The following is a 115,343-nucleotide window of genomic DNA, read 5'->3' on the forward strand; positions in this document are numbered from 1 at the left end:
CGCGGCGCGCGACCGGCTGGGGGTGCGGCCGGGGCTGTTATATATCGACGGTGCATGGCTCGATGGCGGCGAGGGGCGATACGACCAGATCCACCCCGCGATCAACGAGGTGGTGACGAGCTTCATCGAGGCGGGGCGCAGCGGGGTGGACGCGGCGGTGGCGGCGGCGCGGCGCGCGTTCGACGCGGGGCCGTGGCCGCACATGGCCGCCCGCGAGCGCAAGCGCATCCTCCAGCCGATCGTCGAGGCGATCTACGCCGCCGAGGACGAGATCGCCGAACTTCAGACGCTCGACAACGGCATGCCGATCACCTTCAGCAAGGGCGGGCGCGTCTCGGGGCGGGTCGCGGCCGACATGTTCGATCACTACGCTGGGTGGATCGACAAGATCACCGGCGAGACCTTCCCGCAATATACCGGCACGACCAACCTCCATTACCTGACCTTCCGCGAACCGATCGGCGTGGTCGCGGCGATCACGCCATGGAACGGGCCGGTGTTGACCTTCGCGATGAAGGTCGCGCCGGCATTGGCTTGTGGCAATACGATCGTCCTGAAGCCGTCGGAACTGGCGGGACTGGCGATCGCCAAGCTCGCCGATATCCTCGCGCGATCCGATCTGCCGCCGGGGGTGTTCAACCTCGTCACCGGCGGGCCGGCGACTGGCGAGGCGCTCTCCACCCATCCCGGCGTCGACAAGGTGAGCTTCACCGGCAGCCCGCTGGTCGGCGAGAAGATCATGTCGACGGCCGGGAGCAACATGAAGCGGCTGACGCTGGAGCTGGGCGGCAAAAGCGCGGCGCTGGTGTTCCCGGATACGCGCGACGTGCGGGTGGCGGCGCGCAACCTGATGGGGCTATGCTCTACCTTCCTGTCGGGGCAGGTGTGCTCGACGCCGACGCGGGCGCTGGTGCACCGCTCGATCCTCGACGAGTTCGTCCACCATGCCGCCGAGCAGGTACGCGAGGTGCGCCTCGGCGACCCGTTCGACCCGGCGACCACTTCCGCCCCGATCATCTCGAAACGGCAGCTGGAGCGCGTGCTCGGTTATATCGATATCGGGCGCTGGGAGGGCGCGCGGCTGGTGTTCGGCGGCGACCGGCCGGGCGGCGATCTCGCCGACGGCAATTGGGTCAACCCGGCGCTGTTCGTCGATGTCGACAATAACATGCGTATCGCGCGGGAGGAGATATTCGGTCCCGTCCTGTGCGTCATCCCGTTCGAGGAGGAGGCGGACGCGATCCGCATCGCCAACGATAGCGATTATGGCCTGTCCGGCGGCATCTACACCACAGATCTCACGCGCGCGTTCCGTGTGGCCAAGGCGATGCGCACCGGGTCGGTCGGCGTCAACGGCTATTCGGTGATGCCCAACTCGCCCGCGGGCGGGATCAAGCGCTCCGGCCTCGGCCGTGAGGGCGGCTGGGCGACGATCGAGGAGTTCACCGAGGTCAAGACGGTCATGCTCAACCTCGATGCGTAACGGCACGGGCGTCAGGAGCCGGAGTCGAGGAACACGCCCTTCGCCATGCCGTCAGCGATCTCGGCGGCGTCGAAGCCCCAGTCGGCCAGCGCCCCGCGCGTCTGCTCGCCCACGCGCGGCGGTCGCCCGCTGATCGCGCCGGGCGTGCGCGACAGACGCGGGGCGGGGCGGGGGTGTTGCAGCCCGTCGAATTCCACGAGCATGCCGCGCGCGCGATTGTGCGGATGCGTGGCGGCTTCCTCCAGCGTCAGCACCGGCGAGAAGCAGGCATCGGGGCAGTCCGCGAAGATCGCGACCCATTCCTCGCGCGTTCGCCGCGCGAAGGTGTCGGCGAGGATGTCGCGCAGCGCCGGCCAGCCGGCGCGGTCGCCGCGATCGGGCAAGGCGGCGGCGTCCAGCCCGAGCCGGGCGATCAGCGCCGCGTAGAACCGCCCTTCCAGCGCGCCGATCGCGACGTGCTTGCCGTCTTTCGTTCGGTAAGTCGTGTAGAAGGGCGCGCCGCCGTCGAGCAGGTTCGCGCCGCGTTCGGGGAGGAGTTGATCGGCCTGGCGCATCGCATGGAACATGGTGAGCAGGCTCGTCGTCCCGTCGATGATCGCGCCGTCCACGACCTGTCCCTCGCCCGATCGCCGCGCTTCATGCACCGCGCACATGATGCCGAACGCGAGATAAGCCGCGCCGCCGGCATAATCGCCCAGCAGGTTGAGCGGCACGACCGGATCGCCGCCCGGCGGCCCGATCAGGTCGAGCGCGCCGGTAAGCGCGACATAGTTGATGTCGTGCCCGGCATCCCGTGCCAGCGGGCCATCCTGCCCCCAGCCGGTCGCGCGGGCATAGACCAGCCCTCGTTGCCGCGCGAGGCAAACCTCCGGGCCCAGACCGAGCCGCTCCGCCACGCCGGGACGGAAGCCTTCGATCAGGACGTCCGCCTGCTCCACCAGCCGGAGCAACGCGGCCAGCCCCTCCGAGCGCTTGAGGTCGATCGCGACCGAGCGTTTGTTGCGATCGCGCAGGTTGAAGCGCGTCGGCAGCTCGACGGGAAGATCGGCGCTGGCGATGCGGTCGACGCGGATCACGTCCGCGCCCATGTCGCCGAGCAGCATCCCGCACGACGGCGTCGGGCCGAGACCCGCGATTTCGATTATCCTGAGATCGCCCAGCGGACCCATGCCGTGTCCTTTCCGCGTTTCGCGCTGCTGGCGACGAGGATGGCGGATCGCGGCACGGATCGCAATATTTATCGGCCCACCGTTAGAAAAATTGAAGTACTCGCCTCAGCGCGCCAACTCGCGTCGTCGGGACAAGCCGCTGGTGCGTGCCTCGTTGGTCAATATTCCTTCGAGCATGGAGGATTCGATCATGTCGCACACGCCATCGATCGTCATGCGCGAGGGGCGGAACCATTCAATCACGCCGTTCATCGAATCGAGCAGGAAGGATATGAAGGTGACGCGGTCGATCGCGGCCGAAAATTCGCCGTCCTTCACGCCGCGATCGAACACGTCGAACCAGAGCTGGGCATAGGCGAGCCGATTGCTTCGCGTGCGTCGCTTCATCACCGGCGGCAGGTATTCGTAGATGCGCAGATAGGTGTTGGCGTCGTCGCGCACATCGAGGAAGCAGGTGACATGCGCGCGGATCATCGTGCGCAATCGCTCCGTCGGACCCGCCTGCTCGCCCAGCGCGGCGACATGCTGCAGCACCGTCTTGGTCAGCCGTTCGATACCGGCAAGCAATACCTCGTCGAGCAGCACCTCCTTGGATGGGAAGTGATAATAGACGCTTCCCGCTTTCAGCCCGCTCAGCGCCGCGATGTCGCGTAGCGAGCAATCGGCATAGCCCTTCTCGGCAAAGCGCCTCGCCGCCGCCGCCAGGATGGTGGCGCGGGTGATATCGCCCTTTTTCTGGGCCTTTTTCTTTTCCTTCGGCTCGACGTCAGACAACGCGCCCTCCTTTCGATCCGTTCGGCGGCGGGGGATGGATAGTCGCTTGCCGGTTATCGGTCCAGCCATGCCCCCGCGCCGTTCGCCGGACAGAATATCGCATGCGGGCATTGACGGGTGAAGCAAAAAATGCCTAACAACCGTTCGAAAATTTGATGACTCGAATCGAGCGGAGAGGAGTCCTCGCCATGGATTATTCGCTAAGCGGCGATCAGCAGGCGATCATCGAGGCGGCCGAGAAGATCTGCGAGAAGTTCGGCCTCGATTATTGGCTGGAGCGCGATCTGAAGGGCGGCTTCCCGGAGGAATATTTCCAGGAGGTGGCGCGCGGCGGCTGGCTCGGCATCGCCATGCCGGAGGAATATGGCGGCGCCGGGCTGGGGATCACGGAAGCGGCGCTGTTCCTGCGCACCGTGGCGGCGGGCGGCGGCGCGCTGGCGGCGGCATCGGCGATCCACATGAACATCTTCGGCCTGCATCCCGTCGTGCTCTTCGGCACCGAGGAGCAGAAGCGCCGCATCCTGCCGCCCTTCACGCGCGGCGAGACCAAGGCATGCTTCGCCGTCACCGAGCCGGACACCGGCCTCAACACCACCAAGCTGAAGGTTAAGGCGGAGCTGAAGGGCGACAAATATTACATCACCGGCAAGAAGGTGTTCATCTCCACCGCGCAAGTGGCTGGGCACATGCTGATCCTCGCGCGCACCACGCCGATCGAGCAGGTGAAGAAGCGCACCGAGGGCCTCAGCCTGTTCTACACCAGGCTCGATCGCGACTACGTCCAGATCCGCGAGATCGAGAAGATGGGCCGCAAGGCTGTCGACACCAACGAGCTGTTCATCGACGGCCTGCCCGTGCCGGTGGAGGACCGGATCGGCGAGGAGGGCAAGGGCCTCGAGTATATCTTCCACGGCATGAATGCCGAGCGCTGTCTGGTCGGCGCAGAGGCGGTCGGCATCGGGCAGGCGGCGATCCGGCTCGCGACGCAATATGCCAAGGACCGCATCGTGTTCGATCGCCCGATCGGCATGAACCAGGGTATCCAGCACCCGCTCGCGCAGAGCTGGGCCGAACTGGAGGCGGCGAACCATATGATCATGGCCGCCGCGAGCATGCTCGACAGGGGGCTGCCGTGCGGCACCGAGGCGAATGCCGCCAAGCTGCTCGCCTCGCAGGCCGGCATGAAGGCATGCCAGACCGCGATCCTGACGCATGGCGGCTTCGGTTACGCCAAGGAATATCATGTCGAGCGCTTCCTGCGCGAAATGTGGGTGCCGTTCATCGCGCCGGTCAGCCCGCAGCTCATCCTCAGCAACATCGCCGAGCGCAAGCTCGGCCTGCCCAAATCCTATTGACGGAGACTGACCATGGCATTGAAGCCAACCCGTTCCTTCATGTTCGTCCCCGGCAACAAGGAGAGCATGATCGAGAAGTCGGCCAAGGCCGGCGCCGACGCGTTGATCCTCGATCTGGAGGATAGCGTGCCCCATGCCGAAAAGGCCGCCGCGCGCGATCTGGTGGCGAGCAAGATCGACTGGCTGGTCGAGCAGGGCCAGCGCCTCTACGTGCGCATCAACCGCAGCCCGCATCTCTACGATCTCGACGACCTGCTCGCGGTAGTGAGGCCGGGCGTTGAGGGCATCTATATCTCCAAGCCGAACGGCTATGAGGATGTCGTCACCGCATCCTCGATGATCTCCGAGGCGGAATGGCGCAATGGCGTGGCGCTCGGTTCGCTCGGCCTGATCCCGCTGCTGGAGACGGCGAAGGCGTTGCAGGACGCTTATGAGATCGCATGCGTGCCGCGCGTCACCGCGATCGTCGGCGCGACCGCCAAGAACGCCGATGTGGCGCGGGCGCTCAACACGGTGTGGTCGCCGGAAGGGCGGGAAACGCTCTACCTCAAGTCGCGCATCGTCATGGCGGCGCGCGCGGCGGGCAAGCGCCCGATCGGCGGCGTGTGGCAGCAGGTCCGCGACCTCGACGGGCTGCGCGCCTCGTCACTCAACGACCGCGCGCTCGGCATGGACGGCGAACTGGCGCTGCACCCGTCGAACGTGCCGGTCATCAACGAGGTCTACAGCCCGTCGCAGGAGGACGTGGCTTATTATCGCGGCATGATCGCCGCGCTGGAGGAGGCGCAGGCGAATGGCCGCGCCTCGGTGATCTATGACGGCGAGCATATCGACATCGCCCACGTCAAGACCGCGCACGACATCATCGCGCTCGCCGAAGCATTCGATTGAGAGGAAATTCCAATGGCCGTGAATTATCAGGAACTGGCGACCGGCAAATATTATGAGGAGCTGGAGCCGGGCATGGTGTTCAGGCATTCGATCACCCGCACGGTGACGGAAGCCGACAACCTCATGTTCAGCGCGCTCACTTACAATTGCGCGTGGCTGCACATGGACGACGAGTATTGCAAGACGACCATCTACGGCAAGCGCCTCGTCAACAGCCTGTTCACGCTGGCGCTGGCGTGCGGCGTGACGGCGGGAGACACGACGCTGGGCACGACGCTGGGCAACCTCGGCTTTTCGGACATCAAATTCCCCAAGCCGGTGTTCATCGGCGACACGCTGTACGTCGAGACGGAGATCCTCGGCCGCCGCGAGTCCAGGTCCCGCCCCGACACCGGCATCGTCGAGTTCGAGACGCGCGCGCGCAACCAGCGCGACGAGTTGGTGTGCAGCCTGCGCCGCACCGGGCTGATGATGAAGAAAAGCGCGCTCCAGGCGGCGTGAGGGGGCAGGGGCGGCGATCGTCATGAGCCACGATTCCGATCGCGTCGCCGCCGTCGCGCGGGCGTGGAGCGCGGCCGCGACGCCGTGGGATGCTGACGCTCTCGCCGCGCTATACTCCACCGACGCGCTGCTGTTCGGCGGCCGCGCGGGCCATTCGGTCGGCGTGGCGGAGATAGGCGAATATTTCCGCAGCTATGATGGCGTGATCCAGTCCGGCTCGCTCGACCTGTTCAATCAGCGGATCGCGCGGATCGGCGAGACGGCGCTGCTCGCGCAGGGCTTCTGCACCTTCGCGTTCGTGCTGGCTGGCGGGCGCGATACGCGCTCGGTCCTGCGCGCCACCTGGCTGCTTGACTGGGGCGACGGGCGGACGCTGATCCGCGCCCACCATTTCTCGCCCGTGCCCGAAGCGCCGCCGCTGGGCGATTAGCTCAGCGGCGCGCCTCAGGCCGATTGCAACCGCGATGCGTCGTCGCCCGCTCGTTAGAATTCATTGGAGATGGATGTGAGTGCAATCCTGGAAAGTGTGCGCATCCTCGATTTCGGCCGGTATATCGCCGGGCCGTTCTGTGCAGGGCTGCTGGCGGATATCGGCGCGGAGGTGATCCGCATCGAGCGCCCTGGCGGTGGAGACGACCGCTACCTGATGCCGGCGACGCGCGACGGGGAAGGGGCGATGTTCCTCCAGTCGAACCGGGGCAAGAAATCGCTGACGCTGGATATCGGCGCGCCTGCCGCGAGGCCGGTGCTGGAGCGGCTGATCGCGAGCGCCGATATCGTGATCGCCAATTTCTCGACCGGAGCGCTCAGGCATTTCGGGATGGATTACGATGCGCTCAAGGCGATCCGGCCCGATATCATCCTGACGACGGTCGGCGCGTTCGACGCGCGGAGCGACATGGCCGAGGCGGTCGGCTTCGACGGCGTGGGGCAGGCGATCAGCGGGGCGATCTACCTCACCGGCGAGCCGGACCGGCCGTATCGCTCGGCGACCTCCTATGTCGATTATTCGACCGCCATCTCGGCCGCGTTCGGCACGCTCGCCGCGCTGATCCGCCGGATGCGCACCGGTGAAGGCGGCCTGGTGGAAGCGACGCTCGCCGGCACCGCGCTCAATATCATGAACCCGGTGCTGATGGAGCAGGAGGCGGGCGCCAACGTTCGCGCGCCGATCGCCAACCGCAGCCCGATCGCCGGCCCGTCCGACATGTTCCGCGCGCGCGACGGCTGGTTCGTCATGCAGGTGATCGGGCAGGGCATGTTCAGGCGCTGGACGAAGATGATCGGCCGGGCGGACCTGCTCGACGATCCGCGCTTCGCCAACGATATCCAGCGCGGCCGCAACGGCGCGGAACTGAGCACGATCATGGCGGAATGGGCGGCTGACCGCGGCCGCGACGAGTGCCTCGCGACGATCGCCTCGTTCAACATCGGCGCCAGCCCCGTGCTTACCCCGGCCGATGTGATCGGCGGGGCGATGGGGCTGCATGACACCTATTTCCGTAAGGTGGACTATCCCGGCACGGACGGGGTGTCGCTAGCCCGTCCGCTGGCGAGCATCGGTCCCGACGCGGCGGAGATGCCAAGGCGTCCGCCGCTGCTGGGAGAGCATAGCGACGAATTGCTGGCCGGATTGGGGCTGGATCGAGCGGAAATTGCCGCGTTGCGTGGCGCGGGGGTGGTCTGATTTGGGGCATTTTCGCCTGTCGACGGGTGTCGTTGCGTCGCGCACGCGCTGACTGCGACGAAAGGATCGCTCAAGGTTATTCCTGAAAGCGCCATAGGAAAACGCTATGCCATCGATGCGCGCGTTGGAATCCAGTCGGCTGGCCGTTAGCCTGAATGACGATCAGGCTGGTGGCTTCGCCGGGGGCCGTGGCCAGGCCCATGAATCGGCAAATAGAGAGGATGGAACCACCATGTCCGCCAACGCCGCCGCATCGAAGCCGGGCGCCATTGTCCGCCCCGCGCTGGAAGAAGCGATTCTCGATTTCATCGAGGGCTTTTCGATCGCCAACCTGACGGACGACGTGCGCTTCGCCGCGCGCCGGCTGATGCAGGACCAGATCGCCAACCAGGTCGCCTGTTCGCAGCTTCCCTGGTCGGTGAACACGCTCGAGTTCGCCCGCTCGCAGGCGCGGCCCGGCGTCTCGACGGTAACCGTCTATGGCGACCGGATGAGCGCGATCGATGCCGCGTTCGTCAATGCGACGTTCGGCCACGCCTTCGAATATGACGACGCGCATCGCGAGAGCGCCAGCCATCCCGGCGCGTGCGTCGTTCCCGCCGCGCTGGCAATGGGCGAGGAAACGGGCGCCAGCGCGGACGAGACGCTGGCGGCGATGGTCGTCGGCTATGAGGTCTATACGCGCATCGGCTCGCTCGCCGCGCCGGAGTTGCTGTCGCGTGGCTATCATCCGCATTGCATGCTGGCGAATTTCGGCGCGGCGGCGATCGCGGCGCGGCTGATGAGGCTGGGCCGCGAGCAGACCGGGCACGCGCTCGCCATCGCGATGAGCCACGCTTCCGGCACCACCGAATATACGTCGGGCGGCGGCTCGATCAAACGCGTCCACTCAGGGATCGGCGCCAGCGGCGGCATCCGCGCGGCGCAGATGGCGGCGCATGGCATCACCGGGCCGGTCGCCTGTCTCACCGGCGGCAAGGGCTTCTATCGCACCTTCCTCGACATGGCGGTGGGCGACGAAGCGGCGGCGCGGTTCGGCCGCGATCGGCCGCTGGAGATCGGCAAGGCATGGTTCAAGCCATATCTCTGCTGCGGCTGTATCCATGCCTATATCGATGCCGTTGCGCCCTATGCCGGGCGCGCGACTGAGATCGAGGGCATCGACGTGCGCATCCAGCGATCGGCCAACGTGCCGGTCGGCACGAAGAACGCCAACGCCTATGCCCCGACGATGATCGAACATGTGCAATACAGCCTGCCGGTGCAGCTTGCCTTCACCCTGCTCGGCCGGGGCAACGGCTATCAGGTGCATCGCGACGCGCAGCACGATCTGCTCGACCTTTCCGATCAGGGCGAGATCCTGCGCACCGCGCGCAAGGTGCGGATGACCGAGGACCCGGAGCTGGATCTGCGCTATCCGGGCAAATTCGTCGCCGATGTGACGCTGCGCTTCGCCGACGGTTCGTCGCGGCCGGTGTTCGTCGAGGACTCGACCGGCACGATCGAAAATCCGATGAGTCAGGAACAGCTTGACGCCAAGTTCCGCGAGCTTGCGGTCGAGGTGCTGGGCATCGAAAAGGCCGAGGCGCTGCTCGACGGCATCCGCTGCTTCGGCGGGAGCGGCAAGGTCGCGGACTTCACCGCGCTGCTGGTCCGCTAAGGCGATAGGGGGCAAGGATCATGCAACGACCGCTCGAGGGAATCCGCGTTCTCGATCTCACCGTGGCGCTCGCCGGGCCTTACGGATCGCTGCTGCTGGGCGGCATGGGGGCGGAAGTGATCCGGGTGGAATCCCCCTCCGGTGGCGATATCGCGCGCACCAACCCGCCCTATGTCGGCGACCACGGCTTTCACTTCGGCGCGCCGGAGGAAGGCGACGTTTCGCTCACGATCCTCAACCGCGCGCGCAACAAGAAAAGCGTGACGATCGACCTGAAATCGGCGGAGGGCCGCGCGCTGCTGCTCGACCTCGCGAAACATGCCGATGTGGTGATCGAGAATATGAGCGAGGGGGCGACCGGTCGCCTCGGCGTCGCTTATGACGATATCGCGGCGGTCAATCCGGCGATCGTCTATGCCTCGATCAAGGCGTTCGGGGAGCCGAGCATCTATCCGGGCACCAAGGGCATGGATATCATCGTCCAGGCGCTGTCGGGCATCATGGACGTGACGGGCTTCGCGGACGGGCCGCCGACCCGCTTCGGCCTGCCGATCGCGGACCTGCTCGCGCCGCTCTATGCCTGCAACGGCATCCTCGCGGCGCTGATCCAGCGCGGGCGGACCGGCAAGGGACAGCATGTCGAGGTGTCGATGCTCGATTGCCTCGCCTCGCTGATGGCGGAGGAGCATTTCGATATCTTCAGCGGCGCCGGCTATCCGACGCGCTCGGGCAATTTCACCGACCGGCTGGTGCCCTTCGGCGTCTATGAGACCAGCGACGGGCATGTCGCGATCGTCGCGTTCAGCCCCGCCTGGATGCGCGGGCTGTTCGAGACGATGGGTCGCCCCGACATCCTCGACGATTCGCGCTTCGCCACGCGCGGACCGCGCATGAAGCACGCGAGCGAACTGAACGCGATGATCCAGCAATGGACGCGCGGCCACCGCACCGAGGAGGTCGTGTCGCTGCTGATCGCGCGGCAGGTGCCGTGCGGCCCGGTGCGCACCGCGCTGGAGGTGCTGGGCGATCCCCGTCTGCGCGAGCGCGGCGCGGTGGTCGAGCTGGAGCATCCGCGCCACGGCAAGGTCGGCGCGACGGGCATGGGCCTGCCGATCCGCTTCTCCGCCGCGCAGGTGGGGTTCGATCGCCCCGCGGAGGAACTGGGCGCGTCGAACGAGGCGGTATTCGGCGGGATGCTTGGCCTGGGCGCGGGGGAGATCGCCGCGCTGAAGGCGCGTGGCGCGATCTGATCCCGCGGTCAGGCCGGCGCCAGCGCTGTCGGCGTCACGTTTTCTCCCTCTCGTGTCCGGCGGCCCCGCGCCCGGCCTCGTCGATCACGGTGGCGTCGAGCTGGAAGCGCTCGATCATCTCGCGCACGATGACGGCGATGGATTGCTGCACCGCCTGGCTGGCGCGGGTGATCGGGCGCGTCCGCTTGCGCAGGAGGTAAGCGGTGCGCGTCATGGTCGGTTCGACGATCTCGATCGCGCGGACGGTGCCGGCCGCCACCTCGTCGATCACCGCCGCGTGCGGCACAATCGTATAGGCGCTCGCGCGCGTCGCCATGGTGACGATCTGCGGCAGCGAATCGATCTCGACCACCACGTTCAGCGCGATGCCGGCGGCGCGGGCGAACCGCTCGACCACCTTGCGCGCGCCGTGCGACGCGGCAGGCAGCGCCAGCGGCAGCGCGCGCAAATCGATGCCCCGGATCGTCGGCGCATCGGGATCGTCCAGATTGACATGCTCGGGCAGATTGTCCGGCGCGCTGATCAGGAACAGCTTTTCGGCCAGCAGCGGCCGGAACAGCAACTCGCGGTTGTCGCGCACCTCATAGACGCAGCCGAGGTCGATCCGGTCGTTCTCCACCCATTCGGTGATGTCGCCGGACAATCCCTCCGAGATGCGCAGCCGCACGTCGGGATATTCGCTGCGGATCGTTTCCGCGAGCGGCACGCTGAGCAGCAGGCCGAGCGACGGCGGCAACCCGATCGAGACGAGGCCGCGCGCCTCGGAGCCGGCGTGGCGGATATCGCTGATCGCCTGCGCGGCGGCATCGACGATCCCGCGCCCGCGCTCGGCGAGCAATTGCCCCGCCTCGGTCAACGTCACCCCGCGCCCGCTGCGCACGACAAGCTGCACGCCCAGCTTGCTTTCCAGCCGCGTCAGGTTCTCCGACAGCGACGGCTGCGCCATGTGCAGCGCCGCCGCCGCCGAGGAGATCGATCCTTCCTCGGCCAGCGTCAGGAAGTAATGAAGCTGGCGGATATCCAATGCCGGTAGCTCTCTTGCCATCTGAAGCGATCGCTCACGCGCGGACTGGATGGAGGACATAACCGCGAAATCCTTCCCCAAGCATATAGGGAAGCCCTATGCCCTATCTAGGTCGATGGTCAACGCCCGGCCGCATGGCTTGCCCCGGCGCGGGGCAGGGCGGATGAATGGCGCGGCATGAGAGGATCAGCGGCGCGCCGGTCGCGCCCGCCTGTGGGGCTTTGAGAAACATGGCTGGCGACGAACGGGACATATGGCGGCCGGACGACCGCGAGATCGAGCAGGCGGAGGTCACCGCGCTGGCCCGTGCCTTCGGGGTCGAGGATTATGACGCGCTGCACCGGGTCTCGCTGGAGCGGCCCGGCGATTACTGGATGCGAGTGATCGATGCGCTCGGCATCGTCTGGTCGCGGCGGCCCGACGGCTATGTCCGCTTCGATCGCGGACCGGAATTCCCGGACTGGTTCCCCGGCGGCGAGCTGAACTGGGTTGATACCGTGCTGGCATGGTGCGCCGACCCGCGCACCTCGGGCAATCGCGCGGTCGTCGCGGAACGCGAGGACGGCGCGGTCCGCTCGCTGACTTTCGCCGAGCTGGGCGCGGCGGTGCGGCGTTTCGCCGCCGGGCTGCGCGCGCTGGGCGTGAAGCGTGGCGACCGCGTCGGCCTGCTGACCGAGAACGGCGTGGAGGCGACCGTCTCGCTGCTCGCTTTATCCTGTGTCGGTGCGATCGTCGTGCCGTTGTTCAGCGGCTTCGGCACCGACGCGATCGTCTCGCGGCTGGAGCCGAGCGGGGTGTCGACGTTGATCGCCACCACCGGCTTCGACCGGCGCGGCAAGCGCGTCGATCTGGTCGGGCCGGTGCGGGAGGCCGCCAGCCAGCTTCCATCTATCGGCCGAATCATCTGGAAGAGCGTCGAGGGCGAGCCAGTACCGGCCGGCGGGACAGGCTGGCATGAGGTTGCCTTGACTGTGGACGACGGCATGCCGGCGGAGCGCATGTCGCCGTCCGACCCGTTCATGGTGATCTACACCTCCGGCACCACCGGCAAGCCGAAGGGCGCGGTGCATACCCACGGCGGCTTCCCGCTGAAGATCGCGCATGACTCGTTGGTCCATTTCAACGTCGGGCCGGGCAAGGTCTATTGCTGGCCGGCGGACATGGGATGGATCGCGGGCACCTTGGTCCTGGCGAGCGCGCTGCTGCGCGGGGCGACGTTGGTCTGCTATGATGGCGCGCCCGATTATCCCGACTGGTCGCGGATGAGCCGCGTGGTGGAGCGGCACGGCGTGACGCATTACGGATCGGCGCCGACCTTGATCCGGGGCCTTGCCGCGAACGAGGCGCTCGCCCTGTCCGGCGACCGATCGACGGTGGAGCTGCTCATCACGGCGGGCGAGGGGATCGACCCGGAGCATTTCCTGTGGTTCCAGCGGCGCTTCGGGACCGACGCGCCGGTCATCAACTATACCGGCGGGACGGAGGTGTCGGGCGCACTGCTTTCGAGCGTGGTCGTCAAGCCGATCCGTCCGGCGGGGTTCAACACCGGCTCGCCGGGCGTCGACGTCGTGGTGCTCGACGCGGAGGGCAGGCCGGTGATCGGCGAGGTCGGGGAGCTTTCCGTGCGCCGCGCCTTCGTCGGCATGACGCAATCCTTCTGGCAGGACGACGAGCGCTATCTCGACAGCTACTGGCGCACGGTGCCCGCCACATGGGTCCACGGCGATCTGGCGATGGAGATGGAGGACGGCTCGTTCTTCATGCTCGGCCGCTCGGACGATACGCTCAAGGTGGCCGGCAAGCGGCTCGGCCCGGCGGAGGTCGAGGAAGTGGTGCTGGAGCTGGAGGCGGTGAGCGAGGCCGCCGCGATCGGCGTGCCGGATGCCACCAAGGGCGAGAAGCTGATCGTGTTCGTGATCGCCATGCCGGGCTGGTCGGGCGATGAGGAACAACTCGGCGACACGGTGGCCGCGCATGTCGCGGACCGGCTGGGCAAGCCGTTTAAGCCATCGCGCGTCCACCTCGTCCGGCAATTGCCCAAGACGCGCAGTTCCAAGGTGATGCGCCGCGTCATCAAGCGCATCTGGACCGGCCAGCCGCTCGGCGACCTCTCCGCGCTCGACAATCCGGGCGCGATCGATGAACTGCAATCGGTGAAGGCCGAAGGGAGATGAGCGACGTGAGCGACCGTTATGCGCACTACAAGGCGTTCGATTTCGACTGGCCCGCGCCGGGGGTGCTGCGGCTTACGTTCAACCGGCCGGACCGGCTGAACACGCTCGACAAGCAGGGGCATGTCGAGATCACCGAGATCTGGCGCGAGCTGAACGCCGATCCCGAGGTGCGCGCGGTGATCCTGTGCGGCGCCGGGCGCGCCTTTTCCGCCGGCGGGGATTTCTCGCTGGTCCAGGAACTGACCGAGAGTTACGCCGCCAAGGTGCGCGTGTGGCAGGAAGCGCGCGACCTGGTGTTCAACATCCTCGATTGCACCAAACCGATCGTCTCCGCGATCCAGGGCGCGGCGGTGGGTGCCGGGCTGGTAGCGGGATTGCTCGCGGACATCTCGATCGCGGGCAAGAGCGCGCGGCTGGCGGACGGCCACACCCGGCTCGGCGTCGCGGCGGGGGATCATGCGGTGATCCTGTGGCCGCTGCTGTGCAGCATGGCGAAGGCCAAATATCATCTTTTGCTGTGCGATCCCGTTGGCGGCGAGGAGGCGGAGCGGATCGGCCTCGTCTCGCTGTGCGTCGAGGATGCCGATTTGCAGGACAAGGCGGTGGAGATCGCGACCTGCCTTGCCAACGGCGCGCCGACAGCGATCCGCTTCACCAAGCACGCGCTCAACAACTGGATGCGCACCGCCGGCCCGGCGTTCGACGCGTCGCTGGCGCTGGAGATGCTGGGCTTCGGCGGACCGGAGGCGCGCGAGGGGCTCGCCTCGTTCCGCGAGAAGCGCGCGCCGGATTTCACGCGGGAGTGACGGTCCCCCCGCATGGGGATTGAGGCGCGAGCGACGCCGTCCGATCCTCCCGGCCGAATGAGCGAGGAGAGGGTCATGCGGGATGCGCCGGTCTGGGGCGATCTCTATATTGGCGGCCAATGGGTCGCGCCCGGCGACGGGGAGGTGATCGACACGATCGACCCCTCGACCGGCCGGCTGTGGGCGAAGGTCGCGGTGGGCGGCGCGGCCGATATCGATCGCGCGGTGGCGGCGGCGCGCGAGGCGTTCGAGGGACCGTGGCGGCGGATGCCGGCATGGGAGCGCGCGGGGCTGATCCGGCGCTTCGCCGAACTCTATCGCGAGCAGGCGCCGCGCCTTGCCGAGCTGGAGACGCGCGACTGCGGCCGCGCGATCCGCGAGACGCGGGCAGACGTGGGCGCGCACGCGCAATGGTATCACTGGTTCGCCTCCCTCGCCGACAAGGCGGAGGGGCGGACGATGCCGCTCGACGCGGACATCCATGCCTTCACCACCAGGGTGCCGGTCGGCGTGGTCGGCGCGGTGACGCCGTGGAACGTGCCGCTGCTCACCGCTTGCTGGAAGCTGGGGACGGCGCTGGCGGCGGGCTGCACGGTGGTGCTCAAGCCATCGGAATTCACCGCCGTCACGTCGCTGGAGCTGGCGCGGATCGTGGAGGCGGCGGGGCTGCCGCCGGGCGTGGTCAACGTCGTGCCGGGCAGGGGAGCGGACGCCGGCGCGCGGCTGGTGGCGCATCCCGGTGTCGACAAGATCAGCTTCACCGGATCGGGCGCGACCGCGCGGCGGATGCTGCGCGACGGCGCGGACACGCTGAAGCGCTTCACCTTCGAGCTTGGCGGCAAGGCGGCGCATATCCTGTTCGACGATTGCGATCTGGAGGCGGCGATCAACGCCGCGACCTCCTCCGCCTGGGCGCATTGCGGGCAGGCCTGCGCGCTCGGTTCGCGCGTGCTGGCGCAGCGCGCGATATACGATCGGGTGGTCGATGCGTTTCGCGAGCGGCAGCGCCGGGTGCGGGTCGGGATGCCGCTGGAGGAGGCGACGCACATGGGGCCGCAGGCGCATGAGGCGCAACTCGCCAAGACGCTCTCCTATGTCGAGATCGGGCGGCGGGACGGCGCGGAGCTGGTCGCCGGCGGGCGGCGGCTGGAGGGGGCGCTGGCCGGCGGCTATTTCGTCGAGCCGACGGTGTTCGCGGGCGTCGGCAACCATATGCGCATCGCCCGCGAGGAGATTTTCGGCCCCGTCGCCGCGATCATCCCGTTCGACGACGAGGAGGAGGCGATCGCCATCGCCAACGACAGCGAGTTCGGGCTGACCGCCGGCCTGTGGACGCGCGACGTGGGGCGGGCGCTACGCGTCTCGCAGCGGATCGAGTCGGGCGTCGTATGGGTCAACACCTATCGCTATATCCGCTGGTCGACGCCCTATGGCGGGTTCCGCGCGAGCGGCTGGGGGCGCGAGAACGGCAGCGACGCGCTCGATGCCTACCAGGAGACGCGCACCACCATCATCAGCGCCGCGGGGCAGTTCGCCGACGCCTATCGCTGACCCGGCGATCTTGTCCCCATGCACGGGGAATGCCGCCGCCTCGCCGCCGGTTTATCCTCCCATTCCCGCGAAGGAGAGGATTGGGCGATGACGCAGACCATTATCGAGCGCCTGGCGGATTTCACCGAGGGCACGGCGATCGGCGCGCTGCCGTCTGAAGTGATCGAGGAATGCAAGCTCATCATCCTCGATTCGATCGGCTGCGCGCTGGCGGCGGTCGATCAGCCCAAGGGGCGCGCGGGGATCGAATACGGCCGGTTGACCGGCGGCGGCGCGGGCACCGCGACGATCATCGGGGCGAGCGACAAGGTATCGGTGTTCGGCGCCGCCTTCGCCAACGGCGAGCTGATCAACACGCTCGACATGGATGCGGTGCTGCCGCCGGGGCATGTCTGCCCCTATGTCCTGCCCGGCGCGCTGGCGATGGCCGAGCAGGAGCGGGCGAGCGGCGCGGCGCTGATCGAAGCGACCGCGCTGGCGCATGAGATGTCCTACCGGCTCGGCAAGGCGATGGATTACCTGCGCGATACGCGGGATGGAAAGGTCCATCCGCCGGAAATCTACGGCTACAGCAGCACGGTGTTCGGCGCGACCGCCGCGATCCTCAAGGTGAAGGGCGCGAAGGCGGGGACGATCGCCCATGCGCTCGGCATCGCCGGCTGCATTGCGCCGACGCAATCGCAGGCGGCATGGTTCCAGCACGCGCCCAGCTCGACGATCAAATATCTCCAGGCCGGCGTGCTGACGCAGGCGGCGTTCAACGCGGCCTATATGGCGGAGCTGGGGCATCGCGGCGATGTGATGGTGCTGGACGACCGGCAATATGGCTTCCCGCGCTTCATCGGCACGAAAAGGTGGGAGCCGGCGGCGATCACCGATGCGTTGGGCGATGCGTGGCGCTTCACGGCGGAACAGGCGTACAAGCCGTATCCGCACTGCCGCATCCTCCACGCGCTGGTCGATGCGATGACCGGGATCCTCGACGCGCATGATATCAAGCCGGCGGAGATCGAGCGGATCAACGCCTATGTCGAGGGGTTCGTCGAGCAGCCGGTGTGGCTCAACCGCACGATCGAGCATGTCCATGACGCGCAGTTCAGCATCGCCCACGGCCTCGCGGTGGCGGCGCATCGGGTGAAGCCGGGGAAGGCGTGGATGGACGAGGAACTGGTGTTCGGCCCATCGGTGATGGGGCTGATGGGCCGGGTGACGCATCAGGTCCACCCCGATTACGTCAAGCTGCTGGAGGGCAATGCCGCCAGCCGCCCGGCGATCATCGAGATCACCGCGCGTGGACAGACCTTCCGTGGGGAGCGGCGTTATCCGCGCGGCAGCAAGGCGCCGGAGGAAGGCGTGGCGCTGACGGTGGACGAACTGGTCGCCAAGTTCCGCCACAATGCGGAAGGGGTCATCACCCCCATGCAGGCGGATCGGTGCATCGATGCGGCTCTGTCCCTGGAGACGCTGACCGATGTCGGGGTGCTGATGGACAACGCCCGTCCCGTGCGCGCGGCGGCGACGCTCGCGGCATGATTCTAACGATAAGTAGATAATAATTTAACATCAGGCGCGCTGACGCTAATAGTTATATTAGATAGTTAGATGTAATTATTATCTAAAATTAGAAGATCGATCATCTTCCGTGTGTATATTCTACAAAATCTAACAGTTGACAGGTAGATTTATCGCGGATTATGAATTGTTCGACACCGAGAGCAGTCAGCCCGTGTCGGAAAACCCCCTCGATGTCGCGCGATCCCGGCCGGACGATGCCGGGACGGCGGCGGGAATGACATGGAACGGGAGGAGAGGAAGATGTCTATGCGCAGGAAGTGCCAGTTTTCGGGCGTCGCGCTCGTCGCGCTCATGTGGTCCGGCATAGCCGTGGCTCAGGACGCGCCAACCGCCGCGGAGGCTTCGGGCGCCGCCACCTCCGCCGGGAGCGGCATCGGTGAAATCGTCGTCACCGCCAACAAGCGCGAGCAGAATCTCAACGATGTCGGCGTCACCGCCGCCGTGATGGGGGGCGATGCGTTGAAGCAGCAGAACCTGTCGTCGCTCAGCGACGTCGCCTCGCGCGTGCCGAGCCTGTCCTATGCCGCCGCGCCGAACGGCACGCCGGTCTATACGCTGCGCGGGGTCGGCTTCTACGAAACGTCGATCGGCGCCTATCCGTCGGTCAGCATCTATGTCGACGAAATCCCGCTGTCGTTCCCCGTCCTGACGACGCATTCGACGTTCGATCTCGAGCGGCTTGAGGTGTTGAAGGGGCCGCAGGGCACGTTGTTCGGCCAGAACGCCACCGGCGGCGCGATCAACTATATCGCCGCCAAGCCGACCGACACGTTCCGGGCCGGCGCGACCGTCACCTACGGGCGCTTCAACCAGGTCGATGCGGAAGGCTATGTCAGCGGCCCGATCACCGATACGCTGAAAGCGCGCGTCGCCGGCCGGGCGGAGTTCGGCGACGGCTGGCAGGTCAGCACGACCCGGCCGGGCGACCGCAACGGCAAGGTCGAGAATTACATGGGCCGCCTGCAAGTGGTGTGGGAGCCGGTTTCGTCGCTGCGCTTCCTGCTCAACGTCAACGGCTGGAAGGACAAGAGCGAGACGCAGGCGGGGCAATATATTGCGCAGCAATTCCAGAACGAGGGGCTGGCCATCCCGCCCAATCCGGTCGGCTCGTGGCGCGATCCGGCGATCCTCGCGACGCCCTTCTCCGCCAACGACCCGCGTGCGGCGGACTGGTCCAATTCATCCACGCTCTTTCCCGGCCAGAAGGTGCCGTTCGCCGACAATGACATGATCCAGGCGTCGCTGCGCGCCGATCTCGACGTCGGCGATTTCGGCACGCTCACCTCGCTCACCGCCTATACTCGCTTCAACGAACGGCAGGGCAACGATTCCGACGGCATGGCGATCAACGCGCTGGACGTGCCGCTAACGCTCGGCCGGATCGAGACGGTCTATCAGGAATTGCGCTTCGCCAACAATCCGCACAATCCGTTCCGCTTCGTCCTTGGCGGCAATTACGAGTGGGACAAGGTCGATCAGCAGGTCAACATCGACTATTTCAACTCATCGGCAAGGATCGGCTTCGGTGACTTGTTCGGTTTCCCGCTGAGCGTCGATACGATCACCAATAACCAGCGGATGCGCAATTACGCTTTCTTCGGCAATGTCGAATATGACGTGATCGAGAACCTGACGCTGAAAGCCGGAATCCGCTACACCAATGCGCGCGACAAGGCGAACATCTGCCAGAGCGATCCGCGCGCGCCCTATAACCTAGGCAACATCCTCAAATACTTCGGCGCGCAATATCAGGGCATTCCGTTCCAGCGCTATATTCCGGGCGAGTGCGTTTCGATCAACGTCGATTCCGTGGCGGCGCAGAACGGGCAGTTCGTGCCGGTGGTCGATTACCTGCCGTTCGGCGGGATCGGCGATTATCACAGCACGCTGGCCGAGGATAACGTCTCATGGCGAGTCGGCGCCGATTACAAGCTGACGCCCGGCACCCTGCTCTACGTCAACGTGTCGAAGGGCTATAAGGCAGGCAGCTTCCCCTCGATCACCGGTTCCACGCTCAATCAATATGTGCCGGTGCATCAGGAATCGGTGCTCGCTTATGAAGGCGGCATCAAGGCGACGTTGCTCGACCGGACGTTGCAGGTGAACCTCGCCGGCTTCTATTACGATTATCGCGACAAGCAGCTCCGCACCAAGCTGCTCGATCCGACGTTCGGCCAGCTCGACGTGCTCCAGAATATCCCGAAATCGTCGATCAAGGGCTTCGAGCTTGAGTTGACCGCGCGGCCGTCCAATCATCTGACGGTGAACGCCGCCTACACGTACCTCGACGCCAGGATCGACAAGTTCAAGGGCTTCAACGCCGGCGGCGATCCCGAGGATTTCGCCGGCACGGCGATCCCCTATACGCCGAAGCATCAGGTTTCGGTCAGCGCCAATTACAACCAGCCGGTCACGTCGAGCCTCAACATGTTCCTCGGCGCGACGATCAACTATCGGTCCAAGACGATCGCGACGTTGGGTGGCGACGTGAATCCGTCCACCGTCATCGCCGCCTCCACCAACTGCGTCTATTGCATCAACGATTATGCGGTGATCGACGCACAGATCGGCATCGAGGATACAGACAAGCGTTGGCGCGCCTTTATCTGGGGCAAGAACATCGGCAATGCCTATTACTGGACCAACGTGGTGTCCGGCTACGACACGGTGTCGCGTTTCGCGGGGCGTCCCGCGACCTATGGCGTGACGCTCAGCTACGACTTCCGTTGACGGCGTGGGGCGCGCGGAAGTGATTTTCGTGCGCCACCCTGCCAATGACCGGAATCTAACGCTTGATTGAATTTTCTTCCCGCCCGCGCTATTGAAGGTGATATCCGGTGGGGACGCGAAGCCCGACCCGGCCAGCCGATGATGGCCGATCGGCCCTTCGCCGAACCCGACCGGGAAAAACGAAAGCGACTGGGGGAGGATTGCGATGCAGGCGATCAAGATGGAGAAACGGTGCGATCCGTCGCCTTCGCTTGATGCGGCGCTCCGCGGCAACGGGCTGGGGGCGCTGATCGGCGGGGTCGGCAATCCCGATTTCGAGGTGGAGCTGGCGCATCACCTGACGCGGATGTTCCGGTCCGAATATGTCCATATCTGCCATTTCCCGCAGGGCCATCCGCAGATGATGCTGTCCGTCGCTGAGGACGGCAGCGCCCGCGCGCGGGAGCAGAGCGCGACCTATATCGCGCGGCGCCTGTGGCAATTCGATCCGACGATCGAGACCGGCAGCCGGTGGGACGATAATTCGCCGATCCTTACGCAGCTCGACATCGACCACCCGGAAACCGCCGAGCTGAAGCGCTTCTACAACGAAGTGAACATTCGCGAGCGCGTCGTGGTCTACGGCAAGGGCGCGCGCGGCCCGCTTGGGCTGAGCGTCGTGCGGAGCAGCGCGCGCGGGATGTTCAGCGACGAGGAAAGGTCGCGCATCGGCGTGATCGGGGAAATCGCCTTCCCGTTGCTCGCCCGCCATTATGCGCTGGTGACGGAGCGCAGCATCGTTTCTTCCGCGCTCTCGTCGCTCGCGCTGATCGAGGGATGTATCGCGCTCTCCGGACACGATATCCCGCAACGCGAGGCGCAGGTGATCGCGAGGATGCTTTATGGCCTGACCTGCGAGGGCGCGGCGCTGGACCTGTCGATCGCCTATGAAACGGCGATCAGCTACAAGAAGCGCTTCTATCGCCGATTCAACCTGGGCGGCTTCCGCGAGTTGCTGAACTGGTATCTGTGCCAGTTTTCCGGCACCTGCCACCTGCTCGCCGCGCCGCAATATCATTGAGCGCCGCGCAGTCACCGCGCGAGCGACGGGCGATCGCGCGGTGACGCCCCCTTTGTCCGGGCGCGCGGCGGTCAGGTCACTTCGGGAATAGCACCTGCGCCTCGACCCGCGCATCCGCCTTGCGGATCAGCCACTTGCCGTTGACCTTCACATAATCCTCGACGACCCGCTCGAAGCCCATGCCGTTCTGCGCGCCAATCTGTCCGTAGCCGTTGATGAACCACTTCGCGCGCGCGCGATCGGTGCCGACATATTCGAATTGCGGCATCGTGCAGATGTGGATCGACTTGCCCTGGCTCAGCAACTGTCGGGCGATGTCCATGAAGCCGTCCGCGCTCCTGGTCTCGATCGGCGGGCGCACGGCGCTGCCGTTCGGGCCGCTGTTGTCCGCGAAATACAGCTCGAAATCGTCGGCCATCGTCGCGCGCAGCGCCGGCCAGTCATGGCTGTCGAGCGAGCGGCAGAAGGTCAGCCGCAGGTTCTTCATATCCTCCATCGCCAGCAGGCGCTCGACGCCCCTCAGCTCCACCTTGGGCGGCGCCTCCGCCGTTTGCGCCAGCGCCCCGCCGCTCATCGCGGTCAACGCGATCGCCGGAAGATATTTCGCAAGGCCATTCATGTGCTTCTCTCCATGCTGAGGAACGGGCTGCTCGCCGGGCGCCCCGATCGCCAGCATGGCCGTTTTTCCGGCGCGCTCTGCCCCCATCGCTAGGGACAAGGGAACCGGGGACGGCCTGTCCCTAGCGATGGGGGCAGCGAGTGGCCGGGGACCGATGATACCCGCTGCCCGGCAACCACGAATGGTCGGTGGGAGAGATTGATGGCGGGTATCGAGGGGCGTTCGATCGTCGTGACGGGCGGCGCCAGCGGGATCGGCGAGGCCGCCGTCCGGCTGTTCGCCGCGCATGGCGCGCTGGTGACGGCTGCCGACTTCAATGTGGAGCGCGGCACGGCGCTGGCCGATGAGCTGGACCGGCAGGGGCTGAACGTCCAGTTCGTGCGCGCCGATATCTCGCGTGAGGAGGATGTCGCGGCGATGGTCGAGGCGGCGGAGCGGCGCTACGGCCGGCTCGACGGCGCGTTCAACAATGCCGGCATCGCAAACGCGCCGGGCCTGCTCGCGGACATGACGTTCGCGGAGTTCCAGCGGGTGTTCGGCGTCAATGCCTTTGGCACGTTCCTGTGCATGAAATATGAGATCCAGGCGATGTTGCGCGTCGGCGGCGGGGCGATCGTCAATACATCGTCGGTCAGCGCGCTGATCTACGACAGCCAGCTCGCCGCCTATTCCGCCTCCAAGCACGCCATCACCGGGCTGACCCGCGCGGCGGCGGCGGAATATGGCGAGAGGAACATCCGGGTGAACGCGATCGCCCCGTCCGCGACGCGCACGCCGCTCTACATGGAATATGTCGAGGCGAACCCGGACTATGTGAAGACGCTGGAGGACAAGCACGCCTTGCGCCGCGCCGCCGAGCCGGTGGAGCAGGCACGCGCGGCGATGTGGCTGCTCTCGGACGAGCCGTCGTTCGTCACCGGCGTCACCCTGCCGGTGGACGGCGGCTACACGCTCTATTGAATCGATCCGCGCCCGGCGTAGGGCAAACGCCGCGTCTCAAGAAGGGCCAAGGGGGTTGCGGCTGAGCAATGGCGCGTCCAGGCCGTTCCGCTGGGTGGTCGGCGGCAATTATTCCAATAACAAGGTCGATCAGGTCGCCGATTTCGATTATCGCTATACGTCGGTCAACGAAACGGTGTTCACCGTATTCGGCTACAACCTCGATCGCGCGCATTACAGCAATTACCAGAAGCTCACGAGCTTCGCCTTTTTCGCGAACGGTGAATACGATCTTGCCAGCACGCTGACCTTCAAGGCCGGCGCGCGCTACACCAGGGCGCAGAGCAGTGCGACGATCTGCAACACCGATCTGACCGGCGACCCGAAGGGAACCGGGCCGTTCCTCTATGACGTGGTGTTCGGCGGCGCCTATGGCACTTTCCATGCCGGGGATTGTTTCGCGGGCAATGATCTTGGCGCGACGATCAACGGCGTGCCGCCCGGCGCGCCGGGCCAATATAAGGATACGCTGACCGAGGATAACGTCTCGTGGACGGCGGGCCTGGATTACAAGCCGCGGCCCGGCCTGCTGTTCTATGCCAACGTCAGTCGCGGCTACAAGGCGGGCAGCTTCCCGGCGGTGTCGGCGACCAGCTTCGTCCAGTATCGCGCGGTGAAACAGGAATCGGTCACCGCATACGATACGCGGATGCCGTTCGCATCGAAATACCAGCTTTCATCGAACCTAGACTATGAATTCCCGATCTCGGATCGAATGAAGATGTTCTTCGGTACCAGCGCGAACCTGCGTTCGGATACGATCGCAGTAGTCGGCGGAGACGTGAGTGCCGCGAACGCTATCCCGTCGAATATCAAGCTGCACGGCATCGATGGCTATGTGCTCGTCGATGCGCGCGCCGGGATAGCCAGCGCGGATGATCGCTGGCGCGTGTCGGTGTTCGGCAAGAACATCTCCAATCAATATTATTGGAACAACGCCATCACCTCATCCGACGCGATCGCACGGTTCGCGGGGATGCGGCCACCTACGGCGTGAGCCTCTTGTTCCGCTATTGAGAAACGTTGCCGGTTGTGGCGGTGATGGGGATCATCGCCATAACCTGCAACGTTGGTCAGATGGAATCCGCCACACCGCCGTCAACCCGCAGCGCGGCGCCGGTTGTGGCGGAGGCGAGGGGGGAGCAGGTGTAGAGAATAAGGTTCGCCACATCCTCGCATGTCGCGAAGCGTTTGGTGATCGAGGAAGGGCGCAACGTCTTGAGCATCTCGGTGCCATATTCCTCGAGCGTCGTGCCGGTGCGGCGGATCTCCTCCTCGAACAGTGCCTTGACGCCCTCGCTAAGCGTAGGACCGGGCAGCACGGTGTTCACCGTCACCCCAGTGCCGGCCATGACCTTCGCAAGGCCCCGCGACAGGCCAAGCAACGCCGTCTTGGTCGTGCCGTAGTGCATCATATCGGGAGGCGTGCTGATGGCGCATTCGGAGCTGATGAATACGACGCGGCCCCAATTGCGCTTGCCCATCGTCGGCAGATAGGCGCGGGACAAGCGCACGCCGGACATGATGTTGACGTCGAAATAAGTTTGCCAGCTGTCGTCGGATATCTCGAAGAAGTCGGCATTCTCGTAGATCGCGGCATTGTTCACGAGGATATCGCAGGTCCGCGCCTGATCGACGAGCTGGCGGCAACCCTCCGCGTTTCCGAGATCGGCTGTCGCGCCTGATACCTGTGCGCCTGGAACTGTCGCCCTGATGTCCTCCACCGCCGCGGTGACCCGCGCGGCGTCGCGGTCGTTCACCACCACCTGCGCGCCCGCTTCGGCGAAAAGCCTCGCCGTCGCCTTGCCGATTCCCTGTCCCGCGCCGGTGACGATGGCGGTTTTGCCGTTCAACGTAATTTGCATGATATTTTCCTCGCCATGACTGCGCGGTTCTTGGGATTTGTCCACGAAGATGGGGCCGTTGCGTCAGTCCAGATTCATGTAGATCGCCTTGGGATACAGGAAGCTGTCGACATGCTCCCGCGATCCCTTCCAGCCGTAGCCGCTCATCTTGTATCCGCCGAAGCCGACGGCCGGATCGAGAACGCCGTAGCAATTGACCCAGACGGTGCCCGCATCAATCGCGTCCGACACCTTGTGGGCGGTGGACAGATCGCGGGTCCACACGCCGCCGGCGAGGCCGAAGCTGGTGTCATTGGCCAGGCGGATCGCCTCCTCCATGTCATCGAAGGGAATGATCGATGCCACCGGGCCGAATATCTCCTCGCGCGCGATTGTCATGTCGTTCGATACGCCGGCGAAGATAGTAGGCTCGACGAAGAAGCCAGATGCCAGCTCGCCACCGAGCCGCGTGCCGCCGCTTGCTAATCGCGCGCCCTCGCGGCCCCCGATCTCCACATAGTTCATCACTCGATCGAGCTGTCGTTGCGAAATCAACGGCCCGAGCTGCGTATCGGGAGCCAGGCCGTTGCCGACACGAATGGTCCTGGTGAAATCCCGCATCCGTGCGACGAATTCCTCATGGATCGGTCGCTGGACGAAAATCCGGGTGCCGGCGACGCAGACCTGTCCGCTATTGGTGTAGACGCCCATCGCGGCGCCGGGCACGGCCTTGTCGAGGTCCGCGTCGGCAAAGACGATATCGGGAGACTTCCCGCCGAGTTCGAGCTGGACCCGCTTGATGTTGCCGGCCGACGCCCGAATGATGCTCTGGGCCGTGACATAGGACCCGGTGAAGGCGACGCGGTCGACGTCCATATGCTCGGCGAGCGCCTGCCCTGCATCGCGGCCGTAACCGGTGACGACGTTGATAACGCCCTCTGGTACACCAGCTTCAAGCAGAAGTTCCGCCGTGCGCAGGACGGAGAGCGAGGCGTCCTCGGCCGGCTTGATCACGGCGGTGCAGCCGGTTGCGAGGGTTGGCCCGAAAATCCACCACTGACCCATGAGCGGCCCGTTCCACGGGATGATTCCGCCGACGACGCCTACTGGCGCCTTGCGCTTTAGCGTCATGAAATTCCCAGGCAGGGAATTGGGTGCGGCCTCGGTGGTCGCGGCGTCGGTGTGCGACGCATAGAATTGGATGACTTGCGACGTCCATTCCCTGAACGCGCGCGTGCGAGCGAGCGGGGCGCCCATATCGAGCGTCTCGATCAGCGCCAGCTCATCAAAATTATCGAGGAGGACATCATGCACCTTGAGTATCAGCTTGCGTCGCTGGTGCGGCGTCCAGCGGCTCCATTCGCCCTCGAACGCGTGTCGCGCCGCCGCGACCGCGCGGTCGACGTCGCCGGTTCCGCCCCGGGCGATCTGGCACATGACGTCGCCGGTCGCGGGGTTGATCGCGTCAATCCGCTCGCCGGATTGTGCCTCAATCCATTCACCGCCGATCAGGAGTTTTTTTGCTCCATTCATAAATGCCGGCATGTTCATGTCGTGACTTTCACTCAAAAGATGGCCGCCGCAGACTGCTTTCCCGGTCGGCGATCGTATCATCACGGTGAAGAAGACTTCCGCACACTCGTCGCGATCGGCGACTATGTCAGGCTTTCCTCTCAACTGTGATTGATCCCAGAGCTAGGTTGCCGCGGCGCGACTGTCTGCCCCCATCGGAAGGGACAACGCCCTTCCGGACCAATTCTGCGGGGGTGGGGAGGGGATTTACATCTCGTCTGTCCCTACGGGCGGGGACGTTCGCCTGGCCGGTATCGGCCGTATCATACCGCATTGGTCCACGATGTATTTGCCCGCGCATTGCGATGTTCGCGAAAATTCGGGGCCACGAAATCGGGGGAGAGGAAATGGGTAATATTTCGCTGGGCGTCGTGGGAATGGTGATCGGCTCGCTTGTATTTCAACTCGTCGGAATATTCCTGCTGCCGATGACCAGAGGGTTTACCGATCCTCTGCCTACTTTGGGATCCGCTCTTGGTTTCCTGATCGGAATCGGTTTCCTCGCCAGGTTGAGCACATCGGGTATGAACATCAGCATCCTGATCCCGCTGATTTCTGCGCTCAATCCGCTCGGCGCCTTAGTGATCGGCGTGCTTGTCTATGGAGACAGCGCGCCATTTGCGAAGATCGCGATGCTGGTCACCGCATGTGTTCTCATCGGTGTGGCTGGCATCGTGTAGTGCCGGTGTAGGTCCTCCCACCACGGAATGAACGCACGGCATAGGGAATCCCCTATGCCGTGCGGGCGGGCAGGCAGATGAACTCGACCCTGACACCAGGAGAAAATTTTACTTTGGCAGGGGAATATATGCCTCCACGCGGCCATCGGCTTTCTTGATAAGCCACTTTCCGTTGATACGGACATAATCTTCAATGATTCGTTCGAAACCCATGCCGGACTGGCCGCCGATCTCGCCGTAGCCCTGAATGAACCATAAGGCGCGCGCGCGGTTTGCCGTGACGAACACGAATTGCGGCATGGTGCAGATATGGATGGAATGCCCCGTGAGGTAGCGCTTCAACCAAGCCATATAATCCGTCACGCCACTCACTTCGATCGGCGGGCGCACGTTGGGGCCATCCGGCCCGTCGGTCTGCGCGAAATACATCTCGAAATCGTCGCTGATGGTGGTCCGCAGCAAGTTCCAGTCATGGCTGTCGAGTGAACGACAGAAGGTCTGGCGAAGGTTTTTCATCTCCTCCATCGCGAGCAAGCGATCGAGCCCGGCAATCTCCGGCCCCGGCGCGGCCATCGGCATGCTTTTGCCAACGCTCCCCGGACCCTCCGCCGCCATTACGGGGCCGGTAGCGATCAGCGCGAGCACGCCAGTCATTCCCCACCGCGCTACTTTTGAAGCTATCATTTATCCTCTCCATTGTCGGTAGAACGTTTATGATTACCGGTAGTGGTTCAATCCTTCGCGAGCGGCGCGAGATATTCCTCCTCCGTAACCTTCTCCATCCAGGTCACGGGAGAGCCGCTGACGGATTCCTGGATGGCGATGTGGGTCATGCCTTCGTCCGGAGTAGCGCCGTGCCAGTGCCTGTGCTCGGCCGGGCACCAAAGTATGTCGCCGGCGTGGAATTCCAGTTTTCGCCCGCCTTCGATCCGGGTCCAGCCTGTTCCTTCGGTTACGATCAATGTCTGGCCCGTCGGATGCGTGTGCCAGGCGGTGCGCGCGCCGGGTTCGAAATGGACGAGGGCGCCGCTGACCCGCGATGGTTCGGGGCGCTGAAACTGCCCGGTGATCGTGACCCTTCCCGTGAAATACTCCGACGGCCCATCGACGGTCTTGAGTTCAGTCTTGCGCATGATGTTCATGTCGTCATTCCCTCCTGAACCGAGACAACCCTGGCCGTCAGAAATTGTACGCCAGGGATGCGCCAACCACGCGGGGCGGGGCGTAGAGCGCGTATGTTCCGAATGGTCCGCCCTGATACTGCAGGTAGCGATGGTTGTCGGTGAGATTGGTGACGAACACTTCCGCCTTCCAATGCCCGCGGACTGGAACAAATGAAGCATTCAGGCCGAATTCCACATAAGCCGGATTGCGGAATTGTTCGTTCATGATGTTGTAGAGACTGCTGGCAAAGGTCATGTTGCCGGTGAATTGCAGCTTCCCGATGCCGACATCGAGATCGTAGGTGGTCGAAGCGTTCCCGGACCATTTCGGGGAACGCGGCACCACCGTTCCCGTTGCATCCTGCGGGACCGGAACCCATTGGCCGGTTCCATCCGGGAAACCTGGCGCGATCTGCTTGATCTGCTTGTTGCCGTCCTTGAAGTCGGTGAATTTTGCATTGAGATAGGCGCCGGCAAGACTGATCCGCCAATTATGCGTGGGACGGATCGTGGTTTCGGCCTCGAAGCCATAGCTCCGTTCCCCCGGCGCGTTGATCGTCGTGCCGAGGCCGGTGCTGAAATCATAGGTTGTGACCTGAAAGTCGACATATTTATAGTAGAAGGCCGCTGCGGTGAAGTCGAGCAATGGCGACGCATGCTTGAACCCGGCTTCAAAGGCGTCGACATGCTCCGGTTTCACGAGAACAGGGGGATAGCCCGCGTAAGCGCCCGGTTTGAAACCGCGATTGTATGACGCATAGATATTGTCGCCTGAATCGATCTGGTAGCGGATGATGGCGCGAGGCGTGAACGCATTCCAGCGGTGATGATCTTCCGTCGCCGGCGGAACACCGCCCGCTTCGACCGAGATATCCTTGCTCTCGAGACTGTAACGGCCGCCAAGCGTGAGGAAGAGGCCGTTCACCGGCTGATAAGTCGCATCGACGAACAGGCCGAGCGCTTCGCTCTTGATGGTGTTAGAATCAATGACGACCTTCGTGCCGAAAGTGGTAATATAGGTATATGGTGTGTCCGCGATGCTATTATAATAATTCGCGCCAGCAACAAGGTCTATTTCTCCGGATTTATGTGAGATGGTTATTTCATCGGAGAAGGTTTTGAATTTCAGATACTGCGCAACGGTCAGGATCGGTGCGCTGGATTGATCGGCATCGACAATGAAAAGATTTGAATCCTTGCGATAGCTGGCGACATTCTGGATCGACGTCGTCGCCGATAGTTGGTAATTTGCGATCGCTGAAAAGGCGTCGGCCGTGGTCAGATTGGTCGGTGGGCCGTCGGCGGCGTAACGGGGAAAACCGCTTCCCGCCACCGCACCGGGAATGCCGGCCAGGACCGCATAATTGTATCCATCCGGATTACTCGCGGTGACGGCCGTAGTATCAAATATGTAACTGTGTTCGTAGATCAGCCTGAGCTTGAAATTGTCATTGTTGGTAATCAGAATGCTCGGCCGGATGTTGAAAATTTTCGCGCGCGTGTCGAGGCGGTTGAAATCGGCGACATTTTGCATATAGCCAGGCGTTTCGCGATAATATCCGCTGACACTTACCGCGATATTGGATGAAATCGGGCCGGACACATATCCTTCCAGTCGTCCGTCGCTATAACTTGCATACGTGCCCTTGACGCTGCCGGTCCAGTGGAACGAAGGCTCGGCGGTGGTCACGAGGATAGCGCCGCCGGTGGTGTTACGTCCGAACAGCGTGCCTTGCGGCCCCTTCAATACCTGCACGCTACTGACGTTCGCCAGATTGAATCCCATGCCCGCGCCATTGGGAAGATAGACCCCATCGAGATACACGGCCACGCTGGCATCCACGCCGCCGCCCTGCACTAGTGTACCGATGCCGCGTAGAGTTGGTTCGAATTGCGGGGCTTGTCCCTCGAAGCGCAGGCTGGTGACCGATTGACCGAGATCGTTCAGCGAACTGATATGCTTGGTTTGCAGTTCTTCCTGACTGATCGAATTGACCGAGACGGGAACGTCGGCGAGCCGCTCGGCGCGGCGCTGCGCGGTGACGACGATATCCCTGATATCCCTGGCGTCTCTGGTTTCGGCGTTGTCCGACGCGGCCTGCTCGGCACCCGGAGACGAATTTCCCACGGTTTCAGCCTGCGCGCAAAGCGGCATACACGTCAACAAGGTGCCACATAGCAGATTAAATTTCTTCATCTCCCTCTCCATATTTCGTTGTCTATGTTCGATTGAATGATATTGTGGAATAATTATAATTATTTACGGAAATAACTGCTCGAGCTATCCGGTCGTCGGTCCGGACACCTGCTGTATCACGTGTGGTCTCTAATTATAGATAATGTATAAAATGGGCGTTTGTCTGCCCCCACGACTGGGGACAGGGATTGCGCTTTCGCCGCGGCGTGCAATGTGGGCGCCCGGGCCGGGCAGGAGCGATCAAAAAGGGGGATCCGGCGATCCCCCTTTGTCGTTCTTCTCCCTCGCGGGATGTTCTGTTGTGGTGGCGTTGAGCGACGCAGTCGGTTCGGGGCGCTAGGGGCCAGTTTCGCGGCTGTCGCTTACAAGAAGCGGTTTGAACTGCCCATGGCCGCTCCGGTTTTTCCCTATCCGAGATTCGGCTCCCCTTCGAGGATGATGGTCTTGGTCTCCAGGAACGGGAGCAATCCCTCGGTGCCGCCTTCGCGCCCGATGCCCGATTGTTTGAAGCCGCCAAAGGCGATCGAGAAATCGGTGCGAAACCAATTGTGCCCGACGGTTCCCGCCTGAAGTTGCCGCGCAACATGATAGGCGCGAGTCGGGTCGTTGGTAAATACGGAGGAATTCAACCCGAACAGCGTGTCGTTTGCGATTTCCACCGCATGGGCCTCGTTGTCGGCTGGAATAATGCTGACGACCGGGCCGAAAATCTCCTCGCGCGCGATGGTCATGCTGTTGTCGACATTGGTGAAAACGGTCGGCTCGATGAAATAGCCGCGATTGAGGTGCGCCGGACGACCACCGCCGGTGGCGATCTTCGCGCCCTCCTCGCGTCCTTTCGCGATATATCCTTCGACACGATCGCGCTGGCGCGCCATCGCGAGCGGCCCCATGCCGATCGCGGTGTCGGACGGGTCGCCGACGGAAATCGCCTTGAATGCCGCCGCCATCGCCTCCGCAAAAGCATCGTGACGGTGCTTCGAGATGACGAGGCGGGTGAGCGATGAACAGACCTGTCCGCTCAGAACAGGCGCATAGGTCGCGATATGGGCGGCGGCTTCCTCGACATCATAATCATCGAGAATGACCGCCGCGGACTTGCCGCCGAGTTCGAGCGTGCAGCGGGCGATGCGCTCGCCGCAGATTGAGGCGATCTTCTTGCCTGCCGCGCTTGAGCCGGTGAAGGTGATCTTGTCGATCCCCGGATTGCGCACCAGCAATTCGGACACCTCGCGATCGGCTGTGACCACATTGAGCACGCCGGCGGGCAGGCCGATCGCCTTGGCGATCTCCCCGAACAGCAGGAGCGCGCCAGGAGACTCGGGTGATGCCTTCAGGACGACGGTGCATCCCGCGAGCATGGCGGGCGCGATCTTCCAGGCAGCGAGGAACGGGGCGCCGTTCCACGGTACGATCGCGCCGACCACGCCGACCGGCTCGCGAACGAGGAAACTCGCCACCGCGCCGGGTGAATGCAGCGCTTCATGGCGCTCTACCCACTGGAATTTCTCGGCAAGACCCGCATAATATTCGAATACCCACGGAACGCCCGCGAGGAAGCCGTCTGCCACGCCGCGCGTCGCGCCGATTTCCGATGTCCAGACCTGGCTGAATTCGGCCAGTCGCCTCTGAAGCTCGGCGCCGAATGCCAGCAGGTATTTCGCACGCTCGGCATGGGAGAGGCGCGGCCACGGCCCCTTGTCGAACGCCAGGCGAGCTGCCGCGACGGCGCGATCGATATCCGCCGCCTGCGCCTCGGCGACGCTGATGAACAACTCCTCGGTGGCGGGATTGATGACGTCGATCTTGGCGCCGCTCGACGGTGCGACCCAATCGCCGCCGATGAAGAATTGGTCGGGCCGCTCAAGGATGCCGGGGGCGTCGGTCATCGATACTCTCCTCAATGTGATATCGTGCTGCGACGGAGGCGGATCTCCAGACGGGGCCGAGCAATTTCGGAGCTGGCCCGGGAAGGACAATCGACCTGTCGCGACCATTTACCCTAACATCCGTCATCGGCTCGCGCAGTCCCCATGAGTGGGGGCATCGTGTCGACGGGAAACCGCTAATCCTACGCGTCAGCCAGGAATCTTGCAGGAGGATATCCGATATGACCGAGCGGGATGACGAGCGTCTGATGCGCGGGTGGTCGACGGCGATGAGCGGCAATTTTTCGGTCCTGAACGATATTTGCGCGCCGGAATGTGAGATATGGCACAGTTCGGACAACAGGTGGATACTTCAACGCGATGCGATGGATGCTTTCATCGCCGCGCATGACGCGGGGCGGATTCCCCCTTTTGAAGAGGTTCGCATCATGCCGACCGCGAAAGGCTTTCTCTGCCAGGCGTCGATGACGATGCAGCCGATCGGCAGGATTCACCTTATCCAGCTGCTTGCCACGGAAGGCGGGCGCATCGTGCGCGTGGAAGAATATATCTCCCCCGAAATGGATCTCGCCACGCCACTGGCGGCCTGATCCACCGGCTTGGCGGTGGATCAGGTGCGATCCGCCCCGGCCTGGGCCACCCGGGGCACTCGCGCGGTGATTCCCGGCCGGAAGCGGGCGCCGCGCCGGGGAAATCGGGCCTGCGAGGCGGTCGGGGACAGGCGGCACCGGAAATCAGTCCCGGATTCTCCCGGCGGCGAAGATCTCAATATGTTGCGACGCCAACCGTGTCGATCTTCTGGATCAACCATTTGCCGCCGATCTTCACATAATCCTCCTCCAGTTCCTCGAACACTACGCCGGTCTTTCCCTTGAGGCGCTCCCTGAGCGCGGCATCGGCCTTCGACAGGTCTCCGTAGCCATCAATCCACCATTTCGCATGCGCATGGGTGGGGCCGTCGAATGCGATATCGGGCATCATCACCAGGTGGATGGTACGCATCTTCTCGCCCAGAAGATTCTGCGTGAATTTCACCACATTCTCGCGCCCCTGCATATCCGCCAGAGTCTGGGCCTTGTCGCTGTCGATCTTGCTGCTCAACCGCATCGAGACGTCATCGGTCAGAACGGCGTTCAGCGCAGCCCAGTCGCGATTGTCGATCGCGCGACAAAAACGGATGCGCGCAAGCTTGATATCCTCTATCGCGGCCAATCGCTCAACCGTTGCCCGCAAGGATTCGGGGACATTCGCACCCTGCGACTCAGCCGACGCGGCGATCGGCAACAATAGCGCCAAGCCAGAAGCCGATCTTATCAGCCACCCCATGATATTCACCATTTTTCTTACCCTCTCCAACAAACAATTAATTGCGTGCTCGCGATGCCGACAGCACGAATTTCAATATTCCTGGCTGGTGGGCCGAAAGATTATCTCGTTGATATCCACGTCTTCCGGCTGGCTCATCGCGAACGTCACCATCGCGGCGAAGGAATCGGCGGAGATTGCGCGGGAATATACGGCGCGCATTCCTTCGAGCACGACGGGATCAGTGATGGTTTCCGCCAATTCTGTCGCCACCGCGCCGGGAGAGATGATCGTGGTGCGGATATTCCACGGCTTCACTTCCTGCCGCAGCCCCTCGGAGATCGCGCGCACCGCGTGTTTGGTCGCGGCATAGACAACCCCGCCGCCACGCACCTTGTGTCCCGCGATCGAGGCGACATTGATGATATGGCCGCGTTTCCGTTCGATCATGTGCGGTAGCACCGCGGCGATGCCATAAAGCACCCCCTTGATGTTGACGTCGATCATCCGGTCCCAGTCGTCGACTTTCAGAAGTTCGAGCCGGGAGCTTGGCATCAACCCGGCATTATTGAGCATGACGTCGACACGGCCATAGATGGCGATTGCCCGGTCGACGAGCGCCTGCACCTGTTCCCGCCGGGTCACATCGGTGGATATGGCAAGCGCGCTGGCGCCACTCGCGGACAGTTCGCGGGCAAGAGCATCAATGCGCTCGAACCGGCGCGCGCCCAGCACCACGGTTGCGCCTTGCGCGCAAAGACGACGCGCCGCAGCTTCCCCCAGGCCGCTGCTTGCCCCGGTGATGACGACGACCTTGCTCTCGATATCGTTCATGGAAATCTCTCAGACGTTTTGGGTTTCGCGCGAGGACCCTAGAATCCGACATGCGCTTCGATCCGCGCATCGACCTTGCTGATCCGCCACTTGCCGTCGACGTGGACATAGTCTTCGACGAGCCGCTCGTAGCCGAGGCCCGATCGCCCCGCGATATTGCCGTAGCCGTTGATGAACCAAAGGGCCTGCGCATGGTTGGCGGTGACGCTGACGAATTGCGGCATGGTGCAGATGTGGATGGATTGCCCAGTCAGCACAGTCTTGACGAAGTCGACATATGCATCGCCCCCTTTGGTTCGGATCGGCGGACGAACATCAGGGCCGCCTGGTCCGTCGGTCTCCGCGAAATATTGCTCGAAATCGTCGGTAATTACCGACCTGAGCGCTATCCAGTCGTGACCGTCGAGCGCGCGGCAGAAGGTCATGCGGAGGTTCTTCATCTCCTCCATTGCCAATAACCGCGCCATGCCGGATAGCTCCGCCGGCCGCGCGATGGCCGGCTGGTTCGCGACCCGCCCCATTGCTGCCGAGGCGATCACGGGCGCCAGCATTATGGGGCAGGACAGGAGCGCCTTCATCATTTTGGCCATGGTCGTCCTCCAGGCATCCGCTTCAGAAACAGGATACGATTCCGTCTGCGGCGAGTTCGGCGATTTCGCGCGGCGACAGGCCCAATTCGGCTTCGAGCAACTCGGAAGTGTGTTCGCCGAGCCACGGCGCGCGCCTCTCCGGCCCCTCGGCCATATTGGATAGCTTGATCGGATTGCCGGGCACCAGCGCGGGCTGCGTCACGCCGTCGACGCGATCGACGGAAACGATCATGTCGCGCACCACGATATGGGGGTCAGCGATAACTTCCTGGATCGACTGGCATTTGCCGACCGCGATGCCGGCATTTGCAATGATCGCGCATGCCTCGTCACGTGTAAGGTTGGTTGCCCAGTCTTCCACCGCGGGCCGAATCACATCCTCGATATGTGCACCCCAGCCCGCGCCGTTCTGGAGGCGCTGATCCTCGATCCATTCCGGGCGATCGACAATACGAGCGAGCGCGACGAAATGGGGTTGCCGGGTGCATTGCAGGACGAAATAGCCATCCTTTGCGCGAAAGCCTGCCGTCAGGTTGGCGGGCGTGAGGGTCGACGGTTTGCCGAGCGAGTAGTAATTAATCATCACATCAACCATCGAGACCATCGTGTCGTACATCGCGATGTCGATATGCTGGCCGTCGCCGGTTGCGTCGCGGTGCCGGAGCGCGGCCAGAATGCCGACGGCGGCGAACATTGCTGTCGCCGTATCGCCGAGTGCTCCGGCAACGCCGATCACCGGTGCCTGATCCGGTTTTCTCTTGAAATCATAGAAAGCCGACAGCGCTTCGACGATCGGAGCGAAGGCCGCTTGCCCGAAATAGGGCGAGGCCGGATTCATCCCGAAGCCGGATATAGAGGCATAGATGAGCCGGGGGTTGATCGGTGCCAGGTCGGCATAACCGAGGTTGAGCCGGTCGAGCGTACCGGCACGGAAGTTTTCCGCGAATACGTCAAAACGGCATGCCAGCTTCCGTATGATCTCGCGGCCGGCCTCTGATTTTATATCGACCGCAATCGACCGCTTGTTCATGTTGTTGCGCAGGAAGGTGCTGCCGGTAATGGCTCCTTTCGGGTCTTTCACATGGGGATGCGTCAGGCGGGAAGTATCGCCGCGCTCGGGATGTTCTAGCCGGACGACATCGGCGCCAAGCCGCGCAAGCAACTGCGTCGCGAAGGGGAGCGCCTGCTGCTGCTCGAGCGCGAGGATGCGCACGCCGTCGAGCGGCTTGCCGAAGCGCGCGCGTTCGGGGTGCCTTACTTCCCCGATCTTCATGCCGTGTCGTTTCGGAACTGAAGTTCGCGAGCGGCGCGCCGGGTCGGGATTCTCGTCGACAACATCAGCCCGACAGGCGCGCTGGCGAACGGATAAAGACTCTCGCTCACAATCCCCCCACTGGCTATCCGCGAATTGAAAAGTTCGTCCCGCCAGTGCGCGCGCGGCGATGGCGTCAGTGGAGAGAGACTAATTCGGAATCGCGATCGGGAAATGTCACCGTCGATGGGGACCGATGGCGGGGCGCCCGGTGAATACGAAGGCGGCCCGGGCGATGAAGCGTGGGCGGGGCCACGGTCGCTGTCGCTACGATCGGGCGCGACGTTCCTTCGAGGCTTTTTTACCTTTTGGTTCCGGGGTGGAATCATCGTCCCACAGCCCTTGCCGATCGAGCGTCGCGACCAGGCCTTCGCCGCCCAACACGATATGGCGGAACATCAGTGAGGCGGCAGCCTCCGGGTCGCGCAGCTTGATCGCGTTGAGGATGATCGGATGATATTCCATCGCGTGCATCAACTGCCCCTCGATCGTCGCGTAGAAGCGATTGGGCAGTTGTTTCGTCAGGCTCCCGAGAAGCAGCGCCAGGCGAGGAGAATCCGCCGCCAGATTGATGGCGCGGTGAAAGACATGGCCCAGCCGGTCGATCTGCGGTTTGTCGTCACTGGCGATCGCCGTTTCGTAGGCGCGCTGCTGACCTTCCATTTCCGCGATCTGCTCGTCGGTCATCCGCGTCGTGGCGCGGCGCGCCAGTTCCGCCCCGATCGTCGCCTGCGCCCAGAAAAGATCGAGGAGATCCTGCCGGCTGAAGCCGTTGACCATGAAGCCCCTGCGCGGGATCAGCCGCACATAGGATTCGCTCTGGAGCATCAGCAAGCCCTCGCGCACGGGCGTCATGCTCACATCGAGCGATTTCGCCACGGCGTCGATGCGGAGGAACTGGCCCGATTTGATCTGGCCGGATACGATCTGCTCGCGAAGCTTGGCGGCGACCCAGTTTGACAGCTGGACCCGGCCATTGTCCTCCGCCGGTTGAAGCATGAGCGAGCGTCCCTCATTATTCGCCATGATGGTCAAGCGATCCCGTTTGAAAGCCGTGCGGTGCTTCGATCAAATCCCTCGCGCTGTCCAGCGCGTCTCCCATTTTCGCGCATGGCCCTTCAGATCGTTGTCGCCATGCCGCCGTCGACCGGAATGACCGCGCCGGTGAGATAGGAACCGGCGCGCGACGCGAGATAGAGCGCCGCCGCCGCCATGTCCTGCGGCGTGGTCAATCGCTTGAGCGGGATCGGCGCGACCAGCGCCTCCTCGCCGCGACGCGCGATGTCGGCGGTGAGCATCTTGCTGGGAAACAGGCCGGGGGCGATGATGTTGGCGGTGATCGATCGCGGCGCGAGCTGCCCGGCCAGATGCCGCGTCAGTTGATGAAGCGCCGCCTTGGAGCTGACATAGGCATAGGTTTCGTGCGTCGGGATGCGCAGGGCGTTGATCGATCCCAGGTTGATGATCCGCGCCGGATCCTCTCGCGTCGCTGCGGCATCGAGCATCGGCAGCAATTGCTGGATAAGGAAGAAGCTCGCCTTCACGTTGAGGTCGTAAACCTTGTCCCAGCCGCTTTCGGGATAATTCTCGATCGGGGCCGCCCAAACTGCGCCGGCGTTATTGATCAGCACGTCCAGCCTGTTCTCATGCTCGCCCAGCGCGGCGATCAGCGTCGCGCGGCCATCAGCATTTGCGATATTCGCCGGGAACGCCACGCATCTTCCGTGGGCGGAAAGTGTCTGCTGTGCCTTGGCGCACGCCGTCTCATCGCGTGAGCAGACATAGACGGTGGCGCCGGCGCGCACGAATCCTTCAGCGATCGCAAGCCCGATGCCGCGCGTCCCGCCCGTCACCAGCACCCGCTTCCCCCGCACGCCGAACAGGTCGTCGATATAGCCCATTCTCTCCTCCGACTGATGATTTCGCAAAAACGCACTTGCCACATATTATATATTATGCACAATATTTGAAAAATGGGGCTGTGGCAAGAGGGCTGATTCATGCAACCGATGCGATCGATTCTGTTCGTTCCCGGTCATCGCGAGGGGTGGCCGGCGAAGGCGGTCGCCGCCGGGGCGGACGGCGTGATCCTTGATCTGGAGGATGCGGTGCCAGCCGCGGCGAAAAGCGAAGCGCGCGCGATCGTCGCGACCTCGATCCGCTCGCTGGCGGCGGGACCGCGTCGGGTCGGCGTCTACGTCCGGGTGAACGCACTCGAGACCGGCATGACGGGTGACGATATCGAGCAGGTGGCGATCGAGGGGCTGGACGGCCTTGTGCTGCCCAAATCCTATGGGCCGGACGACGTGGTCCGGCTGGATGCGCTGGTGACCCATTTCGAGCGGCGCAACGGGCTTGCCGCGGGGAGCATCGAGTTCATCCTCTCGCTCGAAACGGCACAAGCCTATGCGAATTGCGAGGCGATGATCGCCGCCAGCCCGCGCGTCGCGACGCTTTTCCCCGGAACGGCGCGCGATGCCGATGTGTCGCGTTCGGTAGGGTTCGAATTCACGCCGGAAGGCATGGAAACGCTCTACTTGCGCAGCCAGGCGCTGCTGGCGACCAGGGCGGCGGGGCTGGAATTTCCGATTGTGGGTATCTGGCAGGATCTCAATGATCCCGAGGGCGCGCGCCGCTTTGCGATCCAGAATCGTCAGCTCGGTTTTCGCGGACAAGTGCTGATCCATCCCTCGCATATCCAGATGGTGAACGAGATATACTCGCCATCGGAACAGGATGTCATCTTCTACTCCGGGATGATCGAAGCGTTCGAGGCGGCGGAGGCTGATGGGCGCGCCGCCATCAACTACGAAGGTCATCACGTCGACTACGCGCATGTGAAAACGGCAAGGGCGGTGCTGGAGATGCACCGCGTGCTGACGACTACATGAAATAGCAAATCATTGAAAGGAAGCTGTTGTGGCTGGTCTCTACTACGAAGAACTGGAACCTGGACTGGTGGTCGATCATTCGCTTCGCCGCACCGTCGCCGAATATGACAATACGCTGTTTTCCGCGCTCACCCATAACACCGCGCCGCTTCACCTCGACGAGGAATATTCCAGGAAGACGATGTGGGGTCAGCGCCTGGTGAACAGCATGTTCACGCTGTCGCTGGTATGCGGGGTGATCGTGGCCGAAACCACCGAAGGCACGACGCTCGGCAATCTTGGTTTCGACGGGGTGAAGTTTCCCAAGCCGGTGTTCTTCGGCGACACGATCCGGGTTCGTACCGAAGTGATCGAGCGCCGCGAGTCCAGCAAATACCCCAATGCCGGCATCGTCACGTTCCTGCATCAGGGGATCAATCAGCGCGATGAAGTCGTCTGCGAATGCAGGCGCGTCGGCATGATGATCAAGAAATCCCACGTCGCCGAAGCGGCGTGACGATGCGCGGTCGTGTCGCGTTTGGTGATGGTGCGGCGGCCGTATGGCGTCCGTCCGCTGCGGACATTGCCCGCAGCCGCCTCGCGCGCGCGATGAAACGCTGGGGCCTGGCCTCGATTGAGGAGATGCACCGCAACTCGGTCGAGCGGCCGGATTGGTTCTGGCGCGCAGCGGCGGAAGAGCTTGGCGTTCCGCTCAGGGGCGAAATCGCCGCCGTGCGCGACGAGACGAAAGGGCGCGCCTTTCCGCGATGGTTTACGGGAGCGACGCTGAACGTCGTCGAGAGCTGCGTCGAGCGCCATGCGGCCGATGCGGCGCAGCGTGATCGCCCGGCAATTATCTACGAAGGCGACAGCGGCCAGCATCGCGGGCTGACCTTTGCCGAGCTGAAACGCGAGGTGGATCTGTTCGCGGGCGCGCTGCAGCGCCTTGGGGTCCGCACGGGCGATCGGATCGCGCTGTTCATGCCGCCTCAGCCCGAGGCGGCGGTCGCCCTGTTCGGGGCAGCGAAGATCGGCGCGATCGTGGTGCCGGCCTTCTCCGGCTATGGCAGCGAGGCGCTGGCGACGCGGCTCGATGCCGCGCAGGTCAGCATCGTCGTCGTGGCGGATGCGACTACGCGACGCGGCAAGCCGGTGCCGATGAAGGAGATCGCCGACGGCGCGGTGGCGCGGTCGCCGTCGGTCCGGCATATGATCGTCCTCACCAATACGGACGCGGCGGTGCCGATGACGCCCGGCCGCGATCACCGCTGGGACGATCTGCGTCGGGGCGAGCCGCATGCAGCGCCGCCGATGGCACTGGACCCCAATCACCCATTGTTCATCATCTACACCTCCGGCACCACGGGCGCGCCGAAGGGAATCGTCCATTCGCATGTTGGCTATCTCCTGAAATCGGCGATTGATTTCGGATTCGCCTTTGATCTTCAGGGCGATGACGTGCTCGGGTGGATCGCGGACATGGGCTGGATGCTCGGACCGCTGATGATCGTCGGTGGTCTGCATCTCGGTTCCTCGCTGGTGATGATCGAGGGGCTGCCCGACTATCCGGGCGCGGAGCGGCTGTGGGAAATCGTCGCGCGCAACCATGTGACGCTTCTCGGCGTCGCGCCAACCGCCGCGCGCGGATTGCGCACGAAGATGGCAGGCGCGAAACCCGCAGCGAACCTGTCGTCATTGCGCGCCTTCGCCTCGACAGGCGAGGCGTGGGACCTGCCGACCTGGCAATGGTTGTTCGAGGATGTGGGGCGGCGGCGCCTGCCGGTCCTCAATTATTCCGGCGGTACGGAAACGGGCGGTGGTATTCTTTCTTGCTACACGATCCTGCCGCAATCGCCAGCATCGTTCTGCGGACCGCTGCCGGGAATGGACGTGGACGTACTCGACGCGGAGGGGCGGCCGACTACCGGAATCGGTGAGTTGGTGCTGCGCAATACCTGGCCGGGCATGGCGCATGGCTTCTGGCGGGCGGATGCACGCTATCTTGAGACTTACTGGAGCCGCTGGCCGGACGTGTGGGTGCACGGCGATCTCGCGAGCGTCGATGCCGACGGCTACTGGCATATCCACGGTCGATCCGACGATACGCTGAAGATCGGTGGCCGGCGCGTCGGCCCGGCGGAGATCGAGTCCGCGCTTGTCGGCCTCGCGGGGGTCGCGGAAGCGGCGGTGATCGGCGTTCCCGATCCGATTCGTGGGCAGCGGGTAGTCGCGTTCGTGTCGCCACGGGGCGATGTCGCGCTCGATCCGGCGGAGCTGCTGGCCGATGTCACCGCGGCGCTCGGCAAGGGCATGGCGCCGTCCGCCATCCATGTCGTCGGCGGTCTGCCCAAGACACGCAACGGGAAGATCATGCGCCGCGCGATCCGCGCACGCCATCTCGGGGAGCGGGCGGGCGATCTGTCGGCGCTCGATCCGGCGATTCCGCTGGATGAGATCCCCGCGATGCTCCCGATCATCGAGATTAACTGACAAACCGGAGAGGACAAATGTTCCAGAGAACCGTTACGTTGACGCCCGAACAGGAACTTATCCGCACCAGCGCGAGGCGACTGGCGGATCGTTTTGACGACAATTACTGGCTCGATCACGACACCCACCATCGCTATCCGGTCGATTTCGTGAGGGCCTTCGCCGACGATGGCTGGCTGGGCGTCACCATGCCGGAGGAATATGGCGGCATGGGTCTCGGCCTCACCGAGGCGGGGATCATCCTGCACGAGATCGGTCATTCCGGCGGCGGTGCCAGCGGTGCTTCCGCATTCCATTATTACGTATTCCCGCCGGGGCCGATCATCCAGCACGGCTCCGAGGAGATGAAACGCAGATACCTGCCGCTGCTGGCCAGGGGCGAGATGAAGATGTGCTTCGCCGTGACCGAGCCGGATTGCGGCGTCGACACCTCGCGTATCAAGACTTTCGCGAAGAAGGAAGGCGGCCGCTGGCTTATCAACGGGCGAAAGGTGTGGATATCCAATGCGCAGAATGCCGACCGGATCCTGATCCTCACCCGGACCAGCCCGCGCGACGACAGGCGCCCTTACGACGGCATGACCCTGTTCTTCTGTGAACTCGATCGCATCCGGGTGGGCATCACGCCGATCGACAAGCTGGCCCGCAACTGCATCGATTCCAACGAGCTGTTGATCGAGAATCTGGAGGCTGGCGACGAGGACCTGGTGGGCGAGGTTGGGCAAGGCTTCAAATGCCTGCTTCACGGCTTGAACCCCGAGCGGATCGCGGTGTCGTTCGCGCAGACTGGCACAGGTCGGGCGGCGCTCGACAAGGCGGTGCGCTATGCCAATGATCGCGTGGTGTTCGATCGCCCGATCGGCAAGAATCAGGCGGTGGCCCATCCGCTCGCGGATAGCTGGATCAGGCTCGCTTCCGCCGAGATGATGGCGATGCGCGCAGCGCAATTGTTCGATGCCGGCCAGCCGTGCGGCGCGGAGGCGAATGCGGCGAAGTTCCTCGCTACCGAAGCCGCCTTCCAGGCATGCGATCGCGCAATGCAGGTCCACGGCGGCTATTGTTATGCCAAGGAATATCACATCGAGCGCTATTGGCGCGAAACCCGCCTGCTCAAGATTGCACCAGTGAGCCAGGAGATGGTCCTGAACTTCATTTCCGACAAGATACTCGATCTGCCCAAATCCTATTGAGCGCGGATGAGGCGGTGAATTCTATTGGCCGCGCGCCAGCACGCGCGGCGATGTGGAGCGAGAAAGAACGATGACGGATATTGCGCGATATGCGGGTTTCAGGATGCGTTTCGAGCGACCGGAACCAGGCATTCTGGAAATGATTTTCGACGGCCCTAATCTGAACGCGGTGGATGCCGACATCCACGCCCAGTTGCCGAAAGTCTGGTCCGTCATCGAGGAGGATGACGAGGCGCGCGTGGTGCTGGTGCGTGGCGAGGGACGCGCGTTTTCCGCCGGCGGTAGTTTCGATCTGATCGACGATCAGATCGCCGACCATGCCGTGCGCATGCGCGTGCTGCGGGAAACGCGAGACCTCGTCTATAATCTTATCAACTTCTCCAAGCCGGTGATTTCGGCGATCCATGGCCCGGCGGTCGGCGCGGGGCTGATCGTGGCAATCCTTTCGGACATCCAGGTCGCCGCGCGATCGGCGGTCATCCTCGATGGTCATACCCGGCTGGGCGTCACGGCCGGGGATCACGCCGCAATGGTATGGCCGCTGCTCTGCGGCATGTCGAAGGCAAAATATTATCTCCTGACCTGTGACCGTATGAGCGGGGAGGAAGCGGAGCGTATCGGCATCGTGTCGCTGTGCGCGGATGACGACAAGTTATTGGAAACGGCGCGCGGCGTGGCCCGAAAACTGGCCAATGGCGCGCAGGAAGCGCAGCGGCTGACCAAGCATTCGCTCAATAACTGGTTCCGCCAGAACATCTCGATCTTCGAAGCGTCGCTGGGGTATGAGTTCCTAGGTTTCGGCGGCCCGGAAGTGGCGGAGGGCGTGGCTTCGCATCGTGAAAAGCGTCCGCCGCGTTTCGTGTGACACGCATGATTGGCGATGCCGCAAGCGTGGCTGCAGCGATGATCGCCGCGCTTGACGCGGCGCTGGCGCGGGTGGTTCGCGGGGTTGCGGAGGCTTGCGCGCGGGAGGGGCGGCTCGACGCAGCGGCGCTCGATGCGCATCAGGCGGTCACCTACGATCTCGCGCTGAGCTATGCCGACCTGCTCGCCGCGCGCGAGGCGATGGCGGAGGGACGCTCCACGCTCGATGCGTCGCTCGGCCGCGCCTTCGCCGCCGAGGTGGCGCCGGCGGTGCTGACGCGGCTGGAGGGCATCTATCTCGCGACGGGTCTGTCGCCCGAGCCGTTAGACGCGCTCGCCGCGCCGGTGCGGGCGCTGCGCCGCGAGGCGGGCGGGGCGGAGGCGCTCGCCGCGCTGGGCCGCGCGGTGTCGGAGGCGGCCGGCGAACTGGGCGACGTGCCGCTCGACGAGCATAGTTTGATCGCGCGCGACGCCTTCCGCCGCTTCGCCGCCGATGTGGTCGCGCCGCTGGCGGAGGAAATCCACCGCCGCGACCTCACCGTGCCGGAGACGTTGCTGGAGCCGATGCGCGAGATGGGGGTGTTCGGCCTGTCGATCCCCGAGCGCTTCGGCGGCTCCGCGCCGGACGCGGGCGAGAATACCCCGATGATGATCGCGGTGACCGAGGCACTGTCCGAAGCCTCGCTGGCGGCGGCGGGGAGTCTCATCACCCGGCCGGAGATCCTCACCCGCGCGCTGATGGCCGGCGGCACCGAGGGGCAGAAGGCGCATTGGCTGCCGCGCATCGCGGTGGGCGATCCCTTGTGCGCGATCGCGATCACCGAGCCGGATCACGGCTCCGACGTCGCCGGGCTGACGCTGCGCGGCACGCGGACGGAAGGCGGCTGGCTGGTCAACGGCGCCAAGACGTGGTGCACCTTCGCCGGCAAGGCGGGGCTGCTGATGGTCGTCACCCGCACCGATCCCGATCGCTCGCTCGGCCATCGTGGTCTCAGCCTGCTGCTGGTCGAGAAGCCCTCGTTCGAGGGGCATGAGTTCACCTTCGCCCAGCCGGGTGGCGGCACGCTGCGCGGGCGGGCGATCCCGACCGTTGGCTATCGCGGGATGCATTCGTTCGATCTGGCGTTCGAGGATTTCTTCGTGCCGGACGCCAATGTCGTCGGCGGCGAAGCGGGGCTGGGACGCGGCTTCTACCTGACGATGGCCGGGATGACCGGCGGGCGCATCCAGACGGCGGGCCGGGCGCTGGGCGTGATGCGCGCGGCGCTGAAGGCCGCGATCGCCTATGCCGGGGACCGCAAGGTGTTTGGCGCGCCGCTCGGCGATTACCAGCTCACGCAGGTGAAGATCGCGCAGATGGCGGCGCGCTTCGCCGCCTGTCGCGGGCTGGCCTATGCCGTGGGCCGCGCGCTGGACGAAGGCGGCGGGCGGATGGAGGCGAGCCTCGCCAAGCTGATCGCCTGCCGCTCGGCCGAGATGGTGACGCGCGAGGCACTCCAGATCCACGGCGGCATGGGCTATGCCGAGGAAAGCGCGGTGAGCCGCTACTGGATCGACGCGCGCGTGCTGTCGATCTTCGAGGGCGCGGAGGAGACACTGGCGCTCAAGGTGATCGGACGCGGCCTGCTGGAGCAGGCGCTGACGGGGAACGCCTGAACGCACCGTCAGATCACGCGGATACGCGCCAATTCGTCCATCTCCGCGGACGTGAATCCCGCGTCCGCCAATATTTCTCGCGTGTGAGCACCGAGCGTCGGTGGTGGGTTCATCTCGCTTTCCATACTGCTTAGTTGGAAGGGCGGGCGGAACAGACGCAGGCCCGCCGCGCCCGGATAAACGGTAGGCCGGGTAAAGCCTTCGACCAACTCCAATGCCCCGCCCATTACCTGATCCGGGGTTAGTACCGGGCTGGCGGCGAGACCGGCGCCTTCCAGTATCGCGATCGCCTCGCCGACCGTGCGTTCGGCAGCCCATTCGGTCATCACAGCGCTCAGCACCGCGCCGTTGCGACCGCGCAGCGGATCGGTGGCGAAGCGCGGATCGTCGATCAGATCCGGGCGCTGGACCAGTTCGGCCCAGCGGCGGAACATCTTTGGCCCCTGCACCTGCATGATGAACCAGCCGTCCTTCGCATGGAAAATGTCGGACGGCCCGGCGATCGGCGCCCGATTGCCGGTTGGAACACGGTTGTGCCGGCCGGAGGCGTGCTCGATAAGGATCGGCGCCATTACGTTGAGCGCGGTGCCCACGAGCGAAGTTTCGACATGACTGCCTCTGCCGCTCCTCATCCGTTCGACAATCGCCCCAAGCGTGCCGAAGGCGGAAGAAAGCGCGGTGGAGAAATCGACATAGGCGGTGGCGGATCGGTAGGGTCGTCCAAGCTCTCCGGTCAGGTGAACCGCTCCGCTAACGGCTTGCCCTACCCCATCGAAGCCAACAGCCTCGCGCATCGGCCCCTCCGATCCGAACGCGTTGACGGTCGTGAGGATGATGTCCTCGCGGATGCCGCGGACGGTTTCGTAATCCAGCCCGAAATGCTTGAGCGCGCGGGGCGAAAGATTGGCGATCACCACATCGGCAGTAGCGATCAGCCGCTCCGCCGCGCGTCGTCCTTCCGGTCGGGCCGTATCCAGCGTCAGCGACTTCTTGCCGCGATTGGAATGGAGATAGAGCGCGCCTTCATCTCGTTCTGTCACCGGCATGATATAGCGATCGTCGGCACCGTCGGGCTTTTCCACGCGGATCACTTCCGCGCCGAGGTCCGCAAGGAAGGTGCCGCACAGCGGTCCCGCGATATAGCGCCCGAAATCGAGGACGCGGATGCCGTCGAGGATGGCCATCGCATTCTTCCTTTCTGTCAGCCGAATGCCAGGTGCCGCGTCAATGCGCTGACCGGCGCATCCTGTCTGAGAGCCTGGATCGCATCGAACAACGCCGAGGATTGCCCCGCGCCGATCACCTCGATCGTCAATTCATCGAACTTGGCGCGCGCCTCTTCCGGTGTGAAAGGATTCGCGGGTGTGCCCTTGATCCGGTCCGTGAACAGCGTTTGGCTGGATCCATCGTCATAATGCACCGTTACATCAGCGGCGAAAGTGCGCGGATAACGCTCGACCAACTCATGGGAGACCTCCAGCCGGATCTTCCGTGCCAGCGCGATGACTTCCGAATCCGCGCCGAGATCGAGATTCCCATCGAGAAAGGCGCGATGGGCGCGATAACCGTTGCCCTTGCCGAGCGCGGCGAGCGCCATTTGCGCGGGAAGCGAATATTGCAGTTCCTCGATGTTTCGCGGCCCGTATATGTGGGCGTTGCGCGTCCCCACGATCGCGTCGGTCATCGTCTGGATGCGGGCATCGACCCGCTCGATTTTTCCGCAGCGTGCAAAAACCTGCTCCATCAACTGGATGTAGCCGTGCGTTGCGGCGCAGCAACAATATGCCTTGAAGCGGGCCGCGTCGAACTGAAGCGCCTGGTCGAACGAAAACGTCTCCGCCGCTTCTTCGCCGGTGTCCTGATCTGCGAACATGCGGTAGAAACCTCGATCGCCCGACAACCAGCCGCGCGGCCCGGTGATGCCGGCGAGCGCCATATCGACCGCCTCGACCCCGTTGCGCACCGCGATGCCGGCATGGATGCGCTTGATCGAGCCGCCGGTGGAGGCATATTCGGTTGTGCCGCCGGCGTGGCTCAGCGCGATGGCCAAAGCATGGCTGGTCTGCTCTGCATCCAGCCGACGCAATTTCGCCGCCACCGCCGCCGCGCCGAAATTGGCGAGCACAGAATGCGGCTGCCAGCCACGATTGAGCAATGCAGGGGAACAGAGATAACCGATCCGGACGTATATCTCATAGCCCGCGACCAACGCGACCACCATCTCCTCAAGCGTCGCGCCCGTCTCCTCGCTGACCGCCAGCGCGACCGGGACGACACAGCAGCCGGGATGCGCGTTGCCGTTGAAGTCGTCATATTCGAAGCCGTGGCCATAGGTGGCGTTGATGAACGCGGCGTCGGCGGCGCGGGCGCGAAAGGCTTCGCCAGCGATGGTCGCCGTCCCGGGGCGGGGATCGCGGAACGCACGAGCCTGTCTCGACCAAGGAAGTCGGGATGCGCCGATCTGGATCGCGAGCTGGTCGACCAGAAGCGCCCTGACGCCGGCGCGAGTCCGCTCGTCGAGGTGGCCGGAGTTGAAACCGACGACGAATTCAGCCGCCGCGCGCTCGATCGTCCTGTCTGCGCTGCTCATTCCGTGCCTCTCCATTCGCCGCTCCGGCGGTGTGATTAGGCCGCTGCGGATTTCTTGACAAGATTATACATTATCGATTATTTCGCGATCAAGGAGCGGCGCAGTCGTTGTGCGCCTAGGAGAGGAAACGAATGGCGCGCCCATTGGCCGGCATCCGGGTGCTTGAAATCGCGGCTTATGTATCCGGTCCTTACGCTGGGTCGTTGCTCGCGGCGCTTGGTGCCGAGGTCGTAAAAATCGAGCCACCTCAGGGAGATGCCTTCCGCATCGGCCGTGGAACGGAAAGCCCGTTCTTCGCGCAATATAATGCCGGCAAGAAAAGTGTCGTCGTCGATCTGAAGGCGGCCGAAGGAATGGAGGTGGCGCGCGCGATGGTGCCGCGCTTCGACGTGCTGATCGAAAATATGCGCCCCGGCAAACTCGCGGCGCTGGGTCTAGACCCCGATGCGTGCCGTGCGCTCAATCCTTCTCTGATCTATACCTCCATATCCGGGTTCGGATCGGGCGGCCCGTGGGCCGATCGCCCCGCTTACGATAGTATTGGTCAGGCTTTGGGCGGCTTCTACACGATCATGAACGATGCCGGCAAAGTTCGGCTTACCGGCACCTGCATCGCCGATCTCGTGACGGCGATCGGGTCGACGCTCGCCATTCTGGCCGCGCTCGTCGGGCGCGGACAGAAGCAGGGCGCGGGAATGCATATCGAGACTTCGATGTTCGAGGCCATGTCGCTGTTGACGATCGACGCTATGACGCAGGCGCTGCATGCGAATATCGATCCGGTCCGCGAAACCCGTCATCCACAGGCGCAGAATTTTTGCCTCAGAACCGCTACGGGCGACTATCTTGTGGTGCATCTTTCTTCCTCCCAGAAATTCTGGCGCGGGTTGATGGAAGCGATCGGGCGGCCAGAATTGGCTGATGATGCCCGCTTTTCTACCTATCAATTGCGTGCAGAACCGGAGCGGTTCGCAGAGATAAAGGCGATCGTGGAGGAGGCGGTCGCCCGAATGCCGCGCGACGAGTGCGAGCGTCGGCTGGCCAAGGCGGACGTGCCATTCGCGCCGGCGCTGACGATGCGCGAAATCGCGGATCACCCGCAGATGCGTTGGCTCGGTATATTGGGCGGAAACGCGGCGAAGCATCGGCTGGTCGATCCGCCGTGGCGTCTTAATGGCGAACGTCCGCGCCGGACACCACACGTTCCCGAAATTGGCGAGAACACGTGTGACGTGTTCGCAGAGTTCATTGATCCGAAGCGGTTCGCGAAGCTTACGGAGCAGGGGATTATTGGCATCGCCCAGAACGAGAAGTAATTGTCGCACGCCTGTTCCTGCGGAGAGGGCCATCGCTATTCGCAACGAATGTAATCGATATGGAGGCCGTCAATGTATCTGGAAAATGTAGAATCGCTTCTTGGCCACCGTCGCTCCTTTCCGGTGCAGTCTCCATCAGCATTGGGTCTTGGGTCGCTGATCGATGCATTGGGAACCCGTGATTTCGAGAACGAGCTGGCACGGCAATTGATGGATATGTTCCATTCGGAATATATTCATATCTGCCATTTCCCGGCGGGACAGGTTCGTATGATAAACTCGATGTCGGAGGACGGAAGTTGTCGCGCACAGGAACAGAGCGCAGCGTATTTCCGGCGGCAGATGTGGGATTTCGATCCGACTATCGCGATCGGGAAACAATGGGACGAGGATGCGCCGATTCTGACGGCTCTCGATATCCATCGGCCGGAAACGCGTGAATTGAAAGAATTTTACGATGAGCTTGCCATAGGCGAACGCATTGTCGCTTATGGCAAGGGAGTGGGCGGTCATCTCGGACTTAGCGTTGTTCGAACGCGGGCGCGAGGCGCATTTACGGGCGAGGAGCGCGCGCGCATCGGTCTAATTGGTGAGATCGCATTTCCTCTTCTCGCGCGTAATTATAACCTGCTAAATGAGCGGCACATATTCTCGTTGTCGCTGTCGTCACTGGAGTTGATCGAAAACTGCCTGGCGCTTTCCGGGCATAATATACCCCGTCGGGAAGCACAAGTGATAGCCCGTATGCTTTACGGAATGACGTGCGAAGGGGCGTCGATCGACCTGTCGATCGCATTCGAGACTGCGGTGACCTACAAGAAGCGATTTTACCGTCGCTTCAATCTTGGCGGCTTCCGTGCGTTACTTACCTGGTATCTGGGCACCTTCGCCGGGACATGCCATCTGCTGGGCAGTCGGCAATATCATTGAACATCAGGCGATCTTTGCATGAAAAGCGATGGTCCTTCCCGAAACCGATCGTTCCGTTATCCGGTAGCCCTTTCTAGATTGCTTCGGCAAAGGACTTCCCCGGCAGGCGGGCGGCGTCCGTTTTCGGAAGCGGGGCGGCATGAATTCGCTGCAATCGGAAAATCAGTTCTTCGCCGCGTCCGTCGCGTGCTGGCTGGAAGCATTTGAACAAGCACTTGCAGCCAGCGAGCGAAGCGCGCTCCTGAAGCTTTTTGTTGAGGAAAGCTGCTGGCGCGACATGCTGGCCTTTACATGGAATATCACGCCGCATGAAGGTCGCGGTGCAATCGTCGATGATCTGCTGCGGACGCAGGAGATCGTCAGGGCACGCTGGTTCCGAATCGCCCCGGGGCGCACGCCACCCCGGCGCGTAACCCGGTTGGGCGCGCGGGTGATTGAGGCGATCTTCGAATTCGAAACCGAGCAGGGGTTGTGCCACGGCGTGCTACGACTGCCGACCGACCGGCCTGGGCAAGCATCTGCATTGGCGACCTCGCTCACCGACCTGAAGGGATATGAAGTTCCCGTGGAGGATCGCCGCCCGACTGGCGCTGCCTATTCGCGCAATTTCGGCGGCGCCAACTGGTCGGATCTTCGCCTGCGCGAGCAGGCTTATGACGACCGCGAACCCTATGTCGTGATCGTCGGCGGCAGTCAGTTCGGTATAACCTTGGCGGCGCGACTTCGCCTGCTAGGCGTGGACGCGCTGGTGATCGAACGCACACCGCGCATCGGTGACCAGTGGCGCAACCGTTATCATTCACTGGCGCTGCACAACCAGGTGGGTAAGAACCACTTCCCTCACATCCCGTTTCCCCCGAACTGGCCGAAATATCTCTCGAAGGACATGCTGGCGAATTTCATAGAATTCTACGCCGGCGCGATGGAATGTAACGTCTGGACCGGTACAACCTTCGTCGGCGGCGAACATGACGCGGCAAGCGGAATATGGAACCTGCGCGTGCGGCGGCAGGATGGCAGCGAGCGCATGCTGCATCCGGCGCATCTCGTTTTCGCGAACGGCTTCCTGGGCGGCAAGAAGAGGCCGAACGTGCCGGGACTGGACGATTTCCGCGGCGATATCCTGCATACCGAAGATTATTCATCGGGCGCCGCGTATAAAGGCAAGCGCGCCCTGGTGCTGGGCACCGGCACCAGCGGACATGACTGTGCGCAGGATCTCCACGGAGCGGGCGCCGATGTGTCGCTGATCCAACGCGGCCCTACCACTATCGCCAGTGTCGAGGCGGCCTGTTTCAGCGATGCGCTCTATCTCGAGGAGAAGTTGCCGCTGGAGGACGCCGATCTAATCAGTGTGGTCGCGACGTTCAGCATGGTGCGCAAGGGGTTCCAACTCGCCACGCAGCGCATGAAGGCGCACGATCAGGCTTTGCTGGACGGGCTGGCGGCGCGCGGCTTCAAGCTCGATTTCGGGCCGGACGACGCAGGCTATCAGATGAAGCTGCGCACCAGCCATGGCGGCTACTATCTGAACTGCGGATGTTCCGACCTGATCGTGAGCGGCGAGATCGGCCTGATCCAATGGGACGATGCCGACCGCTTCGTTGCGGACGGTCTGCTGATGAAGGATGGTCGCGTCGAACGTGCCGACCTGCTTGTCACCGCCACTGGCTATTACACGCAGGACGAGGTTGTCCGGCAATTGCTGGGCGACGGGATCGCCGATCGGGCTGGCCCGACCTGGGGCATCGGCGACAATGGCGAGTTGCGCAATATGTTCGTTCCTACACCCCAGCCGGGTTTGTGGTTCGTTGGCGGCGGTCTGTCGCAGAATCGCGTTTACAGCCATTATCTGGCGCTACAGCTCAAAGCGCGGGAGCTGGGGCTGGTTACCTAGCACGTGAGGACGCGCCGCTGAGCAGGAATGATTTTCAGCGGATGGTGCTTGTCTCCACGGAGGGTGTTTGTGAGCCGAGTCTATATCGCTGGCGTCGGGATGACCAAGCTGGGTAAATTCCCTACACTTTCAGTCACGGATCTGGTGCAAAAGGCCGTCCTTGCCGCACTTGCGGATGCCGGCCTCGAACTAAAGGCTGTCGAGGCCGCATGGTTTGCCAACTCCCGGCAAGGCCAGATGGAGGGCCAGAATTCGGTTCGTGGGCAATGCGCTCTTCGTTCGATGGGTTGGCAGTCCAATGCGATCGTGAACGTCGAGAATGCTTGCGCCGGCGGTAGCACCGCTTTCAATCAAGCGATGGTCAGCATTCTCGCTGGCCAATATGACATCGTCATTGCCGTGGGCGCTGATAAGCTCTTCTACCCTGAAAAGAAGGAAGCTATGTTTAATGCTTTCCGAGGTGGAGCAGACGTCCATCTCGTTGAGGAGACTTTTGAACGCCTCACATCTCTTGGAGCATCTATCGTCCCCAGCGATATAGTCTCAGACATAGATATCAACGCAACCGGTCGTAGCTTCTTCATGGATATATATGCTGGCATCGCCCGCCAGCATATGGCGCAATTTGGAACGACGCCAGAGCAGATCGCCGCCTCTTCCGCCAAGAACCATAGCCACGCACTTACCAACCCTTACGCGCAGTATCATATGCCAATGTCCGTGGACGATGTCCTGGCGGATGCGCCCGTCGTTTGGCCATTGACGCGCGCCATGTGCGCACCGATCGGTGATGGTGCCGCGGCTGTTGTGCTTGTGAGTGAAAAGGCCGCTAAACAACTTGGATCCGGTCGATTAATCGACATTGCTGCCTCTGTGATCGTGTCAAGTTCTGACCGCGAGCCAGGCGATTATGACCAGCACGCCGGGAGATTGGCCGCATACAAGGCTTACGAACGGGCCGGCGTCGGACCCAGCGAGATGAATGTTGCCGAAGTGCATGACGCCACTTCCTTTGCGGAAATCCTGCAAATCGAGAATCTTGGTCTATGCGCTCGCGGAGAAGGTGGGCCGGCTACGCAGGCTGGCGAGACCACTCTCGGTGGACGGATTCCCGTTAACGTCTCGGGTGGGCTTGTTTCCAAAGGGCATCCTATTGGTGCCACAGGTCTTATCATGATTCATGACATCGTTATGCAGCTTCGAGGAGAGGCCGGGAGAGGTCAGGTCGAGGGTGCTCGCTTCGGCATCGTGGAAAATGGCGGCGGCTTCTGGGGCGTCGAGGAGGCTGCGACCGCAGTTCATATTCTTGGCCCGGCGGCAAGTTGATGAGCGGGCGATATTTCGCAAAATCCTTCAAACCTATCCAGAATTATTTCAGAATTAAAACTTACCATCTCTAATTTGTTATATTGCGCTCAAATAGTTCAACGAGAAAGTCAACGAACACGCGAACGCGTCTTGAAAGGCTGCGGCTACCTGGAAACACGGCGTAGAGCGGTGCAGGAGTGAGTATCGGGCCAACCTCATAATCTGGCATCACCCGGCATAGCCGCTTTTCCTGCAGCAGATCCTGCACCATCCATTCCGGCATAACGATTAGACCCATTCCGTGATCGGCTGCTGTCACGAGGACAAGGCCATTGTCGGAGGCGATATTGCCGCGCGCCGCTATCGTGGCGGTTTCGCCGTCACGCGTGAAGGTCCATGATTTTCCATAAGATTTTGCTCTGAACAACAGGCAATTGTGGTGCAGCAGGTCGTCTGGCTTTTCCGGCGTGCCGTGCTTTTCAAGATAGGCTGGTGAGGCGCAGAGGATGCGCCGGCTGGGGCTGAGGCGGCGCGCGACCAGCTCAGAATCCGGCAGTTCTCCGATCCAGATCGCCACGTCGATATGATTGACGACGGGATCGGGCCGTTCGTCGCTGACGATGATTTCCAGTTCCAGCGCCGGGTATTTCTCCAGCAGGGCAGGCAGGGCGGGCACGACTACCGTTGTCGCGGAGGAGGTGCGCAGCGCGACCCGCAACAACCCATCGACGCCTTCATGCGCGGAACGGGTCTCGGATTTCGCCAGCTCCAACTCACGGGAAAGCGCCTTGACGCGCTCGTAATAGCGACGACCTGCCTCGGTGAGCGACTGGTTGCGCGTGTTGCGGTTGATCAGCCGCACTTCCAGATCGTCCTCGAGCTGGGCGACCTGCCGCGCGATCGAACTGGCTGATTTGTTTAAATCCCTTCCGGCCGCGGAAAAACTTCCCGCCTCGACGACGCGGATGAAGACGTGAATATTGTTCAACTCGTCCATCGTTCCTCAGACTTTCGGTTGCGCGACTTTGTTATCTTTGCCTTCGTTCCATTGCCAAGGAGCGTTGCGGGGAGGCCTTTGCATATTGCGACATGCTCCTTCCCGCCAAACGTCATTTTCCCTTGCTGACGCGCTTGATACCGTTTCCACCCTAGATTGGCGAAGCTGGGCTGATGATGCTGGATTTGACGGGGAAAGTTGCATTCGTGGCCGGCGCCGGATCGAATGGCGACGGCTGGGGCAACGGCCGCGCGACCGCCGTTCTGCTCGCCAGACAGGGAGCGAAGGTGTTCGGAACCGATTTGCGCGCGGAAGCACTGGGCGGCACCACGCGCGCGATGCAGGACGAGGGGCTGGAAGGCTGGGCTTCCACCAGAGCGGACATGACGGTCGCTGCGCAGGTTGAGGCTGCCGTCGCTGCATGCGTCGAGCGTTTCGGGCGTATCGATATTCTGGTCAACAACATCGGCGGCAGCGCGCCGGGCGATCCGGTCTCCATGGCCGAGGAGGTCTGGGACGCGCAGATGGACATGAACCTCAAGACCGCGTTCCTCGCATGTAAATACGTCCTTCCGGTGATGGAATCCCAATTCGGGCAGGAGGGAAGGGGAGGCTCGATCGTCAACGTATCGAGCATCGCGCACATGAGTTCGCAGGTTGGGGGCCGGATCCATGTCGCTTATGCGGCGGCGAAGGCCGGCATCATGTCGTTCAGCCGCGCGACCGCCATCGCTTATGTAAAGAAGGGCGTGCGTGTGAATACGGTCGTGGTCGGTATCATGCATACGCCGCTGGTCGAGTCGCGGCTGATGATACAGCTTGGTGAGGCTGATGCCGCCGCGCTCGTCGCTAAACGTAACGCCAGCGTGCCGATGGGGCGCATGGGAGATGCCTGGGACGTCGCGAACGCAGTGTTGTTCCTCGCGAGCGATGAGTCCAGCTACATCACCGGCACGCAACTGGTCGTCGATGGCGGCGTCACAGCGGCGCGCTAGGAGGAATCCGGATATATGGCTCGACTGGCGATGCCCGCGGATCACGATCTTACCCAGCAGCAGAAACGTGCGTGCGACGCCGTGATCGCCGGGAAACGCGGGAAGGTACCCGCGCCGATGGTGGCGTGGCTGCGCAACCCCGAACTGGCGAACCGCACGCAAGCGCTCGGGGAATTGTTACGCTACGAAACGACCCTGCCGCCGGAGTTACTGGAACTCGCGATCATCGTCTGCGCGCGCCATTGGAGTGCGCACGTCCAATGGCGCGCGCACGCGGCCTATGCGCGTGATGCCGGGATTGAACCGGCGGTGATTGCGGCGATAGCGGACCGTCGCACCCCTGAATTTGTCGATCAGCGGCAGCGGCTGGTCTATGATGTCGCGATCGCGCTGTTGGCGAGCGCGCGCGTGCCGCTTGCCCTTTACGAGCGGGCGGTTGCCCAGCTCGGCGAGCGCGGACTCGTCGAACTGGTCGTGCTGCTCGGTTATTATTGCATCGCGTCTTTCACCCTGAATGCGTTCGAGCTGGGCTTGCCTGAATCGGCCGCGCGGGAACTCGGGGATCCCGATTACCCCGCGACCTGAGCGGTCGTGTGCAGCAAATGGAGCGTCTGTGTTCCCAATCGAGTTCCTGAGGCGCGCGGCGCTTGCGTACCAAGATGCGGTGGCGGTGATCGACGGCGCGCGCACATGCACCTTTCGCACGCTTGTCGCGCGCGCTGATGCGTTCGGTCGGGCCTTGCAGAAGGTTACGGGGAAAGAGCGCCCCGTCGTGGCGCTCCTTGGCCCGAACAATATCGAGATGCTGGTCGCGGTGATGGCGATCCACGCGACGGGTGGGGTGGTGGTGCCGCTCAATGGACGCAACGCGACGGTCGAACTCGACGGCCAGATCGCCTTCGCACGGCCTGATATCGTGATCGTACATCAAGGATATCTCGATAAATTGTCCGCGCCGGGCGTCCCGGTGGTGATTGCGGACAGCCCGCCGGACAACCCGCGCTCGCTTGCCGCGCACGAAAGGCAAGGAGAGGGCGAGCGGCCAATCTGGACGGCGAGCCTCCACGACGTCAACGGGATCAAGTTCACCGGCGGCTCCTCCGGCAGGCCGAAAGGGGTGCGGCAATCGTTTCGCTGCATCAACAATCTGGTGGCGAGCGTTCTCCTCGCCTTCGACTTCCAGCCCCATGACCGTTTCCTGTGTGCCGCGCCGATGACCCATGGTGCTGGCGCATTCCTGTTGCCGATCCTGTCGCGGGGTGGCTGTATCGTACTGTCCACCGACGCCAACCCGACAACTTTGCTCGACCTGATCGAGCGTGAGCGGATCACGGTAACGTGGGTGCCGCCAACCCTGCTCTACAAGCTGATCGACGAACAGAAGGCGTCGCCTCGCGACATTACCTCCTTGACCCATCTGATCTGGGGCGGGGCGGCCGCAGCAGTCGCGCGGCTGGAGGAGGCGAGGGAGGTTTTCGGCCCGGTGATGGAGGTGATCTATGGCCAGACCGAAGCTCCGTTGATGCTCGCCGCTGGTCGGTCGAATGAGATGCAGGGCGCCCGTATCGCCTCGGTCGGACGCCCGGGTCCGCTGGTTGAGGTCGCGATCCTCGATCAGGCCGGCAATCAGGCGGAGGCCGGCCATATCGGCGAAATCTGCGCGCGCGGCGACCTGTTGATGGACGGCTATCTCGACATGCCGGAAGAAACCGCCGCAACGATCCGAGACGGCTGGCTGCACACCGGGGACCTCGGTGCGTTCGACAATCAGGGCTTCCTCTACGTGAAGGGGCGCATCCGCGATGTCGTCATTACCGGCGGGTTCAATGTCTATCCGTCCGATGTCGAGGAAGCGATCGCGTCCCATCCCGCGGTGGCGGAAGCGGTGGCGTTCGGTCTGCCTGACGATCATTGGGGAGAGCGGCTGGAGGCTATGGTGGAATTGCGTGACGGTTCCGACGTGATCGCGCAGGCGATCCTCGATCATTGCCGTGATCTGCTGGGCGCGGTGAAGACGCCCAAACGGCTTCACATCGTCGGCTCATTGCCGCGCAGCCCGGTGGGGAAAGTGCTACGGCGCGAGGCGCGGGCGGCGGTGATGGCGGCTGGGTAACAGCGGAAAGGCGCAATGGTGGACGAAGGCAAATCCCACCCGCAGCATGCGACCGTCCGGCCGGATTGGCTGGCATCCTATACCGAGGAGGTGATCGACCCCGGTCAGGCGCTCATCGATGCGCATCACCATTTCTATGACCGGCCCGGCGCGCGCTATTTGCTACACGACATGCTGGACGATATCGCTTCGGGCCATGATCTCCGCGCGACCGTTTTCGTACAGGCGCGCGCCATGTATCGGGCAAGCGGGCCTGAGGAAATGAAGCCGGTTGGCGAGACGGAATTTGCCAATGGCGTAGCCGCCATGTCGGCGAGCAGCGGCTATGGCCCGACGCGCTTCTGCGCCGGGATCATCGGCAGCGCGGACCTGATGTCGGGCGATGCCGTGCAGCCGGTGCTGGAGGCGCATGTCGCTGCCGCGCCGGCGCGTTTCCGTGGCATCCGCCATACGGCTGCCTGGGATCGCGACACCTCGCTGCTCAACCCGGCATATACGGTCAGCGAGGAGATGCTTGACACGCCGGCGTTCCGCGCCGGTTTCGCCCATCTCGCGCCGCTCGGTCTCAGCTTCGACGCATGGTTGTTCTTCCACCAGCTTCCGCGCCTTGCCGACCTCGCGCGGTCGTTCCCTCAAACAGCGATCGTTCTCGATCATTGCGGCGGGGTGCTGGGCATCGGCCCGTATCTTGGCAAGGGTGACGAGGTGTTCGCGCGCTGGCTCGCCGGGATGCGTGAGCTTGCCGACTGTTCGAACCTGTCGGTCAAGCTCGGCGGGCTGGGCATGCGGATGTGCGGCTTCGGCTTCGATGCGCGGAGTCGGCCGGCATCGTCGCGAGATCTGGCGGAGGCTTGGCAGCCATGGATGGAAACGGCGATAGAGCTGTTTGGCGCAGGCCGATGCATGTTCGAAAGCAATTTCCCGGTGGACAAGGGAAGCTATGGTCACGTCGTGGGATGGAATGCGTTAAAGCGCGTCGCGGCCGGCGCGAGCCAGGACGAGCGCGACGATCTGTGTTGGCGCAGTGCGGCGCGTTTCTATCGACTGGATGCCGTCGAAACAGGCCGCAGAGCGGAGCGCTGGGTGAGCACAAATGCCGGTCAATGACTTCGATACCCGGTTCGGCGATCCGGCGGTGGCGGCCGGGATGGCGCGACGCTTTCCTCAATTCCATGGTGCCGCGCGTGATTTCTGGAATACGGCGCTCGCGGATGGCGCATTGACGCAACGGATGCGTGAACTCGTGCTGCTGGCGATCTTCGCCTCGCCCGCAGGCTACGATCAGCCGATGGTTGATGCGCAGTTAGAGCGCGCGGAGGCGGCCGGCGCCTCCCCGGAAGATATCGTCGACGTGCTGATATCGGTGGCGGGCATCGCCAATCACGCTCTCTACATGGCCGTTCCTTTGGCGGAAGAGCATTTCCCGCCGGATGAAATCACAGCCGGTATTGATGCGCGCGCGCTGGCTTCCGCCGCTGCGACAAAGGAGGAATTCATTCGTACACGAGGTTTCTGGAACAAGGAACGCGATGTGCTGGCCCGGGCGATGCCCGATTATTTCCTTGCGTCCGGCGAATTCTCGATGACGGCGACGAAAAGCGGATCACTCTCGATCAAGGAGCGCGAAATGATCTTCCTTTCGATCGATGCGTCCGTTAACCATATGTCGGAACCCGGATTGGATATCCACTATCGGAATGCCCGCAAGGCGGGTCTGACATTCCGCGAGGTGGCGGCCGTGCTGAAGATCGTCGGCGTGGTCGGCTTGCTTTCCTATATCAATTCGGCGCCGAGGCTCACGCGGTAATCGACCGCCGGCCTTTTCATTCCGCGCACAAGTGCTTGGCTCGATCAGCCGGTCCGGGTGGACCTGAATGCCTGTAAGCATATGGCAGGGCGCGAACGGCAGAGGAGCTTATGGGACGGCTGAGAGATAGGGTGGCGATCGTCGTCGGCGCCGGGCAGATGGCGGGCGAGTCCGTCGGCACCGGGCGCGCAACCGCGCTTCGTTTCATGCAGGAAGGCGCGCATGTCCTCGCGGTTGATCGCGATATCATGTCGGCGGAAGAAACGCTTGAACTGGCGGGTGTCGATCGCCGGGATTCGTTCGTCGTACAGGCCGATGTTACGGTCACGCCGAGCCTCGAAGCCGCGGTCGCCGCCGCGGTCGCGAAATGGGGCAGGATCGATGTGGTGTTCTACAATGTCGGCGTCGCATTCGCGGGCGGCGACCGTCCGCTGGAGGAGATCACCGACGATATCCTCGACCGGATCGGCGCGATCAACCTGCGCGGCGCGATCATGACGGCGAAATATGCGATTCCGGTAATGCGGGCGCAGCGCTCCGGTGTGTTCCTCAGCCTCTCATCGGTTTCGGCGATCGAGACCACGCGGCCGAATATCGCCTATCGTATCAGCAAGGCGGGGCTCACCGCCTTCACGCAGCAACTGGCGGTGCAGAACGCCGCTTATGGTGTGCGAGCCAACTCGATCCTTCCGGGCATGATGGACACGCCGATGGCGGTGGATCAGCGAGTGGCGTTGCTTGGCAAGTCCCGCGCCGAACTGGTCGCCGAGCGCTCGGCGCAGGTGCCGCTGCGTGGCAGAATGGGGACGGGCTGGGACGTCGCCAATGCCGCGCTGTTCCTGGCGTCGGACGAGGCCGACTTCATCACTGGTGTCGCCTTGCCCGTGGACGGCGGAATGCTTTCGCGGATTGGCTGGTAGCGGTCGCTCGGAAAGGAGGTAACGCGATGGCTTTTCCGTATGCGGAAAGCATGCAACGTCTGATCGACAAGGACGAAATTCGCGACGCCATCGTACGCTATGCGCACGGCGTCGACCGGGGCGACTGGGAGATGGTCCGTTCGGGCTACCATCCGGACGCCTATGACGCGCATGGCGAATATTGCGGTGGCGTCGATGGATTGCTCCGATGGCTGGACGAGCGTTTTGCCGGCGTCGACAATTCCATGCACTTCCTTGGGCAGAGCCTGTTCGAATTTGCGGGACCCGAACTGGCGCTGGTCGAAACTTGTTTCGTGAGCCATCGGCTCCGCGCGCCCACAAGCGCGGAAGCATCCGACCTCGCACCGGATGATGCGATCGTCCGGGAAGGGTGGGGGCGCTATGTCGATCGTTTTGAACGGCGCAATGGGCAGTGGCGCGTCGCCCACCGGACAGTGGTGATGGAGGCGATGAGCAGTGCGATCGGGCGTGGCGGCAGGCGAAAGACCGGGCCGCAGCGCTGGAGCGACCGGAAGGGCTCGGACCGGGTGAACGAACTGCGCGTGGAGATTTTCGGCCGTGGCTGAGGCGCGGGCGCCGAAACCCCGGATGGCCGGCAAGGTGGTTCTCGTCACTGGCGCCGCGCGCGGTATCGGCGCCGAAACGGCCCGTTTGCTTGCGGCGGAGGGGGCGCGTCTCATGCTGGCCGATATGCTGGCGGAATCGCTGCAGGCGTTGGCGGATGAACTCTCCCCATCAGCCGATTGGTGTGAGGCAAATATTGCCGAAGAGGCATCGGTGGCACGCATGGTGGAGATAACCTTGCGTCGGTTCGGCCGGATCGACGCGGCGGTACTCAATGCAGGCGTAGCGGGAGAACTGCGGCCACTGGTCGAATATCCGACGGAAACCTTCGATCGCGTTGTCGCGGTAAACGTGCGCGGCACCTGGCTGTGCCTCAAGCATGTGATGAAGGCGATGGCGCGCGGCGGAGGCAGTGTCGTCGTCACCGCATCGGCCAGTTCCGTGCGCGCCGTGCCAAATATGTCGGCGTATGTGGCTTCCAAACACGCTGTTCTCGGCTTGATGCGCGCCGCGGCGATGGAAGGAGCCGCGAGCGGTATACGCGTCAACAGCGTAAATCCGGCGACGGTGGATACACCGATGGTCCGTGAGATGGAAACCGGCGGCACAGGTAGCGCAAATCAGTTGGAAACCAAGACCCGCCTCATTCCGCTGGGGCGACAGGGCACGACGATGGAGGTGGCGCGCATGATCCTGTTCCTCGCCAGCGATGAGGCAAGCTTCTGTACTGGAGGTGTCTATATGGTCGATGGCGGCGTGACCGCCGGTCGCGCGGCGTAAGCTCGGCGATGCAGCGATTGCATGGAAAGACCGCGCTGGTTATCGGTGCCGGAAGCGTTGCTGCCGGATGGAGCAATGGGAAGGCCGCTGCGGTGCAATATGCGCGCGAGGGCGCGCGTGTTATATGCTTCGACATCAGCGCCGAGGCCGCCGGCGAAACCGCGCGGCTCATCCGCGCGGAAGGCTTCGAAAGCATTGCTATCGTGGGCGATGCCGCAAAAGGCGAAGATGTGCGGCGCGCGATTGACGCCTGCCTGTCCGCCTATGGCAGGATCGATATCCTCCACAACAATGTCGGCATCGTCGTCAATGGTGGGGTGGTCGATCTTCCCGAAGAAGAGTGGGACCGCGTTTTCAACATCAACCTGAAAAGCTGCTATCTGGCGATGAAACACGCCATTCCAAAAATGATCGAGGGGGGTGGTGGCGCGATCGGGAACGTATCATCGATTTCCTCGATCCGTTTTCTGGGAACGCCCTACGCATCTTATTATACTTCCAAAGCTGCGATGAACCACCTGACGCGCGTGACCGCAGCGGAATTCGCGCGGCATCAAATACGCGTCAATGCCATCCTGCCCGGCTTGATGGATACGCCAATGGCGGTTCTCTCCGCGATGAACAATCATGGTGTCGAGGCAGATGCCATTGCGGAGGCATGGCAGCGGAAGAGCGAACGCATTCCGATGGGCTGGATGGGTGATGCCTGGGACCTCGCGAAGGCCGCCGTATTCCTGGCGAGTGACGACGCCCGTTTCATCACCGGCGTTTCGCTGGTGGTGGATGGCGGCCTGACCTTGCGAAGTTAAACATGCAGTCTGCCGAAATCAGGAAGTGCTGATGACCGAAATCCGCGTCGTGACATCATCGGGTCTTGCGATTGCCGCTGACGTTGAGGGGCAGGGGGACGTTACCGTAATCCTCGGTCATGGTGGGGGGCAGACCCGCAACGCATGGCGACGTCTTTCCGCGTTTCTCGCCGAACGCGGCTATCGTGTCATCCGTTATGATCTGCGCGGGCATGGCGAAAGCGATTATGCGCCGGACGGCGATTATCACCTGCCCGCGTTGGCTTGCGATCTCGCTGCTATCGTTAGTTGGGCCGATAGCCCGGTCGCATTGGTGGGTGCGTCTTTGGGTGGTCTAGCCGCCTTTTACGCGCTGGGGAGCGGCATTATCTCGTCTGCCATGTCATTGGCGCTGGTGGATATAGTGCTGCGACCAGCGGCAGAGGGAACCGCGCGTGTGCGCACGTTCCTGGATGCTCACCTAGAAGGCTTCGATACGGTCGAAGCGGCCGCGGAAGCGGTTGCCGCCTACAACGCCGGTCAGGCGCGCCCACCGTCGATCGCCGGACTGCGCCGCAATCTGCGGATGGCCGAGGACGGTCGCTGGCGCTGGCATTGGGACCCGCGCTTTCTTCGGCAGGCGGATTCGATCGAGGAGCGGGGCGAACTACTTATGTCTGTGGCATCACGTGTAGCCGTCCCCGTGCGTCTGCTCCGCGGTGGAGCGAGCGAGATGGCAAGCGATGCGGCCATTGCTGAGATGGCAGCCTCGATCCCAGACTTTTCGGTCGAGATCGTCGCGGGTGCGGGCCATATGGTGTCTGGTATGGCGAATGATAGATATGCTCCGGCGGTGATCGCTTTTTTGGAACAGACGACGAGATTGGTGGCGAAGAAAAATCCAGACCGGTTTTGAAGAAAGCACCTCGAACGCCAGGCCGGGGATCAATAGATCGGCCAGCAATCCTTTCTGCAACGCGTCGATCGACGCGGGCGTCAATGCAATTTTCTTCGCCACAACCGACTCCGGGTCGGCTCCCCGTGCGGATAAAATCATGGCGGAAATCATGGCGGAATAGCCGTCCAGCCCAGTCTGGCCGAGGCGAGCCGGGTCTAGCTGACGTAGCGCCTGAATCTGCCGTAACGTTTTGCACTGGAACCGAATCTAGAGGACTCGGCTGGCTGGGGCGGCAGGATTCGAACCTGCGTATGACGGTACCAAAAACCGTTGCCTTACCGCTTGGCGACGCCCCAGCATCCGTGGCGGAGGCGCCCCTTAACGCGCGTCGGGCGGAACCGCAATTGCCGTAATCGCCGGGTGCCGCGTTCAGACGCGGCGCCCGGCGGTCGTCATGTCATTCGGCAAGGACCTTGGCCGCCCCGGTGCGATAGCGATCAAACCAAGCGATGATCGCCGAAGCCTTGGCAGCGCTCTGCGAGGGGCGGGCGGCGAGGCCGCCGTGGCTGGCGCCGGGCACCTTCACCAGCGCGGTGGGCACGCCGCGGATCTGGAGCGCGGCATAATATTGCTCGCTCTCGCTGACGGGCGTGCGGTAATCCGCGCCGCCGACCACGACCAGCGTGGGCGTCTTGACGTTGCCGACGAGGCTCAGCGGCGAACGGTTCCAGTAGCTCATCGGGTCTTCCCACGGCTTCTTGGCGAACCAGTAGCGCGAGGTGAAGACGGTGTTGTCCATCGTCAGCGCCTCGCTCGTCCAGTTGATGACCGGCTTCTGCGTCGCGGCCGCCTTGAAGCGATCGGTCTTGCCGACGATCCACGCGGTGAGCACGCCGCCGCCGGAACCGCCGGTGACGAACAGATTGTCCGGGTCCGCCGTGCCGTCCGCGATCGCCGCGTCGACCGCCGCCATCAGGTCGTCATAGTCCTGGCCGGGGTAGTTCTTGTCGATCAAATTGGCGAATTCCGCGCCATAGGAGGTCGATCCGCGCGGGTTGGTCCACAGCACGGCATAGCCGGCGGCGGCATAGAGCTGCACGTCGGTGGAAAAGCCGGGGCCATAAGCGCTGTTCGGCCCGCCATGGATTTCGAGGATCAGCGGCACCTTCTGCCCCGGCTGGCGACCGGGCGGGGTGGCGAGCCAGGCGTCGATCGCGCGACCGTCCGGCGCGGTGACGGCGATCTTGCGCACGGGGGCGAGCGCTTTCGCCTCGAGCAGGTTGGCGTTGAGGTCCGTCAGCCGCCGCGTCTTGCCGCCGGACCATACCCATATGTCGGCGGGCGCGCTGGCATCGCCGCCGGTATAGGCGACCACGCCGCCGCGCGAGACGGAGAAATCGCCGCCGGTATAAGGCCGGTCGATCCCGCCGCCGGTGATATTGTCGGCGATCGGCGTCAGATGGCCGTCCAGCGTCACGCGCGCCAGCTTGCGTTTCCCGTGATCGTCGTAACTGGCGTAGAGGCTCTTGCCGTCTGCGCTCCACGCCGCATCCTCGATCGCGCGATCGAGCGAGGCAGTCAGCGAGCGCGGCGCGTCGGCCGTGTGGCCGCCGACATAGAGCTGCGTGTTCTCATAGCTGCGGTGGTGGTCGTCGAAGCCGAGCCACGCGATGCGCGCGCCATCGGGGGAGAAGACCGGCGCATTGTCCGGCCCGTCGCGCGTGGTGAGCGTGCGCAGCCCGCCGGTCGCGGCATCGACGGCATAGACGTCGCTGTTCATCACCTGCCGTTCGGCATCAGGGGTGCGGATCGCCGAGAACAGGATGGTGCGACCGTCCGGGCTCCACGAAAGCGGGCCGCTGTCGTCGAACTTGCCGAAGGTGAGCTGGCGCGCGCCGCCGCCGTCGGCCGAGACGACGAAGACATGGTCGTTGCCCGGCTTGATATAGCCGCCGCCATCCGCGCGATAGTTGACGCGGTCGATCACCTCCAGCGGCTCGGCCCATTTCGCCCCTTCGGGCTTGGCGGGGGCCTTGCCGAGCGTGGTCGGTTCCCCAGCGACCGTCGCGATATAGGCGAGGCGGCGGCCGTCCGGCGACCAGGCGAGCGCATTCGGATCGTTCGGCAGCGTCGTCACCCGCGTCGCCGCCTCGCTGCCCAGCCAGCGGACGAACAGTTGCGGATTGGTCCCGTCCGATGCGACATAGGCGATACGCGTGCCGTCAGGCGACCAGCGCGGGCTGGAGCCGCTCGCCACGAACGGTGTCTGCCGCCCGGTGGCGACGTCGACCAGCCACAGCGAGGATTGCATCCGGTCGGTCATCACATCGCCGGAGCGACGGACATAGACGATGGTGCGGCCGTCCGGGCTGATCCGCGGATCGGCGGCGATCGAAAGCTGGAACAGGTCGCCGCCGGTGAAGGCGCGGGTGGGCGCTTCGGCGGGTGCGGCATTGGGCTGGACCTCCGCCAGCGCCGGCACGGCGGCCGTGGCGAGAAGAAGGGCGGCGATAAGGCGCATCATGATTCCCCGAATTTGTTATTATGGAAGGAGGGATGCTGCGCGGCATCGGCGCTGGCAAGGGCGATATGCCTGCTCTGCTCGTGTTTTTCACGACGGGCTGTGAGTGGACCGATCGGTCAGCGCCGCGCGGACGGCGGCTTGCAGGTCCGGCAGCATCTCCCCCTCGAACCACGGATTGCGCGCGAGCCACGGCTGGTTGCGAGGCGAGGGATGGGGGAGGGGCAGCACGCCGCGCGGCAGATATTCGTGCCATGCCTGTACGGTATCGCCGAGCGTCGCGTTGCGCGCCCCGCCGAGATAGCTCGCCAGCGCATATTGACCGATCAGCAGCGTCAGCCCGATATCCGGCAGCAGCGAGGCGAGCCGGGCGTGCCAGCGCGGCGCGCATTCCGGCCGGGGCGGGTTGTCGCCCGAGGCCGCTTTGCCGGGATAGCAGAAGCCCATCGGAATGATCGCGACCTTTTCGGGATCGTAGAATTCGGCCGGCGTAAGGCCGATCCACGCACGCAGGCGATTGCCGGAGGCGTCGTCCCACGGGATGCCGCTCTGATGCACCTTGCGGCCTGGCGCCTGCCCGACGATACGCAGCCGCGCGTTCCGTCCAGCCTGCACCACCGGGCGCGGTTCGTGCGGCAGGTGGGCGGCGCACTGGCGGCAGCGGCCTATCTCGTCGAGCAGATCGGCCAGCGGCCTGTCATCGGAGGCGATCGGCATGGTGCGTCAGAACAAGCTGGCCTGTTCCGGCGGATAGGTGATCGCCGTGCCCTCGACTTGCGCGAAGGGCGTCAGCCGGTGGGGGCGCCAGTCCGTCTCCGACAGGATCTCGATCACCGGCACGTCGCGGACGACCAGCGCGTCCGCGATCAGCGAACGGTGGCAGCGCCATGGCACCGCCTCGGCGCACATGATCGCGGTCCGCCGCTCCTTGCCGAGCGCGATCAGCTCCCCGACGGCCTCACGGAACGCTGCTGTCTGCATGTGGTCGGCATAGCCGCGAAAGCCATCGTTGCGCCAACCCTTATTGGGCGAATCCGCATGGGGATGCCGCAACCCGCCGAGCGCCGGCATCGCGGCATAAGCGATGTGCGCCGTCGCGAGGCTCTCGGCGAGCGCGTCCGCGTTGAATTGCGGATTGTGGCGCGAGCGGGGCACGGTCCGCACGTCGACCAGCCGCGCGATGGCGTAGGCGGCGAGCAGCGCCAGGAAGCGTTCGATCGGCAGCGTCGAATGGCCGACGGTGAAGATCGTCCCCGCCGGCCATGTGTCGCCGTCCCCGGTCATCCCGCCGCCTGCATCACCGCGCGGTTCAGCGCGAACTGGGTGAAGGGCTTGTTGAGGCGGCGGATTTCAGGCCCCAGCCCGGTCGGCGCCTCGCCATAGCCCGTCGCCAGGATGATCGGCAGCGCGGGGCGGCCTTCGCGGGCCTTCGCGACCAGCTCGCTCCCCGTCATGCCCGGCATGATCTGGTCGGTGATGAGCAGGTCGATATCCGCATGTTGCGCGATCAGCGCGAGGGCTTCGTTCCCCGATGCGGCGCCGAGCACCTTGTGGCCGAGGTCCTCCAGCAGGGCGATGGTGTTCTTAAGGATGAGAATATCATCGTCCACCACCAGGATATTGTGCGGCGTCCCGACCGGCATCGCTTCGGGCGTTCCGTCCGGTGTCGGCTGCCCGACTCCGCCCTTCCTCACCGGCAGCCAGATATGGGCACGCGTGCCCATGCCGACCTCGCTCTCCAGCTCGAACGCGCCGCCCAGTTGATGAAGATAGCCATGCACCATCGACAGGCCCAGCCCGGTGCCCTTGCCCACCCCCTTGGTGGTGAAGAACGGGTCGCTGGCGCGCGCCAGCGTGGCTGCATCCATGCCACTGCCCTTGTCGGTCACCGTCAGGCGCACGTAGCGGCCGGCCCGCAGCCCGGCGACCTCGCCATCCGCGACGTTGCGGTGGATCGTGTCGATGGTGATCGTGCCGCCTTCTGGCATCGCGTCGCGCGCGTTGACGGCCAGGTTGAGCAGCGCCATCTCAAGCTGGTTCACGTCGGCCGATACGGTCGGCAGGTCGGCGCGGAAGCGGGTTTCGAGGATGAAGGTCGGCCCGAGCGAACGTTGCAGCAATTCCATCATGTCGGCGACCAGCGCCGGGATGTGGACGATCTCCGTGGCAAGCTCCTGGCGCCGTGCGAACGCCAGCATCCGCTGGGTGAGCGCCGCCCCGCGCTCCGCCGCCTTGACCGAATTATCGAGGAGCGAGGTGACCTGCGGATTGGCCGGTATCCGCTTGCGCAGCAGTTCCAGGCCGGACAGCACCGCCGCCAGCAGATTGTTGAAATCATGCGCGATGCCGCCGGTAAGCTGCCCGATCGCCTCCATCTTCTGCGACTGGAACAGCGCCTCGCGCGCCAGCTCCAGCTCGCGATGAGCCTGATCGCGCTCGGTGACGTCGCGGGTGATCTTGGCGAAACCGATCAATTGCCCCGCATCGTCATGGATCGCATCGATCACCACGCTGGCGCGGAAGCGGGTGCCGTCCTTGCGCTGGCGCCACCCCTCCGCCAGGTAGCGGCCTTCACGCCGCGCGGTTTCCAGCGTGCGTGCCGGCTCGCCGCGTTCGCGATCCTCGTCGGTGTAGAAGGCGGAGAAATGGCGTCCGACGATCTCCTGCGGCGTATAGCCCTTGATCCGTTCCGCGCCGGCGTTCCAGCTCGATACCCGCCCATCGGTGTCGAGCATGAAGATCGCATAATCGGTGACGCCCTGCACGAGCAGGCGGAACTGCGTCTGGCTCCGCTCCAACGCGGCCGAGCGTTCCTCGACGCGCTGCTCCAGCGTCTCGTTCAACTCGCGCAGGCGATCGGCGGTGGCGCGCAGCTCCACCTCGGTCCCGGCGCGCTCGACATGCGCCCAGCTCCGCTCCGCCACCTCGCGGACCAGCGTCAGGTCGCTGGCCGGCCATTGGCGCGGCGCGGCGTCGTGGACGGCCATCAGCGCGATCAGCCGCTGTTCCTTGACGAGCGGGATGCAGATCGTCGCGCGGGCGCCGAGCCGGTCGAACCCCGCGCTTTCGCCCGGCGGCAGGTCGCCGCGGCTGTCGTGGATGATGAGCGGCTGGCCGGCGTTGAGCCGCTCGACCGCCATGCCGCCGAAATCGGCTAGCCGGTAATGGCCGACGATCGAGGCGATCCCCGCCCGCGTCCAGTCGCCCCGGATGGTGAAGCCGTCGCCGTCCTCGTCCATGTCGGCATAGGCGCAGATCGCGACGCCCAGCTTCTCGCCCAGCATCCGGGTGGTGACCGCAAGGATCTCGTCGGCATTGGTGGTGGAAGCGGTCCGCTTGCCGAGCGTGTCGAGGAAGCGGAGCGTCTCCTCGCTTTCGCGCAGCGCGGCGGCGGCCTTCACCATCGCCGTGGTTTCCACGACCACCGCGAGCACGCCCGCCGGGCGGCCGGTGTCGTCATAGACCGGCGAGTAATCGAGGTTCATCCACACGTCCTCGAACCTGCCGGTGCGGTTCAGGCTGAGAACGTGGTCCTTGTACGCGAGCGTGCCGCCGGCCAGCCCGACCTTCATCACATTGTCGTTGAAGTCGGCCACCTCCGGCCACCCCTCGCGCACCCGGCAGCCCAGGATGCGGGGATGATTGTCGCCGGCGAACACCGAATAGCCGTCGTTGTAGAGCATGATGCCGTCCTCGCCCCACAGCATCACCATCGGCACCGGCGAATGGACGATGAAGGCGACGATCGCGCGCAGGCTCTGCGACCAGCCCTGGATCGGCCCGAGCGGCGTGGCGCTCCAGTCATGGTCGATGATGCGACGACCCATCTCGCCGCCGGTTTCGAGCAGGGCGCCGTATGCGGCAGATTCCGTCACGACTTCCAGCACACCGCTCCCTTCATTTTCGCGACATCTATACGCAAATAATGGACGAGCAGTTCCCTGCGGTTATTCCAGCGGAGGGCGGCGGGTATGCCAGTCGGTCATCGTCTGGAAACGGTGCGCGGCTTGCAGCAACGCGGCTTCGGCGAAATGCGGGCCGACCAGTTGCGCGCCGCATGGCAAGCCATCATCGCTGAACCCCGCGGGAAAGGTGATCGTCGGATGGCGCGAGACGTTGAATGGCAGCGTCCAGGCGAAGAAGCGCTCGAATTCCTCGCCGCCCGCCGCCATAGCCGCGTCCAGCTCCGCCACCGGACGCGCCGGATGGGGCAGGGCGGGCGCGAGCAGCAGGTCGATTTCCCCGAAAATCGCGTTCATCTGGCCGGTAAAGCGATCCGCCGCATTGATCGCCGCGGCGACCTCGCGCGCGGCGGTTTCCGGCGCCCCGTCGAGCATCGCGGTCAGCGCCGGACCATAAGCGCTCGCGTGCGCCGGATAGCTCTCGCGATGCGCGTCGGCGACACCGGCCGTCAGCAATGGCGAGAAGGCGGCGGTCTCGCCGACGGGGGCGGAGATCGTCCTGATCCGCGCGCCTGCCGCCGCCAGCGTCTCCGCGACATGCCGTAGCGCGTCGACGATCGCGGCGTCGCTATCCCGCTCGATGCGCTCCCAATCCACGCCGATCGTCATGCCGCTGATCGGCTTCGCCAGCACGCCGGCATAATCGGGGACGGGGGTGGGCGCGGCGGTGGGATCGCGCGGATCGGCGCCGGCGATGACGCCGATCATCGCCGCCACATCGACCGCGCTCCGCGCCATCGGCCCGATCGTGTCGAGCAATTCGACCAGCGGCCAGACGCCGTCGCGGCTGACGCGGCCCCAGGTGGTCTTCAGCCCGGTTATCCCGTTGAAGGCGGAGGGGATGCGCACCGAGCCGCCGGTATCCGATCCCAGCGCGGCGACACACAGCCTCGCGGCGACCGCCACGCCCGAGCCGCTCGAGGAGAAGCCGGAGGAATAGCCCGCGCGCCACGGATTGTCCGGCACCGCCACGTCCGGATGGTGGAGAATCGTGGCGCCCTCGGTCATCGCCAGCTTGCCGAGGATGATCGCGCCCGCGCCGCGCAGCCGCTCGACGATGGTGGCGTCGCGCGCCGCGACATGGCCGGCGCGGTACGGCATCCCCGCCAGCGTCGGTTCCCCGCCGATGTCGATCAGGTCCTTGATCGCGATCGGGATGCCGTGGAGCGGGCCGCGATCGAAGCCGGCGGCGAGTTCGCGATCCGCCCGCGCCGCATCATCGCGCGCCTTGTCGTGCAGCAGCCGGGCGAAGCTGCGCAACCGGCCGTCGAGGCGATCGACACGATCGAGGAACGATTCGGTCAATGCCCGCGCGCTGATCCTTCCGCCGCGCAGATCGGCGCCCAGCGCACGCACGTCCTTCACCAGGCACGAGTCATCCAGCGACGCCATAACACCTCTCCATCTCGAATTTTTCCGTGAAAGTTAGTAAACTACATATTGCGCGGGGAGCAACCTCCGGCATCCTATACCCTTAGTACTTGAAGTAATTTCCCCGACGCTGTAGGGGCCGCCGCGATTTTGACCGCGCAAGAACGCGCAAGGAGGGGACAAGTGATGCGGCGAGGGCGTTTGGGGATTTTTCTGGCCGGCGGCGCGATGCTGGCGATGGCCGCCACGGCACATGCGCAGACCGCTCCGGCGGCCTCCACGCAGGAAGCCGATCCGTCCGAGATCATCGTGACGGCGACCAAGGAGAAGCAGACGCTCCAGCAGGTTCCGATCTCCGTCGGCGTCGTCAACGGCAAGGCGATGGCCGATCAGGGCGTGCGGCTGTTCACCGATCTCCAGTCGTCGGTGCCCAATCTCCAGATCGACAACACCAACGGCAATTACGCGATCACCATCCGCGGCCTCGGCTCCGGTTCGAGCAACCTCGCGTTCGAGCAGTCGGTCGGCCTGTTCGTCGACGGTGTCTATTCGAGCCGCGCGCGCTCGCTCCAGGTGCCGTTCCTCGACATCGAGCGGGTCGAGGTCGTGCGCGGTCCGCAGGGCGCATTGTTCGGCAAGAACACCAATGCCGGCGCGATCAGCATCATCACCCGCCGCCCGACGCGTGATTTCCAGGCGGAAGCGCGGATCGGCGGCGAGATGGAGCATGGCGGCTTCAACGCCAGCACCTATGTCTCCGCGCCGATCAGCAACACGCTCAGCCTGCGCCTCAGTGGCGAGGCGGGCCGGGCGGACGGCTATATCGACAACCGCCTGACCGGGCAGAAGGACAACAGCTCGAAATATCTCGCCGGCCGCGCGCAATTGCTGTGGCAGCCGACCAGCGATTTCGAGGCGCTGCTGAAGGTCGAGGCGTTCCGCAACGAGATCGACGGGTCGAACGCCGTCTACAACAATCTCGGCGCGGCGAGCTGCGCGCTGTGCAACCTCGTCCGCAACGCGAGCGGCGGCGCGAACGCCCAGCAATATCCGGGTTTCTGGCGCACCAGCCGGGGCAATCCGGCGGAGTTCGACTTCACCAAGTCGCGCACCGGCGAACTGACGATGACCTGGACGCCGGACGACTGGAATATCACCTCGATCACCGCCTTCCAGAAGATCGACGCGTCGCGCACCTTCAACACCATTCCGGGCGGCTTGCCGCTGCTCAACACGTTGCAGGCGGAGCGCACCACGCAATTCTCGCAGGAGGTGCGCGCGGCGAAGAACATCGTCGACGGGATCAAGGCCACGGTCGGCGTGACCTATACCCACGCCGATTCCAGCATCCTCCAGGACGTTTACTACACCGGCAACGCCGCCGGGCTGGCGACCGTGCCGGACGGCCTCGCCCACCGACCGTTCGACCAGAAGAGCTGGTCGCTGTCGCCCTATGCGATCCTCGACGCCGATCTCACCAGCCAGCTCAAGTTCAACGGTAGCTTGCGCTACAGCTATGAGGACAAGACGGCGCGAGCGCAGAGCGTCTTCACCGGCGTGCGGCGGCCCGCGAACAACCTCGATTACGACCTGAGCGGCGAGCGTCGCGAGAAGCTGTGGGATTATTCGGCCCGCCTGCGGTACGAATTCAGCAAGGACATCTACGCCTATCTGAGCTACGCCACCGGCACGAAGGGCGGCGGCTTCATCTCGAACGACGGCCTGCTGCTCTACAACATCATCAACAACAAGGGCCGCTTCGATTTCGATTCGGAGCGCGCGCGGTCGTGGGAACTGGGCACCAAGATGCGGCTGCTCGACCGGCGGCTGGATATCGATGTGGCGCTGTTCCGCACCAAGTTCCACAATCTCCAGGTCTCGTCGTACAACGGCACCGCGTTCATCACCGGCAACGCGGCCGAGGCGAAATCGCAGGGCGTCGAGCTGGATACGCGCTTCCGGCCCAACCACGTCCTGTCGATGGGTCTTTCGGGCGCCTATCTCGATGCGAAATATATCGATTATCCGGGCGGCCCGTGCGTCTACAACGCGCCGTCGACCTGCTCGCCGCTCACCAACAACCTCGCCGGCTCGCCGCTGGTGCGCGCGCCGAAGTGGAAGGGATCGGGCTATGTGCAGGTCGACGTGCCGGTCAGCGCCGATCTCGTGCTGACGGCGCGCGGCTCGGCGGATCACACGACGCGCTCGTACATGCAGGGCGATCTCAACCCGCTGAACAGCCAGGCACCCTATACGCGCTACGACGCGCGCATCGCGATCCACAACAGCGGCGACAAGTGGGAGATCGCGCTGGTCGGCCGCAACCTGTCGAACGAGGTGATCGCGACGCAGGCGTTCAACACGCCGCTGCTCTATACGGCGGCGAGCAACAGCCACGTCGTGATGATCGCGCCGCCGCGCACCATCTCGATCGAGGCGATGATCCGGTACTGAGGGCACAGGCTCCCGAAGGATCAGAGGAGGCGACGCCAGAGGAGGGCGCATGGGCGAGGATCAACTGTCGGCCGAAGCCGGTTCGCCGATCGAGAGCAGATCGATCGGCGGGTGCGGGTCGGACATGGCCAACCGCGCCACGCCCTTCCTCGAAAGCCATTGGTATGTCGCGGCCTGGGCCGGGGAGATCGGCACGACGCCGCTTGCCCGGACGATCCTCGACCGGCGGATCGTGCTCTATCGCGATGCGGCCGGCGTGGTGGCCGCGCTCGCCGATCGCTGCCCGCACCGTTCCTATCCCTTGTCTCGCGGCGAGGTGAAGGGGGACAGGATCGTCTGCGGCTATCACGGGATAGAGTTCGGCCGGGACGGGCGATGCGCGCTCGTCCCCTCGACGGGGAACGCGCCGGGTGCGCTTCGGGTGCGCGCCTATCCGGTGGTGGAGCAGGGGCCGTTCGTATGGATCTGGATGGGCGATCCCGCCGCGCCGCGCCATGACCGGCTGGTCGATCAGCCGTGGTTCACCGAGCCGGGCTGGGCGCACGTCACCGGCTATTTCCCGATGCGCGCGCACTATCTCGGCCTGCACGAGAACCTGATGGACCTCTCCCACTTCCCGTTCCTGCACGGTGTGGCGGTGGGCAAGCCGGAACATGCCACCGCGCGTCCGAAAGTGACGGTCGAGGGCAATGTCGTGCGCTCGGTCGTGGAGCATCGTGACGTCACGGTGATGCCGGCCTACGGGCGCCGCGCCGGTTTCGCCGGGCCGGTCGATCGCGTCAGCGAATCCGTGGTGCCGACGCCGGCGATCCATCTCGGCAAGGTGGTGATGCGCGAGGCTTCGGGGCGTGGCGAGGCGCATGTCCGCTATATCGTCCATTGCCCGACGCCGGAAACGGAACATAGCACGCATTATTTCTGGGCGATGGCGCGCAGCCATTTCATCGACGACGAGGATATTGACGCGGAGATGCGCGCGCTCGGCGAGAAGGCGTTCCGCGAGGACAAGGCTGCGCTGGAGGCGATCGAGGAACTCGTCGTCGCCGAGCGCGACCCGGCCTTCCGCGAACGGCTGATCGCGAGCGACGAGGCGGGCGTGCAGCTCCTCCGCGCGCTGGCCCGGATGGAGCGCGAGGATCGTGCGGACGCGGTCGCGGTGGGAGCGTAACGCCACCTGCCGCGTTGACCTTTCCTCGATAGCGGGGAGAAGCGGGTGCGCGTTGGTTCGATCGGTTCGTCTTTGGCGGTGCTGCTGCTGCTCTGCGCCTGCGGTTCGAATGGAAAGGGGAGCGGGCAGCCGACGGGCGAGGTGGCCGCCGCGAGATGGAGCGAAACCACCGCGCGCCAGTTGCACGAGGCGATCGCCGCCCGCGCCGCTCACGGCCTCGATCGGCTGCGCTTCGAGGATATCGCGCCGGGCGCGCCGCTGGACGACGCCGCGCTGACCCGCGCCGCGCTCGCCTACGCCGCCGCGCTGGCGCGGGGGGCGAGCGATCCGACGAAGCTCTATCGTGTCTATACCTTGCCGCGACCGACGCCGGACCTGTCGCGCGGCCTCGCCGCTGCGCTCGCCGATGGGAAGGTGGGCGAGTGGCTGGCGAGCCTCGCGCCACAGGACGACGGCTATCGCGCGCTCTCGCGCGCCTATCTCGCGTTGCGCGGGCACGGAGACGCGCCGCCGGCGATCCCACAGACTGCGGCGGCGCTGAAGCCCGGCGCGACCGATCCGCGCATTCCGGCGATCGCGCGGCAACTCGCCGCGTTCGACTATCTCGACGCATCGGCCGCGCAAGGCGAACGCTATACCCCCGCGATGGTCGCGGCGGTGCGGCGGATGCAGGCCGACTACGGGATCACGCCCGACGGCGCGATCGGCGACAAGACGATCGCGACCCTCAACCTTTCCGACGCCGACCGCGCCCGCGCCATCGCCGTTGATATGGAGCGGCTGCGCTGGCTGGAGCGGACGCCGCCGGCCACGCGGATCGACGTCAACATCGCCGCCGCCCGGCTGACCTATTGGCGCGACGGCAAGATCGCCGACACGCGCAAGGTGATCGTCGGCAAGCCGGATACCGCGACGCCCCAGATCGGATCGCCGATCTTCAGCCTCGTCGCCAATCCGACATGGACGGTGCCGCGCTCGATCGAGCGCAAGGAGATCGCCGGCAAGGGGGCCGCCTATCTGCGCCGCAATGACATGATGTGGAAGGATGGGCGGGTCGTGCAACGGTCCGGCCCGCGCAACGCGCTCGGCCTCGTCAAGTTCGACATGCGCAATCCCTATGCGATCTACCTGCACGACACGCCCGCGAAGCAATTATTCACGGCGGTGCAGCGCGAGCGCAGCCACGGCTGCGTCCGCGTCGAGGACGCGCTGGGCTTCGCCGGGATGCTCGCGCGCGACGAGGGCGTGCTCGATCGCTGGAACGCGGCGCGCGCGCACGGCAAGGAAGCGTTCGTCGGCCTGCCACGGGAAATCCCGGTGCGGCTGCTGTATCAGACGGTGCTGCTCGACAAGGACGGCGACCCGATCGTGCGCGGCGACCCTTATGGATGGAATGACCGGATCGCGACGGCGCTGGGCTTCGGCGTTGCCGGCGCGGCTCATCTGCGCGCCGGTTCCGGCGATCTCGGGCCATGATCCGCGCCCTTCGGTTTTCCGCGCGGAAAGGGTAGGGAATAGCGCCCCCAATGATCGGAAGGACGTCGTCCGATGGATTTCCCGCCTGCTGTTCCGGTGTCGGTCGCATGAGCGCGCGCGACGATCTGCTCGCATCGCTCAACGAATTGCTGGAGGCCGAGCGCGCCGGCGCCCGCGTCGCGCTCGATGCGCTTAAGGACGCCGTGTCGACGAAGGCGGAGCATTTGCTGCGCGACGTCCGTGCCGACGAATCGCGCTGGTGCGCGATGCTCTCCCATCATATCGCGCGGCTGGGAGGGCAGCCCTCGCGGCAGACGGGGGCGTTTCACGGCAAGGCGATGGCGATCGCCGACCCGATCGCGCGGCTGGCGTTCCTCAATCGCGGGCAGGCGTGGGTTGTGCGCAGGCTGGAGGCGTTGATGCCCGGCGTCGCGGATGACGATGCATTGCGCGGCGATCTGCAGGCGATGTGGGACAGCCATCGCGTCAATATCGGCCGGACCGAGGACTTCCTGACGACGCTGAAACAGCCGGCGGATCAATCAAAATAATTGCATCCATAGCGCTAAAATATGTGCTTTTTTGCTTGATCGGCGGGGCGTACCTTGCGCGCGGGCGACGATCCGCCATTTCCCGCTGGATTGCCCGGCTTCGCGAGAACCCATCCCGCGCGCCGGACGCTGGACGCCGGGCAGCGGGCGCGGTCGTCTCCGGCGGAGCCAGGAGGCGGCGATGGTCGAGGCGGTTGCGGGAAGAAGCGAATTCAGAAGCGATTATGTCGGGGCGCGGCACGACGAGCACAAGCCGCGTTTCTTCACCCGCTGGTTCATGTCGACCAACCACGCCGCGCGTGTCGATCCAGCCGGTCGCCAGGCTGACGGGGGTTTCCTTGTCCAGACCCGGCGCGATCGTGCCGTAGACCATCGCGCCGTCGTAGGCGATGCGGTTGGCGAGGTCGAACATCGGGCGATCGCAGCGGCGATGCACGGCCAGCGGCAACCCCACCCAGGTCTTGCCGCCCACCGGCTCGATCATGCGCCCCCACGTGGGGAAAGTGGGGAAAGTGCAGTACGGTGGGGAAACTGGGGAAAGTGCTAGCAACTCCTCACTTTGCACCACTGCCCCCACTTCACCACATTCCCCACCTTGCGGGGTTTCCCTACATGCGCGCCCGCGCGTACCTGCATGTGGTCAGTTCTCGCTCTCGCCGTCCATGGGCGGGTTCTTTCGAGCCAGCGCCAATCGCCAAGCGACTACGTTCTTGTGGCGACAGGTGTGGCAGGAGAACGTCCCATGCTGGTCGTATTTCATCTCCCAGAAGAACCGCCACGGAATGAGGTTTGTCGCGCCGCAGTTATCGCAATCGATGTTTGCCGTTACTGACTCGAATGCGAATTCATCGCCATCCCTCGTTACCATCCATGTGTTTTTGCAATCAGGGTTGATGCAGTGAATATGCTGCTTCTCGCGTAACAGCTTCTCGCGCCGCTTGTTCGTAGTTCCGCATGAACAATCGAATGAGACCTCCATGCCAATGCCCGAGAAGGTCATCGTTCCCTTAGCCAGCCGTTCCAATTCGGCGACAACTTCTAAAACCTTGACTCGAATTTCATCTTTGTCCCCGTAGTCCGGTATATGGTCATCTTTGTCCTTTGGCAGGCGGGCATGTAGCGCCAGACGGGCGACGGCATTCCACATTTTGACAATCTTCTTTGCATCGAAGCCTACCTCGGTGCCGACCTTGACGTATTCCTCATCCTCCAGCTTAACGCCTTCGCGGGCAGGGTTCTTGCCGATGCTTAACGTCATCGTGTCCGTAAGGTGGGCATCGACATCGCTTATTAGTGTATTGATGACTGCGCCCGGCTGCCACCGGCGCAACTGGTCGTGCGATTATAGGCGTGCCGTTGGCGTAGCCTGTCGTAGACGACTTTCTCCAGCGCCAAGCGGCACTCAAGCGCAGCATAGGTGATGCTAGCTTCGGTATCCTGTTCAAGTAGTGCTTTGTTGCGATCAATGATGGGCTGAAGTTGGATCATAGCCCGACTGTGACACAGGTTGCTTGCGTGGTCACCACATGCAGGCCGGGTGCCGCCGCGCTGGAGCGCGACAACACCGCGCTCGTCCCTGCTGTTAGGGCAGCCCCGGCCTGCCCTGCGCGCGGCTTGCAGCGCCCCGTGCCCGTGTGGTCATCACCCCCAAATCGCCGACCCACAAATATGCTTTTTCACAGCCTCACGCTTTAGAACCAACCTAAGTGACTGTTATTACAAATAAATCGCTTGAGGACCTTCAAGCGGCCTCCCTAGCTTGTAGCCAATGTCTAGCCGCGAGGTTAGTCTTTCTCCTCCTGCCTGACGCTGCCAGCACCCTGCACCCTCGGGCGTGGGGTGCTGCTATGAGCAGCTAGAGCGGCTAGAAATACGCTAGAAAGCAAATCGCACGGCGCTTTTGGAGTGATCCCCTTGCGGGGTAAGTGACTGAATTTACTAGGGAATTTTGGTGGGCGCACTTTTTTTTAGGGCTCGAACCTAGGACCCGCTGATTAAGAGTAAGTAAGGTCTCATAAGTTATTGATATTATTATATTTTCCCGTTTTCCGTTAAGCGAATTCCAAATCCCATTTCGAACGCCTTATATGGAGGATTTTATGCGATAGACCCCGTCATTTCCAGGCGTTTTTTCGAGCCCTTTTCGCGCTTCGAGACCCACTGAAAAATGATCAGCGGGTCCAAAACGCCCTTGGCAATTGTAATGCTCAAATATGAGCAATTATCTTGCATTTTCCTGTCTAAATGCTCATATAGGGACAATGTTTGAAACGCCAGCAGAAATTGCCGAGGCCCTGGGCACCCGTATCCGTGTGCGCCGGCTCGCTTTGGGGTGGGGACAAGCGGAGGCTGCAAGCCGGGCGGGCGTATCCTACAGCACCTGGCGTCGCATGGAAGCGGAGGGCAAGGCATCGATCGATGATCTGGTCCGCGCAGCCATCGCCCTGCGGTGCGAACAGGATCTGAGGGCGCTGTTTCCCGAACCTGTGGCAACCAGCATGGATGCACTGCTTGACCACCAGCAAAAAGCAGTTGGGAGTGCACTGAAACGTCGAACTCGCGCCCCACGGCGAACGGCATGAAACTCGTTCCCGGCAGGCCGTTGCTGATTGGGCTGTGGCAGGATGAAACCGGCGCGACGCAACCCGTCGGCCGGCTGGCGATAGCCAATGGCTTGGCGCAGCTCGAATGGTCATCCGAACTGATTGCCGGCGGACAGCCGGTCGCTCCGGCGCTCTACCCGCTTGAGCCTGGCCTGCATCAGGCACGTACACGCGATTTCGACGGGCTCCATGGCTTTCTCGCTGACAGTCTCCCTGAAGGGTGGGGGGCGCTGGTGATGAAGCGGCGGTTGGCGACGCTTGGTGTTCGATGGGATGATCTCAACGGTGTCGATCGCCTCGCTCTGGTTGGGCGTCAGGGCCGTGGCGCACTTGTATTTGAGCCCGCGACAACGCCTGCCGAAGATGTGCAGACGCTCGATCTGGACGAACTTGCTGCCGAAGCCCGTTCGATTTTGTTGGGGGACGAAGGAAGGTTGGCCGACACACTGGCCACCTTGGCGGGGGCTTCGGGTGGCGCGCGACCCAAAGTTCACATCGGCTTTGCGCCAGGCGGAGAAATCTGCCTTTCAGATGGAGAATTGGCGGCTGGATTTGAGAGCTGGATCGTCAAATTTCGTGCTTTGACCGATCCCGTCGACATCGGTCCCGTCGAGGAAGCTTATGCACGCATGGCGCGTGCTGCCGGAATCATGGTGGCGCCCTCTCGCTTGTTGCCCGCGAAGGACGGCCCCGGCTATTTCGCTACGCAGCGCTTCGACCGACCCGAACCCGGCCGACGATTGCACATGGTGTCGCTGGCGGGCGCGGTGGAAGCGCCGTCGCATATGCCGAGCATCGACTATGACGGCTTTCTCCGCGTGGTGCACGGCATCACCCGGCACGCGGGGGATCTTGAGCAGGCGTTTCGACGCATGCTGTTCAATATCCTAGCCTATAATCGGGACGATCATACCCGCCAGCATGCATTTCTGCTTGGTGCCGACGATCAATGGCGCCTTGCGCCTGCCTATGATCTGACCTTCTCGAGCGGTCCCGGCGGCGAACATTATCTGGCCGTGGAAGGGGAGGGGCGCACGCCAACCCGCGCCCATGTGCTGCGTCTTGCCAAACGGCATGGCCTTTCGGAAGCGCAGGTATCGGAAATGATCGATGCTGTTCGGAGCAGCATTACCGATTGGCCGAGACATGCCGAAGACCTCGGCGTTGGCGCTTCGCGCAATGAGATCGGTGAGCGGCTTGCTTATATCGACCGACTCTTTGGTTGACGGCCTCGTCCGCGAAAATCGTTCACGGGCCGTGAATTTCGCCACTGTGACTTTGATCGGTCCCCGCAAGGTCTCGCCCTTCACCGCTCTGAGGCAAAGGCTGGATTTATAACTCAATATATGGGAAAATATGAGTTATAAACGGGGTCTTTATAACTCATGTCTTTATAACTCATGTCTTTATAACTCATGTCTTTATAACTCATGACGTGGAACTGGCAGCAATCGGCTTGGCCGTATTTTCGTTGGGATGAAGGCGCGCTTGCCCCTTTGGAGGCGCGGTTCCTCCAAAATGTCGGCGAGCAGATCGGCTCCATCAGGCATGTCGATGCGGAGGATCGCAGCACGATCCTGATCGACATGATGACGGGCGAGGCGATCAAGACATCCGAGATCGAGGGCGAGTTGCTCGACCGCGATAGCGTCCAATCCTCTCTGCGCCAGCAGTTCGGGCTGGATACCGATCGCCGCCGCGTTCCGCCCGCCGAAGCCGGCATCGCGGAGATGATGGTCGATCTCTATCGCAACTATGCCGATCCGCTATCCCATGACGCCCTCCACCATTGGCATCGCATGATCGCCAACGGGCGCACCGATCTTACCAGCATCGGCGCTTACTGTATCGGGGATCCGGTGCCATTCATAAGGAATCCCCGTTTCCTCAGGCATGATGCTGGCCTTCACGCCATTGGGCGTCGGCAGCGAAAAGAGCTGCAAACGGCCGGGGAATTGCGCTGGCCAGCGTAGGAAAATTGGATGATCGAGCGTCATGTCTGAACTCCTGGAGAAAAAGGACAAGCAGAATATCTATTCCTGCATAGACCATTCCGGATGAACCGGGATATGGTCGAGGAGGTCGTCGGCTATCTGGTCGATGAGGCGGGCGACGATATGTTTGCCAAGTCCCGCAACTATGGTCCAGATCATGAACCAGAAGTCAGCAGGTCATCATGTCCGACCATTTCATCGCCTGGGGAATAATGGTTGAAGACAAGGATATTTGGGAACATTGACCATACTCGCCTAGCAACGATGTTGGGGCTAATGATGAAGTGCGGCAACGGGGCGTTGCGACCCATTCCATAGCTGGCTCGCGCTGGCGGTCTCGCGTGGTGGCTGTGTCGCTCCGTCGCCGATCAGTACGACGGTTCGATCGAAGCCTTCAGGCGGAAACCGAGCCGTGCCTCCGCCCAACTGGTCCAATTTCGGCACCTTGATTTAAGTAGCACTTAGTGCTATATAAAAACATGAGCGAGGCCAAGAAGACATGGCGGACTTTCAAAACCGCCTGGTTCGCCAAGGCGGCGCGGAAGGCGCGCATTTCGGACGATGAACTATGCGAGGCCATTCGGGAAGTGATGAAGGGCCAGGCCGATGATCTTGGCGGCGGCGTTTTCAAGAAGCGCCTCAACAAGAACAGGCACCGAAGCATCATCCTCGCCAAGTTCGGTAGCTATTGGCTGTATCAATATCTGTTCGCCAAGAAGGACCGGGCCAATATCGATGACGATGAATTGAGGGAATTTCGTCTCTTGGCGAAAAACTCCAGAAAGCCACGGACAAGGACATCGCTCCCCTGTTGGCGGATGGCAGGCTGACGGAGATATGCAATGGCGACGAAGCGTAAGTATAAGAGCGATGCCTTCGAGGCTATTCACTCGACGGCTGAGGCGTTTCATAGCGTCGGGGTCATCGACAAGGCGACCATGCGCCATTTCGATGAAAGCTGTCTGACCACGCCCTCGGCGATCACGCCGGCGGAAATCAAGCGGCTACGCGAGCGCAACAAGGTCAGTCAGCCGGTGTTCGCCCGCTATCTCAACACCAGCGAAAGTACGGTGGAGAAGTGGGAAACTGGGGCGAAGAAGCCGAGCGGCGCGGCGCTCAAGCTGCTGTCGATCGTCGAAAAGCACGGCATCCAGATTCTCGCCTGACCCCCCGTTTCCTTGCCATGAATTTCAAGGCGGGTTTTTAGGCGCTCGGAGCGAGAAAGATGCTTTGCGGAGGATTCCCGGCATGCGGAGCAACCAAGGCAACAGCGCCAATCACCTCGGCAGTCGCCGGTGTGTTATCGGTTCAGATGCGCTTGTGATCGATCACCGTGGCGTGATGTAGCTTGCCTATGCGCAAGCCAATTTTAGGAAAGCGTACCATGGGAATGTTCGATCGTGTCCATTGTGAAATTCCATTGCCGGACGGTTTCACGGGAGAAATGCAGACCAAGGATTTTGACTGCGCGTTGAGCAACCTTCTGATCCGGGCCGATGGCCGCCTGATGATAGAAGAGCGCGAGTGGGAGGCCGTATCCCCGGAAGAGCGGCAAAATTCCAAATTGCGTTTCCTGGAATCGCGCAGAGTGATTGCCAGGCGGTGGCGCGATCTCGACTTCCATGGGGATTTCCATTTCTACGGATCGCAAAAATCGGACGACAGCTGGCACGAATATTGGGCGCGTTTCACCCATGGGAGCCTCGAATTCATCAAGCTCGTATCGGAAGGTGCCGCTCGCTGATTCGATACGTCGATGAGTATGAAAAGGATGGCGCGCTGAGTGCAGGGATGGTCGAGCCGGCTCCACGATTAGCTGCTCCGATCGCGGTGATGACGATTCCTGTTCCGTAATGAGCTTGATCCTGTAAGGAGCCTGCCCCGCTCCATAACCTATTGCAGGATATACTCTATTTCATGACACTGAAGGTCCGTCGCAAACGCATTTCTTCCGCTCGGCCCCTTCCGGCATCTCTGAAAAAGAAGCGCGGTCCAAAGCCGCGGCCTGTCGTGGCACTGCCGGAAGCCAAATCCGGTATATGGGCGGACAAGGATGCGTTTCATGAAGCCCTTGCGTTCCATATCGAGCGGCACGGCGACACGGTCTGGCATCTGCACAAGGCGATCACTGGCCCGAAAGACCGCGTCGATCGCAAGACGATCGCGCACTGGGCGGCCGGAACCAAGGTGCCGCGTTCGGTGACGAGCCTCGAATTGCTCGGCCGGATCGAAAGGCGATACCAGCTCCCGCTCGGCTATTTCGCGTCCAAGCTGCCGCATACGGATCGGGCCGCAAGCGGTCATACCAAGCTTGGCGACATGAAGCCTTCGGAAAGGCGGCGGATCGCCTGGCATTTGCCGAGCGATTTCGACAGGCGTTCTCTGAAGGAATGTGATGAGATTCTCGCCTGGGTTCGCAAGGTCATCGTATCCGGAGCAACGGACTATCGTCTCTATCAGGCGGCGGCGATGCAACATCGTTACGCGCTGCGTTTTCCCGATCCGGCCAATCTAGCCGCGAGTGTCTTGCCGGGGGCGCAGGACGAAAGTGATGAGGAAGAGGGCGACGATGTGGAAATCGAGCTTGCTGCGGCAAGGCGCGATGCTCCCCGTCGCCTGATAGGCGAACTGGCTCATCTCGTCCGGTTCAAGACGGCGACGCTGACCGAGATCGGTTTTCAGCGCAATGGCGTCTGGAACGATGCGACGGCGTTCCAGAAGGTCGATCATCTGGGCTTGCTGTTCGGCGCGATGGCGGCGGACCCGCAGGGACCGGTCGCCGGCCTTGGCGTTCCTCTCTCGAAGCTCACCATGGCCCTGCTGGTTTTTCCCGCCGTTTGGGATTGGTATGTCCAATGGCGTGAAAGGCGCCGGGGCTTCTATACCATCTGGGAAGTCAACATGATCCAGTTGGGTCTCGCGCTGACACGAGCAGAAACCGGGTGGTTGCGTCAGCGTCCCGATCTTGCCCGCGCGCTGCGTCCCATTTCCGGTCTGGTGTCGCAGGACGATATCGATCGGGTTGTGGCCGATTGGGAAGGGGCTTGTGAGGCCTTCTATCAGCACGGCATGGTCCGCGCGAAAGAGCTCCAGCGCGTTGCTCGCGTTCATCGGGATACGTTCGAACCGATCATGGCTGTTCTCGAGGCCGACAGTCCGGTCGGTGAGTATCGTCGCATTGCTGATGAGGTCGTCCGCCTCATGCCGCGCAAGGACCGATATCCCAAGGCGGCGGCGGAAGCGGTGCGCTCCATTCTGATGATCCGCCTCGGACTGCATCTCGGCGTTCGGCAGAAGAATCTCAGGGAACTGCTCTTCTGTCCTCGGCACGAACAGCCATCGACGGAGCGCCAACTCGAAACGCGCCGATGCGGGGAGATGCGCTGGAGCGACAAGGAAAAAGGCTGGGAGGTCCTGATCCCTGCCGCGGCTTTCAAGAACGCGAATTCTTCCTTTTTCTCAGCCAGGCCATTCCGGTTGGTGCTGCCGGATGTCGGCGATCTCTATCGCTATATCAGTGCGTGGATTCGCGATCACCGTGCCCTACTTCTGAACGGCGCGAAGGATCCGGGCACCTTTTTCGTCAAGACCGTCAAATCGACGAGCCAGGATGCGGCGTACAGCCAGTCGTCTTTTTACGAAGCCTGGCGCCTCATCATCCAGCGCTATGGCATATATAATCCCTATACCGGGCGAGGCGCGATCAAGGGGCTTCTGCCGCATGGGCCGCATAGCGTCCGGGATGTGCTGGCGACCCATGTGCTGAAAGAGACCGGCTCTTATGAGCAGGCGGGCTATGCGATTCAGGACACGGCTGAGATCGTTGCCGAGCATTACGGGCGATTTCTGCCGGAGAATAAGGTCGCGTTGGCCGCTAAAGTCATCAACAAGGTGTGGGAGGTGGCGTGAGGAAACACCGGGCATGGTGCGAACTTTGTAAATGTGCGGAGAGATGTCTGTATATGATTCGCTTTATGCTTGGAGCATATTCGATGGCATCGGATATTCGCTGCGGTCGAAATCAGTTACGGGCAAAACTCAAGTCCAAGGTCATCAGCTTCTGCGGTTTCAACCGGCGTAAACTGGCCGCGCAGCCGGTGGAACAGAATGAGTCGGACCGCCTGCCGCGCATCATGGGAATCGTCGCCTTGGCCGAGGGGGTGTTCGACAACGCGGACAAGGCACAGGTCTGGCTGAATTGCGAAAACCGTGCGTTCGATGGCGAGACGCCGCTAGCGATAGCCGAGACCGAGCGCGGCGTGCGTGCGGTCGAAACGCTTCTTGGACAGATTGCGCACGGCATTGCCGCATGAACGCCTATCAGCTTGCCTATATCGCGTTGAATGATGAATTTGCCGGGTCAATCTACGCCAAATAAAATTCCAGATCGTGAACCAGGCGAGACGATCCCATCGCGATGGGCAGGTGCCGCCTGAACGCGCCGGGCTGGTTGTCCTGCCGATCTCGCACCCCGTGGGGGAGGGCGTCGAAGCTTATTGCCGCTTTCAATTCCGGCTATCATTGCGCATGCGCGATGCTGAACTAAACTTATAAGACTAGGAGTTAGCGCATGGAAACGGTGAACATCCAATATGCAGAGACACACCTTTCGCGCCTGATCGAGCGAGCGGCACGCGGCGAGGCGTTCATCATCGCGAAGGCGGGCAAGCCGATGGTGAAAGTCTCACCGATCGATGCGCCTGCGAAAGGAGTGCGCCGTTTTGGGTCCTTGGCCGGACAAATCAATATCCCTGCGGATTTCGACCGTTTGTGCGCTGCCGAGATCGAGCAGATGTTCGAGGGCGAAGAATGAAGCTGCTTATTGATATGCATCTTTCTTCATTTGGGGGGGGCACAAATTCCTGGCCGACTCGAGGCCGCGCGAAGCCACGCCGGAGGCCCCCCACGCAAATCCGTTCTGAAGGATGGGTGAGAGTCGAGCGGGGCCAAGGCGCGGTGTGCAGAGATGTGGTGGCGTGGCTGCCGCGCACCACTCGAGAGCTGCAGAGGCGTTCGCTACTTGCCAACTGAGGTTCCAGTCGTGAAGAGCATCGCGGCGACCGCGACGACCAAGTGGCCGCGATGCGCACGTCATGACCCGCGTACGGCGAACCGTCGCCGGATTTGCTCCTGGTTATTACGTGACGATGGCTGGCGTCCGCAATTGCATCATGGCACTGTCGTTCAAGCTGAAGAGGTGGCTGTCCTGCCCCGGCGGACTGCCAGTGCGAGACGGCAAACGGCTCGATCGTTCCCAAGTTCGATTGGCTTTGTGGGTTAAATTGACTCGAACGGCAGATTTCCATCAGCTGACTATGCTCGCTTCCGGACTCTGAGCGAGCGAAAGTTTCGATCCGGCTATCGACCCACAATCAGTCCGTCCTCCTTCGGCGCGAGCTGCCGGTCGGCAACGCGCCCTCAATCTGGTCGTTAGGCTCGATTCAGCGCTGCCCTGAAACCTGCCATTCGTTCATCGAGCCGCAAGCTGGCGCTAGATCGACCTACTTTCCCGCAGGTCTGCAAACGGCCATCCGCTGGACCGGTAGGGGCGCCCTATACCTGAGTCTAAACATGAGACCACCGCCAGCGCGAAGGCCGCAATGCGAGCGCCCGTCTGAAGGAGATCGTTGGCTCATCATGCGCCATGCCGCATGATGTCCAGTGTCCTTGGGAAATCGCTATCCGCCGGACAAAGTGCTACGCGCTGCATGGTAGAGACGCCATTGAAAGATCGTTTCGTCTCCGCAGTCGCAGACAAACGTGCCTATCTCACCTTTACGCATCCTCTCCAGCGGCGCCTTGGCGAAAAGATGCGTCTTCCCGCAAGGACAAGCCACCTCGACCGTACGAGGGCTGAAGGTGAAATCCTTCCCGTCCGGTTCGACCTCGAAGCTGTGAGGACACTTCGGATTGACGCAGTGGACCACCTTGCCTTCGTGCAGGTGCTCCGATTTTCGCTTGTTGAGCGTCCCGCACTCGCAGGTGAACGAGGCTTCCGGCCCGAAACCGGTTGAGGTCAGGTTGCCGGTGGCAATCCTTTCAAGTTCAACCAGGCATTGCTCGACCTTGGCCCGCATCGCATCCGGGATACCGAACTGCCCGACCGCGTCCGCGCTCGATTTGGGCAAAGCGATGTGGAGGGCTACCTTGGAGAGCCCGTTCCAGAGCTTGGCGAGATGGCCGCCGTTAAACCCCTGCTGCGTTCCGATCGGAACGTAGTCGAGGCTCGTAAGGTCCTGGTTCCCCTCAACCGGTTCGCGGCTGACGCTGATCGTGTAGGTAGAGGCCACGTCGGGGTCCACGTCCTCCTCGATCAGTCGGATAACGTGGTTGGGCTGCCAGCGGCGTACCTCCTCGTGAGCGAGATAATCGTGCGCCTTCGCCAGCCGGTCGTAGCAGATACGCTCAATCGACAGGCGGCACTCGAGCGCGGCATAAGTCAGCGCGCGCGCTGAACCGTCGGCCAAGTGGCCTTTGATGGAGGCGATCGCGTCTTGAAGGTCGATCATCTTCTGCGAAGAACCTATAGTGGCCTCGAACCGCCGACAACTTCGCCTTTGGTCAGCTCCTCATCGATGCCCATCTTTTCTCGCCGCCGCATCCAGCAAATGCTAGACGACCTGATCGGGGTTGCGAAGCCCTCACATTTCATTGGCCGGCTGAACGACAAGCGGTTCGAAAACGCGCTGCCGGCGGAAGCCGAACTAGCCCTGGTCTGGGCGGCGAACCGCCTCGGCGGGTTCGAGTCCGAACCGACGTGGTATTCGCCGCACGGAAATCTGCCGGAAGGTATCTCCACCGCCTTCTTCTCCGGCCGAGAGGCTGTGTTCGACGTCAAGGCGGTATCGGATCGTGTCATCCCCGGCGTGGCGGCGATGCGGACAATCACCGCAAAGCTGGTGGAGGCGGCCAACAAGGCCGCGAAGGGGTCGGGCCGCAATCTCGAGTTCTTCTACTTCGAGCGGCGCGACTACTTTAATCCAAAGCTGCATCGATCCATCCGGGCCCCGGCTAATCATATCCTCGGGGAGAGCCTTCTTGCGACGCTAGGCGCGTTCGTCCGATCCGGGCCCAAGGAGGATGACCACGTCGACATCATCGACGGCGAACTGGCTGTACGGGTGACGTGGAAGCCGGGCACGTCAGCATTGTTCAACCGCCGGCAGTCGACAGTGAACGAGATTTTCGATCCCGACGACAACTACATAGCAGCGGCGCTTCGCGAAAAGGCGCGGCAGCTGCGGTCCGTGGACTTCACTGGTCTCAAGGGAGTGCTCCTCGTCGACATCGGCAGCGCGACTCTAAGGACGATCAAGGGGATCGACCGTCAAAACCACAGCGCGTCGGGCCAGCGGATTATCCAAGGCCACCTCGACAAGCCAGATGGCGGACTGGACTTCGTGTGCGTCTTCTCGCCCCAAGACTGGAGCGACATGCGGGGCAATCGGGGAAAGTCCTGGCGGGTTACCGCGTTCCAGCGAACCGGCCTCGATCTGCCGCTCGATGGATTGAGATCGCTCGCCGAACAGCTTCCGCCACCGCGGTTCACCAGTGACGAGCTGGAACATCTGCACGAGCAGCGTCTCTTCGGAGGGCAGACCTACGGATGGTATTTGGGGGGTAGCATGACGTCGGAACCAGAAAAGCACGAGATGACTGCGACCTTCTCGGCGCGGGCGCTCCACGACTTCCTCGCCGGACGCCTCGACGGCGACCGTTTGCGCGACAGCATGATCGGCATGCGGGGAGCGTTCGAATACCAGCTTTCGCGCGGTCACACGATCAGTTCGGCGCGGCTGATCCCCGCAGGCGTTGACGAGGACGACGATGTGATCGAGCTGAGCTTCGCGGCCGACCCGGCTGCGGCCACGTTTGAGGATCGCAGCCCGAAAGACGGTAGCGGCAACCGCGGCTGACACAACGCGTCATTTGGAATAGGCAGGCATCCTGCACTTCACCCTCTTTGCGCCCTAAAGTTAGACGTTCCCGCACTCCAGAGCGCCTCCCAATAGCCGACGGGCAGCTTGTTGATCATACCTCAGGTCAGAATGAAGAGGCCCGGGACATTCCTGCCATTCCCAAAGTGCTTGTCGCATGAGTCCAGGCCCGGGAGACTTGCGCGCGCGGCGCGCGGAGCCGCCCTCTAGGATCGCTTTCGCGCGCGATTGTAGAGGTTCACCACGCTTCGCCGCGCCCCGGCATGCTTGAGGCCCAGCCCCCGCCGGAAGAGTTCCGGCACTTCGTAGGGAGGCTTGTCACCAAAGATGATGCCGTGGCGGATCAGCGCTGCGAGTTCTGTATCCGTGAGCCCGAGCTGATCGACGACTTCCTGGCTGAGCGGAACGGCGAGTTCATCGGCCTGCGACTTGAACTTAGCGAAGGCGGGCTTGAGTTCGCCGATCTCTTCTTCGGTTTCTTCTACCTTCGACGTGCTCGTGGATTCAACCGCCGTCCGTAGCGAGCGGGGCGTCAACAAGCGTCCGGCATAGAGCGCGACTTCATCCCCCTCCGGCGCGACCGTTGCCGCGCTGGCGAGAAGACGGACAAGATCCCGAGGCACGAGGCGCCCGCGCAGATCGGAAAGGACAGCGACGATCCAAGTGGCGGTATAGGCTTCCCGCGTACGTTGGCCTGGCTTGTCGTCCGGCCCGAGCTTGGTGCCCCAGAGCGGCTCAAGCTTCGATGCGCGTTCGGCCGAGGAGAGATTTTGGAAGTCCGCGTCCCAGATGTCCGGGATCGCCCTTGACTGCGATGCGAGCCATGCGGCGAGTTCCAGGACATCGTCTTCCGTCCAGGTGAGCGCGAAGGCCGCATATTCGCGCCTGAACTGATCGAGGTTCTGACGGATCGCGGCCTCAACGGTGTCTCTGCGCACAAAGGCGATCATCCCGACCGGCCGTCGCAATTCGGACCGGAGCTTCTGGGGAAGCGAGATGAGGAGTGCACGCATCGCCAACTCGACACCGGGGTCGACGACGGACGAATAGAGTTCCTCCAGCCCTTCGAAGACTGCCACGATCGATGTCGAACCGGCGCGAAGCACGTCGAAGAACGCTTCGCCTGCCCCTTCGGTTTTGGCTTTGTAGCCGGCGCTCCACGCAATCACATCGAGCCAGACTGATACCCATTTGCTCTCGCTCAGATTGCTCTGGAGCTTCTCCTTGAGATAGCTCGTCGTCTCGAAGATGTTCAGAGGCTCGCCATAACCCAGTTTCTGGGCAACGGCGCGACGAGCGTTGCCCGCCTCCTGCTGCAAGATGGCGCTCGACTGGATCGATGCAGCGATCGGTACAACCGCAGCGGAAATGGCATTGTCGCCGCCGACCAGATCCGCAGCTACCTGGCTCCAATCGCCTTTAGAGACGATGAAGCGTGCCGCGAGCGTCTTGCCAGTGCCCTTTGCGCCTTCCGCGATCGCGATCGGCACCTCGGACTTGTACCGCGACGCCAGGGCACTGAGCGGCTGAGTGACTAACGGACGCGGCACGGTCCCCTGGACGTTCTCGGCCGCGATCAGTTGGTTGGCGAAGGCGCTCAGTGCCTGACGCTTGTCGGCGACTGCCGGGGATGGTGCTTCCGGCTCAAGGGGACTCGGTACTGCCTTGAAGGACAATTCGGTGGCAACAAATTCTTCGCTGCCATTTGCCAAGGCACGCGAAAACCCGCTGCTGCTGAGCTGTTCGACGAAGTCGCGCCAATTCCCCGTAGGCACCTGGATATCGGGAAGTTCCGGTACGTCGACCTGGACAAAGGGCTGGATGTCAAAGGCGCTCGCGAACAGGTCTTCGCCCGCGCCGATCTCGACCGAGGCATCGCTGACAAGAGAATTCAGCAGCTCGGTGGTCAAGGGCTCCGTGATCTTTTTGTCCATTCCCGTCTGTCGGAAGAGGACTGGCACGCGATTGACCACCAGCAAAGGTCGACGCGGCGCCGCACCATTCCTGCGAAATTCGCGCGCAAGGAAACTGACGAAGCCCGTCGTCGCTTTGATCGACTGGTCGGCCAAGGTGGTAACGAAGATCGGCGAGACGTTCGGGTCCATCGCGAGGTTGACGCCGATCGGGACCAGACCCGCCCTTACATCCACGACGATCCCCGCGACGCCGAGATGGGCCGCAACACCGGAGAGCAGGTCGGCGAGTGCGAACGGCCGCTCCGGCGTGGAAAGATGCTCGGGCCGGATTGACGAACTTGCCAGCTCGGCAATGTCACGCCGCAGTGGCAGAACGAAGATATTGCCGGGCAGCAGATGGTCGCGAAGCCGTTCGGCAACGAACTGCGTCGTCTCCGGCGCGCCATCGGTCTCTTCGGCATGCGCCAGAGCGATCAGGTCCTCCAAGGACGTCTTGGGGTGCCCGGCAAATGCCTCGAACAGGTAGCTGATCCCCGGCGCCTCAAGGTCCGCGTCGACGAGCAAGATGGGGCGCCCGCTGGTTGCTGCCCAATGGAGGGCGAATGCGACAGCGGTCGTGGTGCGGCCTGTGCCCCCCTTTACGCTCAACGCCGCCGCGATCGGGATCTGTCTCTGCGAACCCTGCGCTTCGGCTGGCCGGAAATCGATCCATCCATCTACCACGCCGAATGGTTGTCTCGATGTCCCCTGATCGGTGACGATTTCGATGTCTACCGTCAGATCGCTGGTCGACTGGCCGCCTTCGAGTTCGATCCGCAGCGGATTCTGTTTGATCCGCGAGGGGAACAGCGTTTCGAGCCCGGCGGTGAGCTGCGCCGTATCTACGGCTGCGGTGGCTTGGAGCAACAGGCCGAACCAGCCAACCCGCGCGCTGGCGATTTCCGCGGGCAAGGGCGACTGGGCGGGATCGATACCTGCCAGGCAGCGGGCAACGTCAACCCATGTGACCGGGGAATGATCGGGAGTGCTCATCGGTTTTTCTTACACCATTCCAGCAAGGATTTTAGCCAGTCGTAGATTGCGTTGGTGTCCTGGATCTTCTCACCGTAGCGCCACGCCTCGTGGAGGACCGCTGGCGTCCCATTCAGTCCGAGCCGAACCGTCACCACTGGCGGCACCGGTTTCACGCTCGAACGTGAAATGTTCAGCGCCTGAATGAGTGCGACGATGTTGTGCGAAAAGCTGCGCGCAGATCTGGCGCTGCCGCGCATTTCATCGGTGTACTTCAAATTGTTCTGCAGCATGTATGCGGACTTGAGCCCACATTCGGCCGCATAGAATAACAACAATGCGGCAGAGTCAGAATCGTGCGGCTTTTCGCGCTCAGCGGAAGCGAAGAGTTCCTCCGATCGTCGACGTAGTGCCATTGCTGGAGGGTTGATCACGCGGCTTCCAATGCTCCTTACCGCAGCGAGCGAAAGGGATGTGGTCCCTCTATTCCGTAGCGGCGAGGCGATGTCTAGAGCCGACCCGGCGCGGTCGGAAGCGTTCCGCGCCATCGGACTGTCTGCCTTGTTCAAAGCATTTCCTGCCTGCCAAACCGGACAGACCGCTTTCAGGGTCGGTGACACGGTTCGCGAATGACACATGGGGCGCATAGCAGGCCAACTGCTTCTCGGCGGGTACCACAACGAGATAGGCGATGCTGAACGGAATAGCCTTGGCACCCTCCGCTCCCTTCAGATAGCCGCCGCGCCGGCCCTGACAGCGGCGCAGTCCCAACTCGGCGAGCGTGGCGAGCGCGGTGTCGAAGCCGCGCTGCGCGTCGAGCCGCTGGGTGAAGGTCATCGACGACCAGATGTCGCCCCAGTCGCGAAGGTCGTCGAACAGCGCCGCGGCCTCGCGCTGGGCCTCTTCGCCGCCAGGACGCACGAGACGCGCGGCCGACATCACGGATCACTGGCGTCCCGCGCTGCCGCGGCCACCGCCGCATCACGCTCGACGAGGCGCATCACGAGTTGGATGTTCATCGCGGAGAATTCGGTCAGCTCACCGCGCAGGAGGCGGGAGAAATCCGCCGCCATCGGCGTTCCGGCGAATTCGGGGCTGTACTCGATCGCGAGGCGCTCGAGAGCCAGAGAGACGAATTCAATCGCGTTGTTGATATCCTGATCCGGCGCTTCGGAGGCGAGATCCTGAAGGCGCTTGAGCCTCGCCGCTAGTCCCGCATTACGCTCCTTGAGATGGCGAAGCTCCTCCTCGTTCGGTAGCCGGTCCGCGCATGCGTTCATGCCCGACAATTCGGTGATCGCGGCAGTCGCGTCGTTGAAGGCCGCGACGGCGTCGGCGGGCACGATCGGGAGCGGCAGGTGGGTCGCCCATTTCTCGGCAAATCCGAGATCGGGCACGAACGTCGCGGCCTGCTGGCCCGCGAAGTTCGGGACGACATATCCGTCCACCACCGGCGCGAAATAGACGCGGAAATGGTCGGGGAACGTCCGTGTGACCGCGACTGCTCGCTCGGCGGATTCGAAAAATCCATCGATATTGGGCACGTGGAGGAGGACGGCATGCTCCACCCGCGGCCACAAAGGGATCTTCTCCTTGATCGGCGGGCGCATGCCGATCGTGGCCTCGAACCCGGCCTCTTGGAACGCCGTCTCAATCTCGCTCGTCATCGCCATTGCCCGATCGCTCGCACGCTGCCGCGCATCGGCGGCAAAGCGCATCAGCGCGCGATTGTGCCGGCTGCTTCTCTGCGCACGCAGGCGCGAGATGCGGAAGCCTTCGGGCTCGCGATGCGCATCTCCGAGCACGGCCTCCAGCGCCGCAAGCGTCTCCCCGCAGTCGCCGATCGCCTGGACCGGCACCTCGGCCAGCCATTTCCAGTCGGGCGACGTCTTCAGCTCATCCGCCTGCCTTGCAAGCTCTGCGGCTTCGCTCGACAGAAGGAGCGGGTGGTCAATGTCCGGCGCGACGAGCTTCTGGGTGAGCGTCGTCACGGCATCTACCCAGTTCTTCGTCTTGTCCACTGTGTCGTAGCGACCGAGGTCGAGTGGCGACCGAGCTTCATCGCCCACCGCAGACGCGCGGATGAAATTGTTGAGCAGGGCTCTGATGCTGAGCTTGAGCGTTTCCTCATTGGTCGCGACACCACCGCGGCAATAGGTCTCGGCGGCCGCCGACAGGATCGGCGAGAGATCCCGCATCGCGCCAGCCAGCGCGTCGGCGCGGCCGGTCTCGGTCGGAGTGCCAAGCTGGCGCTGGATCGCTCGCAGGATGGCGCGGTTCCAGGCGACGCGTACCGGAGGCGGAATCGCGTCGCGCGTCAGGCGCTTGGTGGCCACATTGATGTCCTGCATGCCGGCCGGGCGGCCATCCCATCCGACCGCGTCGCTCACCAACAGGTCCGCGTCCGGGACAGCGGCGCCTAGCATCTCGCAAAGCGTCACAACCGATCCGTTGGGATCGGGCTGGATGCTCGGCGCAACATAGCGGTAGTTCGACGAGGCGATCTTGAAGCCGTCCTCGTCATAGACGGTCGGTCGCGTCACCCAGGCCGTCTCGACATGGATCCTCTCGAGCAACCGGTCGATGCCCCCGAAAACTGCGATGGCCGCCTGCGCCGGCCCGACGCCGAACTCCCGCAACGTCGCGACCACCTTGAGCAGATCGCGGATGGCCGTCTCTGCCCATTCGGGGCGTACCGGCATCGCCGGTTCCGCCGTCCCCGTGACGAAGGCAATGGGAGCGAGCGACGCGGCCAGCTCGTGAAAGCCCTCAAGCGTCTCCGGCGACGGCAGTTGCGACAGACCAGCGCGCTCGATCAGGTCGACCCGCAGATCCGCGGTCTCGAGTTCCATGAACCTGGCCTTCGCCTCGTAGACCTTGGCGGAGGTGGGATTGTCGATGACCTGATCGACGATCGCCAGGGTGAAGGCGGTGGCGACGACCTGCTCCGGGATTTCGATGTCGGCGCAGATTCCGCACCATCGGGCCGCGATCCTGTCGCACATCACGAGACCGAGGCCGTGGAAGAGCGCCGTCAGGCCGAGCGAGGGCAGAGACGGTGCGCGCCGGGCAAGCGCGTCGAGCACAATCCCATCGCCGATATCCTCCTCTCGCATGAGGCGCGGCAGCACCACCGGCAGGTCGGACGCTCGGAGCACTCCGATCGAGATCGCGACCTCATCCACGAGACCGGTGGGCACCATGCGGCGAAGTGCATCATGCAGCCCGCGCGATCGGATTTCGTGCAACCCCGCGATCGAGCCGTCGTCGGTGACGCGCAGCGCATGCTCGTCGGCGAGCCTGGCGAGCGCACGGGCGAAAGCCGGGACAGAGAGACCGAGGCGGGAGCGCAGCAGATCCTGATCGACCGACCCGCCATGCCGCGCCACGGAGACGACCGCGAGCAGGATTTCGAGCTCGCTGTCCCGCGTTTCGGCCAGCCGGCGCCGTACCTGGTCGTCGAGCGTCTCCTGGAGCCGCTTCCCACTCGTCAGCAGATGGACATATTCAAGAAGCAGCCCGCGAGCGAGCTCGCACGGCTCGCGCCAATGGGCGAAGTTGCCGGCCCCGTCGGGGCCCAGCGCCGCGAAGATCCGTTCAGCGAGCGCATCGTCCAGCCTGGGTCGGACCAACGTCGTCGCAGCAAGGCTGCCGACGAGGAAGAGATCCTCTTCGCGGATCGTGCCGAGAAGCAGCAGCCCCGGTTCGTGCGCGGCTTCGCGGACCAGCGCGTCCCAACCGCCGACCGAGTCGCGGCCCAGATCGTCGAGCACGAAGCCGACCGGGCGGTCGGCCGTCGCTTCCAGCCGGCGAGAGAGGTCGATCAGGCTCGAAGCCTGGTCGGCGCCCAGGCTGCGGACCCGGTACCAGCGCACAGCATGGCGCATCTGTTCTGCGAACAGCCACGCCGTTGCCGACTTGCCACTGCCGGACGGCCCGGCGACGAGTGCCGAGCGCCGCCGCTCGAGCGCCTTCTGAAGCTCCCCGATGAGCTCGGGGCGATCGAGCACGAGACCGGCGCCGACATGTCCCGGTGTCGCGTCGACGCCTTCGTAGAAATTCGGCTCGGCGATGGGCGTGAAGTCGACGATCTCGCAAAGCCCGAGCGCGAGGGCCGAATGCATCGAAGCTGGATCCGTAAGCGACGAGACACGGTCGATTGCACGTGCCACGTCGTCGATCACCATGACCGCGGGCGCCTCGGCGGGTGCGAGATAATTGCGGTCCGACATCAAGCCGACATCGAGCCGCAGATCGTGGGCAACGATGCGCGCGGCCGCATCGACCATGCCGGTCCGCCCCGCAATCAGGACCGTCGCGGACCCGATCGGGTCGGTATCCACGACTAGGTGGCAAGCGCTCAGGAATTCGACGATGCCAAGGTTCGCCATGGTGTCGCCAAGATGGGGGCGCAGTGCTTCGACGGCCGCTTCGTCCTTCCCCAGGCTCATGGCCCATCCTGTCTGATCGAAGTCGGCCGCCGGCCGCTCAATGACCAACGTCAACTGAACACGGCCGGTGCGCAGGTCATCGCCATCCACCGTCGCCGACGACTTGAGAAGATGCTGCGCCACTTCCAGCGACGAGAACGTGCCGCGCGGATCGTGACGCGCCTTGACCTGTACGCGATATTCGCAGCCACAGCCGTGCAAAGTGATGTCGTCCAGTCCCTCCGGGACAACGACCGTCCAGCCTGCGCCACTCCAGGCATCGACGGCCAGACCCGCACTCACTGCATCCTGATAGCGAAAGCCGCGGCCCGAGCGCGCGCCGGCGCGCGACGCATCCCAGAGCGCCGGATTGATCTGCACGCGATCCGTCATCGCCCCGTGCCGGCTACGATCGCTCAAAGCCACGCCTTCTGCGTCGCGCCGATCACGCGCCGCGCGGTCGGGCGATCGTAGCCGAGACCGAGATCGAGCCAGTAGGTGACGGCATAATATCGCCCTTCGGGCTCCGCCCGATAGGCGCGCAACAGTTTCTCGACCCGGGTGCGACCGACGCTCACGGGCACCTTTCGCGCCACGGCTCGCCGCACATGGTCCTTGTCGCTGAGCAAAAGGGCGATGATGGCATCGTCGGTCAGCTTCGCGAACTCGTTGGCCGGCGTGGATTCGATCAGCAGTGCAAGCATATGTGTCGGAAGGTCGAGGGCGATGAGCTCGGACAGGTCCTTGTTCAGTCGCAGGATGACTCGGGCCGCCTCGGTAAATTCGGCCTGAATGTCGCCATCGTCGTGGGGGACCGTGATCATCGGCGCTTCGCTCAGCCGAACGATGTCCCTTGCGTTACCGAGCGTCTTGAGGAACGCGATCACCGGCATCGTCGTCGGAACGCCGCTGTGATCGAGAACTTCGCGAACAAGCTCAAGATCGGCTGCGTCCCGCTGCGCCGCCACGATTTCGAGAGCGGCCTTGGTCAAGTCCCTCTTCTTCGCGACCTCCGGGTCGGTTCGCCGGCCGATCGAGAGCAAGCTTACGGCGGTCTCCGGCGGCGCCTTGATGCCTTCCGGCCAGTGCAACGCGAAATAGCTCTCGAAGCCGTCGCGCAGGTCTGCCCTCAGGCGCGTGCCGAAATCACCGATGCGCCGCGCGGCGAGCGCCTGATAGGCGGCGTCGCGATGCGTGGGCGTGCTAAGCAGGGTCTCCAGCATCGCGGCGGGCAGCGACCGCAGACGCTCGGTGCGATAGTCCTCGAAGAGCACGGCGCCTGACGAGTCGATCGAGGCGAAGAAATTGTAGCTCGCGAGCGGCGATCGCGAATGTGCGAGGACCTTGTACGCTTCGTCGAGCGACAGTCCCTGCCCGAGCCGGTCGAGCGCGCGCAACGCGGCGAGACGGACCTTCGCCGACTCGTCCGATTTCGCGCGATCGAGCGTTTCGAGGTCGATGGCGCCGCGTTCGCTCAGTTCGCGGACCACGGCCGCTCGGACCTCTGGAGAACGATGATCGAGGCCGTTGCGCAGCATCTGCATGGGCAGTTGTGCGACCTGCTGCAGAGCACGAGCCTGCAATCCTTCGTCGATCTTCTCGTAGGACGTTCCGATCAGATATTCGGCCGCCTCCTTGTCGCCTTGCCGCAGGTGGATGGCGACGGCCGCCTCCAGCGCGGCCGCCAATGTCTTGCTTGCGGCGCGCTCTACCTCCTGCTGGACCAAAGGAAGCTCGCGCGGCGTGCCGAGATCCCGAAGGTATCGCAGCGCCGCCACCTTGATCTCGGACTCCGTGGCCTCCCCGAGCCAGTAATTCCCCACCGCTTCCTCCTTGAGGAAGGACAGTTGCTCGATCGGCGCCTGCAGCCGGCGCATGGCCTCAATCGCGCCGCTTCGTTCGGCGGGCTCGCCGAATATGGTGAGGCTCATCAGCAGGTCGGCTTCCTTGCTGGTGATATTGGCAAGCCAGCTCCAGACCGGCAGGTTCTCCTGCGCAATCGCGCTCAGACCCGCCTCCAAAAGCCCACGCCGTTCCGCGAAGGACAGGTCGAAGCTGCCGCGGCCTGAATAGATGAGGTTGGCGTCGTGCACGCCGATGAGTTGCTTGTCGTTGTTGGAGAGGCCGGCGGATGTCGCGATCAGGCGCAGGCGCGCCACCTCGGTTGCCGTGAGAGTGCCATTCCTTCGGACGGTGGCGGAGGTCTCGAAGAGGAAGTCGGCATCTGGAGCGACTTCGTCGTTCGCCGCGATAGCGGACTGATCCGTCCTCTCGGACTTGCGCGCTATCTCGATCGGCCGTTCTTCGCGTGGCGCCGCCGATTGTCTCAGCAGCTGGATGACGTGGTGGGAGAGGAACTCCCGGACCCGCGCCGCGAAATCGTCGGCTCCACCGAACGTGCCATAAAGGAAGGTCTTCTCCGCCTTCAGCTTCTCCTGGAAGGCGAGAACCTTCTGCAGCTCGGCGCCAGGATCGCGCATCTGTCCCGGTTCGACCGACTTGAAGAACATAGCCATGATCGGACTGCTGGTCTCGGCATGACGCTTGCGCGAAAGCTCGAACTCTTCTTCGAAGCCGGACGTGTAGGGGCCGTCGAGCGATGGGCGCGATCCCCAGGACGTCCAAATCGCACCGATGAACAGATCGCAGGTTTCCATGTCGGCGTTGATGATCTGCTGGGGACGCCCATGGCCGGAGAGCGTCTCCTCCCAGCCGATCAGTTCGAGACGACCGCCCAAGGGTCTTGCGACAGACCGATTGACCTCCTCGGCGGCAGCAAACGCGGCCTTGCGCTCTTCTTCGAGCCCGCCCGGAGATGCAATGAAGGCACGGATAAGCTTGATGTCCATGCGACGACATGAGCCACGGACCGGAGTCCGGTGCAAGTCGAAGAAGCTCGTCGCTGCGCGTCGACCTGGTCCGCACGACCTTCCGCCCGCCGCCGCCGACATCTATTTCTGTGTCTGCGATCTTGATAAGGCCGGACCCGACCGCGCCCTAGATGAGTTTGGCGCGAACATTTCCGGGGACAGTACCGACCTGTGGGTGCCCCTTAACTAACTCTCCACTAGCGCCAGCTTTCGGCCGGCGGGTTTGCCGGTCAACTCAATGAGAGGCGCAACTGAGCTTCAGGCTAAGAGGGCGCAGACGGCGAACGGCGATAAAGCGTCTGCCGGCGACGCCGTCTCCTTTACAGCGTGAGGATCGAAAGCGCATGTCCGTTTCTCCAAGCTCATCCCCCGGAAGCCGTCAGTCAGCAACCGGCCCAATTGCCGTTGACGGCGAGTGCCTGAACGTAGGACAGCTTTCGACGAGCGATCCCGCACGACGACTTCTTCGATGCGTTGAAAGCGAAGGGCGTTTACGACGTGGCGGTGATCGGCGTCGCTGCCGACTATTGCGTCCGCTGGGCGATCGATGGCCTGCTCACCCATGAGTTCGATGTCTCCGTTCCGGTCGGACTCACGTGCGGGATCGATCGCCAGATCGAGACGGTCGCCTCACCCGCGAATGACCGAGTGGCTTGAGCTTGAGGAAGAGGTCGGGAGGGGATTCAATCTCGTTTCGCAGGACCCACTGATTGCGATCGGCGATTCGGCAATTCAGTGCCGCTCGGGACCGCCGAAAGGTGAAACATCGGTGAAAAATTCTGAACCCAATGAAACCTCGCATCACTTCGGATTTGTAGCGCAAACTGTAGCGCGAATGGCAAATTTAGTGGGTTTTCCGGAAAACCCACCGACCGCGCCATCACCATAAGTGATTGATTTTATTAGAAATTTTGGTGGACGCACTAGGGCTCGAACCTAGGACCCGCTGATTAAGAGTCAGCTGCTCTACCAACTGAGCTATGCGTCCATTCCGGCGGCGGAAGGCGGCTTTGGGAGCGGCCTTGCGATCGGAAGCGCGCGGTTAGCAGGCATAATCCGGTTTGCAAATACCTTTTTGCTTCACCAGCCCGTTTTTCGGCGGCTTTCGCGGTCGATCGACATCAGGATGCCCAGGCACAGCAGCACCGTCATCTGCGCCGAGCCGCCGAAGCTGACCAACGGCAGCGGGATGCCGACTACGGGGGCAAGGCCCATCACCATCATCAGATTGATCGCGACGTAGAAGAAGATCGTCGTCGCCAGCCCCGCCGCGGTCAGTTTGGCGAAGCGCGATTTCGCGCGGATGCCGACGTTCACGCCCCAGCGGATCACCATCAGATAGGCGGCGATGATGAAGACGCCGCCGGCCAGCCCCCATTCCTCGGCCATCGTCGCGAAGACGAAATCGGTCTGCCCCTCGGGCAGATAGTCGAGGTGGCTTTGCGTACCGTTGAGGAAGCCCTTGCCGAACACCCCGCCGGAGCCGATCGCGATCTTCGACTGGGTGATGTGATAGCCGGTGCGCAACGGATCGCTTTCCGGGTCCATGAAGATCAGCACGCGGTTGCGCTGGTAATCGTGCAGCACGAAGTTGAAGGCGAGGGGGGCGGCAATGGCGAGCGCCAGCGCCCCGCCGACGAACAGCCGTAAAGGAATGCCGGCGAGGAACATCACCGTCACGCCGCCGGCGCAGATCATCAGCGCGGTGCCGAGATCGGGCTGGAGCATGACCAGCGCCGCCGGCACGCCGATCAGCACGCACGGCGGCCAGATCGCCCCGAAGCGCCGCGTCTCCGATGGCGGCAGCATGTCGTAGAAGCGCGCGCAGGCCATGACGATCGCCGGCTTCATCAGCTCCGACGGCTGCAACCGTATGAAGCCGAGATCGAGCCAGCGTTGGCTCCCCCCGCGCACCGCGCCGAGCAGCTCGACCGCGAACAGCAGCACGACCAGCACGACATAGGCCGGGAAGGCGGCGCGTCGCCACACGTCCTCGCGCACGCCGCTGATCGCTATTGCGGCGGCGAGGAAGACGAATAGCCGAACGCCCTGCGGCAAGGCCCACGGGCGCAGGCTGCCCCCGGCGGCGGAGAACAGCACGACCAGCCCGAAACAGCCGATCGCGGTGATCGTCAGCAGCACCCGCCACGGCAGGCGGGCAAGCGGCGCGGGGATGATGGAATTGCGGATCATCGCTCGGGCGTGGTCGATTCGGGGGAGCCGGTGGTGCCGGCAACGCCGCCGGTGTTGGCGATGTCGCCGGGCGTCTCGTCGGCATTTGCGTTGCGCGCGCGGGTGACAGCCTCCACGGCGGGCGCGTCGGTGGGGGCGGGAGCGTCGGTCTCGGTGGCGAGGCCGGCCTCGCTCTCGGCGGCGTTGGCGGCCTTGCGATAGGCATCCGCCTCGGCGGCCATGCGCGTGCGGATGTCGCCGCCCCAGGTCGGCTCGACCTCGGCCAGCGACTTGATCGCGCGGTCGCGATCGAACAGCCAGGTCATGATGTCGCGGCCGATCATCGGGGAATCGAGGTTGCGCACGGTATGGCCGCCATGTTCGAGCACGACGGCGGCGGCATAGCGCGGATTGTCCGCCGGCGCGAAGCAGATGAACAGCGCGTGGTCGCGCAGCCGGAACGGCAGGCTGGCGTTCTTGAGCACGCCCGAGCGCCGCTCCGCCATCGTGATGCGGCGCACCTGCGCGGTGCCGGTCTTGGCGGCGAGCTGCACGCCGGGGACGTACATGCGCGAGGCGCCGCCGGTGCCGCCGCCGTTCACCACCTTCCACATCCCCTCGCGCACGATGCGCAGGTGATCGGGATTGACCGCCAGCGCGGCGGCGTCGCGATGGACATGGCCGGCGAGCAGGCTGGGCTGGATCGACCGGCCGGACGCGATCCGCGCCGCCATCACCGCGAGCTGCATCGGATTGGCGAGCACATAGCCCTGGCCGATCGAGGCGTTGAGCGAATCCGCCACCGTCCAGTCGCTCTTGTACTTGCGGCGTTTCCACGCGCTGTCCGGCACGGTGCCGTAGCGCTGGGTGGTGAGGGGCAGATCGTATTTCTGCCCCAGCCCGACCATCCGCGCGATCGGCGCGACGTGATCGTAGCCGAGCCGCCGCACCATCTCGTAGAAATAGATGTCGCAGCTTTGCGCGATCGCGCTACGCATATCGAGCGGGCCATGGCCGCGCCGCTTGTGGCAGTGGAACACGCCGGTGCCGACGCGCAGCGAGCCGGAGCAGAAGATGCGCTCGTCCGGCCCGACCCCGGCCTCCAGCAGCGCGAGCGCGTTCATCGGCTTGACGGTGGAGCCGGGGGGGTAAAGCCCCTGCGTCACCTTGTTCATCAGCGGGACGTGATCGTTGGCGCTCAGCATCTCCCATTCGAGATGGCTGATCCCGGCGGAGAAGCTGTTGGGGTCGTAGGCCGGCATCGAGACCATCGCCAGCATCTCGCCGGTTAGGCAATCGAACACCACCGCCGAGCCGGAATTGGTGCCGAGCCGCCGCGCGGCATATTCCTGAAGCCCGGCGTCGATCGTCAGCTTCTGCGTCTTGCCGGGGATGTCGGGGCGGGTGGCCAGTTCCGCGACGAGCTTGCCGCGCGCCGTCACCTCGACGCGCTTCGCGCCGGGGGTGCCGCGCAATTCCTTCTCCAGCGCCTTTTCGAGGCCGTCCTTGCCGAGCTTGAAGCCGGGGGTGACGAGCAGCGGGTCCTTCGTCGCCTTGAACTGCTCGGCGGTGGCGGTGCCGACATAGCCGGTGAGATGCGCGACCGCCGCGCCCGCCGGATAGTTGCGCGCGAAGCCGCGCGTCGGCGCGACGCCGGGCAACTCGGGCTGGCGCACCTGCACCGCCGCGAACCGCTCCCACGAGATATTGTCGATCACCTGCACCGGCTGGAAACCGGCCGCCTTCTTGAGATCGGCGCGGACGCGCAGCAGGTCCTCCGGCGTCAGGTCGAGCAATTTCTGGAGCAGCGCCAGCGTGCGATCGAGGTCCTCGACGCGATCGGGGATGATGTCGACGCGGAAATCGGTGCGGTTGTCGGCGATCGGATGGCCGTTGCGGTCCACCATCCAGCCGCGGCGCGGCGGGATCATCGTGTTGTTGACGCGGTTGCTCTCGGACAGGCTGCTGTAGCGCTCGTTCTCGGCGATCGCGAGCCAGCCCATCCGCGTGACGAGCAGCGCGCCGACCCCGATCTGCGCGGTGCCGAGCAGCCAGGCGCGGCGGGAGAAGGTATAGCCCTGCTGCGCCTCGGTGGCGATCCGGGGGACGCGGCTCATTCGACCGCCCGTTTGCGGTCGATCCAGGCGACGATGCGCGCAGCGAGAGGGAAGACGAGGATCGACACGACGATCTGGATCACTAGCACGGCATCGACGTGCGCGGTAAGCGGCGACGCGACCAGCCTGCCGCCGGCGAGGCACAGGACGATCGCGGCGGCGGCGATCATCCAGTCCTGCCAGAAATCGCGGAACATGGTGCGCTGGTCGAACAGGTCGATCAGGAAGAAGGCGAGCGTCCACAGCACCATCGCGCTGCCGAGCGGCTGGCCGCTCAGCAGGTCGTCGAACAGGCCGAGCAGCGGCGGCGTCCAGCGGCGCAGCGCGAGCGGGGCGAGCAACCGCCACGCCAGCAGCATCAGCAGGCCGCACGGCGGCAGCAGGCCGAGCGTCGCGCCGAACGGGGCGATGGTGACGAGCGAGCCGGCCATCACCGTCATCCACGGGATCGCGCGCGCGCGGCCGGCGGGGAGCAGCGGATCGAACGGCTTGCGCGGCGCGATGCTCATTTCCTGCCCTTGCTCTTGTCGGGCAGGGGACGCGGCGGCGGGGGCGGGGGGACGAACGCCTCGCTGACCAGCGCGAAATCGAACGTGTCGGGCCGCGCATAGGGCTGCGCCGGCGCGGTGTCGCTCCCGGCGCGGACGACGCGCGCGACCAGCACGCCCGGCGTGTAGATGCCGCCGGTGCCGGAGGTGACGAACCGGTCGCCGGGCCTGAGCTTCGCGTCCGCCGTATCGACCGAACGGATATCGACCATCCCGTCGCCGCGCCCGGCGGCCAGCGCCGGCATCCCGTCGCCGATGCGGCGGACGGGGACGATGCTGTTCGGGTCGGTGAGCAGCAGCACGCGCGCGGTGTTCGGCCCGGTCTCCACGACGCGGCCGAGCAGCCCGTCCGGCCCGCGCACCGGCTGCCCCTCGCGCACGCCCTGCCAGATGCCGGCGTTGAGCACGCCGAAGCGCCGCGTGCTCGACGCGGACGAGCTGACGATGCGCGCGGTGACGACCGGGTTGGGCGTGCCGTCGCGCAGCTTGAGCAGCCCGCGCAGCCGGCGGTTGTCGCGCACGATGATCTGCGCCTGGAGCAGCGCGGCGCGGGTGCGCTTCACCTCGGCGCGCAATTCCTCATTCTCGCCGTGGACGCGGAAATAGCCGCCGATCGCGTCGGGGGCCCCCGCCACGGTGCCGAACGCCGCCGACAGCCCCGACGACACCGGCGTCGTCACCTCGCGCAATGTGGCGCGCAGCGCGGCGAAGGCGGCCGGGTTGAACGCCGACAGGGCGAGCAGCACCGCGCCGACCACCGCGCCGGCGATGGCCAGTATATAGGTCAGGAACAGCGAATATTGCGCCCGCCGCGAGAAACCCGGGCGCCGGTCCCGCGTCGGCGCCATCACCTATGCCTCTTGAGAAAAGCCTCGCCGCTCAACCGCTTTGCAGGACGCCGCGATACATCGGGTCCTCCAGCGCGCGGCCGGTGCCGAGCGCGACGCAGGTGAGCGGGTCCTCCGCCACCGTCACCGGCAGGCCGGTCTCGTCGCGCAGCACCTCGTCCAGCCCCTGCAGCAGCGCGCCGCCGCCGGTCAGCACGATGCCCTGGTCGACGATGTCGGCGGCCAGCTCCGGCGCGGTGTTCTCCAGCGCGACGCGCACGCCCTCGACGATCGTGGCGACCGGCTCGGACAGCGCCTCGGCGATCTGGCCCTGGTTGATCTGGATCTCCTTCGGCACGCCGTTGACGAGATCGCGGCCCTTGATGTGGATCGTCGCGCCGATGCCGTCGGCCGGCGGCTTGGCGATGCCGACCTCCTGCTTGATCCGCTCGGCGGTGGCCTCGCCGATCAGCAGGTTGTGGTTGCGGCGGACGTAGCTGACGATCGCCTCGTCCATCTTGTCGCCGCCGACGCGGACGCTGGTGGTATAGGCGAGGCCGCGCAGCGAGAGCACCGCGACCTCGGTCGTGCCGCCGCCGATATCGACCACCATGCTGCCGATCGGCTCGGTGACGGGCATGTCCGCGCCGATCGCGGCGGCCATCGGCTCCTCGATCAGCCACACCTGCGACGCGCCCGCGTTCGAGGCGGCGTCACGGATCGCGCGGCGCTCCACCTTGGTCGAGCCGGAAGGGACGCAGATCACGATCTCCGGCCAGCGCATGAAGCGGCGCTGCCCGTGGACCTTGTAGATGAAGCTCTTGATCATCTGCTCGGCCACGTCGATGTCCGCGATCACGCCGTCGCGCAACGGGCGGATCGCCTCGATGTTGCCGGGTGTCTTGCCCATCATCAGCTTGGCGTCGTCGCCGACCGCCTTGACCTTCTTGATGCCGTTGATCGTCTCGACCGCCACCACCGACGGCTCGTTGAGCACGATGCCGCGACCGCGCAGATAGACGACCGTGTTCGCCGTGCCGAGATCGATCGCCATGTCATGCGACATGAACTTGAAGAAACGCGAGAAGGCCATGATGCGCTAGTTTCCGTCCCCGAGTCGCCGCGCCTGATGCGTGGCATGATACGCCAACCATCCCGCGCCTGCCGCCGCAAGGCGCAATCTGCACGTATTTATCTGACGCATCACGGGGTCGCGGGATGGCGCCGCTTGGTCTAGGGGAGTGCCCGTGTCAATACGACGATTGCCCGAGCATCTCATCAACCGCATCGCGGCCGGTGAAGTGGTGGAAAGACCGGCCAGCGCGTTGAAGGAGCTGGTGGAGAATTCCATCGACGCCGGCGCGAGGCGGATCGCCGTTTCGCTGGCCGCCGGCGGGGTCGAGCGGATCGAGGTTTCCGACGACGGCCGCGGCATGACGCCGGAGGAGATGGCGCTGGCCTGCGAGCGCCACGCGACCTCCAAACTGCCCGACGACGATATCGATTCGGTCGCCACCCTGGGTTTCCGGGGCGAGGCGATCCCGTCGATCGCCAGCGTCGCGCGGATGACGCTGGAGAGCCGCCCGCGCGGCGCCGACGGCTGGGCGCGGACGATCGACAATGGCGTGCTGGCGCGCGAGGGGCCGGCGGCGCTGCCGCCCGGCACGCGCGTGGTGGTGGAGGGGCTGTTCGCGCGCGTGCCGGCGCGGCGCAAGTTCCTGCGCTCCACCCGCAGCGAATATGCCGCCTGCCTCGATGTGGTGCGCCGGCTGGCGATGGCGCGACCGGACATCGCCTTCACGCTGGAGCATGACGGGCGCCGCGCGCTCGCCGCGACGCAGGCGGAGGACCGGCCGGGGCGCGTCGCCCTGCTCACCGATCGCGCGCTGGCGGAAAATTCGGTCGCGGTCGATCTGGAGCGCGAGGGCGTGGTGCTGGGCGGCGTCGCGGGTCTGCCGACCTTCCATCGCGGCGTGGCCGACCATCAATATCTGTTCGTCAACGGGCGGCCGGTGAAGGACCGGTTGCTGATCGGCGCGATTCGCGGCGCCTATGCCGAGATGATGCCGCGTGACCGTCATGCGGTGGTGGCCCTGTTCCTCGACGTGCCGCCCGATCAGGTCGACGTGAACGTCCACCCGGCCAAGACCGAGGTGCGCTTCCGCGATCCGGCGATGATCCGGGGGATGATCGTCAGCGGCATCCGCCGCGCGCTGGACGGCGCGGGGCATCGCGTGTCGAACCGCCCGGCGGAGGACGCGTTGGCGATGTGGCGCAGCGAGCCGGTCGCGCCGGTCGAGCGGCAGGAGACGATCTGGGCGAGCGCGCCCGTGCCGACGATATCGCTGGCGGATCGTCGCCCGACGTTCAACGCACCCCCGCCGCAGGCGCGCGCCGAGCCGGCATGGGCGCCGCCGCCGGAGCGGGTGGATCACCCGCTGGGCGTCGCGCGCGGGCAGGTCGCCAAGACCTATATCGTCGCGGAGGCGGAGGACGGCCTCGTCATCGTCGACCAGCATGCCGCGCACGAGCGGCTGGTGCTGGAGCGGATGCGCCGCGCGCTGGCCGGCGGGCAGGTCGCTTCGCAGGCGCTGCTGATCCCCGAGGTGGTGGAACTGGACGAACCCGCCTGCGACCGGCTGGAGGCGCGGATCGCGGAGCTGGCCGAGCTGGGGCTGGAGCTGGAGCGGTTCGGCCCGCGCGCGATCCTCGTCCGCGCGACGCCCGCGCTGCTGGGGAGCGGCGATCCGGCCGGCCTCGTCACCGACCTCGCCGACGAGCTTGCCGCGTTCGATGAGGCGCTGTCGCTGCGCGAACGGCTCGACGCGGTGGCGGGGACGATGGCCTGCCACGGCTCGATCCGCGCCGGGCGGGTGCTGTCGGTCGCGGAGATGAACGCGCTGCTCCGCGAGATGGAGGTGACGCCACACTCCGGCCAGTGCAACCACGGCCGCCCGACCTGGGTGAAGCTCGCGCACGGCGATATCGAGAAATTGTTCGGGCGGAAGTGAACGCCCACCGCCGCGTGTCACCCCGGCGCGACGCCGGGGGCGCACGTCTCACTGGCAGGCGAGGCACTCGTCGTAGTCGGTCGATTCGCCGAGGTCGAACTTCGGCTTCTCGATCGTATTGTCCGCCTCGACCCCGCCCGCGAAGCCGGCGCGCTGCACCGACTTGGAGCGGAGGTAGTAAAGCGATTTGATCCCCAGTTCCCACGCGCGATAGTGGAGCATCAGCAGGTCCCACTTCTCCACGTCCGCCGGGATGAACAGGTTCAATGACTGCGCCTGATCGATGAACGGCGAGCGGTCCCCGGCCAGTTCCAGCAGCCAGCGCTGGTCGATCTCGAACGAGGTCTTGAAGCAATCCTTCTCTTCCTGCGTCAGGAAATCGAGATGCTGCACCGATCCGCCCTGTTCGAGGATCGAGTTCCACACCGCGTCGGTGTTCTTCGCCTTCTCGACCAGCAGCTTCTCCAGATACGGGTTCTTGACCACGAAGCTGCCGGACAGCGTCTTGTGCGTGTAGATATTGGCCGGGATCGGCTCGATGCAGGCGCTGGTGCCGCCGCAGATGATCGAGATCGACGCGGTCGGCGCGATCGCCATCTTGCACGAGAAACGCTCGATCACGCCCATGTCGGCGGCGTCGGGGCAGGGGCCGCGTTCCACCGCGAGCTGCATCGAGGCTTCGTCGACCTGCGCCTTGATGTGCTTGAAGATCCTGAGGTTCCACGATTTCGCCATCGCGCCCTCGAAGGGAAGGCCGCGCGCCTGGAGGAACGAGTGGAAGCCCATCACGCCCAGCCCGACCGACCGCTCGCGCCCGGCGGAGTAAGCGGCGCGCTCCATCCCCGGCTCGTGCCGCTCGATATAGTCCTGAAGCACGTTGTCGAGGAAACGCATCACGTCCTCGATGAAGCTCTTGTCGTCCTTCCACTCGTCCCACGTCTCGAGGTTGAGCGAGGACAGGCAGCAGACGGCGGTGCGGTCGTTGCCGAGATGGTCGCGCCCGGTCGGCAGCGTGATCTCGCTGCACAGGTTCGAGGTGGAGACCTTGAGGCCCAGATCGCGATGATGCTTGGGCATGTTCCTGTTCACATGATCGGCGAAGACGATGTACGGCTCGCCGGTCGCCAGCCGCGTCTCGACCAGCTTCTGGAACAGCGCGCGCGCATCGACCTTGCCGCGCATCGAGCCGTCCTTGGGCGATTTCAGCTCCCATTCCGCGCCGTCGCGCACCGCCTCCATGAAGGCGTCGGGGATCAGCACGCCGTGGTGCAGGTTGAGCGCCTTGCGGTTGAAGTCGCCGGAAGGCTTGCGGATCTCGAGGAACTCCTCGATCTCCGGGTGCGAGATGTCGAGGTAGCAGGCCGCCGAGCCGCGCCGCAGCGAGCCCTGCGAGATCGCCAGCGTCAGGCTGTCCATCACGCGGACGAACGGGATGATGCCGCTGGTCTTGCCGTTGAGGCCGACCGGCTCGCCGATGCCGCGTACATTGCCCCAATAGGTGCCGATCCCGCCGCCACGCGAGGCGAGCCAGACGTTCTCGTTCCACGTATCCACGATGCCGTTCAGGCTGTCCGGCACCGAATTGAGGTAGCAGGAGATCGGCAGCCCGCGCCCCGTGCCGCCGTTCGACAGCACCGGCGTCGCCGGCATGAACCACAGTTTCGAGATATAGTCGTAGAGCCGCTGCGCGTGCGCGGCATCGTCGGCATAGGCGGAGGCGACGCGGACGAACAGGTCCTGATAGCTCTCGCCCGGCAGCAGATAACGGTCGGTCAGCGTGTCCTTGCCGAAATCGGTGAGCAGCGCGTCGCGCGCGCGATCGATCTCCACGTCGAAGGCCGGGCGCCGCGCCGCCTTCTCGCCGGTGGCGCCGTCGCCGGTCGCCGCTTCCAGTGTCTCGCTCGCCATGCCTGCCTCGCCCGAGTCCCTGAAATCCATCGCCGCCATTCCCTCGTTCCCGGTCCGTTCGAATCGCGAACGAACATATATGCTACACCCGGCCGCCCGATCGTGGCAGGAAGGAATTGACCCGGCGCCGCCCGCAAGCGCGCACGAAACCGTTCCCGCAATATAGTGATGCGGGTCCGTTCCTACCAGCGATTGAGTTTGCCCCCTCAGCTAACCCCAACAGATTGTGGCAATCGCGCGCCGGCCGCAAGAGCGTAATTGCGCGGCGCGGCCAACGGTTCGTCGCTGCGGAGATTTGTTTCGTCGCAGCCGGCGGGGCGCGACGCGCGGACTTCCGCGCCTTTCCGGGAAGGCAAGGGGGCAAAGCGGGAACAAAAATATTTTCGTCGCGAAGCGCGGATCGCCGCCCGCCGCTAAGCGGTTGCGGCGATCGGAGCAGCGGCTATCCCTGACAGGACGCAACATCACGGCGGGCGATATTCGATGGCGTTCCAAAAATTGCTGATCGCGAACCGGGGAGAGATAGCGATCCGCATCGCCAGGGCCGCCGCCGCCGAGGGGATCGCCAGCGTCGCTGTCCATCCGGCCGACGACGCGTTGTCGCTGCACGTCCGCGCCGCCGACGCGGCGGTCGAGCTGCCGGGGCACGGGGCGGGGGCCTATCTCGACATCGACGCGCTCGTCGCCGCCGCGACGCAAGCGGGGTGCGACGCGCTCCACCCCGGCTACGGCTTCCTGAGCGAGAATGCCGCATTGGCGCGGCGCTGCGCGGCGGCGGGCGTGGCGTTCATCGGCCCGGCGCCGGAGGTGCTGGAGCTGTTCGGGGACAAGCCGAGGGCCAAGGCGCTCGCCCGCCAATGCGGCGTGCCGGTGATCGAATCGACCGAGGGCGACACCAGCCTCGAGGAAGCGCGGGCGTTCCTCGCCTCGCTCGGGCCGGGAGCGGCGGTGATGGTCAAGGCGATCGCCGGCGGCGGCGGGCGCGGGATGCGCGCGGTGGAGGATGCCGCGCAGCTCGCCGAGGCCTATGCCCGCTGCCGCTCCGAGGCGCGGGCGGCGTTCGGCGACGACGGCGTCTATGTCGAGCGGCTGATCCGTGACGCGCGCCATATCGAGGTGCAGGTCATCGGCGACCGGCACGGCGGCCTCAGCCATTTGTGGGAACGCGAATGCTCGATCCAGCGCCGCCACCAGAAGCTGATCGAGATCGCGCCCAGCCCGTCGCTGAGCGCGGAGGCGCGCGCCCGCATCGTCGACGCCGCCACGCGGATCGCGGGCACGATCGGCTATGACGGCCTCGGCACGTTCGAGTTCCTCGTCGAAGGCGGCGCGGGCGACGACGATGCGCGCTTCGCCTTCATCGAGGCCAATCCGCGCCTCCAGGTGGAGCATACCGTCACCGAGGAAGTGCTGGGGGTCGATCTCGTCCGCGCGCAGATCGGGGTCGCCGGCGGGACGACGCTCGCCGCGCTCGGGCTGGATCAGGCGAACGTGCCCGCGCCGCGCGGCTACGCGCTGCAATTGCGCGTCAACATGGAGACGATGGATGCCAGCGGGGCGGTGAAGCCGGGCGGCGGGGAGATCGCCGCCTTCGACCCGCCGTCCGGCCCCGGCGTGCGCGTCGATACGTTCGGCTATTGCGGCTATCGCACCAGCCCCGCGTTCGATTCGCTGCTCGCCAAGGTGATCGTCCACACGCCGGCGCCGCGCTGGGCGGAAGCGGTGGCGAAGGCGTCGCGCGCGCTGCGCGAGTTCCGTGTGGCGGGCGTCGAGACCAATATCCCGTTCCTCCAGGCGGTGCTGGCGCATGGCGACTTCCGCGCCAACCGGATCGACACCGGCTTCATCGACGCGCACGTGGCCGAACTGGCCGTCGCCGCCGGCCCGTCGCCGCTGCATTTCGCCGCGCCGCCGGATGCGGGCGAGGCGCGGGAGGCGCGGCGGGAGGCCGCTCCGCCCGGCACGGTCGCCGTCGCCGCGCCGCTCCACGGCGCCCTGGTGACGATCGACGTGGCCGAGGGCGATCTGGTGTTTCCGGGCCGGCAGCTCGCGGTGATGGAGGCGATGAAGATGGAGCATCCGCTGCTGGCCGAGGCCGGCGGCCGGGTGGTCGCGCTCGCCGCCGCGCCGGGGGCGACGCTGACGGTGGGCGATCCGGTACTGTATCTCGAACCGGCCGAGGTCGACGGCGACGGCGCGGCGGGCGAGGAAGCGCCCGATCCCGATCATATCCGCCCCGATCTCGCCGAGCTTCACGCCCGCCGCGCCTTCGGGCTGGACGAGAACCGGCCGGCGGCGGTGGCGCGGCGGCGCAAGGCCGGGCAGCGGACCGCGCGGGAGAATATCGCCGATCTGGTCGATGCCGGCTCGTTCCACGAATATGGCTCGCTCGCCGTCGCCGCGCAGCGCCGCCGCCGCAAGCTCGACGACCTGATCGCGGAGACGCCCGCCGACGGGCTGATCGCCGGGACCGCCACGGTCAACGCCGCGCGCGTCGGCGAGGACAAGGCGCGCTGCATGGTGCTGTCCTATGACTATACCGTGCTGGCCGGCACGCAGGGCACGATCAACCACAAGAAGATCGACCGCATGTTCGACCTCGCCGGCAAGTGGCGCATCCCGCTGGTGCTCTATGCCGAGGGTGGCGGCGGGCGGCCGGGCGATACCGACGGCATCGCGCTGACCGGGCTGGACGTGCCGTCCTTCGCCAGCTTCGCGCGATTGTCCGGGCTGGTGCCGACGGTCGGGATCGCCTCCGGCTATTGCTTTGCCGGCAACGCCGCCCTGCTCGGCTGCTGCGACGTCATCATCGCCACGCGCAACGCCTCGATCGGCATGGGCGGGCCGGTGATGATCGAGGGCGGCGGGCTGGGCGTTTATCACCCCGCCGAGGTCGGCCCGGTCGCGATGCAGGCGCCCAACGGCGTCATCGACGTGCTGGTCGAGGACGAGGCGGAGGCGACGCGCGTCGCGCGGCAATATCTCTCCTATTTCCAGGGGCCGGTGGCAGAGTGGCGCGCGGCGGACCAGAGATTGCTCCGCGCCGCGATCCCGGAGAACCGGCTGCGCGTCTATGACGTCCGCGCGGTGATCGACCTGCTCGCCGACGAGGGATCGGTGCTGGAACTGCGTCGCGATTTCGGCCTGGGCACGATCACCGCGCTGGTGCGGATCGAGGGCAAGCCGTTCGGGCTGATCGCCAACAATCCCAGGCATATCGGCGGCGCGCTCGACGCGGAGGCGTGCGACAAGGCGGCGCGCTTCCTCCAGCTTTGCGACGCGCACGACCTGCCGGTGATCTCGCTGTGCGACACGCCGGGCTTCATGGTGGGGCCGGATGCGGAGCGGACGGCGATGGTGCGCCGCGCCGCGCGGCTGTTCGTCGTCGGTGCCAGCATCACCGTGCCGCTGTTCGGCGTCGTGCTGCGCAAGGGCTATGGCCTTGGCGCACAGGCGATGCTCGGCGGCAGCTTCCACGCATCCGACTTCACCGTGGCATGGCCGACCGGCGAGTTCGGCGGCATGGGGCTGGAGGGCTATGTCCGGCTCGGCTTCCGCAAGGAGATGGAGGCGATCGCCGATCCTGCCGCGCGCGAGCAGTTCTTCCGCGACAAGCTCGACCAGCTCTATGCCAACGGCAAGGCGGTGTCGGTCGCCTCGGTGCTGGAGATCGACGAGGTGATCGACCCGGCCGAGACGCGCGACTGGATCGTCGCCGGGCTGCGCGCCGTCGCCCCGCGTCAGCCGCGCGCGCGGCGCAAGCGGCCGTGCGTGGAGAGCTGGTGAGGCTTATCCCCGCCGCGCGCCGGGCCGCTCGGGCGACATCGCCGCCGGGGTGATGCCCCAATCGGTCAGTTCGGCGGGCCAGGGCGTGCCGGCGATCAGCGATTCTGTGATGACGCTCATCGCCGGGGAGGTCTGCAAGCCATAGCCGCCCTGTCCGGCGAGCCAGAAGAACCCGTCCGCATCGGCGGCGAATCCCGCCACGGGCACGCGGTCCTCGGTGAAGGTGCGCAGCCCCGCCCAGCTATGGTTGATGCGCCGGATCGGGATCGAGGTGTAATGCTCCACCTTCGACGCGGCGAGCGCGATGTCATATTCCTCCGGCTGAGCATCACCCGGCTCGTCCGGCACCTCGTCGACCGGGCAGGCGAGCAGGCGGCCGGATTCGGGCAGCATGTAGAAATCGTCGACCGCCGTCTTGGTGAACGGCCAGTCGCGGACCTCGCAGCCCTCCGGCGGGTCGAACACGATGATTGTGCGACGCAGCGGCCGCAGCCCGAGCGGCGCGACCCCGGCGAGACGGGCGATCCCGTCCGCCCATGCGCCGGCCGCGTTGACGAGGACCGGCGCGGCGAACTTCTCCCCGGCGGCGGTGGTGACCGTCCAGCCGCCGCCCTCGCGCGCGATCGCGGCGACGCGGGCGTCGGCGATCGCCTCGCCGCCCTGCTTCTTGAGCGCGGCGCGGTAATCCTGTTGCAGCGCCTCGCTGTCCAGCCGCCGCGCGGCGCGGTCGATCACACCGGCGACGATCCCCTCGCCGCCGCAGTTCAGCGCCGGCACGATCGCGCGGACCCCGGCGACGTCGAGCCGTTCGAGCCGGTCGCTATAGGGCGCCATCTCCTGCTCCAGCGCATCGAGCACGCCCAGCATTTCGGGCGTGGCGATGAACAGCGCGGGGGAGGGGCGCGACAGGTCGAGGCCGTTCGCGGCCGGGCTTTCGAAATGGGCGCGGCTGAAGGCGGTCATGCCCCGCACCACCGACTTGCCGATGCCGAAATGGTAGAAGGTCGCGCTGCGGCCGCTGG

The 115,343-nt window shown here is 64.3% G+C and carries 93 protein-coding genes, 2 tRNA genes and 2 pseudogenes (2 of these 97 only partly in view); 55 read left to right on the forward strand and 42 right to left on the reverse strand.

Annotated features, from left to right (window positions below; translation table 11 throughout):
• On the forward strand, window positions 1-1,483 hold the 3' portion of the coding sequence (locus F9288_RS13790) for an aldehyde dehydrogenase (protein WP_217482527.1). The gene continues 29 nt to the left of window position 1, outside the view; 1,483 of the gene's 1,512 nt are visible here — the last part of the coding sequence; its start codon lies off the left edge, out of view; it ends in the stop codon at window positions 1,481-1,483.
• An 11-nt stretch (window positions 1,484-1,494) separates the two neighbouring features.
• On the opposite strand, the gene F9288_RS13795 is transcribed toward F9288_RS13790, so the two are convergent.
• Window positions 1,495-2,652 carry a CaiB/BaiF CoA-transferase family protein gene (locus F9288_RS13795; protein ID WP_174837314.1) on the reverse strand — a complete coding sequence of 386 codons (1,158 nt, stop codon included), beginning with the start codon at window positions 2,650-2,652 and terminating at the stop codon, window positions 1,495-1,497.
• A gap of 105 nt (window positions 2,653-2,757) precedes the next feature.
• On the reverse strand, window positions 2,758-3,426 hold the full coding sequence (locus F9288_RS13800) for a TetR/AcrR family transcriptional regulator (RefSeq protein WP_174837315.1): 669 nt from the start codon (window positions 3,424-3,426) through the stop codon (window positions 2,758-2,760).
• A gap of 188 nt (window positions 3,427-3,614) precedes the next feature.
• Between F9288_RS13800 and F9288_RS13805 the strand changes: the two genes are divergently transcribed.
• The 7 genes from F9288_RS13805 (at window position 3,615) to F9288_RS13835 (ending at window position 10,770) form a co-directional block, all read left to right on the forward strand.
• Window positions 3,615-4,781, forward strand: coding sequence for an acyl-CoA dehydrogenase family protein (locus tag F9288_RS13805; protein WP_174837316.1), 1,167 nt, complete (start codon window positions 3,615-3,617; stop codon window positions 4,779-4,781).
• Window positions 4,782-4,793: 12 nt separating this feature from the next.
• Complete coding sequence (locus tag F9288_RS13810) at window positions 4,794-5,672, forward strand: CoA ester lyase (protein ID WP_217482528.1); 879 nt, start codon at window positions 4,794-4,796, stop codon at window positions 5,670-5,672.
• Window positions 5,673-5,684: 12 nt separating this feature from the next.
• Window positions 5,685-6,173, forward strand: coding sequence for a MaoC family dehydratase (locus F9288_RS13815; RefSeq protein ID WP_174837317.1), 489 nt, complete (start codon window positions 5,685-5,687; stop codon window positions 6,171-6,173).
• 22 nt (window positions 6,174-6,195) lie between these two features.
• Window positions 6,196-6,603 (forward strand): SgcJ/EcaC family oxidoreductase, encoded by a 408-nt coding sequence (locus F9288_RS13820; RefSeq protein ID WP_174837318.1) that lies wholly within the window; start codon window positions 6,196-6,198, stop codon window positions 6,601-6,603.
• A 75-nt stretch (window positions 6,604-6,678) separates the two neighbouring features.
• On the forward strand, window positions 6,679-7,860 hold the full coding sequence (locus tag F9288_RS13825; protein ID WP_174837319.1) for a CaiB/BaiF CoA-transferase family protein: 1,182 nt from the start codon (window positions 6,679-6,681) through the stop codon (window positions 7,858-7,860).
• 232 nt (window positions 7,861-8,092) lie between these two features.
• Window positions 8,093-9,520 carry an MmgE/PrpD family protein gene (locus F9288_RS13830; RefSeq protein ID WP_174837320.1) on the forward strand — a complete coding sequence of 476 codons (1,428 nt, stop codon included), beginning with the start codon at window positions 8,093-8,095 and terminating at the stop codon, window positions 9,518-9,520.
• A 20-nt stretch (window positions 9,521-9,540) separates the two neighbouring features.
• On the forward strand, window positions 9,541-10,770 hold the full coding sequence (locus F9288_RS13835) for a CaiB/BaiF CoA-transferase family protein (protein ID WP_174837321.1): 1,230 nt from the start codon (window positions 9,541-9,543) through the stop codon (window positions 10,768-10,770).
• Window positions 10,771-10,804: 34 nt separating this feature from the next.
• On the opposite strand, the gene F9288_RS13840 is transcribed toward F9288_RS13835, so the two are convergent.
• Window positions 10,805-11,815, reverse strand: a complete 1,011-nt coding sequence (locus F9288_RS13840; protein ID WP_174837322.1) for a LysR family transcriptional regulator — start codon at window positions 11,813-11,815, stop codon at window positions 10,805-10,807.
• Between the two features lie 209 nt (window positions 11,816-12,024).
• Between F9288_RS13840 and F9288_RS13845 the strand changes: the two genes are divergently transcribed.
• The 6 genes from F9288_RS13845 to F9288_RS13870 all read left to right on the forward strand — a co-directional run bounded on the left by F9288_RS13845 (window position 12,025) and on the right by F9288_RS13870 (window position 21,690).
• Window positions 12,025-13,968: an AMP-binding protein gene (locus tag F9288_RS13845; protein ID WP_174837323.1), complete on the forward strand. Its 1,944-nt coding sequence runs from the start codon at window positions 12,025-12,027 to the stop codon at window positions 13,966-13,968.
• Between the two features lie 5 nt (window positions 13,969-13,973).
• Window positions 13,974-14,774 (forward strand): enoyl-CoA hydratase/isomerase family protein, encoded by an 801-nt coding sequence (locus F9288_RS13850; protein WP_254620887.1) that lies wholly within the window; start codon window positions 13,974-13,976, stop codon window positions 14,772-14,774.
• A gap of 75 nt (window positions 14,775-14,849) precedes the next feature.
• Window positions 14,850-16,325, forward strand: a complete 1,476-nt coding sequence (locus tag F9288_RS13855) for an aldehyde dehydrogenase (protein WP_217482529.1) — start codon at window positions 14,850-14,852, stop codon at window positions 16,323-16,325.
• A gap of 87 nt (window positions 16,326-16,412) precedes the next feature.
• Window positions 16,413-17,858, forward strand: a complete 1,446-nt coding sequence (locus tag F9288_RS13860) for an MmgE/PrpD family protein (RefSeq protein WP_174837326.1) — start codon at window positions 16,413-16,415, stop codon at window positions 17,856-17,858.
• Between the two features lie 282 nt (window positions 17,859-18,140).
• Window positions 18,141-20,630, forward strand: a complete 2,490-nt coding sequence (locus F9288_RS13865; protein WP_254620888.1) for a TonB-dependent receptor — start codon at window positions 18,141-18,143, stop codon at window positions 20,628-20,630.
• A gap of 205 nt (window positions 20,631-20,835) precedes the next feature.
• Window positions 20,836-21,690, forward strand: a complete 855-nt coding sequence (locus tag F9288_RS13870) for a hypothetical protein (protein WP_174837327.1) — start codon at window positions 20,836-20,838, stop codon at window positions 21,688-21,690.
• Window positions 21,691-21,766: 76 nt separating this feature from the next.
• On the opposite strand, the gene F9288_RS13875 is transcribed toward F9288_RS13870, so the two are convergent.
• Window positions 21,767-22,309 (reverse strand): nuclear transport factor 2 family protein, encoded by a 543-nt coding sequence (locus F9288_RS13875; RefSeq protein ID WP_174837328.1) that lies wholly within the window; start codon window positions 22,307-22,309, stop codon window positions 21,767-21,769.
• A 201-nt stretch (window positions 22,310-22,510) separates the two neighbouring features.
• Here F9288_RS13875 and F9288_RS13880 point away from each other — a divergent pair, with 201 nt between their 5' ends.
• Window positions 22,511-23,269, forward strand: coding sequence for an SDR family NAD(P)-dependent oxidoreductase (locus F9288_RS13880; RefSeq protein WP_174837329.1), 759 nt, complete (start codon window positions 22,511-22,513; stop codon window positions 23,267-23,269).
• Window positions 23,270-23,324: 55 nt separating this feature from the next.
• The gene (locus tag F9288_RS13885; RefSeq protein ID WP_174837330.1) at window positions 23,325-24,305 is read left to right on the forward strand and encodes a TonB-dependent receptor; all 981 of its coding nucleotides are present in this window, start codon (window positions 23,325-23,327) and stop codon (window positions 24,303-24,305) included.
• 76 nt (window positions 24,306-24,381) lie between these two features.
• Here F9288_RS13885 and F9288_RS13890 read toward each other — a convergent pair whose 3' ends face one another.
• Together F9288_RS13890 and F9288_RS13895 are read right to left on the reverse strand one after the other, a co-directional pair.
• Window positions 24,382-25,173 carry an SDR family NAD(P)-dependent oxidoreductase gene (locus F9288_RS13890; protein ID WP_174837331.1) on the reverse strand — a complete coding sequence of 264 codons (792 nt, stop codon included), beginning with the start codon at window positions 25,171-25,173 and terminating at the stop codon, window positions 24,382-24,384.
• A 63-nt stretch (window positions 25,174-25,236) separates the two neighbouring features.
• Complete coding sequence (locus F9288_RS13895) at window positions 25,237-26,703, reverse strand: aldehyde dehydrogenase (protein ID WP_174837332.1); 1,467 nt, start codon at window positions 26,701-26,703, stop codon at window positions 25,237-25,239.
• Between the two features lie 368 nt (window positions 26,704-27,071).
• On the opposite strand from F9288_RS13895, the gene F9288_RS13900 reads away from it, so the two are divergent.
• Window positions 27,072-27,404 (forward strand): hypothetical protein, encoded by a 333-nt coding sequence (locus F9288_RS13900; RefSeq protein WP_174837333.1) that lies wholly within the window; start codon window positions 27,072-27,074, stop codon window positions 27,402-27,404.
• A gap of 108 nt (window positions 27,405-27,512) precedes the next feature.
• Here the strand turns inward: F9288_RS13900 and F9288_RS13905 are convergent, their stop codons facing one another.
• The 4 genes from F9288_RS13905 to F9288_RS13920 form a co-directional block, all read right to left on the reverse strand.
• Window positions 27,513-28,058, reverse strand: coding sequence for a nuclear transport factor 2 family protein (locus F9288_RS13905; protein WP_174837334.1), 546 nt, complete (start codon window positions 28,056-28,058; stop codon window positions 27,513-27,515).
• Between the two features lie 77 nt (window positions 28,059-28,135).
• On the reverse strand, window positions 28,136-28,546 hold the full coding sequence (locus F9288_RS13910) for a cupin domain-containing protein (protein ID WP_174837335.1): 411 nt from the start codon (window positions 28,544-28,546) through the stop codon (window positions 28,136-28,138).
• 37 nt (window positions 28,547-28,583) lie between these two features.
• Window positions 28,584-30,764, reverse strand: a complete 2,181-nt coding sequence (locus tag F9288_RS13915) for a TonB-dependent receptor (RefSeq protein WP_174837336.1) — start codon at window positions 30,762-30,764, stop codon at window positions 28,584-28,586.
• A gap of 407 nt (window positions 30,765-31,171) precedes the next feature.
• Window positions 31,172-32,653, reverse strand: coding sequence for an aldehyde dehydrogenase (locus F9288_RS13920; protein WP_174837337.1), 1,482 nt, complete (start codon window positions 32,651-32,653; stop codon window positions 31,172-31,174).
• Window positions 32,654-32,874: 221 nt separating this feature from the next.
• On the opposite strand from F9288_RS13920, the gene F9288_RS13925 reads away from it, so the two are divergent.
• Window positions 32,875-33,243, forward strand: coding sequence for a hypothetical protein (locus F9288_RS13925; RefSeq protein WP_174837338.1), 369 nt, complete (start codon window positions 32,875-32,877; stop codon window positions 33,241-33,243).
• A gap of 175 nt (window positions 33,244-33,418) precedes the next feature.
• Here the strand turns inward: F9288_RS13925 and F9288_RS13930 are convergent, their stop codons facing one another.
• The 6 genes from F9288_RS13930 to F9288_RS13955 all read right to left on the reverse strand — a co-directional run bounded on the left by F9288_RS13930 (window position 33,419) and on the right by F9288_RS13955 (window position 38,595).
• Complete coding sequence (locus F9288_RS13930) at window positions 33,419-33,991, reverse strand: nuclear transport factor 2 family protein (RefSeq protein WP_174837339.1); 573 nt, start codon at window positions 33,989-33,991, stop codon at window positions 33,419-33,421.
• 60 nt (window positions 33,992-34,051) lie between these two features.
• Window positions 34,052-34,792: an SDR family oxidoreductase gene (locus tag F9288_RS13935; protein WP_174837340.1), complete on the reverse strand. Its 741-nt coding sequence runs from the start codon at window positions 34,790-34,792 to the stop codon at window positions 34,052-34,054.
• Between the two features lie 38 nt (window positions 34,793-34,830).
• Window positions 34,831-35,382 carry a nuclear transport factor 2 family protein gene (locus F9288_RS13940; RefSeq protein ID WP_174837341.1) on the reverse strand — a complete coding sequence of 184 codons (552 nt, stop codon included), beginning with the start codon at window positions 35,380-35,382 and terminating at the stop codon, window positions 34,831-34,833.
• A 22-nt stretch (window positions 35,383-35,404) separates the two neighbouring features.
• Window positions 35,405-36,655, reverse strand: coding sequence for a CaiB/BaiF CoA-transferase family protein (locus F9288_RS13945; RefSeq protein WP_174837342.1), 1,251 nt, complete (start codon window positions 36,653-36,655; stop codon window positions 35,405-35,407).
• Window positions 36,656-36,961: 306 nt separating this feature from the next.
• The gene (locus F9288_RS13950; RefSeq protein WP_174837343.1) at window positions 36,962-37,693 is read right to left on the reverse strand and encodes a GntR family transcriptional regulator; all 732 of its coding nucleotides are present in this window, start codon (window positions 37,691-37,693) and stop codon (window positions 36,962-36,964) included.
• Window positions 37,694-37,812: 119 nt separating this feature from the next.
• Window positions 37,813-38,595 (reverse strand): SDR family oxidoreductase, encoded by a 783-nt coding sequence (locus tag F9288_RS13955; protein ID WP_174837344.1) that lies wholly within the window; start codon window positions 38,593-38,595, stop codon window positions 37,813-37,815.
• Window positions 38,596-38,694: 99 nt separating this feature from the next.
• Here F9288_RS13955 and F9288_RS13960 point away from each other — a divergent pair, with 99 nt between their 5' ends.
• The 6 genes from F9288_RS13960 (at window position 38,695) to F9288_RS13985 (ending at window position 45,764) form a co-directional block, all read left to right on the forward strand.
• A complete protein-coding gene (locus F9288_RS13960) occupies window positions 38,695-39,585 on the forward strand; it encodes a CoA ester lyase (protein WP_174837345.1) in 891 nt (296 codons plus the stop codon).
• Window positions 39,586-39,613: 28 nt separating this feature from the next.
• Entirely contained in the window at window positions 39,614-40,081 is a 468-nt protein-coding gene (locus tag F9288_RS13965; RefSeq protein WP_174837346.1) for a MaoC family dehydratase, read from the forward strand.
• Between the two features lie 92 nt (window positions 40,082-40,173).
• Window positions 40,174-42,054, forward strand: a complete 1,881-nt coding sequence (locus tag F9288_RS13970; protein ID WP_217482530.1) for an AMP-binding protein — start codon at window positions 40,174-40,176, stop codon at window positions 42,052-42,054.
• Window positions 42,055-42,071: 17 nt separating this feature from the next.
• Window positions 42,072-43,244: an acyl-CoA dehydrogenase family protein gene (locus tag F9288_RS13975; protein WP_174837348.1), complete on the forward strand. Its 1,173-nt coding sequence runs from the start codon at window positions 42,072-42,074 to the stop codon at window positions 43,242-43,244.
• A gap of 70 nt (window positions 43,245-43,314) precedes the next feature.
• On the forward strand, window positions 43,315-44,109 hold the full coding sequence (locus F9288_RS13980; RefSeq protein ID WP_174837349.1) for an enoyl-CoA hydratase/isomerase family protein: 795 nt from the start codon (window positions 43,315-43,317) through the stop codon (window positions 44,107-44,109).
• Between the two features lie 38 nt (window positions 44,110-44,147).
• Window positions 44,148-45,764 carry an acyl-CoA dehydrogenase family protein gene (locus F9288_RS13985; protein ID WP_174837350.1) on the forward strand — a complete coding sequence of 539 codons (1,617 nt, stop codon included), beginning with the start codon at window positions 44,148-44,150 and terminating at the stop codon, window positions 45,762-45,764.
• Between the two features lie 8 nt (window positions 45,765-45,772).
• Here F9288_RS13985 and F9288_RS13990 read toward each other — a convergent pair whose 3' ends face one another.
• Both F9288_RS13990 and F9288_RS13995 read right to left on the reverse strand, forming a co-directional pair.
• On the reverse strand, window positions 45,773-46,948 hold the full coding sequence (locus F9288_RS13990) for a CaiB/BaiF CoA-transferase family protein (RefSeq protein ID WP_174837351.1): 1,176 nt from the start codon (window positions 46,946-46,948) through the stop codon (window positions 45,773-45,775).
• A 17-nt stretch (window positions 46,949-46,965) separates the two neighbouring features.
• The gene (locus F9288_RS13995) at window positions 46,966-48,354 is read right to left on the reverse strand and encodes an MmgE/PrpD family protein (RefSeq protein WP_174837352.1); all 1,389 of its coding nucleotides are present in this window, start codon (window positions 48,352-48,354) and stop codon (window positions 46,966-46,968) included.
• A gap of 131 nt (window positions 48,355-48,485) precedes the next feature.
• Here F9288_RS13995 and F9288_RS14000 point away from each other — a divergent pair, with 131 nt between their 5' ends.
• From F9288_RS14000 to F9288_RS14015, 4 genes are all read left to right on the forward strand, one after another.
• Window positions 48,486-49,670 (forward strand): CaiB/BaiF CoA-transferase family protein, encoded by a 1,185-nt coding sequence (locus tag F9288_RS14000; RefSeq protein WP_174837353.1) that lies wholly within the window; start codon window positions 48,486-48,488, stop codon window positions 49,668-49,670.
• A 72-nt stretch (window positions 49,671-49,742) separates the two neighbouring features.
• Window positions 49,743-50,600 carry a hypothetical protein gene (locus F9288_RS14005; RefSeq protein ID WP_174837354.1) on the forward strand — a complete coding sequence of 286 codons (858 nt, stop codon included), beginning with the start codon at window positions 49,743-49,745 and terminating at the stop codon, window positions 50,598-50,600.
• Between the two features lie 139 nt (window positions 50,601-50,739).
• Complete coding sequence (locus F9288_RS14010; RefSeq protein ID WP_174837355.1) at window positions 50,740-52,497, forward strand: NAD(P)/FAD-dependent oxidoreductase; 1,758 nt, start codon at window positions 50,740-50,742, stop codon at window positions 52,495-52,497.
• 69 nt (window positions 52,498-52,566) lie between these two features.
• Window positions 52,567-53,823: a thiolase family protein gene (locus F9288_RS14015; protein ID WP_174837356.1), complete on the forward strand. Its 1,257-nt coding sequence runs from the start codon at window positions 52,567-52,569 to the stop codon at window positions 53,821-53,823.
• A 70-nt stretch (window positions 53,824-53,893) separates the two neighbouring features.
• Here F9288_RS14015 and F9288_RS14020 read toward each other — a convergent pair whose 3' ends face one another.
• Window positions 53,894-54,802: a LysR family transcriptional regulator gene (locus F9288_RS14020; RefSeq protein ID WP_174837357.1), complete on the reverse strand. Its 909-nt coding sequence runs from the start codon at window positions 54,800-54,802 to the stop codon at window positions 53,894-53,896.
• Between the two features lie 173 nt (window positions 54,803-54,975).
• Here F9288_RS14020 and F9288_RS14025 point away from each other — a divergent pair, with 173 nt between their 5' ends.
• From F9288_RS14025 to F9288_RS14070, 10 genes are all read left to right on the forward strand, one after another.
• A complete protein-coding gene (locus F9288_RS14025; RefSeq protein WP_217482532.1) occupies window positions 54,976-55,797 on the forward strand; it encodes an SDR family NAD(P)-dependent oxidoreductase in 822 nt (273 codons plus the stop codon).
• A 15-nt stretch (window positions 55,798-55,812) separates the two neighbouring features.
• The gene (locus F9288_RS14030; RefSeq protein ID WP_174837358.1) at window positions 55,813-56,382 is read left to right on the forward strand and encodes a carboxymuconolactone decarboxylase family protein; all 570 of its coding nucleotides are present in this window, start codon (window positions 55,813-55,815) and stop codon (window positions 56,380-56,382) included.
• On the forward strand, window positions 56,312-57,910 hold the full coding sequence (locus F9288_RS14035) for a class I adenylate-forming enzyme family protein (protein ID WP_254620889.1): 1,599 nt from the start codon (window positions 56,312-56,314) through the stop codon (window positions 57,908-57,910). The genes F9288_RS14030 and F9288_RS14035 overlap by 71 nt, the downstream gene beginning before the upstream one ends.
• A 15-nt stretch (window positions 57,911-57,925) precedes the next feature.
• Window positions 57,926-59,017 carry an amidohydrolase gene (locus F9288_RS14040; protein WP_174837360.1) on the forward strand — a complete coding sequence of 364 codons (1,092 nt, stop codon included), beginning with the start codon at window positions 57,926-57,928 and terminating at the stop codon, window positions 59,015-59,017.
• The gene (locus F9288_RS14045; protein ID WP_174837361.1) at window positions 59,004-59,717 is read left to right on the forward strand and encodes a carboxymuconolactone decarboxylase family protein; all 714 of its coding nucleotides are present in this window, start codon (window positions 59,004-59,006) and stop codon (window positions 59,715-59,717) included. The genes F9288_RS14040 and F9288_RS14045 overlap by 14 nt, the downstream gene beginning before the upstream one ends.
• Before the next feature lie 131 nt (window positions 59,718-59,848).
• A complete protein-coding gene (locus F9288_RS14050) occupies window positions 59,849-60,637 on the forward strand; it encodes an SDR family NAD(P)-dependent oxidoreductase (RefSeq protein ID WP_217482533.1) in 789 nt (262 codons plus the stop codon).
• A gap of 50 nt (window positions 60,638-60,687) precedes the next feature.
• A complete protein-coding gene (locus tag F9288_RS14055; RefSeq protein WP_174837363.1) occupies window positions 60,688-61,224 on the forward strand; it encodes a nuclear transport factor 2 family protein in 537 nt (178 codons plus the stop codon).
• Window positions 61,225-61,246: 22 nt separating this feature from the next.
• A complete protein-coding gene (locus F9288_RS14060; protein ID WP_174837364.1) occupies window positions 61,247-62,002 on the forward strand; it encodes an SDR family NAD(P)-dependent oxidoreductase in 756 nt (251 codons plus the stop codon).
• Window positions 62,003-62,010: 8 nt separating this feature from the next.
• Window positions 62,011-62,811, forward strand: coding sequence for an SDR family NAD(P)-dependent oxidoreductase (locus F9288_RS14065; RefSeq protein ID WP_174837365.1), 801 nt, complete (start codon window positions 62,011-62,013; stop codon window positions 62,809-62,811).
• Window positions 62,812-62,842: 31 nt separating this feature from the next.
• Window positions 62,843-63,706 (forward strand): alpha/beta fold hydrolase, encoded by an 864-nt coding sequence (locus tag F9288_RS14070; RefSeq protein ID WP_174837366.1) that lies wholly within the window; start codon window positions 62,843-62,845, stop codon window positions 63,704-63,706.
• Between the two features lie 263 nt (window positions 63,707-63,969).
• On the opposite strand, the gene F9288_RS14075 is transcribed toward F9288_RS14070, so the two are convergent.
• The 6 genes from F9288_RS14075 to F9288_RS14100 all read right to left on the reverse strand — a co-directional run bounded on the left by F9288_RS14075 (window position 63,970) and on the right by F9288_RS14100 (window position 71,563).
• Window positions 63,970-64,044, reverse strand: a tRNA-Gln gene (locus F9288_RS14075).
• A 101-nt stretch (window positions 64,045-64,145) separates the two neighbouring features.
• Entirely contained in the window at window positions 64,146-66,209 is a 2,064-nt protein-coding gene (locus F9288_RS14080) for a S9 family peptidase (RefSeq protein WP_174839095.1), read from the reverse strand.
• A 90-nt stretch (window positions 66,210-66,299) separates the two neighbouring features.
• Window positions 66,300-66,926, reverse strand: a complete 627-nt coding sequence (locus F9288_RS14085) for a uracil-DNA glycosylase family protein (protein ID WP_174837367.1) — start codon at window positions 66,924-66,926, stop codon at window positions 66,300-66,302.
• A 6-nt stretch (window positions 66,927-66,932) separates the two neighbouring features.
• Complete coding sequence (locus F9288_RS14090) at window positions 66,933-67,493, reverse strand: DUF488 family protein (protein WP_174837368.1); 561 nt, start codon at window positions 67,491-67,493, stop codon at window positions 66,933-66,935.
• Window positions 67,490-70,084, reverse strand: a complete 2,595-nt coding sequence (locus tag F9288_RS14095) for a PAS domain S-box protein (protein WP_217482534.1) — start codon at window positions 70,082-70,084, stop codon at window positions 67,490-67,492. Before F9288_RS14095 ends, F9288_RS14090 begins: the two co-directional genes overlap by 4 nt.
• Window positions 70,085-70,156: 72 nt before the next feature.
• Window positions 70,157-71,563 (reverse strand): amidase, encoded by a 1,407-nt coding sequence (locus tag F9288_RS14100; protein ID WP_174837369.1) that lies wholly within the window; start codon window positions 71,561-71,563, stop codon window positions 70,157-70,159.
• Between the two features lie 165 nt (window positions 71,564-71,728).
• Here F9288_RS14100 and F9288_RS14105 point away from each other — a divergent pair, with 165 nt between their 5' ends.
• The 4 genes from F9288_RS14105 (at window position 71,729) to F9288_RS14120 (ending at window position 77,191) form a co-directional block, all read left to right on the forward strand.
• Complete coding sequence (locus F9288_RS14105) at window positions 71,729-73,996, forward strand: TonB-dependent receptor (RefSeq protein WP_174837370.1); 2,268 nt, start codon at window positions 71,729-71,731, stop codon at window positions 73,994-73,996.
• A gap of 49 nt (window positions 73,997-74,045) precedes the next feature.
• The gene (locus tag F9288_RS14110) at window positions 74,046-75,164 is read left to right on the forward strand and encodes an aromatic ring-hydroxylating dioxygenase subunit alpha (RefSeq protein ID WP_174837371.1); all 1,119 of its coding nucleotides are present in this window, start codon (window positions 74,046-74,048) and stop codon (window positions 75,162-75,164) included.
• A 45-nt stretch (window positions 75,165-75,209) separates the two neighbouring features.
• Window positions 75,210-76,640 (forward strand): L,D-transpeptidase family protein, encoded by a 1,431-nt coding sequence (locus F9288_RS14115; RefSeq protein WP_254620890.1) that lies wholly within the window; start codon window positions 75,210-75,212, stop codon window positions 76,638-76,640.
• A 107-nt stretch (window positions 76,641-76,747) separates the two neighbouring features.
• Window positions 76,748-77,191: a DUF6306 domain-containing protein gene (locus F9288_RS14120; protein ID WP_174837372.1), complete on the forward strand. Its 444-nt coding sequence runs from the start codon at window positions 76,748-76,750 to the stop codon at window positions 77,189-77,191.
• Here F9288_RS14120 and F9288_RS21935 read toward each other — a convergent pair.
• Together F9288_RS21935 and F9288_RS14130 are read right to left on the reverse strand one after the other, a co-directional pair.
• A complete protein-coding gene (locus F9288_RS21935; protein ID WP_217482535.1) occupies window positions 77,127-77,675 on the reverse strand; it encodes a hypothetical protein in 549 nt (182 codons plus the stop codon). The genes F9288_RS14120 and F9288_RS21935 overlap by 65 nt on opposite strands.
• Before the next feature lie 156 nt (window positions 77,676-77,831).
• On the reverse strand, window positions 77,832-78,449 hold the full coding sequence (locus F9288_RS14130; RefSeq protein WP_174837373.1) for a hypothetical protein: 618 nt from the start codon (window positions 78,447-78,449) through the stop codon (window positions 77,832-77,834).
• A 955-nt stretch (window positions 78,450-79,404) separates the two neighbouring features.
• On the opposite strand from F9288_RS14130, the gene F9288_RS14135 reads away from it, so the two are divergent.
• From F9288_RS14135 to F9288_RS22190, 3 genes and pseudogenes are all read left to right on the forward strand, one after another.
• Complete coding sequence (locus F9288_RS14135; protein WP_217482536.1) at window positions 79,405-79,773, forward strand: helix-turn-helix domain-containing protein; 369 nt, start codon at window positions 79,405-79,407, stop codon at window positions 79,771-79,773.
• A complete protein-coding gene (locus tag F9288_RS14140) occupies window positions 79,770-81,020 on the forward strand; it encodes a type II toxin-antitoxin system HipA family toxin (protein WP_174837374.1) in 1,251 nt (416 codons plus the stop codon). The genes F9288_RS14135 and F9288_RS14140 overlap by 4 nt, the downstream gene beginning before the upstream one ends.
• A 204-nt stretch (window positions 81,021-81,224) precedes the next feature.
• A pseudogene (locus F9288_RS22190) lies at window positions 81,225-81,464 on the forward strand (DUF4172 domain-containing protein); the annotation flags it as partial.
• Window positions 81,465-81,647: 183 nt separating this feature from the next.
• On the opposite strand, the pseudogene F9288_RS22195 reads toward F9288_RS22190, so the two are convergent.
• Window positions 81,648-81,791 (reverse strand): annotated as a pseudogene (locus F9288_RS22195) (glutathione S-transferase); the annotation flags it as partial.
• A 476-nt stretch (window positions 81,792-82,267) separates the two neighbouring features.
• On the opposite strand from F9288_RS22195, the gene F9288_RS14150 reads away from it, so the two are divergent.
• From F9288_RS14150 to F9288_RS14175, 6 genes are all read left to right on the forward strand, one after another.
• Window positions 82,268-82,618: a type II toxin-antitoxin system RelE/ParE family toxin gene (locus tag F9288_RS14150; RefSeq protein WP_217482537.1), complete on the forward strand. Its 351-nt coding sequence runs from the start codon at window positions 82,268-82,270 to the stop codon at window positions 82,616-82,618.
• A 12-nt stretch (window positions 82,619-82,630) separates the two neighbouring features.
• Window positions 82,631-82,954 (forward strand): DNA-binding transcriptional regulator, encoded by a 324-nt coding sequence (locus tag F9288_RS14155; protein ID WP_174837376.1) that lies wholly within the window; start codon window positions 82,631-82,633, stop codon window positions 82,952-82,954.
• A gap of 188 nt (window positions 82,955-83,142) precedes the next feature.
• Window positions 83,143-83,532 carry a hypothetical protein gene (locus tag F9288_RS14160; protein WP_174837377.1) on the forward strand — a complete coding sequence of 130 codons (390 nt, stop codon included), beginning with the start codon at window positions 83,143-83,145 and terminating at the stop codon, window positions 83,530-83,532.
• 173 nt (window positions 83,533-83,705) lie between these two features.
• Complete coding sequence (locus F9288_RS14165) at window positions 83,706-85,697, forward strand: hypothetical protein (protein WP_174837378.1); 1,992 nt, start codon at window positions 83,706-83,708, stop codon at window positions 85,695-85,697.
• 83 nt (window positions 85,698-85,780) lie between these two features.
• Window positions 85,781-86,101 (forward strand): antitoxin Xre/MbcA/ParS toxin-binding domain-containing protein, encoded by a 321-nt coding sequence (locus F9288_RS14170; RefSeq protein WP_174837379.1) that lies wholly within the window; start codon window positions 85,781-85,783, stop codon window positions 86,099-86,101.
• A 257-nt stretch (window positions 86,102-86,358) separates the two neighbouring features.
• A complete protein-coding gene (locus F9288_RS14175; RefSeq protein WP_174837380.1) occupies window positions 86,359-86,601 on the forward strand; it encodes a type II toxin-antitoxin system Phd/YefM family antitoxin in 243 nt (80 codons plus the stop codon).
• An 865-nt stretch (window positions 86,602-87,466) separates the two neighbouring features.
• Here the strand turns inward: F9288_RS14175 and F9288_RS14180 are convergent.
• Window positions 87,467-88,297, reverse strand: a complete 831-nt coding sequence (locus F9288_RS14180) for a hypothetical protein (protein WP_174837381.1) — start codon at window positions 88,295-88,297, stop codon at window positions 87,467-87,469.
• On the opposite strand from F9288_RS14180, the gene F9288_RS14185 reads away from it, so the two are divergent.
• Entirely contained in the window at window positions 88,283-89,704 is a 1,422-nt protein-coding gene (locus tag F9288_RS14185) for a hypothetical protein (protein WP_174837382.1), read from the forward strand. The genes F9288_RS14180 and F9288_RS14185 overlap by 15 nt on opposite strands.
• 227 nt (window positions 89,705-89,931) lie before the next feature.
• Here the strand turns inward: F9288_RS14185 and F9288_RS14190 are convergent, their stop codons facing one another.
• The 5 genes from F9288_RS14190 to F9288_RS14210 are packed head-to-tail and all read right to left on the reverse strand — an operon-like array spanning window position 89,932 to window position 99,931.
• Entirely contained in the window at window positions 89,932-92,673 is a 2,742-nt protein-coding gene (locus F9288_RS14190; protein WP_174837383.1) for a ParA family protein, read from the reverse strand.
• Window positions 92,670-93,086 carry a hypothetical protein gene (locus F9288_RS14195; RefSeq protein WP_174837384.1) on the reverse strand — a complete coding sequence of 139 codons (417 nt, stop codon included), beginning with the start codon at window positions 93,084-93,086 and terminating at the stop codon, window positions 92,670-92,672. Before F9288_RS14195 ends, F9288_RS14190 begins: the two co-directional genes overlap by 4 nt.
• Window positions 93,087-93,135: 49 nt before the next feature.
• Entirely contained in the window at window positions 93,136-93,591 is a 456-nt protein-coding gene (locus tag F9288_RS14200; RefSeq protein WP_174837385.1) for a hypothetical protein, read from the reverse strand.
• On the reverse strand, window positions 93,591-97,502 hold the full coding sequence (locus F9288_RS14205; RefSeq protein WP_174837386.1) for a hypothetical protein: 3,912 nt from the start codon (window positions 97,500-97,502) through the stop codon (window positions 93,591-93,593). The genes F9288_RS14200 and F9288_RS14205 overlap by 1 nt, the downstream gene beginning before the upstream one ends.
• Window positions 97,499-99,931, reverse strand: a complete 2,433-nt coding sequence (locus tag F9288_RS14210) for a DUF4062 domain-containing protein (protein ID WP_174837387.1) — start codon at window positions 99,929-99,931, stop codon at window positions 97,499-97,501. The genes F9288_RS14205 and F9288_RS14210 overlap by 4 nt, the downstream gene beginning before the upstream one ends.
• Before the next feature lie 519 nt (window positions 99,932-100,450).
• Here F9288_RS14210 and F9288_RS14215 point away from each other — a divergent pair.
• Window positions 100,451-100,609, forward strand: a complete 159-nt coding sequence (locus tag F9288_RS14215) for a hypothetical protein (protein WP_174837388.1) — start codon at window positions 100,451-100,453, stop codon at window positions 100,607-100,609.
• A gap of 255 nt (window positions 100,610-100,864) precedes the next feature.
• Here F9288_RS14215 and F9288_RS14220 read toward each other — a convergent pair.
• The 6 genes from F9288_RS14220 to F9288_RS14245 form a co-directional block, all read right to left on the reverse strand.
• Window positions 100,865-100,940 (reverse strand) — tRNA-Lys (locus F9288_RS14220).
• A gap of 92 nt (window positions 100,941-101,032) precedes the next feature.
• On the reverse strand, window positions 101,033-102,145 hold the full coding sequence (rodA, locus tag F9288_RS14225) for a rod shape-determining protein RodA (protein WP_174837389.1): 1,113 nt from the start codon (window positions 102,143-102,145) through the stop codon (window positions 101,033-101,035).
• Complete coding sequence (mrdA, locus tag F9288_RS14230; RefSeq protein WP_174837390.1) at window positions 102,142-104,241, reverse strand: penicillin-binding protein 2; 2,100 nt, start codon at window positions 104,239-104,241, stop codon at window positions 102,142-102,144. Before mrdA ends, rodA begins: the two co-directional genes overlap by 4 nt.
• Entirely contained in the window at window positions 104,238-104,750 is a 513-nt protein-coding gene (locus F9288_RS14235) for a rod shape-determining protein MreD (protein ID WP_174837391.1), read from the reverse strand. The genes mrdA and F9288_RS14235 overlap by 4 nt, the downstream gene beginning before the upstream one ends.
• Complete coding sequence (mreC, locus tag F9288_RS14240) at window positions 104,747-105,637, reverse strand: rod shape-determining protein MreC (RefSeq protein WP_174837392.1); 891 nt, start codon at window positions 105,635-105,637, stop codon at window positions 104,747-104,749. Before mreC ends, F9288_RS14235 begins: the two co-directional genes overlap by 4 nt.
• A 31-nt stretch (window positions 105,638-105,668) precedes the next feature.
• Window positions 105,669-106,709, reverse strand: a complete 1,041-nt coding sequence (locus F9288_RS14245) for a rod shape-determining protein (RefSeq protein WP_174837393.1) — start codon at window positions 106,707-106,709, stop codon at window positions 105,669-105,671.
• Between the two features lie 154 nt (window positions 106,710-106,863).
• On the opposite strand from F9288_RS14245, the gene mutL reads away from it, so the two are divergent.
• Window positions 106,864-108,627: a DNA mismatch repair endonuclease MutL gene (mutL, locus tag F9288_RS14250; RefSeq protein WP_174837394.1), complete on the forward strand. Its 1,764-nt coding sequence runs from the start codon at window positions 106,864-106,866 to the stop codon at window positions 108,625-108,627.
• A 48-nt stretch (window positions 108,628-108,675) separates the two neighbouring features.
• Here the strand turns inward: mutL and F9288_RS14255 are convergent, their stop codons facing one another.
• Window positions 108,676-110,565, reverse strand: coding sequence for a ribonucleoside-diphosphate reductase subunit alpha (locus F9288_RS14255; protein ID WP_174837395.1), 1,890 nt, complete (start codon window positions 110,563-110,565; stop codon window positions 108,676-108,678).
• A 453-nt stretch (window positions 110,566-111,018) separates the two neighbouring features.
• On the opposite strand from F9288_RS14255, the gene F9288_RS14260 reads away from it, so the two are divergent.
• The gene (locus tag F9288_RS14260; protein WP_174837396.1) at window positions 111,019-114,321 is read left to right on the forward strand and encodes a carboxyl transferase domain-containing protein; all 3,303 of its coding nucleotides are present in this window, start codon (window positions 111,019-111,021) and stop codon (window positions 114,319-114,321) included.
• Between the two features lie 3 nt (window positions 114,322-114,324).
• On the opposite strand, the gene F9288_RS14265 is transcribed toward F9288_RS14260, so the two are convergent.
• Window positions 114,325-115,343, reverse strand: partial view of an FAD-binding oxidoreductase gene (locus tag F9288_RS14265; RefSeq protein ID WP_174837397.1) — the 3' portion only. 121 nt of this gene lie beyond the right edge of the window; only the last 1,019 of its 1,140 coding nucleotides appear in the window; its start codon lies beyond the right edge, outside the window; its stop codon occupies window positions 114,325-114,327.

The sequence above is a fragment of the Sphingomonas sp. CL5.1 genome, assembly GCF_013344685.1.
Classification (GTDB): Bacteria; Pseudomonadota; Alphaproteobacteria; order Sphingomonadales; family Sphingomonadaceae; genus Sphingomonas.

What these genes read in the sequence shown, in the direction of transcription:
- F9288_RS13795 (WP_174837314.1), bottom strand. Translation starts at nt 2,652, where the DNA reads ATGGGTCCGCTGGGCGATCTCAGGATAATCGAAATCGCGGGTCTCGGC.
- F9288_RS13805 (WP_174837316.1), top strand. Translation starts at nt 3,615, where the DNA reads ATGGATTATTCGCTAAGCGGCGATCAGCAGGCGATCATCGAGGCGGCC.
- F9288_RS13810 (WP_217482528.1), top strand. Translation starts at nt 4,794, where the DNA reads ATGGCATTGAAGCCAACCCGTTCCTTCATGTTCGTCCCCGGCAACAAG.
- F9288_RS13815 (WP_174837317.1), top strand. Translation starts at nt 5,685, where the DNA reads ATGGCCGTGAATTATCAGGAACTGGCGACCGGCAAATATTATGAGGAG.
- F9288_RS13820 (WP_174837318.1), top strand. Translation starts at nt 6,196, where the DNA reads ATGAGCCACGATTCCGATCGCGTCGCCGCCGTCGCGCGGGCGTGGAGC.
- F9288_RS13830 (WP_174837320.1), top strand. Translation starts at nt 8,093, where the DNA reads ATGTCCGCCAACGCCGCCGCATCGAAGCCGGGCGCCATTGTCCGCCCC.
- F9288_RS13835 (WP_174837321.1), top strand. Translation starts at nt 9,541, where the DNA reads ATGCAACGACCGCTCGAGGGAATCCGCGTTCTCGATCTCACCGTGGCG.
- F9288_RS13840 (WP_174837322.1), bottom strand. Translation starts at nt 11,815, where the DNA reads ATGGCAAGAGAGCTACCGGCATTGGATATCCGCCAGCTTCATTACTTC.
- F9288_RS13845 (WP_174837323.1), top strand. Translation starts at nt 12,025, where the DNA reads ATGGCTGGCGACGAACGGGACATATGGCGGCCGGACGACCGCGAGATC.
- F9288_RS13855 (WP_217482529.1), top strand. Translation starts at nt 14,850, where the DNA reads ATGCGGGATGCGCCGGTCTGGGGCGATCTCTATATTGGCGGCCAATGG.
- F9288_RS13860 (WP_174837326.1), top strand. Translation starts at nt 16,413, where the DNA reads ATGACGCAGACCATTATCGAGCGCCTGGCGGATTTCACCGAGGGCACG.
- F9288_RS13865 (WP_254620888.1), top strand. Translation starts at nt 18,141, where the DNA reads ATGTCTATGCGCAGGAAGTGCCAGTTTTCGGGCGTCGCGCTCGTCGCG.
- F9288_RS13870 (WP_174837327.1), top strand. Translation starts at nt 20,836, where the DNA reads ATGCAGGCGATCAAGATGGAGAAACGGTGCGATCCGTCGCCTTCGCTT.
- F9288_RS13875 (WP_174837328.1), bottom strand. Translation starts at nt 22,309, where the DNA reads ATGAATGGCCTTGCGAAATATCTTCCGGCGATCGCGTTGACCGCGATG.
- F9288_RS13880 (WP_174837329.1), top strand. Translation starts at nt 22,511, where the DNA reads ATGGCGGGTATCGAGGGGCGTTCGATCGTCGTGACGGGCGGCGCCAGC.
- F9288_RS13890 (WP_174837331.1), bottom strand. Translation starts at nt 25,173, where the DNA reads ATGCAAATTACGTTGAACGGCAAAACCGCCATCGTCACCGGCGCGGGA.
- F9288_RS13895 (WP_174837332.1), bottom strand. Translation starts at nt 26,703, where the DNA reads ATGAACATGCCGGCATTTATGAATGGAGCAAAAAAACTCCTGATCGGC.
- F9288_RS13900 (WP_174837333.1), top strand. Translation starts at nt 27,072, where the DNA reads ATGGGTAATATTTCGCTGGGCGTCGTGGGAATGGTGATCGGCTCGCTT.
- F9288_RS13905 (WP_174837334.1), bottom strand. Translation starts at nt 28,058, where the DNA reads ATGACTGGCGTGCTCGCGCTGATCGCTACCGGCCCCGTAATGGCGGCG.
- F9288_RS13910 (WP_174837335.1), bottom strand. Translation starts at nt 28,546, where the DNA reads ATGAACATCATGCGCAAGACTGAACTCAAGACCGTCGATGGGCCGTCG.
- F9288_RS13915 (WP_174837336.1), bottom strand. Translation starts at nt 30,764, where the DNA reads ATGAAGAAATTTAATCTGCTATGTGGCACCTTGTTGACGTGTATGCCG.
- F9288_RS13920 (WP_174837337.1), bottom strand. Translation starts at nt 32,653, where the DNA reads ATGACCGACGCCCCCGGCATCCTTGAGCGGCCCGACCAATTCTTCATC.
- F9288_RS13925 (WP_174837338.1), top strand. Translation starts at nt 32,875, where the DNA reads ATGACCGAGCGGGATGACGAGCGTCTGATGCGCGGGTGGTCGACGGCG.
- F9288_RS13930 (WP_174837339.1), bottom strand. Translation starts at nt 33,991, where the DNA reads ATGGTGAATATCATGGGGTGGCTGATAAGATCGGCTTCTGGCTTGGCG.
- F9288_RS13935 (WP_174837340.1), bottom strand. Translation starts at nt 34,792, where the DNA reads ATGAACGATATCGAGAGCAAGGTCGTCGTCATCACCGGGGCAAGCAGC.
- F9288_RS13940 (WP_174837341.1), bottom strand. Translation starts at nt 35,382, where the DNA reads ATGGCCAAAATGATGAAGGCGCTCCTGTCCTGCCCCATAATGCTGGCG.
- F9288_RS13945 (WP_174837342.1), bottom strand. Translation starts at nt 36,655, where the DNA reads ATGAAGATCGGGGAAGTAAGGCACCCCGAACGCGCGCGCTTCGGCAAG.
- F9288_RS13950 (WP_174837343.1), bottom strand. Translation starts at nt 37,693, where the DNA reads ATGCTTCAACCGGCGGAGGACAATGGCCGGGTCCAGCTGTCAAACTGG.
- F9288_RS13955 (WP_174837344.1), bottom strand. Translation starts at nt 38,595, where the DNA reads ATGGGCTATATCGACGACCTGTTCGGCGTGCGGGGGAAGCGGGTGCTG.
- F9288_RS13960 (WP_174837345.1), top strand. Translation starts at nt 38,695, where the DNA reads ATGCAACCGATGCGATCGATTCTGTTCGTTCCCGGTCATCGCGAGGGG.
- F9288_RS13970 (WP_217482530.1), top strand. Translation starts at nt 40,174, where the DNA reads ATGAAACGCTGGGGCCTGGCCTCGATTGAGGAGATGCACCGCAACTCG.
- F9288_RS13975 (WP_174837348.1), top strand. Translation starts at nt 42,072, where the DNA reads ATGTTCCAGAGAACCGTTACGTTGACGCCCGAACAGGAACTTATCCGC.
- F9288_RS13980 (WP_174837349.1), top strand. Translation starts at nt 43,315, where the DNA reads ATGACGGATATTGCGCGATATGCGGGTTTCAGGATGCGTTTCGAGCGA.
- F9288_RS13985 (WP_174837350.1), top strand. Translation starts at nt 44,148, where the DNA reads ATGATCGCCGCGCTTGACGCGGCGCTGGCGCGGGTGGTTCGCGGGGTT.
- F9288_RS13990 (WP_174837351.1), bottom strand. Translation starts at nt 46,948, where the DNA reads ATGGCCATCCTCGACGGCATCCGCGTCCTCGATTTCGGGCGCTATATC.
- F9288_RS13995 (WP_174837352.1), bottom strand. Translation starts at nt 48,354, where the DNA reads ATGAGCAGCGCAGACAGGACGATCGAGCGCGCGGCGGCTGAATTCGTC.
- F9288_RS14000 (WP_174837353.1), top strand. Translation starts at nt 48,486, where the DNA reads ATGGCGCGCCCATTGGCCGGCATCCGGGTGCTTGAAATCGCGGCTTAT.
- F9288_RS14005 (WP_174837354.1), top strand. Translation starts at nt 49,743, where the DNA reads ATGTATCTGGAAAATGTAGAATCGCTTCTTGGCCACCGTCGCTCCTTT.
- F9288_RS14010 (WP_174837355.1), top strand. Translation starts at nt 50,740, where the DNA reads ATGAATTCGCTGCAATCGGAAAATCAGTTCTTCGCCGCGTCCGTCGCG.
- F9288_RS14020 (WP_174837357.1), bottom strand. Translation starts at nt 54,802, where the DNA reads ATGGACGAGTTGAACAATATTCACGTCTTCATCCGCGTCGTCGAGGCG.
- F9288_RS14025 (WP_217482532.1), top strand. Translation starts at nt 54,976, where the DNA reads ATGATGCTGGATTTGACGGGGAAAGTTGCATTCGTGGCCGGCGCCGGA.
- F9288_RS14030 (WP_174837358.1), top strand. Translation starts at nt 55,813, where the DNA reads ATGGCTCGACTGGCGATGCCCGCGGATCACGATCTTACCCAGCAGCAG.
- F9288_RS14035 (WP_254620889.1), top strand. Translation starts at nt 56,312, where the DNA reads ATGCGTTCGAGCTGGGCTTGCCTGAATCGGCCGCGCGGGAACTCGGGG.
- F9288_RS14040 (WP_174837360.1), top strand. Translation starts at nt 57,926, where the DNA reads ATGGTGGACGAAGGCAAATCCCACCCGCAGCATGCGACCGTCCGGCCG.
- F9288_RS14045 (WP_174837361.1), top strand. Translation starts at nt 59,004, where the DNA reads ATGCCGGTCAATGACTTCGATACCCGGTTCGGCGATCCGGCGGTGGCG.
- F9288_RS14055 (WP_174837363.1), top strand. Translation starts at nt 60,688, where the DNA reads ATGCAACGTCTGATCGACAAGGACGAAATTCGCGACGCCATCGTACGC.
- F9288_RS14060 (WP_174837364.1), top strand. Translation starts at nt 61,247, where the DNA reads ATGGCCGGCAAGGTGGTTCTCGTCACTGGCGCCGCGCGCGGTATCGGC.
- F9288_RS14065 (WP_174837365.1), top strand. Translation starts at nt 62,011, where the DNA reads ATGCAGCGATTGCATGGAAAGACCGCGCTGGTTATCGGTGCCGGAAGC.
- F9288_RS14070 (WP_174837366.1), top strand. Translation starts at nt 62,843, where the DNA reads ATGACCGAAATCCGCGTCGTGACATCATCGGGTCTTGCGATTGCCGCT.
- F9288_RS14080 (WP_174839095.1), bottom strand. Translation starts at nt 66,209, where the DNA reads ATGCGCCTTATCGCCGCCCTTCTTCTCGCCACGGCCGCCGTGCCGGCG.
- F9288_RS14085 (WP_174837367.1), bottom strand. Translation starts at nt 66,926, where the DNA reads ATGCCGATCGCCTCCGATGACAGGCCGCTGGCCGATCTGCTCGACGAG.
- F9288_RS14090 (WP_174837368.1), bottom strand. Translation starts at nt 67,493, where the DNA reads ATGACCGGGGACGGCGACACATGGCCGGCGGGGACGATCTTCACCGTC.
- F9288_RS14100 (WP_174837369.1), bottom strand. Translation starts at nt 71,563, where the DNA reads ATGGCGTCGCTGGATGACTCGTGCCTGGTGAAGGACGTGCGTGCGCTG.
- F9288_RS14105 (WP_174837370.1), top strand. Translation starts at nt 71,729, where the DNA reads ATGCGGCGAGGGCGTTTGGGGATTTTTCTGGCCGGCGGCGCGATGCTG.
- F9288_RS14110 (WP_174837371.1), top strand. Translation starts at nt 74,046, where the DNA reads ATGGGCGAGGATCAACTGTCGGCCGAAGCCGGTTCGCCGATCGAGAGC.
- F9288_RS14120 (WP_174837372.1), top strand. Translation starts at nt 76,748, where the DNA reads ATGAGCGCGCGCGACGATCTGCTCGCATCGCTCAACGAATTGCTGGAG.
- F9288_RS21935 (WP_217482535.1), bottom strand. Translation starts at nt 77,675, where the DNA reads ATGATCGAGCCGGTGGGCGGCAAGACCTGGGTGGGGTTGCCGCTGGCC.
- F9288_RS14130 (WP_174837373.1), bottom strand. Translation starts at nt 78,449, where the DNA reads ATGACGTTAAGCATCGGCAAGAACCCTGCCCGCGAAGGCGTTAAGCTG.
- F9288_RS14135 (WP_217482536.1), top strand. Translation starts at nt 79,405, where the DNA reads ATGAGCAATTATCTTGCATTTTCCTGTCTAAATGCTCATATAGGGACA.
- F9288_RS14140 (WP_174837374.1), top strand. Translation starts at nt 79,770, where the DNA reads ATGAAACTCGTTCCCGGCAGGCCGTTGCTGATTGGGCTGTGGCAGGAT.
- F9288_RS14150 (WP_217482537.1), top strand. Translation starts at nt 82,268, where the DNA reads ATGAGCGAGGCCAAGAAGACATGGCGGACTTTCAAAACCGCCTGGTTC.
- F9288_RS14155 (WP_174837376.1), top strand. Translation starts at nt 82,631, where the DNA reads ATGGCGACGAAGCGTAAGTATAAGAGCGATGCCTTCGAGGCTATTCAC.
- F9288_RS14160 (WP_174837377.1), top strand. Translation starts at nt 83,143, where the DNA reads ATGCGCAAGCCAATTTTAGGAAAGCGTACCATGGGAATGTTCGATCGT.
- F9288_RS14165 (WP_174837378.1), top strand. Translation starts at nt 83,706, where the DNA reads ATGACACTGAAGGTCCGTCGCAAACGCATTTCTTCCGCTCGGCCCCTT.
- F9288_RS14170 (WP_174837379.1), top strand. Translation starts at nt 85,781, where the DNA reads ATGGCATCGGATATTCGCTGCGGTCGAAATCAGTTACGGGCAAAACTC.
- F9288_RS14175 (WP_174837380.1), top strand. Translation starts at nt 86,359, where the DNA reads ATGGAAACGGTGAACATCCAATATGCAGAGACACACCTTTCGCGCCTG.
- F9288_RS14180 (WP_174837381.1), bottom strand. Translation starts at nt 88,297, where the DNA reads ATGATCGACCTTCAAGACGCGATCGCCTCCATCAAAGGCCACTTGGCC.
- F9288_RS14190 (WP_174837383.1), bottom strand. Translation starts at nt 92,673, where the DNA reads ATGAGCACTCCCGATCATTCCCCGGTCACATGGGTTGACGTTGCCCGC.
- F9288_RS14200 (WP_174837385.1), bottom strand. Translation starts at nt 93,591, where the DNA reads ATGTCGGCCGCGCGTCTCGTGCGTCCTGGCGGCGAAGAGGCCCAGCGC.
- F9288_RS14210 (WP_174837387.1), bottom strand. Translation starts at nt 99,931, where the DNA reads ATGGACATCAAGCTTATCCGTGCCTTCATTGCATCTCCGGGCGGGCTC.
- rodA (WP_174837389.1), bottom strand. Translation starts at nt 102,145, where the DNA reads ATGATCCGCAATTCCATCATCCCCGCGCCGCTTGCCCGCCTGCCGTGG.
- mrdA (WP_174837390.1), bottom strand. Translation starts at nt 104,241, where the DNA reads ATGAGCCGCGTCCCCCGGATCGCCACCGAGGCGCAGCAGGGCTATACC.
- F9288_RS14235 (WP_174837391.1), bottom strand. Translation starts at nt 104,750, where the DNA reads ATGAGCATCGCGCCGCGCAAGCCGTTCGATCCGCTGCTCCCCGCCGGC.
- mreC (WP_174837392.1), bottom strand. Translation starts at nt 105,637, where the DNA reads ATGGCGCCGACGCGGGACCGGCGCCCGGGTTTCTCGCGGCGGGCGCAA.
- F9288_RS14245 (WP_174837393.1), bottom strand. Translation starts at nt 106,709, where the DNA reads ATGGCCTTCTCGCGTTTCTTCAAGTTCATGTCGCATGACATGGCGATC.
- F9288_RS14255 (WP_174837395.1), bottom strand. Translation starts at nt 110,565, where the DNA reads ATGGATTTCAGGGACTCGGGCGAGGCAGGCATGGCGAGCGAGACACTG.
- F9288_RS14260 (WP_174837396.1), top strand. Translation starts at nt 111,019, where the DNA reads ATGGCGTTCCAAAAATTGCTGATCGCGAACCGGGGAGAGATAGCGATC.